Genomic DNA, 90599 nt, shown 5'->3' on the forward strand with positions numbered 1-90599 from the left:
TTGCGTTCACTGTATGGTTTTTGGATAACAATCCAATAGGCAATAAAAAGAGTCCGCTTGCGCGGGCTCTTTTGCTTTAACAGCTAAAGTTAGAAAGGGGGCAGACCCATGCGGGTCTGCCCCCTTTTTTGTACCCTCAGACCCTTGTCTATGGCTCTGTCTACAAGGAAGAATGCTCTTCACAGACACACTGGGATAGAGTAGAACCATGCACTACCCCATGTTCTCCCACGCACCAGAGCCAGTCGATCATCAGCACCAACACAACGGTGAAGAACGAACGGTAGCACTCTATGTAGAGAGCACACTGGAGCCTCACGAAGCATGGGCGGCACTGACCGAATACATTCACCTCTGGTGGCCCAGGCAGTTTATGCAGAGCGAGGAAAGCCATATAGACCTCTCCACTGAGCTACTGCTCGAAGAGACCGCAGACGGTGACATCATTCCTGTAGCTCGCGTTGTTCAGCACGAGAATGAAGACGTCCTCACCATTGCACCCTACCCGGATACATACCTGGGGCGCCTCATGGGAGTAGCTGAAGAATCGGAAGAAAGCCTGAGCTTTATCCTGGATGCCCTAGCCCCGGAGACTGCAGAAGGACCGCTATCCCTACTCGAAATCAGTAGCGGCACCTACGCAGGTCGTGAGGACGAGGAACTGGGCATTTACGAGGAACAAGAAGAAGCAGCCACGCTACTCATGAGTGCGTACGCCCGCTTTATTGGAGCTGAACTCCAGAAGGAAGAACTCTAAAAGGTACATAATCAAAGGGCATGCTCGACCCTGTAGAGTGGTATGTCATGAGCACACAGGAGCAGAACACCCCGCAGCAGAAGGATGCACGCTCTATCTGGGCACGACTGCGTACCAAAGCGGCTGCGGGAGAGATACAACCTCAGCGCTACAGCAAGACTGATGTGCTGAAGCAGAGCAATATCTGGTTCCGCAAGCAGAGCGTACCCCTCATCATTCCTGCACGTCAGCGTGCTCTCGACGCCTTCCCTCGCTCCGTACCCTGGATCCTGTGGGCGAGCATCATGCACATCTGCTACATCTTCCTACGCGATATCCTCATTCTCGTAGTTGATGGCGCAAAGGGTTCCCTCCCGGAATACATCAAAGCCATCATGACCAACACTGCACTCAGCGATGAAGTGCTACCCATGCTCGTGCTCGGTGGTATCTTCCTCGTGATGCCGATAATCTCCGGTGTGTTCATTACTCTTGCCCACGTGCTGATGGTCCGCACTCCGAAGTGGGTTCAAATCACCACGGGTATTCTTACCGTACTTTTTGCCGGCATGCTCTTTGTCGCCAGTGTCTTTGAATCCAGCAGCCTCGACGGCCTCGACTTCGTCTACGACGGTTCCCAAGTATTCCCGCTCATCGTTGTGGGCATCTACCTCGCCATCTTCCTCGGCGTAGACACCATCCTAGGGTGGTCCTTCAAACACGCCATCCACCAGCTCGCCTCCCTGCCGCCCATGATCGCGAAAGTACTACCCGTACTCATGGTGTCCGTGCTCTTCATCTTCGTGAATGCAGACCTCTGGAAGCTCGCCAACGGGCTCAGCTTCCCGCGCACCTGGGCTGTTCTGGGGCTCATGGGGCTCCTCGCCGTGTTCGTGGTCGTCACGACCTCCCTAGAGCGCACAGCACGCCTTCTAGGACGCAACAGAGGCGACGACATCGCAAGGTTTAGCGAGAGCGACTACGAGCATGCCGCAGCCCTCGAAGGTGGAATATGGAACACCGCCCAAGACTGGGTCGAAGAGAAGAAAATCCTCGAACACCGACCCCTCAAAACCGCGCCCTGGGGCAACCTCATTATCATCCCCATGATTGGGCAGATTATTCAGGCGACCCTCTTCATGATGCTCGTCTTCGGATTCTTCATGGGCTTCTCGTCCATCGCCATTAGCGATACCACCATTGAATCGTGGATGACCGTCAAACCCGAACACCTCAAAATCCTCGGCGTAGACACCAACATCAACGCCGTGGTCATCAAGGTGTCCATGATCGTTGCCGTGTTCTCCGGACTCAGCTTTGTCGCAACCACCAGTAGCGACGAAAAATACGCCCGAAGCTTCCTCAAGCCCATGATTGCGCGAATCAAGCACATCCTGGTTATTCGCGATATCTACCTGGGCCTGCTCACCATGCCCAAGAACGAAGTACTCGTACTCCATGAAGAAGAGGAAGACACGGAAAAAGAGCCTGAAAAGGCATAAAAGAGGTTGGGTAGGGGGTAGAAGCTAGTGGGTCGACAGGTTCATCGTCAGCAGATTGAACACCAGGTACGCCATGAGAAGCGCCGTCGCCCCATCCAAAACACGCCATGCCGAAGGACGCGCAAAGAGCGGACGAAGCAGACGCGAACCATACCCGAGCATCAAAAACCAGATAACACTACCGCAGCAGCACCCCAGGTAGTACCACCAACGGCCAGGATCGCCCTGGGCGTTCGCCAGTGAACCCAAAAGAATAGTCGTATCCAACCACGCCAGCGGATTCAAATACGTCACCGCCGCCGTGGTCAGCAGAGCCGCCTTCAACGACTGAGAATCGCCCTCCGCATCATCCACCACGATGGAATGCGGGGTAAACACGCGCCGCCCAGCCTCAAAACCAAACCACGCCAAAAACGCCGCACCCACATAACGGAACACCTCAATGAACCACGGTGCCGCATCCAGCAGAGCGCCCAGGCCCACCACGCCCAAGCCAATCATCAGAGCATCCGACAGAATGCAGAAAATAATGATCGGGGTAATATGCCGACCCAAAATACCCTGACGCAGCACAAAAGTTCCCTGGGCACCAATAGCCGCCACCAAAGAAATCGTGGTGGTAGCGCCCAGAAACAGCAGGGACAGGGAGGTGGGCATGGTGAAACTTTCTATGCGGGTCAAATGGGGCACGGGCTTCGCGGATAGTGCGGTCGGTGGCTTCTCTAATATCAGCTTGCCAGGCAAAAGCTCGTGATGCAGGGATAAAGCTTGCGTTAGCGGAAGTGTGAAGTGCCAGAGATGAGAATACGGGAAAAAGGACCCTAAATCTATCTAAATATTTTCACACTGCGTAAGATATTCTTATGACACGTTTCAGTACCGACCAGCTCACCACCTTCGCCACCGTCATCGAATACGGCACCTTTGACGCGGCAGCAGATATCCTGCGAGTGAGCCCCTCCGCCATCTCCCAGCGCATCAAAGCCATGGAACAGATTGCCGGAAAAGTCCTGGTACGCCGAAGCAACCCCGTCACCCCCACCGACGCCGGACAAAGCGTACTGCGCATCGCCCGACAAAGCGAATTCCTGCAGCAAGAAATGGAACGCGAACTCATGGGCGCCGGCGGCTTCCAGAGCGTCTCCGTTGCCGTCAACGCCGACTCACTCGCTACCTGGTTCCTCGACGCCGTAGGAATCCTCAGCCGCGAAGACAGCATCTTCTGTGACCTGCGACGAGAAGGCGAATTCCACTCCTCCGCTATGCTCCGATCCGGAGAAGTCATGGCAGTCATCACCTCCAAACCCGAAAAAATCCCCGGCTGCTCCGTCGAAACCCTCGGTGTGGCACGCTACTGGTGCGTTGCCACCCCCGACTTCGTGCAGCGGTACCTGCCCGGCTGGCCCAAGACCATGAGTCGCGAAGAGCTCAATCGTGCCCCCGTCGTCGAATATGACCGTAAAGACTTTGTGCAGGATGTGGCGCGAGCCCTCATCGAAAAAGAGGTAGGTCTAGAGGCTGAAGAAACCTTCACCCAAAGCCCCACCATCTACATTCCCTCATCTCCGGACTATGCGCGAGCCGTCAGCTCCGGTATTGCCTGGGGTCTCATTCCTGAGGCGCAATGCGCCGAAGAGCTCGAAAGCGGGCACCTCGTGAAGCTCGCCGCAACCCCGGTAGAATTCCCCCTCTACTGGCAGCGCTGGAACATCAACTCGCCCGTTATGGAGACCGTAACCCGCCGCGTCCACGAAGCGGCACGAGGCGACCTAATCTACTAAAGGGTTCATTGATTCAAGATTCTGAAATTAACCAAATTGTTAAAAATATATGTCTGACTAGACTATATTCTTATATAAGAATATAAGAACCGGGTAATAAAACCCTATAACACCCCACCACACATACAGAGGCGGCCGCCCCACACGGGACGGCCGCCTCTCTATAAGCTCTAACGCCTAAGTCATAACGCCTAAAACTCTAGCGCCAACGAGTCATCATCAGCATGCTCACCATCATGGCGCCCACACCAACACTCACATTCCACATACCCAAATCAGGAATCGGGAACAGGCCCTGCGTAATGTAGAAAACAATAATCCACAGAATGCCCACCGCCAGCAGCGAGAACATAATCACTCGGTACCACAACGGAGTCTGCTCCTTCAGCTGCGTGCCGCTCTCCATCTCACGAGCAATCTCACGCAGACGCAGCTCGCTTGCATCCTCCACCTCAGACTTAGCAGACTTCTGAGACTTCTTCTTGGACGATGCCTTAGCCGAGTTGGTCGACATACTTCCTCCGCTTATTGTTGTATGGGTAACCTAAAAATATATGTTCACACCTATCTTTGCAGACTTACGGGATGATTTCACCTTCTCCGTGCGTTGAAAGATAAGGAACGCCACCCGGCGCCCAAGAACATACACAACCCAAAGGACAAAGGAGAACGCATGAGCCAAGGAACGGCACCCACCGCAGAGCGCCGCCCCCGCACCGTGCTGCACTGGATCATCCAGATTACAGGCGAACTCCTTATCACCGTGGGCCTCCTGCTGTTGCTCTTCGTCGCATGGCAGCTCTGGTGGACCAACATCGACGCCGACCGCACCCAATCCCAAGCCGTCAGCACCCTCGTCCAGGAATTCGACTCCAACCCCGCCGAACCCCTCCCCGACTGGGACCCCAACACCCCTCCCGCCGGTCTGAGCGAACCCGGCCACGGTGAAGTCTTCGGCATCGTCTACATCCCCAAGTTCGGATCCGACTACCAGCGCCCCGCCACCCAGGGAACCAGCTCCGACGTGCTCGACTCCCTCGGACTCGGCCACTACGAAGGAAGCGCCATGCCCGGACAGGTCGGCAACTTCTCCCTCGCAGGCCACCGCCAAACCCGCGGTAAAGTCCTCAACGACATCGACCTGCTCACCGAAGGCGACCACATCTACGTGCGTACCAAAGACGGCTACTACACCTACACCGTCTACAGCCACGAAATCGTGCAGCCCGACCAGGTAGAAGTCATCGAACCCGTCCCCGGACAGCCCGGCGTAGCACCCACTGAGCGCCTCCTGACGCTCACTACCTGCCACCCGCGCTACGGCGACACCGAACGATACATTGTCCACGCCCGCCTCGAATCCTGGCGGCCCGCCGCAGCCGGAGCGCCCGCAGAAATTGCCGCCTCCGTAGCAGGATCCTAAACCAGAGAGGAAAAGCAAGATGTACGCATGGATTTTCCGCCACCTCCCCGGCCCCCTGTGGGTTCGCATCATCATCGCCATCGTGCTGATACTCGCCGTAGTCTACCTGCTCATGGAATTCGTCTTCCCCCACTTCGCAGAGTACGGCCCCTTCAACCTGAACGTCACCATCAACCATTAGCGCTAAGGACGTGCCATGACCCGCATCCTTGTTATCGACAACTACGACAGCTTCGTCTTCACCCTCGTCGGCTACATCCAGCAGCTCGGCGCTGAAACCACCGTCATCCGTAACGACGAATACGAGCTCGCCGAAGTCATCAAGCTCGCCGAAGAACACGATGGCGTGCTTGTCTCTCCCGGCCCCGGTGCCCCCGCAGAGGCAGGCGTCATCATTGACACCATCCGCTGGGCAGCCGAAGCGAAGAAGCCGCTACTGGGTGTCTGCCTCGGCCACCAGGCCATCGCGGAGGCATTCGGCGGCACCGTCACCCACGCCCCCGAGCTGATGCACGGCAAGACCTCCCGCCTCGTGCACGAGAACGTCTCCGTGTTCAAGGACGTGCCCTGCCCCTTCACCGCGACCCGCTACCACTCCCTGGCGGTTGTACCCGAAACCATGCCCGAGGTCCTGGAAACCACCTCCACCACCGACAATGGCATCATCATGGGCCTGCGCCACCGCGAGGCCCCCATGCACGGCGTGCAGTTCCACCCCGAATCGGTCCTGACCGAAAGCGGATACCTCATGCTTGGCAACTGGCTCGAAGAAACCGGCCTGCAGGGAGCCGCAGAGCGCGCTAAGAGCCTCTCGCCCCTCATGGCCTAGTACTTCTAGCCTAAGAAGCCCTCAACGGCTTATATCGCCTCCAGAAGCCCCGTAGCAGACACGCTACAGGGAAACTGGAGGCGATAGCTATATCTGGACCCCTAGCTACGAGCAAACCCAGATACACGAACAAGCCCAGATACGCGAAAAGGGGCGGCACCCCACACCCAACGGTGTGGAGCGCCGCCCCTTTTGCTAACCGCTAGAACCCCTTAGCGGGCGTTAGCGTTTGCATTATTAGCGTTGTTCGCATTGGTATTCGCGTTAGTACCCTGAATCGTACGGGTACCCGCAGTAGCGGACGCAGCCGGTGCCGGAGTAGCCGTAGCGGTGGAACGCTGCTGGTTCTGGTTACCAGTGGTAGCGTTCTGGTTACCGGTCGCCGCCGCAGGCTGAGTAGCCTGCTGGTTAGCCGCGGTAGAACGCTGCTGGTTCTGGTTACCAGTAGTAGCGTTCTGGTTACCGGTCGCCGCCGCAGGCTGAGTAGCCGCAGTAGTCGGAGCGGTCGTCTGAGTCGGAGTAGCAGCCACACGGATCGTCACAGTGCTGTTCTGAGCCACCAGAGTACCCGCCGCAGAGCTCTGCGAAAGCACAGTGCCCGCAGGACGCTCGTTAGTCTGAACAGTCTCAATGTTGGTGTTCAGCAGAACATCCTGAGCGGTCAGAGCAGCAATCGCCTGATCCTTGGTCAGACCCACCAGCGAGGGGACCTTTACCTTACCGGAGGACAGGACAATGTTCACGGTGCTACCAGCCTCAACGGTCTGAGCGCCCTTATCGTCGGTCGAGCCCTTCTCCGGGGACAGCTCCACAACCATACCGGCAGGAACGGAAGCGCTCTCCACAGTGGAGACGCGGCCATCCACCAGACCCAGGTCCTTCAGAGCGTTACGGACATACGCCTCACTCTGACCCTGCAGGTTATCCGGCAACTTGACCTTCTCCGGACCGCTCGAAACAGTCACAACCACGGTCGAGCCCTTATTAACCGTAGAACCGACACCCGGCTCAACGTTGATAACGTCGCCCTTCTTGATGTTGTCCGAGTAGCCCTGACGGTACTCCACCACGAAGCCTCGGTTACGCAGCTGGTTATCGGCATCATCGCGGGAAACATTCACCACAGCCGGAACCTGAACCTGCGGAACCTCATTGAGCTTGTTCTGGTAGTACAGAACCGAGCCGACACTGAAAACCAGCAGAGCCACAATCAGAGTACCCACAAGGAAACGAACCCACGCACGCTTACGCGGCGAAGACTCATCGTACTCTGCGTACTCCTCCTCGTCATACAGTTCCTCATCGTCTTCATACTCGAAGAAGCCGTTGAGGCCGCCGTCTTCCACCGAAGCCTCAGTAATCGAGGTGGTGTACGGGGCGTAATCCTCACCCAGGGAAGCAGTAGTCGCCGAAGGAACAAAAGCAGTAGTCATCGCTGCATCCTGAACCACGGTCTCTTCACCCGGGCGAACAACCGACGCCAGAGCCTGAGCGAACTCAGCAGCACTCTGATAACGCTCATCCGGGTTCTTCGCCAGACCCTTCAGAATCACAGCATCCAGACCAGCAGGAACCTCAAGCGGGGTGAACTTGCTCGGAGGCTCAGGGGCATCCGAAAGATGCTTAGCCGCCAGATCAACATTCGACTCAGCGTCAAACGGAGAACGACCAGCAATCATCTCGTAAATTACGCAAGCAGCAGAGTACAGGTCGCTACGGGCGTCAACTTCCTTGCCGCTCACTTGCTCAGGGGACATGTAGCGTGCGCTACCCATCACCACATTAGCCTTGGTCAGCGCCTCGCCAGCTTCCTCAATGGCACGGGAAATACCGAAATCCATGACCTTGATCTGGCCCGGCTGACCCTTAGCGATATCCTCGCTGGTACGCTCCAGCACCATAATATTCGCCGGCTTAATATCGCGGTGAATGATGCCCATCGAGTGGCTGTACTGCAAAGCACCCAGCAGCTGCTCGGAATAACCCAAAGCATCACGGACCGGCAGATGACCGCCACGGGACAGAATGGAACGCAGAGTATGACCCTCCACGTACTCCATCACGATATAAGGAATAGCGGTGCCCTCTTCCGAAGAAGCAGACTCCCCACCATCCTGCGAAGGGTTATACGAACCGGTGTCATAGACAGCAACAATCGCAGGATTGTTCAGAGACGCCACAGCCTCCGCCTCACGCTTAAAGCGTGCGCGGAACGTATCGTCCTGGGCCTGCTCCGGGCGCAGAATCTTAAGCGCAACCTTGCGGCCGAGGCGAGTATCCTCAGCAGCATAAACGGTTGCCATCGCACCGGTACCGATTACCTCGAGTACCTTGTAACGGTTATCAACCGTGTCGGGAACCGACAGGTCCATAAGTTCTCCTGGATCACTAAGACTAAAACTAAATCAAAATGTAGGGGCTAACGCGCCGACGCAGAAGCGGAAGCAGAAGCCGACGCAGACGGTGCAGCAGAAGCGCTCGCACTCGAACCCCTACCCGAACTGGAAGAGGCCACATACATGTCTACATTACTACCAACCGTGACCTTGGTGCCAGATGAGGGGGTAGTACGAAGCACCGTACCGGGGGCCGCCGTGTCCGAATTCTCATAATGCAGAGAAACATTCACACCCAGAGCGGCAACAGCCTTCGACGCCTCATCAACGTTCTTACCCTCAAGGTTCGACGGCAAAGTCACCGACTTCGGACCGGTGGAATAGCGAACAGTCACGCTATTACCCTGCTCCAAAGTACCCGTCGGAGAAACCGAAATCACCGTGTTCTCCGGCTGAGTAGACTCAACACCCTCAGTCTTGGGGGACAAGCCAAGGTTCTTCAGCTCGTTCACCGCATCCTGCAGTTCACGACCCTCATAGTTAATCGCGTTGATGGTCACCTTCTGCTTTGCAGCACGGGCAGAAGCAGACTCAGTCGGCTCCACCGTCGAAACGGTACCCGTGTTCGTCGGAACAACAGACGAAGAAGCGCTCGGAACCGGATCAGTCGAACCGCCACCACTATTGGAGGAGAGGACCGTCCAAATACCGCCAGCAATCAGCACGATTGCCAGAAGCAGAGCAACCCACATCCACACGTTCGATCCACGCTTAGCCGGAGGGGCAACAGCAGCCTTCACACGACCCGAAGCTGGACGCATGGTCTGCGCACCCGTACGAGGAATAGGCGCCGTCGTCGGCTCCGGCGAGAAACGACCACCAGAACCAAAACGCGGAGTAGCAGAAGCACTAATCGGCTCAGCCGCAACATCCATAGCGGTCATCGCGACAGTACCGTCGTCAGCATTCTCCTCAGCCAAGAACTGCGCCAGCGGAGGAACAGCCTTCACCGCTGCCTTCAGATCGCGGCGACGAATCGCATCCACCGCAGAAGCCAGAGCGGTCGCATCCTTAGGACGCTGAGCCGGGTCCTTCGCCAACAAGCACATGATGAGCGCACGAGCAGGAGCCGGGATGGTCTCCGGAAGCGGCGGCGGCGGATCATTCACCTGAGCCAAAGCAATCGCAATCTGCGACTCACCCGTAAACGGACGACGACCCACCAAGCACTCATAACCAATAATGCCCAACGAGTACATATCCGAAGACGCGGTAGCCGCCTGACCGGTTGCCTGTTCCGGCGCCAAATACTGGGCAGTGCCCATCACCTGGCCGGTAGCCGTCAACGGCACCTGGTTAGCCAGACGAGCAATACCGAAATCGGTCACCTTCACACGGTCATCCGGAGTGATGATCAGGTTACCCGGCTTCACGTCACGATGCACCAGACCCTGCGAATGAGCCGCAGCCAACGCGCGAGCGGTCTGAGCAATGAAGTTCAGAATACGATCGGGCGGCAAGGTAGTCTCGTGCTCGATAATGCTCGAGAGCGGATTACCCGGCACCAGCTCCATGACCAGGTACGCGGAGTTGTCCTCCTCGCCGTAGTCGAAAACGTTCGCTACGCCGGGGTGGTTCAACAGCGCCGTATTACGGGCCTCAGCGCGGAAACGCTCCAAGAAGCCCGGGTCACCGGTGTACTCCTCTTTGAGGATCTTGACCGCAACGATGCGTCCAAGCACCTTGTCGCGAGCTTTCCACACCTCGCCCATACCGCCAATCGCGATACGTTCGGTTAGGGTGTAGCGCCCGCCCAAAGTGATATCAGCCGCAGGCCTCACTTGTTCAACACCGCCTCAAAGAGTTGCTTACTAGTACTGGTTGCCAACTGGGCACCGGTCGCCACGTCAATATCCTCATAAACCACAGCAATCGCAATCTGAGGATCATCAGCCGGCGCGAAACCGGTAAACCAAGAATTATTCAAACCTGCCGTGGTCTCCGCGGTACCGGTCTTACCCGCCACCTTCACACCGGAGACACCAGCATTACGTGCAATACCATTATCAACCGCATTCACCATCCACTGCTTCACCTGGTTAGCAATTTCAGGGCTAGTGGACGTACGCAGCTTCTCAGGAGAGAACTCCTGCAAAGTGCTCAGGTTGCTGGTCTTCACCGAACGAATCAGGTTCGGCTTCATCTGCACGCCGCCATTTGCAATCGCTGCAGAAGTCATCGCCACCTGCAGCGGAGTGGTCTTCACGTCGTACTGACCAATCGCCGACTGGGCCAGCTGGCTCTGCGTCAGATTCGACGGGAAAGACGACTTAGAAACCGTCAAAGGAATCTTCAAATCCTGGCCGTAACCAAAATTCTCAGCGGTCTTCGCGATACGCTCCTGACCCAAATCCATCGCAATCTGCGCAAACGGCGTATTACAGGACTGAGCCAAAGCCCACTCAATCGTCACCTGAGTGCGGGTCGAACACTGACCGCCCGTATAGTTCGGCAGGCTGATGTTCGTGCCCGGCAGCGGCAACTGCGCGGGGTTCGCAATGACCGAAGATGCGTTGTACTTGCCGGACTCCAGCGCCGCCACCGCATCAATAATCTTGAAGGGCGAACCCGGCGAATAGGTGTTACCCGCAATCGCACGGTTAAACAGGGGGCTGTCCTCATCAGAAGTCAGAGCCTGGTAATTTGCCAACACCGAAGAGCTCGTATGAGACGACAGAAGATTCGGATCATAGGACGGCGAAGAAGCCATCGCCAGAATCTCACCAGTCTTCGGGTTCAACGCCACCACAGCACCCTTACGGCCCTGCAACGCGTTATAGGCAATATCCTGAAGCTTCGAATTAATCGTCAGCTCCACGCTAGCGCCCTGCGCAGAAGAACCACTGAACAGCTGCGCCACACGGTCGTAGAACTGGCTATCGCTCGTGCCGGCAAGCTCCTTATCCATAGCAGCTTCCAAACCGGTCGCGCCATAAATCGTGGAGAAATAACCGGTCAGAGCCGCATACTTAAGCGGGTGGTTATACACACGCTGGTAGTTGTACTCATCATCAGACTTCACCGACGAAGCAATCTCCGTACCATCAACCACAATCGAACCACGTGCCGAACCGTAATTGTCGTAGAGCGCTCGAGAATTCCACTGATTATTCATCAGCGTCTTCGAATCGAAGAACTGAATATAGCTGAGGGTACCCATCAGCAGGACAAACACGCACGCGGCAGACATCCACATGCGGCGAATAGCCCTATCCATTCTTCTCACCTCCAGAATCCTTAGCCGTAATACGCGCCAGAACGCTAGTAGCACCCTCCGGCTCGTAGCTAGTGTCCGCATGGTCAATACCCTGCGGAGCATCATAACCAGCCACCAGGTGAGGTGCGCGGGCACTATGAGAAATCGACAGCCACAGCGCCACAATAATCCAGTTAGCCACCAACGAGGAGCCACCGGCAGACATGAAAGGAGTCGTCAGACCAGTCAGCGGAATCAAGCGAGTCACGCCACCAATCACCACGAACAGCTGCAGAACCATGACCGTAGACAGGCCAGCAGCCAGCAGCTTACCGAAACCATCACGAGTACCCAACGCCGCACGGTAACCGCGCGAAACCAGGAGCATGAACATCATCAGGATCGCGCCCAGACCAACCAGGCCCAGCTCCTCACCCAACGAGGAAATAATCATGTCCGAGTTAGCGTACGGGACGAGGTTCGCGCGGCCCTGACCCCAACCGCGGCCAAAAAGACCGCCATAAGCCAGGCCGAAAACGCCCTGCAGAATCTGACCCGAACCGCCAGGAGACGCCTGGTAAATCTCCGGATCAAAAGCATGCACCCACGCATAAATACGGGCGTGCACGTGCGAGACATAGTGGTACGCGAAATAGCCACCCACAGCCATACCGATACCCGCAACCACCAGCCACGAAATACGACCGGTCGACAGGTACAGCATCGCCATGAACAGACCAAAGAACATGATTGCCGAACCAAGGTCCTTCTGGAACACCAGAACACCCAGGCTCACAATCCACGCCAAGAACACCGGCGCCAAATCACGCAGACGCGGCAGATTAATCGGACCAATACGGCGGCCAGCCACCAGAATCAGGTCACGGTGCGTCGCCAAATAGCCGGCGAAGAAAATCGCCAAAGTAATCTTCGCGACCTCACCCGGCTGGAACGTGCGGTTACCGATATGAATCCAAATACGAGCACCATTAAGCTCCATACCCAGACCCGGAACCAGCGGCATGATGAGCAGAATCATCGACAACACCAGCGAGGTGTACGTGACCTTACGTAGCAGACGGTAATCCCTGAGCACGAACACGATAATCGCGCACAGCACCATAGACACGCCGGTCCACATCAGCTGACCATCACCCACCGGCGCCGCAATCTGCGGGTCCAGACGATAAATCATGGTCAAACCAATACCGTTCAGCGCCACCACCAGCGGCAGAATAAACGGATCAGCATAACGTGCGCGGAACTGCATGACTAGGTGAATCAGAAGAGCACCGGCACCCAGCACCACCGTGCACGGCAACCACTGGCTCTTCGACGTATCAAAAGCATGCTCCGGATCAATCAGATACATGCCGAACGAGCTGATACCCACCGCCAAAACCAGCAGGAAAAGCTCCGTGAAACGGCGTGCACGAGGCGCATCCGACTCACGACGGAACGAGAACTTAGCCATTATTCTCACCGCCTACCGCAGCAGGAGCCTCCGAAGAAGCCTGCTCAGGAGCCGGGGATGCCGAATCAGAGCCCGGTGCTTCAGAGCTCGGAGCCTCACTGGGTGCCGCAGAGCTCGGGGAAGCGGAAGCGGAAGCCGAGGCAGACGCTGCAGCCTGCTCAGCCTTCTCACGCGTCTGATCCGCCTGAGTCTTCAAACGAGACACAATCTGGTGCGCATCATCCAGGTCCTTCGCCGTAATCGCATTACGCAACAAAGAACGCGTATGATCGCTCAGCTCACTCGTAGGAATATCGGTATTCTCCACCACGTGAGAAAGGCGAATCGGGCCCAACGCATGCGGAATACCGTTGTACACCGCAACCGTGCCGTCACTCTCACCCACATAGTAGCTACGCTCTACATAACGCAGACCGGTCCACGCAGCCAACGTCAAAACAGCCGCAACCAGCAGAGTAATAAACAGGCGAATCGGCCACGACCTCGGACGCGAACGCTCCTCAGTGTCCTCAGCAATCAGCTCCTCCAGCTCAGCCGGCAGGGCCGCCTCATCAGACTCAACCTTCAACGGCACACGCTGAGCCACCGTCGCACGATGCTCCAGGGTACGAGAAGTCACCGCCGGAATCATGCCGGTCTCAGTAGCCACCGAAGCGGCACCAACCAGCTGATGCGGGCGGGAACCCAACTCGCTACGCAAAATCGCAGCGTTCGTAAGAGCCGCATCCACGGCGTTATCGTACGTACCGATATGGTGACGAACCGCCCCAGAACCGCTGTGCAACAGGGTGCCAGAGAAGTCACGAGCACGACGGAAACGGCGCAACGACCGACGATGATGCTCCTCAGAGTCCTCATCATGGTGCGCACCCAAAAAAGCCTCAGCAGCTTCAGCCGTGGCAGCAACCTCGGGAAGCTTCTGAGTGTTCGTGCTGACCTCCTGCTCCGCCACAATCGAATCAGGCAGAGCAGACTCAGGCAGGCTCGAAGGACCCACCGGCTCATCCACCGGCAGAACCTCACGGTCAATTACCTGCAGAGACACAACCGTGACATTGTCCGGAGCGCCACGCTCCAAGGTCATCGCAATCAGAGTGTCAGCAATCTCAGACAGGTCATCGGTAGAACGCATGACCTGCTCAATCTCCGACAGGGACACCACAGCATCCAAACCATCCGAAGAGAGCACCCAGCGCTCGCCGGGAACAGCGTCCAGAGTCTTCAACTCCAGCTCAGGGGACGCGTCAACATCACCCAGAACGCGCATAATCACGTTCTTATGCGGGTGGTTCTCCGCCTCCTGCGGGGTAATACGACCCTCATTGAGCAGGCGCTGCACAAACGTATGGTCAGTAGAAATCTGCTCAAACTCGCCATCAGCACCCGGACGCAGACGATACGCACGCGAGTCACCAATATGGGCGAACTCAATGCAGTCACCGTCAATCAGCAGGGCAGTACAGGTCGTACCCATACCCGCCAGCTGCGGATCATTTGCCGCCAGCTCATTAATAATCAGGTTCGCGCTCTGAATCTCATCAGCCAGATAAACGCTACCGGTACCATCCTCAAAGTCAGGATGGTCAAGCGGAGTCAGATTCAGAACCGTCGTAGCCGACGCGACATCGCCGCCCACGTGGCCGCCCATGCCGTCAGCAACGACCGCAAGGAAACGACCACCGTAGCCGGAGTCATCATTCTTCGAGCGTTTCAGACCCGTATCAGAGCGGGCCTCAAAACGAAAAGCAATCTTCATACACTAGCCCCTCAACTGCATGGTGGTACCGCCAACGCGGAAATCATCACCGGGCTCAATCGGGGTCGCACGAGTCAGACGCTCGCCATTGACGAACGTACCATTAGTAGAATTCAAATCCTCCAGGAACCAACGGGAACCCTGAGGGAACAGGCGCGCATGGCGACCCGAGGCGTAATCATCCTGCAGAGACACCTCAATGTCATTAGCGCGGCCAATAGTAATCGGCTGGTCGCCCAGCTGCATCATGGCGCCAGCCTGCGCACCGGCAGTAATCACAAGCTGCGAAGGGCGAGTCGGCGGAGGCACAATATGGGTAGCCTCCGGAACTGCATCAACCGGCGCCGCACGATAGTTCTTACCCAAACCAAGGTCACGGCGAGCAGCCGAAACCACCAGGAAAACAAAGAACCAGATGAGCGCCAGAAAAGCGTAACGAAGGATAGTAACAGTCAGTTCGGACGCCATTAACGGACACCTCCGGTCGAACTATGGAAGATGATGCGGGTATTACCCATGCGAAGCAGCGAACCGTTCGCCAGCACCACCGGCGCACGCAGAGGCGCACCATTAATCAACGTGCCGTTGGTAGAACCCATATCGGTGGCGACCACCGCACCACCCTGCATCGAAAGCTGCAGGTGACGGCGAGAAACACCCTTATCGTCCAGACGAAAATCAGCATCAGAACCGCGGCCCAGCACAAACGGCAGGTGGTTCACCGGGTGCATGCGACCCTCAATCTCCAAGAAGAAACGGGGAGCTGCCGTTGCCGGGGGTGCTACAGGCATGCTCGGGCGACCCACAGGAGCCTGCGGCTGTGCAGGCTGCGCGGGCTGTGCAGGGTGTGCGGGCTGGGCCGGCTGAGCAGCCGGCTTCGTAATGCGGGTCGGCAAAGAAGACTCGCGCGGCGGACGCACCGGCGCATAGTTAGTAGCACCACGCAAAGACGGGGACGCCGGAGCCTCCGGTACAGAGAACGGCTCGAAAGTCGCAACAACCTCAAACTCGCCCTCAGAGAGAGAATCAAGAACGTTGAAGGTCACGCGAACCGCACCAATGAGGGTGTAACCCTGCGCGCGGGCGTGCGAAATCGCCAAATCGCACAGCTCAACAGCGAACGGGTTGCCCCACTCGCGCACGCGAGGGAAATCAACCGGTGCGAAACGGAGAGTATAGACATTAGGGGCCATAGTGCGGCCACTGCCGTCCACGTAGGACTCGTCATCCATCATGATGCGGACGCGGTTAGCGACATCCGCCTTCGCAAAGGTGCCGAAGCCCTTGGAAAGGCCGACAGTGCGACCGATGCCTTGCTCCAGCTTGCCCAGCTTGTCGAAAAACTTCATGCCGCCTCCTTCTCAACGACCATTCCGAGCAACAGACCGCGCAAACGGTCTTTATCCGAAAGGCTCAGTTTAACGAGCGTGTCTGTGCGTTAGCTGTGTGCCCTGTGAATGAACACACCCGATTCTATTTTAGGTGATGCACTTGCCATCGCTCTGGAACCCCGTCATTTAGCGGGGAATTGGTTATGGATATGAAAAAATCCCCGGTTCTTTCGAACCGGGGATCGTTGGTGCGCGAGGGGGGAGTTGAACCCCCACGCCCTCACGGGCACACGGACCTGAACCGTGCGCGTCTGCCTATTCCGCCACTCGCGCATGTGTCTTACGGTGTATCACCGCAGGCAACACATAAAACTATACGGACTGCATACGGTGCTGTCCAATCGAGAATGTGTGACCTTTGTTACTTGTGTTATGTGGAGGTGGTGGTGGGGGCTCAGGAAGAGCCTCCGAGCCGTTACCAGCCACCCTCCTCGGAAGTTGCAGTATCGGAAGCAGCCGCAGAAGCCTGCGCTCCGCGTTCCTGCTCAGTACGCTCCCGATCAATGCGTTCCAGACGCGCACGCAACAACCACGTCACCGGACCCACATACGGCAGACACAGCACCAGCAGAAGCCACTTCAACTTCTGTACCTCCGAAAAATGCGGGTTCCGATGAATCGTCACCAGGCACAGCAGCGCCAACGCAATACCCGCCAGAAAAACAACCGTGACCACCAGCTCCAGTACGGCATGCCAATCCATAAACCCTCCTAATATCCTTCCTAAGGATACAGACCCCGAATATGCCCCGGGATATGCATCAGGATGCGCCCAGAACGTGTGCCGGCAGGCGCCCCCCTCCACACGCCCCTCGGGCACGCAAAAGGGCCCGCCCCGCACACAGCAGGACGGACCCTCCGCAAAAGCCTATACAAGGCTCACAAACTAGCGGCTAGCCTTCTTAGCCTTCTTCGCAGCACGACGCTCAGCAGTCTTCGCATCATACTCAGCCCAGAACTCGCGGGTAGTCACCGCATCGGTACCATCCCACGCCGCCAGATTCTTAATCTCCGGCATATCCGAAGCCTTGAAAATCGGTTCCAAACCAGCCTTACGCTGAGCCTCGTAATTCTTCAAGACCGCAACCACCTTCGGGGTCAGCAGCAGCACAGCCGTCAAGTTCACAATCACCATGCCGGCATTCAGCATATCCGCGGTAGTCCACACCAGATCCAGCGAAGAAATCGCGCCGAAGAACACGAACGCCAGAACCAGCACCCGGAAAATAGTCATCGGCAGCTTACGCTCAGTCACGAAACGCATGTTCGACTCGCCGTAGTAGTAGTTACCAATCACGGTCGAGAACGCAAACATGAAAATAGCGATGGTCAAGAAGTGAACCGCCCAATCGCCCAGCTGCATAGCCAGCGCCGACTGAGTCAGCGACGCACCACGAGAACGATCACCATAGGTCGGGTTCGACAGCAGAACAATAAACGCAGTCACAGTACACGCCATCATGGTGTCAAAGTAAACACCCAGAGTCTGCACGTAACCCTGCTTAGCCGGGTGAGAAATAGTAGCGGTCGCGCCAGCGTTCGGAGCAGTACCCATACCCGCCTCGTTAGTCAGCAGGCCACGCTTCATACCCCAAATCACGGCGCCCATCGCGCCACCGGTCACGAACTCCTTGATGCCAAAAGCACCCTGGAAAATCATCAGCAGCATCTCCGGAACCTTGCCAATGTTCAGCAGAACAACCAGCAGACCCAGCAGCAGATACAGTACCGCCATAATCGGCACCAGCCACTCAGTCACCGAAGAAATCGCGCGAATACCACCGAAAATAATAGCCGCAGTCAGCGCCACCATAATCAGACCAATAGTGATGCGGAAGCCCATCGAGTTAGTACCCGAAACATCAATGCTGAACGAGTTCGCCGCAGCATCCACCACAGCATTCGTCTGAACCGCCACAAACACGAACGCATAAGTGACCACAATGAACGCCACAAAGATGTAACCCATCCACGGAGCATTCAGACCGCGCTTCATGTAGTACGCCGGACCACCAATATAGGAATCCTTACCGCGCTCCTTATACAGCTGACCCAGAAGGGACTCCGCAAAAGCAGAAGCCGCACCAACAGCAGCAATAACCCACATCCAGAACACAGCACCCGGGCCGCCCATAGCAATAGCCAAAGCAACACCCGCAACAGTACCGGTACCCACACGAGAAGCCGCCGAAACAGTAAACGCACGGAACGAAGAAATGCTCTTCTTACCGTCAGCCTCACGAGCAACCGGGTCACCCAGGACGCGGATCATTTCCTTAATGGAACGCCACTGCACACCGCGAGTGCGGATCGTAATGTACAGACCAGCCGCAATCAGAGCGTAGTAGAGGAAATTACTCCACATCCAGTTCTGCACGGCATCCACGGAGGAAGTCAGTTCCGCAGTCTGCGTATTAATGTCCCCGATGATATTCAGAAGAAAATCCACTCGGCACTCCAATCTTGAAAGCAAAAAGCCCGCACGCTCAAATCCGAAAGACGGACAACGTGTGGGCTACATTGCTGGGTGGCGCGGACTCAAAGCCGCGTAACGGAGACAGATACACTCCGTATGATTAGTCACCTCATTGTGGGGTGCGCAACCCTCACGGAGCAACTTAAAAAAGGGGTCAAATGCAAAATGTAACGAATACTTAATATATGGACAGAGTAAATATAGACTCCGTGGAGGTGTTGACGGCACCGGCAGGGCGGGCACAACAAGCCCGGCACAAGGTACAAAACCTCGCACCGGGCTTAGCGGAGAAGCGTGGGTATCAGTCGGGCTACGAACGCTCAGGCTTCACAAACGGGAACGACAACACCCCACGAATCTGCGTCTGAGCCAACAGCATCACCAAACGGTCCACACCCAGACCCAAACCACCCGTCGGCGGCATACCCGTCTCCAAGGCGTAAAGGAAATCCTCATCCACCTCCATCGCCTCCAGGTCACCCGAAGCCGCCTTCAACGACTGCTCCGTCAGGCGCTCACGCTGCACCAGCGGATCCGCCAGCTCCGAGTAGGCACAGCCCATCTCCATGCCGTTGATCACCAAATCCCAACGCTCCGCCAAACCTGGAACACTACGATGCGGTGCCGCAAGCGGACTCGTCTCCGCGGGGAAATCCGTATAGAACGTCGGCTCCACCGTATGCGCCTCAACCAGCTCACCATATAGCTCCTCAACGATGGCCCCCGGGCCCATACCCTCATGAACACGCACACCGTGCTGCTGTGCCAGGGTCAGCAACTCCTCAAAATCCGTCTGCACATCCACACGGCGACCCAGCGCCTCCGACAGGGCATCACACACCGACACCACACGCCACGGACCCGACACATCAGACACCGTGCGCTCACTCGAAGCCTTATGCCCCAGCGGCAAAGACACCGAACCAAACACCGCCTGGGCAGCATCCTTAATCAGACGCTCCGTCAACTGCCGCATCTGCACATAATCCGCATACGGACGATACGCCTCAAGCACCGTAAACTCCGGGTTATGGGTCGCATCAGCACCCTCATTACGGAAATCACGACCCAGCTCATACACCGGACCGCTGCCGCCGACCACCAGACGCTTCAAATACAGCTCCGGCGCAATACGCAACGTCAAATCCTCACCATAGGCGTTGATATACGTGCGGAACGGACGCGCGCTCGCGCCACCGTGCACCGTATGCAGAATCGGGGTCTCCACCTCAAGGAAACCCTCCGCATCTAGGCGGGCACGCAACGCCTTAATGACCGCGGTGCGCAGACGCAGATTCTGCATCTGATCCGGATGCACCAATAGGTCCGTGGAACGGCGACGCAGGCGCGCCTCCGGATCAGTAAAAGAGTCGAAGGGGATGGGGTGAAGGCTCTTCGACGCCATGCTCCAGGAGGAAGCAATCAGCGATAGAGTGCCGGTGCGGCTCACCCCGTAGGTGCCCTGCACGGTGATGATGTCACCGGTGTCCAGGTTGCGGGAGGCAAGGCTCAGCGGGCGCTCGCCCACCAGGCTGCGTTCCATGATGACCTGCAGGGTTTTGTCACCTTCAATAAGAGTCACAAAGAGAACTCCACCGTGGTTGCGAAGCGCGCGAACACGCCCCGAAACCATGAATTCCGAATCTGGAATATTTTCAGAAGAGAATATACGCAGAGCATCCTTGACACCCAGCACAGAGGCAGCAGTACCAGCCTTTTCACCGCCCAGCGGATACGGCTCCATACCCGCCGCACGCAGTGCTTCCAGATGGCGCAGACGATGCTGAGTCTGATCGCTACGCGACACCTCAGGAAGCTCTTCCACAGTAGCGAGCTGCATCTGGTGAAGAGCCTCCAACTCACCTGCAGAAAGATGCTGCTCCTGATCCTGCAAACGGCGCGCCGACAGATTTGGCAAGAAACCCTCCGCCATGCCCGCAGCAAACACAACATTCACCATCGCCAACGTCGGCTCCGTCGCCACATAACGAGGAACCCACAGCGGGGCAAACTTCAGATTGAAACGATACAGGCGGCGCAACTGCAGAAAACGATCCAGCACACCCAAAGAACGGGATGCGAAACGGTTCCACGCCGACGCACCCACCTGATCCGCAGCCTCAAAAATATGGCCAAACATCGCAAAATTCAGCGACACCCGACGTACACCCAGCGCCGCCGCCTGCTCCATGAGCGAGGCCACCATAAACTCCACCACACCATTAGGTGCATCAGGGGAGCGGCGCATAACGTCCAGCGATAGGCCGATAGGACCCCAGGGGACGAAGGACAGTAGGGCCACCATCTGACCAGCCTCATCATGCGTAGAAACCAGCAGAGAGGAAGAATCCGCCGGATCATTCACACGATTCAGAGCCATCGAAAAACCGCGCTCCACACGCCCATGACGCCACGCAGAAATATTCTCCGCAACCTGCTGACGCTGCTGCTCGTTCAACTCTGAAAAACGGCGGATCTGCACTGTATACCCGCCGCGGCGCACACGCTGAACCGCCTGACGCACCGGCAACATCGACGTGTCATTGAGCGTGAAACGATCCGCCTCAAGGACCGCCTCCTCACCCATCTGAATAATCGACAGACCCGCCCGGTTATAGGCGCGCGCACCCGCCTCACTCACGCTCAGCGCCGCAGGAACCCAACCGTAACTACGTGCCTGTAGCATCCACTGCTCGATCGCGGCATCCCACGAATCGGGGTCACCCACCGGGTCACTCGACGCCAAGCACACCGAACCCACCGAACGGTACGTAATCGCCGCCCTCTGATCCGGAGAGAAAATCACCTGCTTATCGCGGCGCGTCGAAAAATAGGAGAGTGAATCATTGGCGCCATACTGCTGCAGCAGAGCGCGAATCTTCAGCTCCTTCTCACCGGTCCAGGCGTCCGGGGCACGGTAGCCGCGCGCCAACAGGTACAGCGCCGCAACCAGCGAAGCACCGTAACCAAACGACGCTAAGAAAGCCACCACATCGGCAGCCCAAACACCAGGATGCGTACGCTCAATACCCATGCCGTGCATGAGTAGCTCCCACGGGGTGATGAAACGCAACGGCTCCCACACACCAATGTGGCAGAGGTACCAGAGCACCAGGGTAGTCAGCAGGATACCGCCAACAGCCGTCAATGCCGCACCCACCCACGAGAGGCGACCAATGCGTGCCGGGAACGCCGAACGAATCGAGAAAAGGAACGGCACCAGCACACACGCAAACACGATGGAGAGAGTATCGACCGTCGAGGAGAAAATACGGTCCTTCGGCATAATCCCCGCGGGGAACGCCAGCGTGAAAGCGCTATGGGTCGCAATCAGTGCGCCCAGCACCTGAAAAACGATGGCTGCAATGAGGGCAGCGCGCTTGCGCACAATCAGGCCGGAAACCAGCACAATCATCGTAATGGCGCTGGGCAGAGTATGCGTGGAGGGAATATTCAGCAGGTCCGCGGTAACTTCCCACCAGGTGAAGCCGCGGCCGCGCCGCAGAGGAGAGATAATCCACGCAAACGTGGTCAGAAGCGCGGCAAAAGAATACACCCCGATGACCACGCGTGCTGACGTCTCTGCATACCTAGAAGGAGGCGCGGGCGCCTGCCCTGCTCGTGCTGTACGGCGACGTGAGGTAGTGCGGTGAGACATCATGATCAGCGAGGAATCGGGGTGTAGAGAAGGTATTGGACCTAAAGAATCTGGCTAGGCTTCAGCCTTCGGGTCACGGTAGGTGCCCTCGAAGACATCGGGGATGCCGTTGTCGTCAGCGTCCACGCTTTCCTTCTCAGCCAGGGCACGGTAGTGCTTGTTACGGCGAGACAGGATAGCCGCACCCACAACGGCAGCCAGAACAGAGCCGACGAGAATCGCAATCTTTGCGTCCTCGGTGTGCGGAGAGCCGTGCGGGAAGGACAGCTCAGCCACCAGCAGGGACACGGTGAAGCCGATACCGCCGGTTGCAGCCAGACCGAGCACGTCAATCCAGGCGACGTCCGGGTCGAGGTTGGCGTTCTTGAAACGGGTCACGAGCCAGGTAGTACCGAAAATACCGATGGTCTTACCCGCAACCAGCGCAACCATGATGCCGACCGCCACGGAGTCGGTGAGGGCGCGTCCGAGGCCTTCAAAGCCGCCAACGGCCACACCCGCGCTGAAGAACGCGAAGACGGGTACGCAGATGCCCGTGGAGAGGGGGCGGAAGCGGTGCTCCAGCACCTCTGCCAGGCCGTGTTCAGCGTGCGCTGCCTCGGAGCGTGCGGACATCTTCACGGGCACCAGGAAGCCCAGAACCACGCCGGAAATGGTGGCGTGAATACCGGATTCGAGGAAGAGTGCCCAGGTGATGATACCCAGGGGCAACAGCAGAACCCATGCGGCGAGCGGCTTCAGGTGCAGCATGGTCTCACCGCGGTAGGCAATGAACGCAAAAAGAGCGAGGGGAATGAGCGCGAAGAGCAGGTACTCGCCGTGGAAGTTATTGGTGTAGAAGATCGCGATAATGCAGATCGCAATCAGGTCATCGACCACTGCCAGGGTCAGCAGGAAGACACGCATCGCCGAGGGGAGGAAAGTACCCACGGCGGCGAGAACAGACACCGCGAACGCAATATCGGTTGCGGTGGGGATCGCCCAGCCGTGCAGAGCGGTGGGGCTGGTGAAGTTCAGCGCCGTGTAGATAATCGCGGGCACTGCCACGCCACCGAAGGCGGCCGCAATCGGCACAATAGCGGTGGAGGGCGACTTGAGGTCACCAATCACGAATTCCTTCTTCAGCTCCAGGCCGGTGAGGAAGAAGAAAACGACGAGCAGACCGTCTGCTGCCCAGGTTCCGATGCTCATCTGCAGGTGGTTGAAGCCGGGGATGACCGGACCAACAACGGTGTCTCGCAGACCAAAGTAGAAGGTGGATGCGGGGGTGTTGGCGAGTACTACTGCCAGCACCGTCGCAATCAGAAGTACGGTACCGCCGACTGATTCTGCACGCAGAATGTCGGCTACGCGGCGTGAGTTGCTATATGAGCCGCGGCTGAGGGTATCTGGGTTGGTGTGAGTCATTCTCTCCTCTTTCTGCCGCGATATTATGCGGCATCTAAGGCTTTTAAGTTTACTCTGCACTGTATGAGTATTCGAGTACCGGCTGGCGGCTTTTAGCTCCTGGACGGTGCACCGCGGTGTGCTTTTATGGCGTATATGCATAAACGTTCCGCCCTTCCCACGGCGTGTGGGGAGGGCGGAACGTTTTAATATTCTGCGTGGTCGACTAGGTGCCTAGCCGTCAAACGAGAGATTAGGAACCAGCGATTGCGGGTGCGCCGGACTCCTGGCCGTGGTCGTCTGCCAGCTCGCGTGCAACGTAGTTCTCCAGGTCGAAGAGGTTGCCGTTGGCGCGCTTTACGACGGTCACGAGGGTTTCCATGGTGGCGACTTCCTCGACCTGCTCCTTCAGGAACCAGAGGATGAACTGCTCGCCCAGTGCGTAGTTCTCAGCGCGTGCTGCGGAGAACAGTGCCTCGATCTGACCGGTGACGACCTTCTCCTGTGCCAGGGACATGTCGACGATTTCCTGAACGTTCTCGAAGTCGTTCTTGACAGCGGGAACGGAGGGAATCTCAACCTTGTGGCCACGGTCCAGCTTGTACTGAACCATCATGAGTGCGTGCTCGCGCTCTTCGAGGGACTGGCGGTAGAAGAACTTAGCCAGCTGGGGCAGATCCTCACCGTCGAGCCAGATAGCCATGGACAGGTACTGGTGAGATGCAGCGAACTCGTGGCCGATCTGCTCGTTCAGAAGGTCGTAGAAAGACTTAGACATATGGTTTCTCCTTATATGGTGATTGCTCTTGGGCGCCGGATGGCGCGGTGCAACCTGTTGATATTTATCGTACGGGGTGCTCTGGGGCGTGTACAGAGAGAAAAGGCTAATCGGTGGGGTAGATGAGGTACCCCTGACATATTGTCGCCATAACCCTTAGTGTGGATGCCCTGAATACTCTCTTTGGATTGAGTGGTATTGGGTGTGTTTCCTTGAGATTTCGCGGTTTAACGGGGATAGACAGCGGGTTTAAAAACCACAAACCCTACGGTTCAAGGTAAACATAGAGACACCATGTTGGGTGCCCGCGCACGGGGCTAGAGGGCGCAAAAAAAATCTTAAAAATCTCTCGAAAATGCGGCGAAACTGGTGTGGCCAGAACCCCGATGCGCCCCCAACCGCCTCCGTAAAGGTTGTTCTGCGCGCACCTTTAAAGAGATAAGGCACGTTCCCGGTGGGGAATGTGCCTTATCTCTGGTTCTCTCAACTCTCATCCCTCTGTGGGGTGGAGGAGGTTAGTGTGCGGGGTATTCCCCACGCTGCAGTGCATCAATCGAGATGACGTTTGAAGGAGTATCACCCAGAACAGCCTTACCGATCTCGGCAAGCTGCTCAACCTGCTCGGGGGTGAGGTGATCGAAAATTTGGCGGCGTACTTCGCCAACATGGCTGGGTGCGACTTCCTGGATCTTCTGCTCGCCTGCGGGGAGCAGGTGGCAGATGCTCACACGGCGGTCTTCAGCACTGAGGGAACGGCGGACGTATCCATCCTTCTCCAAACGCGCTACGACTCGTGAGAGGCGTGCGGGAAGAGTGTTCGTAGTGATTGCCAGCTCGGTCATGGTCAGGGAATGATCCTTGGACTCGGAGAGCATTGCGAGCACCATGTATTCAACAAAGCTAATGCCAGCCTCGGTCTGTAGCTGATTCTCTAGCTTGCGGGTGAGGCTGAAGATGATGGAGCTGATAAAGAGCCAGCCTTCTCGCTCTTGCGGGGAGAGCCACTGGGTGGATTCGCTGTGTGCGGTATTTTCGGACCGCTGCTCAGACGTGGTTGGTGTGGACACGGGATTATTCCTCTTTTATCGGATATGGAGCTCTCTTAAATAAAGAGAGAAGTGGCGTGTTGGCACCCATTGTAGCGAAAGGTCTGACTAGGTGACTCAAAATTGGTACGGTCAAGTAATGATTGACACTTTAGTGCTAATTTTTTGAAGGGTGCTAGGGTCATCTTTTTGCACGCAGTGACTGCAAATACCCAAGGTAAGCAAGTGATATGCGACATATTTAAAAAGATTTCTGGTACAAGTATAGACGAGACCATACCAAGAAGCACCTCCGTGCATAATGCCAACTTCCGCGGAATATCAGGGTTTTTGGGTGGTGGAAGAAAATTCTCGGGCCGGCAAAGAGTGTTCCGAGGTCGAAAAATAACGAAACGGTAACAAAAATTTTAAAAAAATCTCGGTTTTGGCTTTGCAACCGTAATGAAACCGTGTACACTAATTACATAACGGGGTCGAAGGAAGCCTCCGAGGCGAGACCGGAAGCTCGCTTCGATAGGTTCGACTCTCTATTTATCGGTGATTGTCGTCGGTGTACGAGTAACTCGTATTTCTACCGACGGATGTGCGGTGCGGGTGCAGTTCGTGGTTGGGCTGCATTCCGTACCGTATCTTTTTAACTCAAATTTCTATCAACTCACTCTAAGAGCATCCAATGGTCGGGTGCTCTTTTTCTTTACCCTCATATCGGCATCAGCAAGAGCGCTGTACGAGCCGGGGGAGGAGCATACGAGGAGGCGCAAACACCTGTGCTGTTATGTAGCTATACAAGTGTGGCTACGCCGCCTGGCTACACTGCGTACCTGCGGTATTGTCGTGCCGTATCGTGCCAGGAGTGTTATCCACAGGGGTTATCCACAGTGTGGAGAACTTACGCCCGTGTGATTTGGTGGAGCGGAATCGAGGCTCGCCACGGGCCCAATTTAAGAGCTCTGCAGAAAAATTCTTGTAATTACAGGCTTTCACAGCCGTTAAAACCGAGGGTCAGTTCTTAAATAGAAGACCTTTTCACCTTTAAATCCGCGGAACGCCAGAGTTTCCACACCTGTGGATAACCCTGTGCACTTAATCCACCGCCTCCGGCGTAAAAGAGGTGTATAAGACCGCTCAGCGCCCCTGTTGGCGTCCAAAATTTTGGCTAGTAGAAGGAAAAATGCCCCGAGTGAGGGCGAAAATTCTGCAGTTTTTCCCCCGCACATCCCCAAAAAGAGGTGTTATCCACAGGGGTTATCCACAGTGTGGAGAACTTACAGCACTGTTATTCACATGAGTGCATACCCTGTTATTTCAAGGCAGAATAGGGTGCCGAGCCTGAAAAGCCTGTTGATATACAGGGTTATCCACAGGTGTGGGGAAAAGTCTCCGCCTAAAATCCACAGGCTCGAGCGAGGTCTTACATAAATGTGACGCTCCCCAATTCGTGAAAAGTAAAGTAAACGCTACGCTGGTAATCTTTAATACGAGCCAAGTTTTCTAATGAAAGGCATCATCATGGCTGAAAAGTACACTCTCCCCGAGCTTCCCTACGACTACGCGGCGCTCGAGCCCCACATCTCCGCAAAGATCATGGAGCTGCACCACGACAAGCACCACGCAGCATACGTTGCAGGTGCTAACGCAGCTCTTGAGCAGCTCGAAGAGGCACGCGAGAACGGTGCGTACGGCAACGTCTCCAAGCTCTCCAAGGACCTGGCGTTCAACCTGGGTGGCCACACCAACCACTCGATTTTCTGGAACAACCTGTCCCCCGAGGGTGGCGACAAGCCCACCGGCGAGCTGGCAGCAGCAATCGACGAGTTCTTCGGCTCCTTCGACAAGTTCCGCGAGCACTTCACCAACGTTGCACTGACCATTCAGGGCTCCGGCTGGGCAATCCTCGCGTGGGACACCGTTGGCAAGCGCCTCATCATCGAGCAGCTTTACGATCAGCAGGGCAACATCTCCGTTGCACTGATCCCCGTTCTGCAGCTGGACATGTGGGAGCACGCATTCTACCTGGACTACCAGAACGTTAAGGGCGACTACGTCAAGGCATTCTGGAACATTGTGAACTGGGCTGACGTTCAGGCTCGCTTCGAGCGCGCAGTGTCCCAGACCAAGGGCCTGGTCCTCTAATCTAAGTTTTCGTCAGCGCGGTGAAGTAGCCGCGGTGAGATAACTGAAACGGGTGCCCGGCGCCTCCATATTCGGAGGTGCCGGGCACCCATTCGTTTAACGGCTTAATCGGGATGCGCCCGTAGTTTGAGCGTGCTGATGTAACAACTGGGATGTGAAATTTACAAATATGGAGATTTCGAGTGACAAAATGTAACTTTCAGACGGGTTTTTGTCACTTTGGCATGAAAAATGCGAGGGAACGTGACAAAAATGTGACTCTCGATGGCAATTGTGTAACTTTCACCGAGGAGTCAAACGGGTTCCCTTTGAACTTTGCGGACTTCCGAAGAGTACACATACTCGCGGGACGCTCTCGAAAGCGTAAAAACGGGAGCGGGTAAAACTGGGGTGGACCGATGTTCGCTAGGCCGCACCGAGTTCTTGGGCGAGAAGCGCCATTTTGCGGCCGCGACCCCAAAGGTAATCACCAATCACTCCGCTCTCACGAATCACTCGATGGCAGGGAATAATCATGGCAACCGGATTGTGTCCCACGGCACGGGCGGCACGGGGGCGTCCAATACTCTCAGCCACAGACCCGTAACGTTGTACGGCACCCTGCGGAATATTCAAAAGCGCACGCCACACCTGCACCTGAAACGGTGTACCCTTCAAATGCAGGGCGATGCGCTCCCCGCCTCCACCGAAAATACTTAACGCCTGCTCGTGAAAAGGATGCTCGCCCTCATGCAGCTGCGCATTCGGGTATTCGGCGCGCAGGTTCGTGAGAGCCGCATCCGGGTTATTGGCGAATGCCATATGACATATGCCTTTATCCGTTGCGGCGATCAGCACCATGCCGAAAGGGGACGCGGCGTAACGCCAGACGATGCGCAGGTTCGCCCCGCCGTTCTTGTACTCGCCGGGGGTCATGCCCTCAATGGTGACGAACGCATCGTGTAGGCGTCCCGTGCCGCTGAATTCGCTCGACCAGGCCGCATCGAGCGTGCTCTGCTGCCCAGTGAGCGCCGCCTTCACCCGTTCAAGGCTGATATGCTGCAGCATTTTCTTGGGGCTCACCCCCGCCCACTGCTGGAACTGACGCTGCAGGTATTCGGGGCTCACATGAACCGCCTGGGATACCTGCGCGCGCGTGGGCTGATCTGCGGCGTGGTCATACAGGTACTCAATAGCGGCGGCTATGCGCCCGAACTGGACGGTCTGCTCAATTGGGTCTGTGCTCGCTGCAGAACGGTCTGTGATGCTCAAGGATTCTCCTAGTTCAAGGTCTTAACACTAGAGAATACGGATGTTCCGGGTGGAAAACGACCTGATTCTTGACCTTGTGCGTGGGAGGCGTAGAAATGGGAGCAGAACCTAGGTGACGAGGTACCTGCAAGGTTCAGGTAAAGACTATGTATGATAAAGATGTTTGTATATCACACTCACTGGAGGGAGCACCATGTCTTCTGTATTTAAGCGACCTGACTACTATGACCGGCAGAAAGCAATTACCCATCTGCGAGACTTTGCAAGGTTCTGGACTCAAGAACGTATTCAGCAATGGCGCGATGACAATATTAAGAACCAAGAAAAGCAGTACGCACAGCAGTTTTGGTCAGATCTTCTCAGCAGCTTTGGGATTATTCCTGAACGAATTAGCTTGTTCGAACGCAACGCGGAGCGCACCAGCACTGGGCGAAATGGATATATCGATTTCTTCATGTCTGGTATCGCTATTGGCGAGGCAAAGAGCCTTGGTGAAAATCTTGACGCGGCAGAGGAACAGCTTTTCGACTATCTTGATTCCATTAGTCAGAATGAGTACCCGAAATATGGCATGGTTTCTGATTTTGAGCGTATTCGTATTATTCGCCTGGACGGTTCCGAGCCAAAAGTTGAGCTTCTTACCCGCGATATTGCAGACTATTACGACTCATTTGTTTTTCTAATTGGTAAGGAAAGCGTATCAAGGCAGGAGCAGGAAGAAGCTTCGATTGTTGCGGCTGATCTTATGGCGGAGCTCTATACCTCGTTTCTAGGCGATGACACCGATACACCAGTGGGAGAGGATGCCCCGAAGGACGCTGAAGAAGAAGATGAGCGTGTACAGCAGACGTCGATTCTGATGACTCGCTTGCTTTTCCTGCTCTACGGTGATGATGCGGGTTTGTGGCCTGCCGATCTTTTTTATCGCTGGGTAGAGCAGGAGACGACGTCATCATCACTAGGGCCACAGTTAAACCAGCTTTTTCAGGTGTTAAATACTCCGCCAGCTCGCCGTTCTCATCGCATGAGTGATTTAATGGCGCAGTTCCCATACGTTAATGGCGGTATTTTCAAAGATTCGTTGGATGCTGAGTTCTTCACAGAAGAGAGCCGTGAAGCTCTCTTGGATGCATGCCGTTTTCAATGGAATCGAATTTCGGTTGCTATCTTTGGCGCTATGTTTCAGCTGGTCAAATCCAAAAAAGCACGTCGTGCTGCGGGCGAGCATTACACCAGCGAGAAGAATATTCTGAAGACTCTTGAACCACTGTTCCTGAGTGAATTTCGCAAAGAGGCGGATCGTCTGATTCGCAATAAGACTACTTCTTTGAAGGACTTTGATAATTTCCTCAATGATCTTTCGACTCACGTGTTCTGTGACCCGGCTTGTGGTGGAGGTAACTTTCTGAACCTTACGTATGCGAAACTACGTGAGATTGAGACGGATGTGTTGGTTGAAAAGCGTAACCGTGGTGGTGAGTTTACAGCTTCACTGGATATATCTATTGACCAGCGTCTTTCTATCAATCAGTTCTATGGCTTTGAGATTAACTGGTGGGCGGCAAAGATTGCTGAAACCGCAATGTTCCTGGTAGATCACCAGGCAAACCTGCATCTTGCGCAAGCCCTTGGAGATGCCCCGAATCGCCTGCCGATTGAAATTGCTGCCCATATTATTCACGACAACGCGCTTCGCTTAGATTGGAAGAAAGCGATTCCTGAACCAAAGGGGAAGACCTATATTTTTGGTAACCCTCCTTTCTTAGGAGACCATACGCGAACCGCAGAGCAGCTTGCAGACCTTCAGCATGCCTGGGGTTCATCAGCCCAGCTCTCTCGGTTAGATTTTGTAACCGGGTGGCATGCGAAAGCTCTGGATTATTATAAGAACCGCACAGGAGAGTTCGCTTACGTAACCACTAACTCTATTACGCAGGGAGACCAAACTTCCCGACTATTTGACCCAATCTTTAAAGCGGGGTGGGTGATTAAATTTGCCCATCGAACCTTTGAATGGGATTCGGAAGCTCCTGGAAAAGCTGCGGTGCACTGTGTAATTATCGGGTTTACCCGGAATCAACAGGTAAAACCCCAGTTATGGGACTACGAACATCCTAAGGGAAACCCCATAGAACGTAAGGTCAAGACTGGTATCAACGCTTATCTAGTTGATGGTGCTAACGTTTTGGTTCGTAAACAGGGTAAGCCTATTAGCGAAAATATGCCCCTAGTAGCTAAGGGATCGATGCCTACCGATGATGGAAATTTTATTATCAGTAACGAAGAGTATATGACTCTTCAAAATGATCCAATTATTTCGAAGTATCTTCGCCCATATATCGGTTCTGCCGAGCTGCTTCGAGGAACTGAACGCTGGTGTCTATGGTTGGTTGATTTAGATCCAGTAGATGTAGCAAAAAGCCCCGAGCTTAAATCACGCATAGACGCTGTTAAAAAGTTCCGTTCGGAATCTAAGGCAAAATCCACCCGGGAATATCCCTACCATCATCTATTCCGTCAATTTGGAATTCACGATCAGGGGCGGTTTATTGGCATCCCCGAAGTCAGCTCTAGCCGCAGGAAGTACCTTCCTGTCGCGTACTTTGACGAAAAAGTCATCATTTCGAATAAGGTTTATGGCGCTCCCGATGACGGTGGGTTGTTGTTTGCGATCGCGAGTTCTTCCATGTTTATTACTTGGATGAAAACTGTAGGGGGGCGGTTAAAGTCTGATATTAGCTTTTCCAGTACTGTAACGTGGAACAATTTTCCCTTACCTCTGCTTAGAGAACCTGATCGCCAGAAAATTATTGCCGCTGGCCAAAAAGTCTTGGAAGCGCGAGCACTCCAACCTAATGTTTCTCTAGCTAGTCAGTACGATCCGCGCGCTATGAAACGTGAGCTTCGTAAGGCTCACGATGCTTTAGATAGCGTGGTGGATAAAGCTTTTGGAGCATCGCGAAAACTCACTACTGAATCACAGCGTCTAGAGTTTTTGTTCCGGCACTACCTAGAGTTAACGCAAAGGCAAGGACAGTAAGTTGCTGCGGGAGCGTGCTCCCTCTGGCTCGTTACTTCGCCAGCTTCGGAATGTTATTGGGTTCCTCGCGTGTTCGGAATAACGTCCCTCAGCGTCTCAACCGCCCCTGCCGTTCCGGGAGCGGCGGTTGAGACGCCCGAGTAATTACCCCGTCTGCGAGGCGAAAAGCTGGGCGAAATGTGAGTTGCGCGCCATTAGTTCGGTGTAGGTTCCCGATTCGACGATTGCGCCCGCATCCATCACGTAAATACTGTCGGCATGGCGGAGGGTCCAGGCACGGTGCGAGACCAGAATCGTCATGTGTCCCGCCACAAAGAACGCAACCGGAAGGCTCGTGCCTGCAATCGTCGCGCATAGCAGCAGAACCAACGCCACGGCAGCACAGAGAGTCACCACGGAATTTGCCTGCGTGGGAATCTCCTGCCTCGTAAGAGATTCACGGGCTGCACGAAGATGCTTCTGCATCTCGGGTTCACTCATCACCTCAGGATTCACCCGCGCCAGGGTGATATTGAGTTTCTGATGCACGGCGGCATTCACGCGCGCCTTCGTCATGGTGAAGAGCGACTGCTCGCCCGCTGCACCAGAAGGTACGCCGCCACGAGGACACCGATTACCGCGACCCACGTGAGTGATGCTGCAGTATCGCCAGAAGCCACCGAACCCACCACAGCATTCACCAGCACCACCTGCGCGCCCGGCATGAACGTAAGAAGCAGGGTCGTACAAACCGCGGCAAGGAATGGAATGGGCGCCGTGTGAAGGGTTATACGGAATGCCCACGGAATAGAACGAAGAATGTTTAGCACGGTGCCTCCCCAAGGGCTTTTGCCGAAATGCTGAACGTGCGGTCAATGCGGATGCGGCGGCAGAAATCCTCATCATGGCTCACCACGATGAGCGCACCGGTGTAGGCTTCGAGTGCCTGCACCAACCAATCCACCGAAGAAATATCGAGGTTGTTCGTCGGCTCATCCAGCATGAGTAGCTGCGGTACCGGATCAGCCAGAAGCACCTGCGCCACCGCTGCGCGGAAACGCTCACCGCCGGAGAGCTCACCGGTCTTATGGTGCACGCTCTCGCGACGGAAAAGTAACCGCGCCAGCTGATCACGAAGGTGCTGTTCGCTCACCCCGGGGTTTGCCCGCTGCACGCTCTGCAGGAGAGTCAGCTGTGGATCCAAGCTAATGCGCTGCGGAATATACGCCCCCTCGATGCAATAGTCGACGCGATAGGCGGGCTGTACGGGGGAGAGGTAGTCCGCCTCGCCGGCGTGGGCAATTGCCTCAAGGAGGGTGGTTTTGCCACTACCGTTTGCACCGGTGATGCGCAGGTGCTCGGGGCCGCTGAGAATCAGGTGCTCGGGGTGCTCTGCTGGGGTTCCCTGTTGGCTCTCGCTATCAGCCTCTGCGGGCGAAAAATGCAGAGAATCAACCTTGGTGGGTTGCTGAACGGCAAATGTTTCACGTGAAACTGGGTGGCTATCAACCCTGCTCAGCTCCAGCACCTTACGTCCCGCGGGCAGGGGCTGCTGGCTCAGCTCTGCATAGATTTTCTCCTGTGCCCGCACCTGCTCCTGAGCCTTCTGATACGCCTCCTGAGCCTGCTCCTGCTTGCCGATGCGCAGACCGCGAAGCTTCACCGCCGCCTGCCGTGAGGCGTCCTTGGCGAGGGCAAGAATCGTATCCGGCTGGTCATCTTTCCACACCTGCGCCATGTTCTTCGAGATAATCTCCTGCGCATGCACCCACTCACGGTGCGCAGAACGCACCCGGTTCTTCGCCTCGGTGACGCGACGCTGAGCCGCCTGCTGCTCGGTGTCCAGCGCCTGCCGGTAGGTGCTGTAGTTACCCTCGAAAAGGCGCAGATGCGCCACCCCCTGGCGGTCGGCGTGAAGCTCGGCAATCACGTTTACGCGCTCCAGTAGATCGCGGTCGTGGCTGATAATGAGCGCCGGGCAGGGCAGCGCCTCCAGTGCCGTGAAGAGCTGGGCTTTCGCCGCGGAGTCAAGGTTGTTCGTCGGCTCATCGAGCAGAATGAACTCGGGGTCAGAAATCATCAGCGAGGCAAGTGCGGCAATGACCGCCTCACCACCGGAGAAGCTGCGCATACTGCGAGCAAAGAGTGCGCGAACCGCCTGCGGGTTGTCGCGATCAATCAGCGCCGCCGGGGTGAAGCCGTAGGTCGCAAGAGCCGCCAGGGTTCGCTCCTCAACGTCCCAGTTATCCCCGATGGTTTCGTAGAGTTCGGGGGAGTATTCGCCGGATTCCACTGCTTGCAGTGCCCGCAGAATCTCGGAGATTCCGCAGAGCTCGGCTAGGGTCTGCTCCCGATCCAGACCCATATCCTGAGGTAGATACGCCATGTGTTCCGGTGCCGCCAAAGAGCCGGAATCCGGGGTCAAATCACCCAAAATCAACCTCATCAGGGTGGTTTTTCCGCAACCATTGTCACCAATGAGCCCGGTCAGAGGTGCCGAAAACACCGCCGAAAGGTCCGCAAAAAGAGGAGGCTGGCTCGGGTGCGCAAAGTGTAGGTGGGCGATGCTAACGTGCGCCGCCGCATGGGAAGCGGCATGTGAACGGGCATCGCGGGAAGAAGCGGAACGGGGAAAGATTGCCTGCGGCTGAAGTGCGTGTGTCATACGAGCTCCTTGAATCATAGACGCGAGTCATGGATGCTCGGGTACCCTCAAGGCCCGACGGTAGTGCGTTGTGGCAGTGTGCCGGCGGTTTGGCTACCTGCGCTGAGTGCGCGGCAGTAAGAGGCTCGCCCCGAAAAGGGCGCGAAAAAACCCGAGCGTAACGGTGGATAGACCTATGCCCGGGTGTATGCGCGCTGACAGAAATACGCAGGATAAAGCGACTATATGGCTGTGCCTATAAAGCTGCTGCGTGAGCGCGCGAAAAAATTCTGTGAGGTCCGGGCTTATGCTCGGTGGGTCATTTCTTTGATGCCTCCTAGATTCCGAATACCGCCCCGGTCGCGCCTTGGGTGGCTTCGGCCAAACGATACGTTCAGCTCCAGGCTACCCCTTCGGTGGGGTAGCGCGGATAGAGAGCTGATGGCTCCAGCATAGGGAGCGTGCGGGTGCTGAGTCAAACATCCTCCCGCAAAACCTTCTGACAAGTACCGATATCCCCTAGAGAACGCAAAAGGAGGGGCGACACCAATCGGTGCCGCTCCTCCTTTTAGGCATTAAATCTTAGGCGTTAAATCTGCGCGCGTACAACGCGCGAAAGGCTATTATGCCTCGTGGCGCTCACGGTACATGCCCAGCGGGCCCGCATCCGCGTACGCCTGAGCGTCGTTGTAACGGTACAGGCGCGGCGGGCGGTGACGGGTGCCCTCCACACGGCGGCCGGTGTCAATAATCGACTTCGATGCCGCAATCTGGCGGCGGAAGTTCGCCGGATCCAGGGTGCGACCCAGAATCGCCTCGTATACCTCACGCAGCTGCGCCAGGGTGAACTCCTCACCCAAGAAAGAGTGCGCAATACGCGAGTACTCGACCTTGTTCTGCAGGCGGTAGAGCGCGTACTCAATGATTTCATTGTGATCGAAGGCGAGCTCGGGCAGCTCATCCACCGGGAACCATCGGATGTTCTCGTGCACGCGAGTGTTCGCAACCTCGGTGGCGGGAATCGACGCCCAGTACACCACGGAAACCACACGCTCGTGATCAGCGTCGGGTGCCGGGTCGGGCTCGCCCACAACGCGGGCGGCACGCGCCTCGGGGGTGCGCAGAACGTCACCGAATGCGTAGAGCTGCTCCAGGTAACCGGGCTGCAGGTTGGTTGCGCGCTTCAGGGTCGAAGCCGCTGCCTCCTCGAGGGAGAGGTTCGGGTTGAGCGGGCCGCCGGGTAGCGCCCACTGGCCCTTATAGGGCTCGCGAAGGCGGCGAACCAGCGGTAGCCACAGGGTCGGGTGGGTTTCGTTTTCCTTGGGGCGCAGGGCCAGAATAACGGTCGAAACGGCAAGGGATACAGAGGTGTGGTCCACGTCGTTGTGCTCTTCAACGGCGACTGCGCCGGGAAGAGGCTGGGATGCGATGCTCATTCAGACCTCCTGTGCGAATGGGTATCGATAGGTGTGCATACTCTACCCATTTTAAGGGGTTAATAGGGTAAAAATGCACGCAAGGTGCCTGCCGACCTGAAAACGTGCATCATCCGCGTCGCGTCAAGGGGAAAAAGTTCAGGTACCGGACACGCCAAAGCGCCCCTCCGCACTGCTCAAAAGGCAGAGGGGAGAGGCGCTCCAGTGTCTACTTATGCAACGTCTAACTATGCAATTTTAGGGTGCATATTAGGGGTGCAGACTAGTCGATCTGCAGCTCGCCCATTGCTTCCCAGTCGTCGCCGTCAATCAGGCGAGAAATAATCTTCGGGGTTGCGGTCAGCAGCGGACGCATGTCCTTCATGGCCTGCTGGAAGTGATCAGAGTTCACGTGCGGGCCAGCTGCATCGTCGTTGAAAGCCTCGAGCAGAACGAACTCATTCGGGTCCTCAACGCTGCGGGACCACTCGAAGAACTTGTTGCCTTCCTCTGCGCGGGTTGCCTCGGTGAAAGCGCGGGTCTTCTCGATCCACTGGTCAGCGTATTCGGGCTTGACGGGGAACTTGACAGCAATGAAAATCATTGGAACTCCTTGGTTGAAGAGCGGTTACGTACCCTTTCAGTTTAAGTCCTGGGTGCTCGCCGGCGCTAAAGAATACGGTCTGAGGCGGCGGTTTTAGCTTGTGGCTTTAACCGCTGCGTCGAGTGGCTTGTGTGGATTTAATGAGCCGCCGCCTTGAGAACCTGCAGTGCGTGTTCCAGTGCGGCGCGGTCGGATTTGAGCATGTCGGCGGTCTGCGGGTTGGCGGAGCCGCCCCCGAAGGCCGCGTTGTAGTACATTCCGTCACCCAGAAGTAGCACGGCGCGGGCGATCTGCTCGTCACCCAGCTCAGCGAGGACGAGTGCATGCCATCCCTCCTGCACGCGGCTCATGGTCTGCTGGGCGAGCTCATTATTGTTCTGCGCCAGGCGGCTGAGGGCAATGAGGGCACGGTCGAACGGGGTGTTATCCGGCGTGGAGGAATTGATGTAGTAGGCGCTTGCCCCCTCGGGTGCCTGCTCCATCGCCGCGAAGTCCTCTTCAGCCAGGGTGAGGGTGCGTTCTGCGAGCGCTTCAAGTAGCGCCTTCTTGGAGGCGAAGTGGTAGAGTAGCCCGCCCTTGGAAACCTTGGCGGCGGTGGCGACGGCGTCGAGGGTCGCGGCGCGTTCTCCCGAGCGAATCAGCAGGTCGACGTAGGTGTCGAGGATGTGTTCGCGGGGGTTGGTGGCGCGTTGTTTTCGGTGGTTGGGGGTGGTCATGTGTACCAGTCTAACCGCTTGAAACTATACCGTCCAGTTGGTATAGTTAATCTTCGTTTATGGCCCCGTCCGGACCCCTAAAACCTCACTAAAAGACCTAGCCCAAAAGACAGGCCGAGCTGATGCCGCCGCGTCCGCCGCATCAGCCGACACCTTATAGACGCACGAAAACAACCCATGACGAATCACAATCCGCACACCACGGCTCTGCCCATTCACGCCCCCGACCAGAAGACCAAGCGCTGGGCGGCACTCGGTGTGCTCATGCTCCCGGTGCTCCTGGTCTCCATCGACAACACAGTGCTTGCCTTCGCGGTGCCCGCAATCGCTAAGGCGCTGAGCCCCTCCTCCGCGGAGCAGCTGTGGATCGTTGACTCCTACTCCCTGGTGCTCTCCGCCCTGCTCGTGCCCATGGGCGCTATCGGTGACCGCATCGGTCGCCGCAAGCTGCTGCTCATCGGCTCGACCGGCTTCGCGGCAATCTCTGCGCTCGCGGCATTCGCGCCCTCCGCGCTGATGCTCGTGGTTGCCCGCGCCCTGCTTGGCATTTTTGGCGCCATGCTCATGCCGGCAACCCTGTCGATTATTCGCAATATCTTTGTGGATGCGACCGAGCGCCGCATCGCTATTGCCGTGTGGGCTTCGGGCTTCTCGGCGGGTGCGGCGCTGGGCCCGATTGTGGGTGGTTTCCTGCTGGAGCACTTCGACTGGGGTTCGGTGTTCCTGCTCGCTGTGCCGATTCTGATTCCTCTGCTGATTCTCGCCCCGATTATGGTTCCCGAGTCGAAGGACCCGAACCCCAGCCCGGTGGATCCGCTGAGCATCCTGCTGATTATGACCGGCATGACCGGCATTACCTTCGGTCTGACTCACACCTCCGAAACCGGGTTCGATGCGGTGGCAATTAGCACCATCCTTGCCGGCCTGTGCTTCATTGTCCTGTTCGTGCTGCGTCAGCTCAACCGCGAGAAGAACGATATTCAGCCCATGCTGGATGTGCGCCTCTTCCGCAACACCGTGTTCACCGGCGCGATTACCGCAAACCTCATCTCCATGATGGTGGACGTTGGCTTCATCTACTTCGCCTCCCAGCACCTGCAGTTGGTCTCCGGTCTGCCGCCCATGTACGCCGGTATGCTGCTGATTCCCGGTACCCTGGCGATCATTATCGCCGGTCTGGTGATTGCGCGCGTGGCGGTGCACTTCCACCCGGCGCAGGTGGTGTCTTTCGGTCTGGCGCTCCACGCTGCCGCGTTCGCGGTGCTCGCCTTCCTGGGTGCGCACAACGACTTGGTGATTATCCTGATCTTCATTGTGCTCGGTACCGGCATCGGTATTGCGCAGACCATTTCGAACGACCTGATGCTCTCCAGCGTGCCGCCGCGTAAGGCTGGTGCGGCATCCGCGATCTCGGAGACCTCCTACGAGACAGGTACGGTGCTCGGCACCGTCATCATTGGTGGCATGCTCACCGCCGTCTACCGCGCAAATGTGGTTGTACCCGACGGCCTGGATGAGACTCTCGCCGACCACGCCCACGAAACCCTCGGCGGTGCCGTGACGGTCGCAAGCCAGGTGGGTGGCGAGCAGGCGAACCAGCTGCTCTCCTCCGCATTCGCTGCCTTCGACTCGGGCGTGGTGCTGAGCTCCGCGTTCAGTGCCGTGCTCATGGGTGTTATGGCTGTCATCAGCTACCTCATGATTCGTAAGGCACCGCGCGAAATGAAGCCCGCAGAACACTAATACAGCGCACTAAACCTCATAGATAAGCTCCGTCTCCCGTTGCTCTTGAGCGCCGGGAGGCGGGGCTATTTTTACGCACCCACCTGCGCATTTAAAGGTTCAGCACAGGTGCCGGTGGTACGGTAAAAACAGTAGGCTCACGCCCGAAAAAGTCGCCCGAAAAAGACAGAGGAACCAACGGCTCCACACACTCAAGGAGGAACGCCACCATGGGACTCAAAGACTGGATTGCACCCTTCATTACACTGCTGATTGGTGCCAGCACCATCTTCATCTCCTACAAGAACTACCAGGCGCAGGCGGCGGCAAAACCCTCCGAACTGGCGCGACTGGAACTGTGGAGCAAGCTCCTCACCGAAGCCGGCTTGGACCTCAACGCCCTACCCGACCCCGAAAAGCTCACCTCCGACCAGCGCGTCGTCCTCGAAAACTACCGGGTCTTCCTCAAGCGTGCGTCCCTCGAATCGAAGCTGCGTAAAGTTGGCATCGACAGCAACCGTATCTTCAGCCTGCTCATGAAGCGTGCGCACTCTTCCGTGAAGCCTACGCCCATCCCCATTGGCGACTCGATTAGCTACTACCGCCTGATTCTACGTGCCCTGCTGTACATTTGGGTTCCGCTGGCCGTGATTTTCATCGGCGTGCCCATCATCGTGGTCACCATCGCCTACCTGATTGGCCTGTTCACGAACCACCGCGGCAATCTGTCTGACTTTGCACTCTCCCCGCTCGCCGTGGTGCTCCTGATTGTTGGTGCGGTCGCCGTCGGTGCCCTCGTGTACCTGCAGAACCGCATTATCTCCGCCATTATCGCGAACAATGTGTACTTTTACTTCTGGGATATTTACGGCTCCAAGAAGGGCGCTCGCGACTCCAAGGACGCCTACAGCGAGCGCCTGGCGGCTAAAACCTACGCCGACCAGCTGTTCCTCGGTCAGCAGGAGTTCGCTCACCAGTTCCGCGAGAACATGTACATGGCGGGTATTCAGGAGATTGATGAGTACCCGCGCGTGCTCAGCGACAGCGTGATGCTGCCGCGCAACTACCGGGTTGCGGAAACCACCGAGGGTGAGGACCGTATCGACCGCTTCGTGAACTGGGTGCGCTCCAAGATTGGTTTTGAGCGCCTGGAACCGCGCATCATCTACAGGCTCGAACATAAGGACGCGCACAAGGATGCGAAGAAGGAATCCGCGCACGGTGAGCCGGTAGCTACTGAGCAGGGTGTTTCTGAGCAGCCTGTAGAGACTCTGGCTCAGGATAAGCAGGAGGATGCGCAGAAGGCTCCGGAGGCGCCCGCCTCTGCGGAGTCCGCCTCGGATGAGCCCATCGTCGCGGAGGTGTCCGTCGAGGCTCCTGCCGAGGTACCTGCCGAGAATCTGGCTGAAGTACCCGTTGAGGATGCGCCCACCGAACCCGTCATCGGAGGCGCCACCGACTCTTCTGCCGCAGCTGGGGCAGACGACCCCACGGAGGCGTTCACCCGCATCCTGCACGATGCTGCCGGTCATGAGAACACCGGTGAAAAGAATGCCGCCGGAGAAAAACCCAGTACTGAGAAGCCTAAAAACTAAATAGCCCGCCCGAGGCACCGAAAACCGGGCATGAGAAAAGGGTCGCAGCCTACGAGTTCGCCATTGAACCGTAAGCGTGCGACCCTTTTCCTTTCCCTTCAAGGGCGAGCAGAATCGGAGGTACCACCCGACCAAGAAGAGCCAAATGATGCGCCCCTCCACCGGTAGAGGTTGCCTGGCAGAAGAACCCGCCGAAGCAGGTTGGCAGAGCGCCCGGCAGAGGGTGCATCACGCTTGAGGAACCGCCCCAGAGCCCACCGGAGAGGGGGCTGAGGGAACAGAAAACCCCGAGCTGGCGCATCTCTACATCTTCAGATTTCTTACATCATCAGAAAATAACTACATCTCGGGGTAGGGGAGGACGATTCGCGCTCCGGGTGGGACCTACCCACTCCCACCCGGAGGCGAATCCTAGGGATGTTCGCAGTGTCATGAATACATCCCACCGAAATCCCTCACAAACGTTCGGGGTTTCAGTATGAGCGGTATATGAGCCTACCGCAGTCTATGCCGCAACCTCCGGGTCGCGGGAGATAACAACCTTCACCACGTTGTGCTCAGCAGCGTGGGTGAACAGGTCGTAGGCTTCCTCGAACTGGTCGAACGTGAAGCGGTGGGTTGCCATCGCCTTAGCGTTCAGGCGGCCGGAGCGGACCATGTTCAGCAGGTTACCGACGGTGTTGCAGTTGACCAGACCCATGTTGATGCGAACGTTCGAAATCCACATGGTGTTCAGGGGCAGCTCAACGGGCTTGCCGTGCACGCCGGCGTTCGCGATGTTGCCATAGGGGCGAACAATCTTGGTGCAGGTCTCGAAGGTCTGCGGAACGCCCACAGCCTCAATTGCCACATCCACGCCCAGGCCGTCGGGGGAGAGAGCCTTAATCTTCTCGATGAAGTCCGGATCGCCCGCGTTGACCTTATCGGTTGCGCCCAGCTCCAGCGCCTTGTTCATGCGGTTGTCGTCGAAGTCGATGGTGATGACGCGGCCGGCACCGCAGAGGTTAGCGGTCATGATTGCGCCCAGACCCACGGGGCCTGCACCCACGACAGCGACGGTGTCGCCGGGCTTGGTGTTGCCGTTCAGAATACCGATCTCGAAGCCGGTGGGCAGTGCGTCGGTGAGGAAGAGGACGTCCTCATCGGTCAGGCCCTCCGGAACCAGGTGGACCGAGGTCTCTGCGTAGGGAACACGCACGTACTCTGCCTGGGTGCCGTCAATCATGTAACCGAAAATCCAGCCGACACCACCAACGGTCTGGCAGTGCGAAGGCTGGTTCGCCTTACAGTAGGAGCACTTACCGCAGCTGGTCACGGCGGGGATGATGATGCGGTCGCCGACCTTCAGGTCAGTCACCGCGGAGCCAACCTCGGTAATGGTACCGACAGCCTCGTGGCCCAGGATGCGTCCGTGGTCCACCTCGGGGCAGTCGCCCTTCAGGATGTGCAGGTCAGTACCGCAAATGGTGGTGGTGTCGACACGGGCGATAACGTCCGTGGGCTCAAGAATGGTGGGGTTCGGGACTTCCTCCCAGGCGCCCTTCTGGTCGGGGCCGTGGTATACATATGCCTTCATGATGACTCCTTCTTTGAAGCTCTAATGAGGGTGCAGTGACTGCTTTATCACTACATGTATCAACCCATAAGAAATATTTGATAGGTTGTATTTTCATTAAACCCGACGTGTTGAATTATGCGCTTTTATTACGCGGAGTGTATCTTTTGGTTCTTTAAACATGAACATGATTCACTTTGGGTATTTAAGACCTGTAAAAAACGCACGAGGCGCACCCCCCCAAACAGGGATGCGCCTCGTGCGTTTAATCGAGAAAAGTTGGGTTGAGCCCGGGTTGAGCTGGGCTTAGCTCTTCAGCTGCGCACGTGCTCGCGAACGAACCGCCGTCACGGCCCACACCAGCACAAAAGCCGCCACCATCGACAGCACAATCGTGCCACCGGTCGGCAGGTTAAACGCCCACGACAGGTACAGGCCAACAATCGAGCAGATACCGCCGAACACCGGCGAGAACACCATCATCGAGCCCAGTCGGCGGCACGCCAGGCGGGCTGCCGACGCGGGAATCACCAGAAGCGCCAACACCAGCACATTACCGAGCGTCTGCAGGCCCAGCACCACAGAAATGGTCACCAGAACGTACAGCACAATATCCAGGGCAAGCACCGGCAGGCCCATCGCGCGGGCACTCTCACGGTCCAGGCTGACCGTCACAATTTGGCGGTGGAACAGCCACAGCACCAGCAGAATAACGGCACCCATAATCGCCGCCTGGGTAATGTCCTCATTCGAAACACCCACAATCGAGCCGAACAAGAAATCCTGCACCGACCCCGAATAGCCCGGCGCCAAGGAAATAATCACAATACCCAACGCAAAAGATGCGGCAAAGAAAATACCAATGACCGAATCCTCGCGCAGCCGCTGATTCTGGCTAAAAATAGCCACAAGAATAGCCGTGACCACGCCCGCCGTCAGGCCACCCACCATCAGGTTGCCGCCCAACACGAACGCCACCGCAAGACCCGGGAACACCGAGTGTGCCACCGCATCGCCAATGAAGACCATGCCGCGCATCAGCACGTGACAGCCCACCACACCGGTGACCACCGACGCGAGCAGTACCGCCGCCAGGGCACGCGGAAGAAACGCCAGAGACGGGTTGAACAGGTCGGCAAGAAAATCGATAGGAGTAATCAACGGGCACCCCCGGTAGAAGCAGTATGGGCGGGGGAGAGAGAATGATCAGAAGCGCAGGAATCCGGCAGCTCGTGGCCGTACTCATCCAACGCACCACCGGCACAGGTGAAGCCCGTGCGGGCGTGGCCCTGTGCCTCCTCAATGTCGTGGCCGTGCAACCACGTATGCAGCTGCTCCAGGCTGAAGGAGTCCGCCGGACCATCCAGGTGAATATTGCCGCGCACACCGCATAGACGCGAGCAGGACTCACGCGCCGCCAGCATGTCGTGCGTAGACATCAGAATGGTGATGCCCTCATCCGCCAACTCGCGGTACAGGCGAGTCAGAGTGGTCTGAGTCGGCGCGTCCACGCCCGTAAACGGCTCATCCAGCAGCAGTAGGGAGGGGTTCGCTGCCAAAGCGCGCGCCAAAAGAACCCTCTGACGCTGACCACCGGAAAGCTCCGCAATGGAAGCATCCTGCAGGTGCAGGACATCGGTGCGTTCCATCGCCGAAAAGACCTGCACCCAATCTTTCTTCGCCGGGCGGCGGAAGAACCCAATCTCACGCACGCGGCCGGTCATCACCGTATCCTTAACGGTCAGCGGAAAATCCCACTGGAACTGGTGTTTCTGCGGCACGTAACCGATGTGCGCACGCGCCGCGCGGGGCGACTCGCCCAACACGCGAACCTGCCCGGATGCGGGGCGAATCAGGCCCAAAATGGTGCGCAGCAGCGTGGTCTTACCGGCACCATTAGCACCAATCAGACCCGCAAACTCGCCGCGCTCCAGGGTCAGGGACAGATCCTTGAGGATGGAACGGCGCGCGTAGCCGGCGTACAGGTTTGAAATCTCTAGGACGGGCTCAGTACCCGCTGTTACCGATGCGCTCACGAACGGTCACCGCGCACTTCATCCAGAGCCTCACGCTGAGCGGAGGCGCGGCGGCGACGGGAGGCGATGAACGCGCCCACGCCCACCACGACCACGATGCCAGCGACAATAGGACTCCAGGAAATCGTGAACTCAGCACGGAAACCGCTCTGGTCACTCGCTGCGGCGGCAGAAGAAGAACCGGATGCCTGTGCACCAGACGCCTGGGTACCGGCGGCCTGAGAAGCAGAAGAAGCTGAACCCGAGGATGCAGAACCCGAGGAACCGCGAGCCTGCGCCTCCATCGCGTACAGGGCATCAGCGCTCGCAGAATCACCCACCGCAAACTTCAGGTAGCGGGTATCAGACACGGTCGAACCGTCAGACAGCTCAGCACTCGCGGTAACCTTCAGCAGGTACTCGCCGGGAGCGGTGAACACCCAGTTCGCGTGGGTGTGAGTGTTCTTCTCCACCCACAGTTTCTGCGGCTCATTCTTGGTCGAGGACCACAGCACCTGCGGTGCCGAGAAGTTGCCGTTCTCCAGGTACAGGCTAAAAGTGCCGGGGCCGCTCACCTGCTCCAGGGTCAGGTTCACGCCGCGGTTCAGCTTGGACACCAGCTGCGGATCCTGAGTGTTCCAACCCGGCCAAATCACGCCCTTAGTTTCGGTCTGCGGAATAACGTACACCTTAGAGCCGGCGGGCGCACCCACGAAGGAGTAGCGCGGGTCGTTTGGCACCTCAAGGATTGCCTGGTCGCTACCGCGGTAGATGACCTCGTCCAGGCTGCGCCAGACGGGGGTTTCACCGTGGTCGTCGTGGAGCATGAGCTCAAACTTGCCGTTGTTGAAACGAGGACCCATATCCACGTGACCGGCAGAAATTTCGGTGCGGCCGGATGCGACCGGCTGCTCAGCCGACAGGGTCTGGGTGAGGGCGCGCTCGCCGCGGCTGAGGTTGCTGTCGCTCGGCTGAGCCGAGGCGCTCTCAGCGGTTGCCTCAGCGGTTGCCGGGGTGGTCTCCGCGTGTGCCACACCCAGGGGTGCGAGCATGAGGCTGGCACCCAGAGCCAGGGCGGGCAGGGCGCGGCTACGCGAGGAGCGGGAGGGGGTGGTTGAGTTCATCATGAGGACTTCCTTGGATCATGACCGAAACGGTGTGTGAAAGATTATCTATATGCTAATACGGCTATATAAGCTTGTGGGTAGCTTAAAACCGGGTTATGAGGTGCTTGCCTCCGAGCAGCTAGCACCCGAAGAATCGCCGCCAGAACTAGCCCCCGAGCACAGCGCAATCGTGTGAGCATTCGCCAACATCATCTGTGCGTAGTGAGGAGCCTGCGCATCCAGGGTATCCGAATAGAGCACCCCGGTACGCACCTGAGCCTCCCGAGCCAACTCCGTGAGAACCGGTGAACGCATCGCCGTGGACTTGTCCAGATAAATTGCTGGAACCTTCAAATCCTCGACCGTGCGACGCAGGCGCTGACGCTGCTGAATGCTCGGCTCGCCGCTGGCACTGGCACTCACGAAACCGGCAATGTGCAACCCGTAGGTGCTCGCCAGGTAGCGGTAGCCGTCGTGCGTGGTGACCAGGTTGCGTGCCGACTCCGGCAGGCCTCCGTACACCTGACGCAGCTGAGCGTCCAGGGCGTCGAGCTCCTTCATGACCTGCTCGGTGCGGGTCGCGTACTCGCTCGCACCCTCCGGATCGGCGGAGGTGAGCGCGTCACGAATGACCTGCACGCTCGCCTTCGCGTTCGGCACCGAATGCCAAATGTGCGGGTCGATTTCGCCGTGCACGTGCTTGCCCAGAACGGCCTGCGCCAGCAGGTACACCTGACCGCGATGCTCCGAAGCACCCGAACGCAGGAAACGGTAGCTACCGCCGGCGGGCACCTCCTGCAGGGTGCGGGAGGGGACCGCGACCACGGTGCGGTTCAGTTCGTACTCTACGGCGCCCTGGGAGGAATCCGCGCGAAGCACGAGCCTGCCGTCGCCGGTGCGTGCCGTAATATCGGCGTGACCTGCGGAAAGAACCTTGATGTCCGAGGCAGAAACGTTCTGTTCCTTCGCCAAACGGTCCACCAGCTGTTGCGGGTCACGACCAACCGCGCAGTACAGGGTGCCGCGCGAAGAACGCACCGACTCCGGCGCATTGACCGCGGTGGCGCTCAGCTCAATGGCGTACTCGCCGGCATCACTAAACGCCCACGACAGGTGCGTATGCGCCTGCAACGGAAGCTCCAGCGAACCCATATCGCCGGTACGGATCGCGGTGTCCCCCTCACGGGTGAGGTTCACGCCGCGCGCATGCGAATCGCACAGCATCTCCACCGCACCGAAGGTCTGCGTAATGAACGCCGCCAACTGCGCATTCGACGAATCGGTAGAGGTCCGTGCCCGCACGCTGTGCACCTCAAAGCGCATTCCCGCATCCGAAGAATCGGCGGGGGCAGATTCGTTCTGCCCGCCCTCTTCAACACGCAAACCCAGCCAGATGGAGTCCAGGGAGGCATCCTCAACAATGGCTTCGAGCTTGCCGCCGTACTGCTCAATCTTCTCCGCAACCGCCACGGACACAACGCCTGCGGGCAGGTTCGCCTCAACCATTTTGGAGAGCTTACGCTGCTCCAGCAGCAGGCCGTTCGTCAGGGCGCAGCGGGCGTAGGCGACATCGCGGATATCGCGCAGGCTCGGCTCATACGAGTGCGGGTCAGCACCGGCAGGCACGAGGGAGTGCACGCTGGCGCGCTCCCCGGCAATCTGCTGCGCCAAGTCCGCCAGGATCGGGGTCGTGGCGACCACGCGCATCCGGTCGGAGGATGCGTTCACGGTGCTGGCGCATCCGCTCAGTGCGAAGGCACCAGCCCCCACCCCCGCACCCACCGCAATACGGGAGGCGAGGGTGAGGGCGGTTCGCCGACTATAAGCGTGTGCGCGGTTGCCGGTATGCCCGCTATGCGGTGTCACCGCTGCGGCCCTTTCGGCGTGCCGAACGCAGAATCATGGCACCGAGTGCCAGTGCCAGAATGGAGGTGCTGACCATGAACGGGTCGATGACCACACCGGTGTTCGGCAGCTTACCTGCGGCGGCTGCCTTCTGGGCGTTGGCGAGTTCCTGGCTGGTCAGAGCGCAATCCTCGCCGGAGGCGGTCTTACCGACGATGCGCACCTTGGATCCGTCGGGCTTGGTGACGATGCCGGTGGCTTCGTCGACGGTGCCGTTGACGGGGTTCTTTGCGGTGCTCTTCTCGCCGCCGTTGTTGGCGCCGTTAGCGCTGTTAGCGTTGCCACCGTCCTGCTTGGTGTCTGCCGCACCCTGCGCGTTGTTGCTTGCCGGGGCGTTATCGGGGTTGCCGACGGTGAAGTGCAGAACCGATTCGCTGCTGACCTGCTGACCGTTCTTCAGGCGTGCCGTCCAGCCGATGGTCACGGTGTAGCGACCCTCAGCGGTGAACACCCAGTTGCTGTGCTGGTGGGTGTTTGCGGGCACCTGGAAGGAGCCGCCGCTACGCGAATCGAAGACCTGCTGACCGGCGGAACCGAAGTTGCCGGAGAGGAAGGTGGACATCGTGCCGGGGCCCTCAAAACCGTTGAGGCTCATGGTAACGGGGCCGTCGAGCTGCTTGAGCAGTTCGGGGTCCTGGGTGCTCCAGCCAAGCCAGGGCACGCCCTGCTGCTGGGTTGCACCAATCATGTGCACGGGGGTGCCCGCCGGGGCGATATTCTCCATGCCTGCGGGCAGGTTGATCTTTGCGGCGTCATTGAGCACGAACTCGAGGGCGCCGGGGGAGACGTGGCGGGCGGGGCTGGTGCGGTCGTCCTTCACGCTGCTGGTGAGGTTGCCGCCGTTGAGGATCGGGCCTACGTCGAAGTGGCCGTGGGTGACTTCTTCACGGCCGCTGTGCTCGGCGGTGTTGACCACGGCGAGGGTGGGGATGCTGGTCGGTGCCTGGGCTGCCTGGTTGCTCTGCTTGTTGTCCTTCTGGGCGTCCTTGGAGTCCTTGGCATCTTCGGCGGGAACCTCGGTGGCGATGCACTGCTGGTTCAGGCTGCCGGGCAGACCGGAGGACAGCACACCGTTGCCGGTAATGCCGCCGCCGTTGCTGGGTGCGCTGATGTTCTGGGCGTTGGAGCCCTTCACACTGGATCCCTTCGCGCTGGTGGCATTGCCGTCCTTGTTTTCACCCTTGTCAGAGCCGTTATTGGTGTTGTCGGTGCCGCTGATAGCGGTTACACCGGATCCGCCCTGGGATGCCTGCTCACCATTCGCCGCCGCCTTTGCGCCGTTCGGGTCGGTCACCTGCGCGGCATTCTGACCGTTCACGGATCCATCCACGCGGCGAATACCGGTGGATGCACTCGCCTCAGCAGATGCACTCGCCTCAGCACTTGCGGAGGTAGATGCGCTGGGGCTGCCGGTGGCGCTCTCGGTGGCGGTGGAGGTCGCCTCGGGGGTAGTGGTTGCCTCGCTCGTGGCGTCCTTGGTTGCTTCCTTTGCGGCGTTCTGCGCGTTCAGGAGCTTGAAGCCTTCCTCAGCGTTAGTGCCCACGGCGATGGTGTAGGTTGCCTCGGAGCTGACCGGGGTGCCGTCGGCAAGGGTTGCGGTGGCGCGGAACGTCAGCTGGTAGATGCCCTTGCGGGTGAATGCCCAGCTGAGGTGCTCGTGGCCGCCAGCGGTGATGGTGTGCGGTGCGAGCTGGTCGTTGGTGCTGAAGACGCGCGGGTTGTCGCGGCCGGATTCGGTGAAGACTTCGGCGCGGCCGCCTTCGGGTACGCTGCTGCGCACGAGTTGAAGGTTGATGGTGTTGTCCTTGAGTGCGCCGGGGCGGATTCCTTCCGCACCGAGGCCGGGGTAGAGCAGGCCGCGGGTGCGGGTGGAGGGAATGTAGAAGATGTCGGTGCCTTCGGGGGCAATGTAGTCGTAGCCTGCTACGACGTTGGTGTGTGCGTCCTCGACGTCGGGCAGGTGGAAGACGGTGCGGGCGGGGTTGAATCGTCCCTGCTGGCCGGGGCCGGTGTCTGCGAGGGTGGCGAGGGTGAACTGGTTGCCGTCGAGGAATGCGTTGAGCATTTCGGTGTGTACGCCCGCGATGACGTAGTCACCTTCGTAGTTGACGTAGGCGCGCGACTCGGTGCCTGCCTGGGTGCCAGCCTGGTTTTCCTGCGCCTGGTTTTCCTGCGCCTGTGCGGCGGTGAAGGTGCCGACCTGGGGCAGGGCGAGGGGCGCCCCGAGTGCGAGGGTGCATCCGAGGGTGGTTGCGCTGAGTAGGCTCAGGGGTTTGGTGCGTCCTTGCATGGTGGCTCCTTGGATGACTGCTCGTTGGCTGGCGCGTTGCCCGATGCTTTCGGGGCTTGCCCGGTGCTGGGTCCGGCGGCCTGTTGCCGGTTTCTCCCCTGCGTCCGGGGTGCGCTCTGCCGTGTTTTTCTCTTTGTGGATGTACGTGGTGTGCGTTTTGGGCGCGCCTCGGCGCACACGTGTTTCTGAGAATCACTATACTCACTTAGGTTCTAAATGACAATTATTTGCAAAAGAGCTACCCTAGGAAATAGAAAAATGAGAAAGGTTGTCATGAGCTCTCAGAAGCAGATCCAACGACGGGTCACCACACACACCCCCGCACTCTTCGTCCCCGGCGGCAAGCCCGCCCTCCGTCGCGCAGCCGCATTCCTCTCCGCCGCAGCGCTGCTCGCGCTCGCCGGCGCTGCCCCCTCCCTGCCCGCCGCAGCAGGCCCCGACGACGGCAAAATCGTCACCACCAAGGGCCACGTTGACGCCCCCAAGGCATACTGGGACGAGCAGAACGGCACCTTCGTCCTCATGAACGAGGCGAACCCCTACAAGACCGGCGCAGACACCTACGAACTGGACAAGACCGTCAACTGGGTCGGCAAGGGCTACAGCACCAGGGACGGCAAGTCGCAGTACACCATGACCCTGGGCGACTCGCCCTCCCTGGCGTTCCTCGGCGAACCCGGACAGACCCTCTACATGGCACCGCACCTGACCTACGGCAACCAGGACCCCATCTGGGCTGGCCTGGGCGCATCCACGAAGGTGCCCACCGAGCGTTTCCGTGACGGCGTGTTCGCTACCGACATTCTCTCCGTTGAGGGCCCCGGCCGCATGGAGCTCTTCCGCTACAACCCGGACGACGCCCCCGCCGACGTGTACCGCATGCTCTCCAGCAGCTCCACCGGCTGGCACTCCTGGCTGCTCGACAAGGGTAGCCACACCCACAACACCACGACCTTCACCCGCCCCGGCCGCTACGTGGTCACCTACCGCACCGTGGCGCGCTCCACCGACGGTCGCATCATTAGCTCCAAGCCGTCGAAGCTGGTCTGGCAGGTTGGCGGCATGCAGCCCGTGCTCGGTGACGGCACCCCCACCGCCGTGCCCACCGTCGACCGCTACAATGCGGCACCCGTCGGTGACCTGGACGCTGCAAAGTACATGCTGTCCGTGGCACCGCACCGCCTGGACGCTGACCCGGCTAAGAACAAGGACGCCGACGACAAGCTCAGCGACATCACCTTCACCGCCGCGAACAAGAACCTCAAGGGCACCCTGACCCTGTACAACAACGGCTACTTCCTGACCGACCTGCCGGTCGTGAATGGTACCGCCACCTGGTCTGAAATGCTCGGTAGCGAGGGCTCCCAGCTGCAGGCGGTCTTCACCCCCGACACCTCCGACGCGAACAGCGCGGAGGCGTCCCGCTGGATCTCGCACAAGCTCACCTACGAGCCCGGCAAGGCTGAGAGCGTGTACAGCGACGACGGTAACGGCTCCTGGCCCGAAGAAATCCCGGATCAGGCGAACACCGTGCTCAGCACCGGGCAGTACACGCCGACCAGCATGGACTACGACGTGACCGTCACCCCAAACGGCAACGGCTTCAGCACCGTTGAGGTCCGCTTCAAGGACCCGAAGGTACGAGGCTTCCTGCGCGGCGGCTTCTACGCCCAGGACGACCCGGTCTACCCGTACCTCGACCTGGAAGGCTCCGTTGAGGATGGCGTGGCGCGCTTTACCTTCCGTGACGAGTCGTTCTACAAGGGCACGGCTCTGCGCGTGAAGATGCTGACCCACCCGGATATGAACGCTTCCGCCTCCACCACTGAGGTTGCGGCGAACTACGAGCCGGGCACCAAGTACACCGCGCACGGTGCGTTGGCTCCGGATAGTGCACCCATTAGCGATGCGCCGAAGCCTGCTCCGGTGGATCCGTCGCCGAGCGCTGAGCCTACCGTCGCGCCCTCTGCCGAGCCTTCTGCTGAGCCGAGCGAGGCTCCCTCCGAGGCTCCGACCGCTGAGCCCAGCACCGTTCCGTCGGTGTCCCCCAGCGAGGTTCCGACCGTGCCTGCGGTGCCGACCGCCTCCGCAGAACCGAGCGTACCTGCTCCGGCACCCTCCACTCCGGCACCGTCTAGCCCCGCGCCCGCGAACCCGACCCCGAGCGCCCCGGCACCCTCCGCTGAGCCGTCCACCCCCGGAACCCCCGGTAACCAGTGCGTGCCCGGCAAGATTGACGGTCGCACCAAGATCTCGCACGGCCACCTGGACATTCAGGCAACTCTGAAGGACCGCCAGCTGTCCGTGGGCCTGCGTGACGACAGCGGCATCATTGACGCTGATTCGACCGTGCGCCCGCTTGATTCGGTCGTGTGGACGGTCAGCGAGAATGCCCGCCGTGTACGCACCGAACGTATGGCTGATGAGAAGCTGAACTTCATGGGCCCGGTCGGCACCGCCTTCTACGGTCTGCCGCAGACCCAGCAGAGCGGCCTGCCTTGGCCCGGCTACAACACGCAGGACATTGACTACTCGCAGCTGCGCGGCCCCGTGCGCCTGCACGTGGTTCCGAAGGTCATGCCTGAGGGTGCACGCTTCGGCATGTTCACTGAGTCGCTGAACGGTGCGGATGTGCTGCTGGATTCGACGACCGGCAAGACCACGATCGACATTGATTACGCGACGCACGCACACGCGAACTGGGTGTTCTCTGAGCCCGGCCAGTACATGTTTGACGTGCACTATTCTGCGACCCTGGCTGATGGTACTGAGGTGAACAGCCCGGTGCAGCAGCTTGCGGTTGCTGTGGGTAAGAAGGCGTCGGATGCGTGCTCGTTTGAGACTGCCGTGCCGAAGGACCCGAACGCTGCGTCGGATGACTTTAGCGGTGTGCGCCGTGTGGATTCGGCAACCCCGGGCGGTACCGCTGGTGCTAACCAGCCCGGCTCCGCGCAGTCTGGTGCCGCGCAGGGTGGTCAGTCCGGTCAGGCTGGTGCTTCTGGTGCTGCCGGTGATGTGAACGCGCAGGGCTCCTCTGACGGTTCGGCTGATGGTTCTGCTGGCGGCGTGTACCCGGGTGGTATTTCCGGTGGTGGTACCGGTGGCGGCTCCCTGGGTCAGTCCGGTGTGTCTGCTGCGTCGGGTGGCGTGAGCTCCCAGCAGGGCGGCCTGGCGCGTACTGGTTTCGGTGCGGTGTCTGTGGCTGTGGGTGGCGCACTGGTGCTCGGTGCGGGCACCGTGATGGTACTGCGTTCTCGCCGCCGCGCTTCGTAGCGCTCGCCGCGTGAGGATACGCTGATACGATAAAGCCCCCGCGGCTGAGAGGATGACTCTCGGCCGCGGGGGCTTTCTCTATTCGGTGCTCCAGGAGTTATCCGGACGGTCCAGATACATAACGCTCACGGAAGATAGGACTGAGGGGCGCTCGCAGGCACACGGCTGCTGTGCGTGAACGCCCCCACCCATCAGTGGCTAATCATGGAACCAAATAAGCCGGTTTACTTATCCATCTCGTAGACCCAACCGCCAGCGTTGCAATAACGCTTACCGTCCTTCTCAGTGATGTAGTAGCCGGGCTCGTGGTTCTCGCACTTCTGGATAACCTCACGGGCCTCTCGGTTAGACTTTTCAAGGTTCGCCGCACGAATCTGGAAGAAAGCAAACGTAGCAATGTACGCTACCAGAACCAGCACGAGAGCAGCAATCGCCATGCCCTTACCCTTGCCGGTGCCATTCTTGACCATGACCAGAGCGATTACAGCGAAAATAATGGTCGGGATGGTCAGGAACGAACCGATCACAAAAATGCCGGTCAGGGCGGAAATAATGCCCAAGACGAGTGCGGTTACTGCCGCCCACTTCTTTTTCGGTGCCTCGACGGGTGCGCCGTATGCGGGCTGTGTAGCGGGTGCCTGCTGGGTGAATTGCGGCTGCTGCGGTGCAGCCGGCTGCGGGGTGTTTTCAGACATGAAAGTCCTCATTTCGTATGTGGTTGGTGAATATCCGGAAGCGCACCACCCGAAGGTGGCGTACCTTTCCCAAGGATACCGTAGCGGGAGAAATCCCTTGATGGGAGTAGATAAATGTATATGCACGCACTGCTGTGCAATGTCTACTATGAGAAATTTTTCTCACAACAGGGTGCAGAGGGTGCGCTTTGCCGCGAAATAGTGTAATGTTCGAAGTGGTGCAAAGCACTAACGGTGCGTATTTGATATTCGCGTATCTAATGCACATCTTCCGGCAACTCAACGACGAAAGAGGAACATCGTGTCCGATCGCGTACTCTCATCGCAGGCAGCCAAGGATGCCATTACTGCTCTCCAGAACATCATCAATGGCGGTCTGCAGAACGAAATCAACAACCTCAACCAGCAGGGTAACCAGCTGAAGGACCCCAACAACTGGGACGGCCCCCTGGCTGAGCGTTTCCGCAATGACACCTGGCCCGGCGTAGAAAACACCCTGCGTAACCTGACTCAGGAACTGACTGACCTGCGCGAGCAGCTCAACCAGATTTCTACCGATATCTTCCAGGCAGGTGGCGGCTCCTAAGCCTTCCCTGGTAAACGCCGTTTACCGCCCCGCTCCCCGGCTACGGGGCGGTGAGCGGTAGGCGGCGTTTTCTGTTATTCGGCTTCAACGCACGTCGTATCTAGGCGCAGTAAATGTGCTTGCTAGGACGTGTTTAATCACCACACTTCCGTACTAACCACACCGAAAGACAACAGAGCATGAATCTGAATACTGAAAAAGTCAAGTACGATGATGCTACGTCGGATGCCCTTGCCAATGCCTGCCGCACCGTTGCGCAGAATATTGATAATGCATTACCCTCCCTCAAGAGCTCGCTGACAACAGCTTTGGAGGACTTTAAAGGTCACTACGCTGATGTTGCGGCGGCAAATATTGATACCACCATTAGCGATGGTCGTGATATCGCCAGCATCTTCCGTCAACTGGCTGATGTGGTGGACCGCCTCAAAGAGTCAGCTCATAAGGAAAATGAGAACCGCGACCTTATGTACCACTATGAGCATGACTTGGGTGGTATCCGCAAATGGTGGGTTGAAACGTTCGGAGGTGAACCGCCTAAGCCGACATCGTATAAGCCGGATACCTCGATTGACACCACATCGCTAGGTCATCGTGAGAGCACTGAGACCCGCTCAGGGAGTATGACTGTTTCTTCGGCGCGCCCTTCGACCGTGCGTGCTCTCTCTAATACTCTGGCGAACCTTGGTACTAGCTTTGACGCTGAGCCCGGCAAGCTGCGTAACCTTTCCACAGAGTTTATGGTTAAGTGCCAGTGGGGCTCCGTCGATGCTGAAAATCTCATCAGCACGTTTGAAACGTGGAATAAGTCGAACGCTAATGATAAGACTTGGCTGGGTATCGTAGCCGATACTTTTGAAAAGTACGGTAGCTCGGGCGAGGTTATCACCGTTGCCAATTCCACTCTGGAAGGTGCAATCAGTGCAGCTGGCGTTAGTACTGAGCGCCATGATTTGGAAGTTCCAGCGCCGGCTGTAGTAGGAATGTCCACCACAAGCGGTTATGTGAACGACCCCGTGAACGTTGCGACCGGTAACTTCATTGAAGAAGAGACCGACATGGCGTTCTCCGGTGTGGTTTCTGCCTGCTCTGTAACCCGCATGTACAACAGTGTGACCGTGTTCGGTCAGCACGCTGTATCCGGTGTGTTCGGCGCGGGCTGGTCCTCGAATATTGAGAGCCGCGTGCAGCTGAACGATGAGAATGCTGTCTGGACGATGGCTGACGGTCGTGAGGTTACCTTCGACCGAATGATTCGTGAGGACGGCACCCACGGTTACGCTCGCGCTCCGCGTGAGGCGTGGTGGCTTGAAGAGCTGCCCCTCACCCAGCTGATGGGTGAAGAGGGCTCTATTGCTGACCCCTCTCTGCGCTATATTTTGCACGCTACGGGCTATGAAGCCTCGTCCCTGCTGCGCATCTCCGACAACGCTGGAACTCAGCACATTTTTAGCCTCACCGGTGTTTACCTGGGCATGAGCGCTGGAGCAGGTACTGCTGTCGCGTACCTGCGCGATGAGGACGGCCGTGTTGGCGCTATCGTGCATCAGCGCGGTGCACGTATCAACGTGGAGTACACCGAAGGCGGCCTTGTTAGCGCTATTCACTCTTCACGCGGTCAGTCTGTGCGTTACGAGTACGTCACCCTTGATGGTCGTACTCACCTGTGCGCTGTGCACGGTGATGCCGGTACCCGCCGTTATGAACATGATGCTGCCGGTCTGATCCACCGCGTGGTGGCTAGTACTGGCACTGTTGAGGTGACTAACTACTACGACCCTGCCGGTCGTATTACTGAGCAGGACACCGAATACGGTCGTCGTGTTCGCTACCGCTACCTGCCGAACGGCATTACTGACGTTTCGAATGAGGACGCTTCCTACACTAACCTGTGGGTTAATGACCAGTACGCACGTCTAACCGCTATTGTTGACGCGGAAGGCGGGCGTACTAGCTATGCCTACGATGACTTTGGCAACCGCGTGAGCGTGGTGGACCGCGATGGTTCCCGTACTACTCGCTACAGCGATGAGCGCGGCCGTATTATTCGTGAGGTCACCGATGAGGGTGCTGAAACCCTCTTCGCGTATGACGAACATGACCGCGTGGTCTCCGTGGCAATGAGTGCTATTGAGACGGACCCGCGCGCTCGCCGTGCCGCCCGTCTGGCTCGTCGTGCCCGCCTGGAGGCTGAGGCTCAGGGCAACACCCTCGATGAGGCTGCTTCGGGGCAGGAGTCTGCCCAGAGCCCTACCGTAAGCCCGATGACTACGGTGACTTACAAGTACGCCAACGATTTTGAGCGTAACCCCTCTTCCATGACTGATGGCAACGGTCATGTGACCCGTTTTGAGTGGGCTGACGGCCTGCTACAGCGTGTGGTGAGCCCTGAGGGCGTTACCGTCTCCTTTGAGTATGGCGAGTTCGGTCTGCTGACCGGTATTCGTAATGCTGAGCAGCAGCTGACCCGTTGTGAGTATTCTGCTGCGGGTCACCTAGTGAAGATCGTTTCTGCTCTTGGGTTGGAGACTGAGTTCACCTATGATTCCGCCGGTCACATGGTGTGCCGTCAGGACCCGGATGGTTCCCGCTGGCGTTTTGAGTACGCTGCTGGTGGTCGTCTGGTGGCTTCGGTGGACCCTGCTGGTGCTCGTACCGAGTATGAGTACGGTCCGAGCGGTGACATTGTTGCCATGGTTGACCCGCTAGGTCGCCGCATGGAGCGTTCCTTTGATACGAACGGCAATATTGACCGCATTACCCTGCCGGGTGGTGCGCAGTTCAGCTACGCCTACGATGGTTTGATGCGCCTGGTCCGCACCATTGACCCTGCCGGTGGTGTGTGGACTCGCGAGTATGATGCCGCGAGCACCCTGACCGCGTTGATTGACCCGACCGGTGTGAGTGTACGTACTTCTGTTGATTCCTCGCGTAAGACCTTCACTACTAATGATGGTGTTGACCGCGTGCGTATCTCGTGTGACCACCTGGGCCGCCCGGTGCGTAGCGAGGTTCTCTCTGAGGATTCTGGCCCGCAGGTTAGTGCAGATGCTGACGACCCGACTGTCTCCACGATGGTTTACGACGGTGCGGGTAACCCCGTGCAGGTTCTGGACGCTGAGGGCGGTCTGAGCCGCTACGAGTACAACGGCTCGAACCAGATGGTGCGCATGATTTCCCCTGCGGGCCGTGTGACCGAGTACAGCTACGATGCGTGCGGTCGACTGGCTGCAACCTACGAGGCTGCCGGCACTGCTGAGCAGTCTGTGACTCGCTACGAGTACGACGCTGATTCCCGACTGATTCGCCAGGTGTACGGTGACGGTTCCGAAGCGCGCGTTCGCTATGACGCGTGCGGTCGTGTGCTGTCCATTACCGGTTCCGGTGTGGCTTCTCCGGTGTTCTACACCTGGGATTCCTGTGGCCGCGTGAAGAGCATCCGCGATAACAAGTGGGGTACTCGTTCGTTCACCTATGATGCCGCTTCCCAGGTGGTTGCGGTGACTAACGGTGCCGGTGGCGTGACCCATTACCGCTATGACGAGGCGGGTAACGTTACCTCCGTGATGGACCCTGCCGGTCGCATTACCAGCTACGAGTATGACCTGATGGGCAATGTTCTGGCGGTAACCAATCCGCTGGGTGTGCGCACTACCTCTACCTATGATGCTGCCGGTCGTCTGCTGACCAGCACTGACGGTAATGGTGCTGTACATTCCTTCGGTTATGACCGTGACGGTGTTCCTTGCTCCCATTCGGTGAATGGTTCTCTGCTGTACCGTATGAAGCGTGATTCTGCGCGCCGTACGATGACGACTTATGATCACGCGGGCGTTGATGCGTTTGGCGCTCCCGTGGTGACGGTCGAGTCTTATGACCGTTTGGGTCGTCTTGTTCGTCAGCGCCGTGAGTTTGGTGCTCAGATTCCGGAGTCTTTCCGCGCCGCGTACATGGATGAGACTGGCGGCTATGAGCTGTCCTACGCGTACGATGCTGATGGTCTGCGCACTGAGTTTGTGCACCCTCTGGGTTCGAGCACTTATGCGTATGATGCTGCTGGCCGCATGGTCAAGCAGACTGACATCACCGCGTACCGCCTGGATGGAACCGCCATTACCTCTGAGTCTCGTGTGGAGTCTTCCTTCGAGTACAACGCGGTAGATGCGCTGGTGCGTGCACAGGTGTCTGACCTGGCGGGTACTTGGGTTCGTGAGTTCGGTTACCGTGGTGCGCATATGACCTCTGTGACCGAGCAGCCCGCTGTGGCAGACTCTTCTGAGGCTTTGCACACTGAGATTATTCGTGATGATTTGGGCCGTATTAGCGGCGTGGATTCGCCTGCTGGCCTGGTCATGTACACCTACACTGACGCACAGATGCTCTCTTCTGCCGTTCGCGGCACCGAGACTCTGCGTTGGACCTATGATGCCGCTGGCGCGCTGGTGCGTATTGAGTACTTTGATAGCGCCCAGCCTCAGAACGCTTGGGTGAAGGTGCTGGTCACTGACGAGGGTGCCCGCGTTCGCGCAGTATGCGTCTATGGCGTGCAGGATGAGGCGAAGGCTGGCTCCCAGTCGGCTGAGTTTGCCTCTGCTGTTGAGGATGCTCAGGCGTGGCTTCCGCAGTGCCCGGAATCCGTGGAACTTGAGGGCGTCACCCTGGTGCCGGTCTCGACGAGCGTGTTCTCCTATAACGGTAATGATTCGCGTCTTCTGCAGGTTTCTTCGGATGGTTCCGGCTCGTCGTTGACCTATGGTGCGGCTGGGTTTGTGAACTCGGTGGCGTCGTGGGGTTCTGCTGATGATTCTGCCGTGTCCTTCTCGCTGCTGTGCGCTTCTACTGATGGTCGTGTACTTGCTGCCGGTGGTGCGCCTGCTGGTGTACCCGAGTTTGGTGTGCCCTCAACCGGTGCTCGCGCTAATGCTGGTTTTGATGCTTCGGTGATGCACCCGCTGGTGTGGGATGAGAATTCGTTTGTTCCGCGTGTGCTGGGTGTGGCTGGCTCGTCGATGCCTTCTGTGGGTTCGCTGGTTCCTGGTGCTGGTTCCGGTGCTGGTTTGCTGGATCCGTATGGTTGGGCTTCTTTGGGTGTTGCTGCGCCTGCTGTGCCGTCTGCCCAGGGCGCTTCTGCTGCTGGTGCTACGCCTGTGTTGCCGGATTCGCTGGTTGGTGTTTCTGCCGCTTCGGGTGTGGTGCTGGGTTCTACCGGTTTTGAGGTGTTGGGTGCCCGCGTGGTGGATTCGCGTGTGGCTCGCTTTACGGCGCCTGATCCTTTGGTCGCGCCTGTGGGCGCTGGTTGGGGTGCTGACCCGTTCTCGCTGGTGGGTGGTAACCCGGTTTCTTTGGTGGATCCGTGGGGTTTGTCGGCGGTATCGGTGGAGGACTTTGAGAAGTATCGTGAGCAGAAAGCGTCTTCTGGCATCACCGGTTGGGTAAGGAATAACTGGGAGTACGTGGCTGGCGGTGCGATGGTTATTGCTGGTGCTGTGATTGGTGCTATCGCTGCTGGTACTGGTCCCCTTGGTGGCGCTTTACTAGGTGGCGCGTCTGGCGCACTTATGGGTGCTGGCATGTCGGTAATTGAGGATAAGCTTAAGGGTCAGCCTGTTGATTGGTCGAAAGCTGGTCAGGAAGCTGGGAAAGGTTTTGTCTCAGGTGCCATCGCAGGTGCTGTCACAGGTGGTCTGAACGGTTTGAAGAATATAGCCACTGGCGTCACAAAAATAGTCACGGCAGCAAAAGCGGCGCCAGTTGCTAAAGTTGCCCAAAATAGCTCAAAAATGGGGCAGATTCTATCGAAGGCAGGTGCAGTTAAAAATGCAGTAGTGTCGAAGGCCTCAGCTGCTAAATCTGCACTCACCTCTTACGGTAGTAAAGTGGGATCTAAACTGAATAATTCTAAAGTCTTAGAAGATATTACGAAGGAAACCTTGTCCGGCGGTATTAATAATGTTGCATCATACTCCATGGATGACACCGTAAAAGATAAGAGTCTCATGGGTGGGGTCGGTATGTTCCTCTCAGGTGGTCTAGCATCTGCAGGAGGCGCAGCTACCGGCAGCCTCTTCAAAAAGAAAATTGGTGTTAAGGGGTACGTCCCAGAAGCTACCCCATCCACTGCGACTAAGACGGCACAAAAGATTCCCGAGAGTTTTATAGTGAGGGCTGGTAAAAAAACAGCTACTATTGCTCGTGATGCTGCTATAGATTCCGGCACTGGAATGCTAAAGAACGGTATCCAGTATTCTGCTGATACGCTCGTTAAGGGTCAAGAATTCTCACCCGAAGCTCTTAAGGGGAAGACGTTAGATGTAGTCGGTAAAGATTTTATTAAAAATACAATTAAGGGCTCTGTAAAAATGGATAGTAAAAAAGCTGAATACTATCGTTTTACTGCAGCTCATACTTATAATGAGTTTAGGGTTAATCCTAGCGCCGTGATTTCTCGCGTAGCATCTAATGCAAGCGAAAGAACTTCTATTGCCACTAATCGAGCTCTTACTTGGATGATTGGTATTGACATTTCGAAATTGAAGATTTAAATATGTTTATCATAGACTCCATAAAAGATTTTATAAAAGGATTCCTAGAGGAGTTCTTCGGTGATAGGCGCCCAAGCAGTATCATAATCATGACAAGCATCGTAGCAATTATCATTTATGTCCTCGTACGCTTTCCATATGAATTACGAGATGACAGTGATGGTATCACTGCTACTTGCACTGTAACGAAGGCATACACCAGGCCTCGAGGCGGCACGATTGGAGAGCTGAATGATAATGCTCCGGTGGGCGTCTTCGAAACAGAAGAGTGCGGCACTTTGTCAATGTATGAGGCGCCAGAAGGCTGGAAAATCCCCGCATACGTTAAAACTGCTCAGCCGGGTAAAAAATATTTATTTCATGTATTAAATTCATCCACAAAAAAGGATCGAGATTTTAGTACAACCCGTTTTGAAGAAATCAAAGAATAACCAGCTCATGAGCTAAAAAGAGAGCCCCGGGTGGTGTGAGTCTTCAGCTCGCACCACCCGAGGCCTTCTATATGGCATCTATGGTCTATTTCCCCTTGGCTTGCTTCTTGCTATCAGCCAGACCAGATGCCTCCTGCAGCCTCAAGTAGTAATAAACAATGGACTCACGGTTAGTCCACCCATCCACCAGGGCACGATCTGAGGGATTGCGCATGTCCGGCCAGCGTTTCTTCTCAATTCTGAAACGAGTAATAGCCGGTAGGCGATAGTTACCGTAGATGGGCTGGAGCGTCACAATCTCATCACCGGATTTTGTGTAGAAATGAAGGGATGCTGCACGCTCACGATCCGAATTGTCCTTGCACACCACTTTGTCGATTGCGGTGAAAGGGTAGAAGGGATCGCCTACCTGTTCCACACCATCCAAGGAGACCGTAACGTACCAGTAGCGGATGCCGGGAAGGCCTCTCATGAAGAAGGGCGAGATGATGAAAGCTGCGATGTCGAACCAGTGAAATCCCAGGTCCATCCCTATATGCATGATGAACATAGGGACTGGGAACATGAGAGCTGCCACTGACCAGAAGGCGACTTCAAAACGGTTCAGGCGAACGACGTAGATACCTTCGGCGAGTAGTTTCTTGTCTTTGTGCCGGTTCATCTCGTAGGTGATGACGGCTCGGAGTACTTTGTACCCGACGACGGCTACGTATATGCCCCAGAAAATAAGCATGATGGTGTTGATCATGGTCGCTGACTAACCTTTCTATCTATCGGTGATTTGCTGCTTTCCGGCAACGGTGCGGAAGTCAGCGGGTTTGTTCTCAGGGTAGCCGAGGAACTCGGGTGGTCACGCACGGATCTCGGTCCTCTGATGAGTGGTTACCTAGTCTTTATCTTAGTCTCGCGCCGAATTACCTTTTTAGCTACCTAGCCTGTAAACCATCATATTGCTCTATATTTCTGCTTATCAGAGCTTTTGACTGTGTGGAGTATCCTTAGGGAAGGTACGTCACCTGCCGGTGGCGCGCTTCCGGATATTCACCAACCACACGAAACGAGAACCCACCATGCGCAATTTCTTGATTATCTTCTGGGGTATCTTCGCTCTACTCACAACAGTTGCGACATTCTATGTCCTCATCAATTACGAGGTGCAGCGCTGGAAAGATAAACAACGGCTACGTGAGGGTATTTATATCCGACGGGTTACTCGGCTTGAAGCTCTCATTACGATATTGACCCCAGTTTTTCCAGGTCTTGCGTATGTAACCGAAATTTATGACACTGGGCCGGTAAATGTATGGGTTGAAATAGCAGCTCTGTTGCTATCAGTGCTAATGGTCGGTTGTCTACGCTATGTGCATGTTGCCTACGTGAAGACCTCCGCCGACGGCATTGAGCAGCGCATCTGGTTCTCTAACCCGACCCGTTACCCTTTCACTGCGATTAACCGCGTCGTGTTCTACAAAGCAGCAAAATATGAAGACGAGGACATGGTGGGTTTCTACGCTAAGTCAGGCACACAGATTGCCCTGTTTAGCCCGTTGGCTCATAAAAATTACCGGCTTTTGGCGATTGTGCGTTTCAGGATTGAGAATGAGCGTTGGCCTGACATGGACAACCCGGATGATGTGGCTCAGGTGGACCGTTTGGATTGTGCTGGGAAGACGATGCGCTACTTTGAGAATTTGGGGAAGGTTACTGGCCTTGCCGACGTCTACATGTAGCATCGTACGGCGTTAGTTTCGAATATAGAGAAAGCCCCTGGGCTGAGAGTTCACTCTCTCAGTCCAGGGGCTTTCTGCATACCAGCGACAGCTAGCCTAGAGTGCCACCGTTAGCGGGTGATAATCGCGAAGTCGCTACTGGACAGGTTCGTGAAATTACCAATCTGCGCATTCAGGCGGCACTTAGACGTCACCGACAGCGCCGTCACCACCCGCTGATCCTCAGACACCAACACATGCCCCGAACAACCATCCGAAAAACTAATCAACTGCGCATCCGGAGAAATCGCCTGAACCAGCGTCGAAAACTCACCCGTACGCGGCAAAACCATCAACGGGTTCAACTCATCCGCACCACTCGGCCACACCGGAACCACCGTCACCGGCAAAACACTCTGATTCACCACACGAGAAGGAACCCGCAACTCAATCGAACGCAAACGCTGAATCGGGTACGCCGTCGAACGAACCTCCCGATCAGAAATAGCCTTAGACGTCTCAGAATCAATACGGTTCAGCCATTCCTCAAAAGCACGAGAATCCTTAAACTCAGCAGACACATTCGCCCGAACCTGCACCACACCATTAGCCGGGATACTCACCCCAGACAGATTCCACGAACACGGAACATCCACCGCAGTCACACTTGACTGATTCTTCGACACACCAGAAGACGCCTGACCGGCATCCCACGTCACCGAAGCACACGAACCACCCTCAACACCGGGAAGCACCTGCAAAATATCGCCCCGAAGAGCCGACTTCTGCGAGGAAAACTCAAAAGTTAGGCGGGCGCTCTTATCTCGCGGGTTATACGTACCCTCAATACGGGTACCCAAACCACTCGGCAAAGATGCCGAACTACGGCTCGAAGCAGACCACGACTCAGCTGTCTTAGACGAACCCTTACCGCCGCCCAAACCCACAAAAGCGAGCACGCCCACAAGAATCAAAGAACCCAGGATAGCGCCCCATACCAGCGGGCGGCGCAACGGCGAACGGGTAGGCTCCTCTTCCTCAACAACCTCATCAGGCACATATACCGGCTGCTCCACCACAAAAGGAGCGCGGATAACCGTCTCATTCTGCGCTTGACCCAGCGACGGCATGCCCGCACCATACAGCTCCGTAACATTCTGCCCAGGCACCGCAGAAACCGCAGGCTCAGCACCATGAACCACCGTAGGCGTGTACCCCACAGCACCCGAAGACACCTCAACCCATCGAGGGAGCACTGTATCAGCCGCGAAACCTTCAGCCAAAAGACGCAGCTTAGCGGCAGCCTCAGCCGCACCAGGACGCTGAACCGGGTTCTCCGCCAACATCCCGTGAAGCACCTCAGCCACCTCAGCCGGAATCTGCGGCGACACCTGCACCGCACCACCACGCGCCGGAAGAGGACGCGCCGCCACCAACAACTCATGAAGAGTCACCGCGCACGCATAAACATCAACCGCCGGAGTAGCCACACCATGTGCAGAACGCTCCGGAGCCATATACCCCGGAGTACCAGAAAACGAACGAGAAGCCCCCGAACCCGCAGAGCCAGTAAAAGAAGCAATACCGAAATCAGCCACACGAACCTGCTGATCCAGAGACTCCCCCAAAACACCGCTCAGCAGAACATTCTCCGGCTTAATATCCAGGTGCATCACGCCCTGACGGTGAGCAAACTCCACCGCATTCAGAACCTGCACCATCAGACTCAACGCCAAACGAATCGGTAGCGGACCCTCAGAATCCAGCTTCTGACGCAACGAACCGCCATGCTGAAACTCCATCACCAGAGCTAGCACGCCACCCTCAACAACCATGTCCGTCAACGGCACAATATGAGGATGCGACAGCGCCAACAACACCGAACGCTCACGCACAAAAGACTCAAGAACCACAGGGTTCTCCGCAAGCTCCGGACGCAAAACCTTCGCCGCATACAGAGCCCACGAGCCGCTCATCGTAGCAGCCCACACTTCACCGACCGCACCAGAACCCACCCGGCGCACCAAACGATACGAAGAGCCAAGGGGAGCGCCTGCAACCAAGCCCCCCGCAGGCTGACCAGCAACCTGCGGGGTAGGATGAGCATCACGGCGCTCCGAGCCGGAGTACTGCGGCGAACCAGCAGGTACAGTCACGGGCTAACTCCTTAACATCAACTTCACAACAAGCAGGAAGACGTCCCAGATGGGGCGACCCCTACAGCAAAATAGCCGGTAAAGTTACACCATACCTCACCACACGCCAGACAAGCCCTACAGCCCGCCACGGTGCTGAGAATCCTCAGGGCTCATCAACTGCACCAGAACCGGCGACCCGGCAAGGAACGCATAACCACGACCAACACTCAGCTGAACCGGGGCGCGCCTCGGAATAGTACCGAACATGTCCATATCCGTATCAACATTCGGCTGAACCACAGCACCCGTACGGAACTTACGAATAGCCTTCGTCCAATGGCTATACAAAGGACGCAAATCAGTCGGCTTACCCGTAGCAATAATGTGAACGTCCGGGAAATCACCCTTCACAATCGCATCAAAAACGTTCATCGGGTCATCCACGCGGTCACCATCATCAATCAGCAACAGCACCGGGCCTGCGGCATCCTGCAACGCCGCCTGCACCTGAGCAGAAGCATTCTTGCTCTCAAACACCCGGTCAAAAACGCCCTCCGGCGCATTCACCAGACCGGAACGCTGATCAAAGACAGCCCAAACCTCCGGAACCTCAGCGGCATCCATGCGTGCGTTCTCTGCCGCGGTAGCGTCACCAGACGCCAACGCCGCAGACACCGCCTGCTCCGCCGCAGCCCTCGCCCGAGAAACCAGACGAGCAAATGCAACCAGCAGAGAAGACTTACCCGAACGCGGATTACCCGCAATCATGGCGTGCTCACCCTCATACAGCTCGAAAGCACAAGCCTCCAACGTAGCCTCCGCAATACCTACAGGGATACGCCACAGACTCGGAGAAAACTCAGCAGCAGGCATGCTCTCCCACGAAACCCACGTAGGCAGCTGACCAATCACATCACGCTTAGCAGGAGCCTGCGGGAAGCGCTCACGAATCATAGAGACAGCCTCCTCCACGCCAACAGCGGGAGTAGCCACCTGCATCTGACGCAGACGCTTCGGATCAACACAACGCCCAGGAACCGCAGTCGGAATATTCGTACCGCGAATACCATACGACGAATAATCGTGGATATCGCTCAACTGGAAGAACCACGTCTGCAACGAAGCATCAAGAATCTGCGAGGGAATATTCTTCGCACGGCTCGTCGACACCACGCAGTGAATACCAACAGCAGGACCATCCGCATACACTCGGTAGAAATTCGCCAACAAATCCATGCTCACAGCGTCAGAGAACTCATCACGCAGCGTCGCAAAACCATCCAAAACAATGAAAAGAGGCTTACGGCGTGACGCATCAGCACGGCGTGCATCAAGCTCCGACTTCACAAAACGCAAGAAACGAGCCTGACGTTCCCTCGCGCCCTGACCGGTACCCACAGCAGAAACAACATGCGGCAGAGAGTGTAGAGGCAGCAAACCATCAGCGCCCATGTCCACCAGAACGATATCGATGTCCTCCGGCGAATAATGCTGAGCCAAACCCAGCACCACAGACTGAATCGTCGTGGTCGTACCACTACCGGCAACACCCACCAACAGCAGGTTGCTCATCTCAATATTCCAGCCCATAGGCACCTGACGCTGCAGCTCAGGCTCATCACCCAAAGTACACATCAGAACACCGTCCTGGACACCACCCACAGTGGGAAGATCCGGGTCAGGGAAGCCACGCACACCAAAATCAGCCAAATCAACATACGAACCCAACGGCTCAGGCCACACCTTACGAGGAGCAACCGCACCACGAGCCGCATGAGCCGCCACAACAGCGTCAATCAGCAGATCCAGGTCATTCGCATCACTTGACGACACCTTCGGACGTGCACGCTCCGAACGAGGAATACCGATACTATCGGTTGCACGAATCTCCAGAGAAGTCACCACCTCAGTGCCGCTCTGACCCGTCACCAGGGCAGTCTGCACCGGCGAAATATCATTCTGGCCCAGCTTCACATAGGCGCGACCCATCTGCGAACGCGAAATCTCCGAAGCATCCGGAACACCAATCACGTTCGAAGAATCCTCACGGCTCTGCACACGCAACGCCACACGCAAGTTCGTATTCGCCAGAATGTCATCATTCACCACGCCAGCAGGACGCTGAGTCGCCAGAATCATGTGAACACCCAGGGTACGACCCACCGCACCAATGCTCACCAGCGACGACAGGACATCCGGGAAGTCCTTCGCCAGCATCGCGAACTCGTCAATCACCAGCAGCAGACGAGGCATCGGCTCCGGCGGGTTCGTCGCCAAATAATCCTTAATGTTGTCCACACCCTCGCCAGCAGCCGCAAACAGGCGCTGACGACGATCCATCTCCGCCTCCAACGACTCAATAGCGCGGTGAGCCAACTGAGCATCCAAGTTACTCAAAGTACCAATCGTATGCGGCAGACGCTCACACGTCTTAAATGCCGCACCACCCTTAAAGTCAACCAGAATAAAGTTCAAACGGCTCGGATCATGGTGAGCAGCCAAACCCGCCACCAACGAACGCAAAAACTCACTCTTACCCGAACCAGTGGTACCACCCACCAGGCCGTGAGGACCGTCCTTCACCAAGTCCAGAGTGAACGCGCCAGAGTCGCCCACACCAATCTCCGTACTGAAACCATTAGCCTGCGACCAAAACGCCTCAATATCCTCAGCACCCGGAGGGGTCGGCAAACCAACCAGCTCAGGCAGCTTCACCAGCTGCGGCAAACCGCCACCCAGAAGCAGACGTTCAGGGTCCTCATGATGCGCCAGAGTACGCGCCACATGAAGAGCATCCTCAGCGCTCACACCGGCGAGCACACCGTCAGTGACCGTGTAACGGCGGCGAGGCTCCGAATAGGTCATAGAAGCCTCCTCACCAATCTCCACGACCGAAGTACACGACGCCGGAAGACGGTCAACAGAAGAAGCCAACACAATACCGGCAACACGGCGAGCGCCCGCAGCAGCAGTCTTATTCGCCATCAGACGCACCTCATCGCCATACGCCAAAAGGTCGCGTGCCGGCGACTCACGGCCCTCAGTGAGGGTATCCGAATCAACGACCACGCACAGGCCGCGGGTCGGAAGAGACTCAATGTCGTGGTAAAGAGAGCGTAGCATCTGGTCCGACTGCTCCTTGCCAGAAGCAAACCAACGCATCTGCTGGTTCTGCGCCATATGCATATGCGGAAGCCACGACGTCCACACCCAGTCCTGCGAGCGCGCCGAATCAGCACAGACCGCAATCGTCATATCGGCAGGACCCGTGTGGGTTGCCGCCTGCAGCACCAGGCTACGCGCCAGGGCAAGAGACTGCTCACGCGGACCCACAATACCGATAGCGCCGCCCTCACGCAGGTCAGCAACCAGCGGGGCATCCCATAGGGTATTGTGCTCAAGAATATGCTGAACCTCAGGCTCAGGATTGCTCGGCTTCGTCAGCTCAGGAGCCCAATGAATATGCCCAGTACCCACATGGAAAGTCAACAGATCAGGGCTGGTACTCCGGCGACGCCACAGCGTCATCGCAGGAAGAAGCGCCCGCAACTGAACAGCATCCGGTGCCGGGGCAAGGTCATGAAGACGCTCAATTTCCTCACGGTTACTCAGAGCGATACGTTCCTTAAACTTCTCCATTTCCTGCTCAAAACGCACACGCTCCTTCACCTTATCCTTAGCGTGACGACGCTTCTGCTCCACCCACATACCAATACTCAGAATGGGGCTGAGCATCGCGAAAAGGGCGTAACGAATCTCCTGCATAATGGCGACCATCGCCGCCGCCATAATAATCGGGCCCACCGCCATCGCAATATTGAACTTCGGCGGGTCAGAAACGTTCTTGCGGGTAGGCGCCTCCACCTTCTCCGGGGCGCTCAACGCACCCTGACGCGGCGGACGGTTAAACGGCGCAGTACCCGACGCGCTCACATTCGGGGCGCTACCGGGGCGAGGCGCAGCCTTCTCCTGAGGAGCAGGCTGCAGAGTCAGCACACAATCACCAACATGGATGGTGGTGCTCTCAGAAACAGTCAGACCCTCCTCGGGGATTTTCTGACCGTCCACAAAACTACCGTTCGTAGAACCCGGGTCAGTGATGCGCACCTTCTGAGTATTCGTCGACTCATCATGAACCACCTGCAAGTGCAGATGTTCCCACGACGCGCTCGCCGTGGGCAGCACAATGTCGGCGTACGGGGAACGACCCGCCACTAAAGGACGCGAAGAGGGGATAGGGCGCGGCAGGGTAACCGTCGAACCACCGCTCAAGCACACGCTCCAGCCCTGCACCAGGGAAGGGTAGGAGAGCGGTGCCCTAGAGATACGCATACCCTCCATCGGTTTGACCTCTGCCAGGGTGGAGGATGCCGTCACCGGGCGGTTATCGCAATACAGCGGCTCGTCGGCAGGCAGAGAGGGGCCACCGGTCGCCTGGATGAGATCAGCGATGGTCGTCTCAGGCTGCCAGGAGTCTAGTTCATAGCTCCCGTTATGCTCTTCAAGATCAAGGAAAAAGCGCATAAGGTGTTCTCCAAAATAGATAAATCGTGAGCCCCGCTGGTGGACGGACTAGAAGTAAATACCCGAAAGCCGGGGTGTGATGGGCTGGCTCTGTACGGATTAGGCTTTGCTCGGAAAAGCTAGTCGCGAGATTCTGAGGTGAACGTGCGAAGCATCCACACGGGCGGATTCACCGCATCCGTTGAGGAAGACCCGCCCTGAATCATCGAAGTTTCCGCGGTCGGGTAAAGAAGACCCACCTGCCCGCCCGCAGCGTAGGAAGACGAAAAATCCAACGGATACGCGACCGTAGAATCTTTAGCGTCCAAACGAAGGGTTCCTAGAACCCGTCGAACCGCCTCGGGAGTGTATTCACGAACCTGGCTCGTGGCATACGCAAAAGCCAAAAGCGCGTTATGGGAGGGAGCATCCGCCCACGCTGCCGATTTCGAGAACGACTGTTCGCCTGACAAATCCTTGAGCGAAGAATCGTTCTTCATACGTTCCACAGTTGAGACAAACGCCGAAGAAGCACGACCGGCATCATCAGCACTCAACGCCGCAGCACGTGCCTGCACACGCCCCACAACGCGAATATTGTCAGTCAAGGAACCGCCGTTCTCCAGAAGAAGGCGCATAAAAGGCTCCGTCAAAGCTTCCTCACCCGCAATCACCGGAGAAGTAATACCCGCCCTCTGAAGAGAACGAAGCACCTTCGCCTGAGTCGACGCTGAACCCGTCAAAACCAGAACAGGAGAAGAGCCCGAAGACTTGTCCCCCAGAAGGCGCGTCAGCTCCTTGAGAGTGTCCTTCATGCTGTCTTCATCAGCAGAAACCTGAACGCGATTCGTATAGGGAAGGTCCGGCGCAGAGCCCTCACCCGCATCCAGCAGGATGGTGCGCACACCATCAAGCTGTTGCGAAGAACCCGTGCTAGATGCACCGGCAAGCGAACGAATAGCAGTCGTATAGACCTGCTTCTCCCGCTCAGGGTCCAGAGCAAAACTCCATACCCCATCGCCAGCATCTACCCGGTCATACGCCTCAATCACCGCAACATTGCGTTCCTTAGCAGCAGCCGTAGCACCCCGAAGATGCTCACCCCGAGAAGCAAGCACAATACCCAAAGCACCCTCAGAAGAGAGCTTCTCTACCGCCTCACGGGCACCCTGCTCCGTTCCCTTATCGTTCGCATAAAGAACCTTCACAGAAGAATTGCCCAAAGCCAGACGGTACTGCGCAACACGAGCACCCTGAGCATTCAGACGCCACGCAGACCCCTCAGCATCATCGCCAAAAGTAGTAACAACACCAATAACAGGCTCACGACCAGACGCAGGAAGAGAAATAGCCTGCTGAACCGTCACCGCAGACGCAGGGTTCGTACCCGTGCCAAGCGGCAAAGGCTGAGGAGTCACAGCGCGCACGCCATACCAGATCCCCACCACCGCAAGGCTAAACAGCACACACAGACTGACACACCACACCACGGTGCGCTGAGTGAGCCGCCTGCCCTCGCGGCGGTGAGGACCTGAATCAGAGCCCAAATGAGGGGAAAACCCCACGGCTAATCACCAATCTGGAAGGTGTACACCGTCTTCACCTCTGCACTGCCAGCATTCGACAGATGGAAGGTCGGCAGCGAACGCAGACGCTGCAGCGACGCCTTGAACTGTGCCTGACGCTTCTGCAGAGCAGCAATATCCTCAGAGCGGAGGTTCGTGTAACCCTGAGCATTCTGCATCGCCAAAGCAAGCTGGTAATCAGCCGCACCAGCCTTCGCGCTATTGCTCTTGAGCGCGCCCAAGAGGCCAGCACCCTCAGCGTTGCTATCACCCAAATCAAGCATGAGCTTCGACAGGTCGTTATTCAGCTGAACAGACGCACCGGCCAAATCTCGGGTAGCGTTCTCAGCGCGGGTGCTCAGAGCAACTAGAGAACGCTCAGTCACCGAATCCAGAGACTGACGCAGACCCTCAATACGATCATTCATATCCTTGTGCTGAACCTCGATGGACTCACCAGCCACCTGAACCACAGTATTCGCGGTATCAGTAATGCCAGCAATCGAAGCGGAGAACGCCTCCTTAGCAGCCGAAGCGCTAGAAGAACCATCATTCGAAACCTTACGAATCTCCTCGCTAATCATGCCCGTCAGGCTCTCGCGAGTCTCATCGGCAGACTCCTTGAACGCTTCCTTAATAGCGGTGGAGAGGTCAGCCTGCATGTTCGTCATATCCTCAAGGTTCTTACCCAAAGCATTGACGGCATCCGAAGCCGAATGGATACGATCACGCAGAGAGACCTTAGCCTCCTCGGTAGGCTCTGCCTTCTTCTCGGCATCCTGGTTCTGCGCGTTTACGGCATCGTTCAGGGTCTTCTCAACCTCACCCAGAGCGCCATCTACCGCGTTCACAGCGTCGTTAAGGTCCTTGGCGTCGCGAGCCAGACCCTCCTTGGGGTCATCCATCGAAGTGGCGGCAAGAACCTCATCCCACGCGGCTACCGCGGCAGCAATACGCTGCTCCATCGGAGTACGTGCGGCAGGGGTGTTCGACGTGTAGGTACGCTCGTTCGCGTTCTCCACCGTAATGACGCGAGTATTACCTTCCGTGGCAGTAGGCTCGGCGGAAGGCGCCTCAGAAGAGGGAGCGGCGGAAGGAGCCTCAACCTTCTTCGACGGCTCCTCAGAAGGAGCCACAGAAGCAGACTCAGACGGTGCAGGGCTAGGAGCCTCAGACGGCGCCTCAGAAGACGGTGCAGCAGACGGTGAAGCCGCGCCACCACAAGAAGAAGCCGTCAGGTATCCACGCAGATGCTCCACCTGCTCAGCAGACAGAGAACCGCCACGCTCAGTAGACAGAGCACAAAGCTGCTCCGCCAGTTCCTTATTCTGAGCGCTCATAGAACCAGAACCGTCCACCAGCTCCGCACGAGCAGAAGCCGCACGAGAATGAACGTTCTTGATGCTCTCAATCAGACGGCTCGACGTTTCCTTCATCTGATTCACGCTCTGACGAGCCGCACTAACCTTCTCACTCAAAGAACGCACAGCATCAGCATCAAGAGAAGACGGGTCCTTCTCCACCTGCTCAACAAGCTCATCCATCTGACGCTTCAATGCCGAATAGTTGTTGTTCGCACCCTTCAAATACTCCGGCTGCAGGTGATCCACAATCTTCTCACCAGTAGCAACCAGTGCAATCAGAGAGCTCTGCACCGTCACCGACGCACTGAACAGGGCGCAGGTCACCGAACCGTTAGAAGAACAAGTCTCAGCGGTCGGGTGTTCCGGGCCGACAATCTCACGAATCGAAGCCGTAAGATCCTGCTGGCAGTCCGAACTTGCCTCCGCATACGCATTCAGAACAGCAGACAGCTGAACCAAATTACCGTACACGCTACGGCTACTCGCACCCTCCTCACGATGCACAACACAACGACCGCCGCTATGCGAAACAGACACATTGGGGCGAGCCGTCGTATCACCCAGCATCGAGTGAAGAGCAGCAACAGTACGCTCCAACTGAGAAATCAGCTGAGAATTATTAGTCCGCGAAGCCTCAGAAAGGTCCTTCTGCAGGCTCTCAATATTCGCCTGCAGACCCTGCATAGTCTTCGTCAACGATTCATTCTGAGTCTTCAGATGCTCGGCAGTGTCCTTACCCAAAGTCGCAGACGTATCATCCAGGCTCTGACGCACCTGAGCAACCTGCGAACTAGCGCTAGTCAGCGTCGTATTAACCTCGTTGACGGTATCAATAGTGCGCTGCAGAAGCGCCACCTGAGACGCATCCTGAGAAGTGAAACCATTAGTAATGATTCCCGCACCAGACAAATCAGAAGCAAAACCAGGCTGCACCGAAATATTGAAGGTAGGCGCACTAAAATCCTTCGCCTTAACCTTCAACACAAAAGAAGAAGAACTAGCAGTGACCGGAGGTGCCGAAATAGCACCCCACTGAACAACAGCCTTACCTTCATCGTTGGTGCTCACCACACCATTCGTCGACGAATCAGCAGCATCAGGGGTCGTAATAACCTGAGTAGGAGAACCCGAAAGAACAGTAGAAGCAGCAATAGAGAACGGAGTACCAACCGGTGCAGGGCTAGTACGGCTAGTACCGGACGCATCATAGGTGACATCCTCGGTCTTCACCGTCAGGTTCTCAACCGTAACCTTAATCGTGATTTCGCCGCTGTAGCCGTTCAAATCATTCAGGTTAGTGCCGCTACCGCGCTCAGTAGAATACTGCAGGCTCACACGCACAGGAAGGTCATTAACGACGTCCTTCGGCTTGAACTGCACATTGCTCGAGGAGCTCGTACGATCCTTGTCATTGACGTAAATGTTGGTCGACTCAATCGACGAAACCTCGCCGTCACGACCCATCTGAATATTCACGTTCTGCAGAACATTAGTAGCGTTCTCCACCTGGCGGGGACTCTGAGAAGTAACAGTACCCTTATCGGAAGGGGCACTGTTATTGTTCGTGCCCGTGGAGCAGGAAGAGAAAATAAGTGCCGTCGTGACACCCAAAATCAAAGGGAAGCGGAGTAGACGCTGACGCGCTGTGGTGTGGTTGGTCATGATGATCTTTTCGTTGAGTTATATACCGTGCAGACACATAACAGCGGCAAGTCTGAAACGCCACTGTATAGTGCCCACCTGAGTGGAAAGGGTCAGGGGCAAAGCCGGAAAGAGAAAAAGCCCCGTACCACTTTATCAGTCCAATATGGGAAGGTTGATATTTTTTCCTCCTAGTCGGTGCCTCATCAGGATATTCAATTCAACCTTGAGGTGATAGTTAAAGGTATTTTTCATTTCGTTTCAAACTAGTGCACTTACCGAACTCTGTTTGACATAGAAAAACCCCGCGGCTGAGGTCATCTCTCAGCCCACGGGGTTCCACGGTTTAGCTGGCTGCAGGTTCAGCCTCCGGGTCCTCCTCGTCATCCTTCTCGGGGATAGCAACACCCACGGTCACGTACCTCTTCACCAGCAGGTACGAGGCGATCACCGGCACCACGTACACCAGCGACAATCCGCTACCGGACTGCACAACATCAGCAGCAAGACGGACCGCCGCCAAACATCCACCCAAACCCACCAGGGCTACGCAGAAGCCACGCAACACGCCATACCCGGCAGTGCCCTCCTCAAAGGTCGCCGCCCACAGCTTGAACAGGGCGCGGCGCACAAAAATCAGGAAAACCGGCACCAGGCACAGCACCACCGAAACACCCACAGGCTCATAACCGGCAGCAGCGAATGAAACCACCGGAATAACCAGGCAGAGGAGCACCATCAGGGCGCTCACACCCAGCACCACGGTGCGCACATACCGGTTGATGCGCTCCATACGGTGCAGGTTAGGGATCTCCTCGCTCGGCTGCGCGGCATTGTAGAAGAACAGCAGCAGAACCAGCGCGGACACCACCACATACCAGGGCGCGAAATTGATACCGTCCACCTGCGGGGTGAAAGCAACCGGCGGGACACCCACCAGGGAGAGAGCAGCAAGCAGAACAATCGCGGCAACGCAGAACGTGCCCACCGTCAGCAGAAAGTAATGGTACGCGCCGCCGTTCTTTGCATCCTGCACACTGTGCTCACGCGTGCCGTCAATCATCACGACGGAAAACAGCATTGTGGAGATGGATAGGATGCTCCACGCGTACTCGCCCGTCATGACGGGGACGAGCATGAGAAGAATAGATATGGAGAAAAGAATCCACAGGAGTACTCGCTGCAGTGTGGGTGAGGACGCGATGGCCTCTCCAATGAAGTCGATGATAAATTCGCCGATAAAGCTCACGGTGGGATCCTTTCTGCTGGGGTGGGGTTACTCTTTGATCTCTTCAAAGCGGAGGACGCTGAAGTCGAATTCGTCGTTGCGGGTATCGAAGGACTTGTACGCCCTATATTTCTTGCCCGTTTCAAAGTTCTGGAGGTATTTGCGGATGGGTATACCATCAGGGGATTTGCTTGATGTGATGATTCCGCACTCTTCCGTTTCGAATTCACCAGAGATTGAGTAGGGGTCCTCATGTTCAACGATTTCTACTGACGTAACAGTGCAGATAGTGGAGTCGTTGTACGGGTTGACATAAGAAATGAAATATAAGGATGCAGGAAATGCCAGTACGCACAACATCAGTAGGATTTTTTCGCGGTCACGCCAAATATCTATAGCCTTTGAGTGAAGAAAATTCTTGAAAGCAACTTTCTTTGTGGGCTTCTTTGCGATAATAGATTTTTTCTTCGAGTAACCATTTTTCTTTGAATTGTTTCTTTTCTTTGAAACATTCTTTTTCCTCGGGGAGTTCTTTTTCACTGCTTTTCACCTTCTTTCTGGGCTGCGGGCTGTTATTCTGTGATGTCTTCAAAGCGGGTCGTCTCAAAAACTGTGCTTATGGTGTATACGTCCTTGTGCGGTAGTGGTTGGTGAATCGTGCTCGCCCCAGTGAGGTGGCGGGCACATCCTTAGCCTATCGCACGGTATCTGACCAGAAGGTTAACTGGGTGCAAGGCTTGGGTGAAGACTGGGCAACCATTCATCAGAGGACCGGGATCCGTGCGTGACCGCCCAATTTCCTTAGCTGCAATGAGGGGGCTGCCCCTCCTGCATTGTTGAAGGTGAAGGGTAGTACGAAATGGTCCGCTGATTTCATATGGAAGGCCCCAGGCAGTGCGAGTTGAAGACTCGCGCCACCCGAGGCTTTACACACGGGGCTTTATTTAGGGCTCATGAGCTGGTTATTCTTTGATTTCTTCAAGGCGAAGAGTGTCAAAGTTTCTATCATCATTTCTCGTGCTCCATGCTTTATACATCTTATATTTCTTCCCCACCTGAATTTCAGAAACATACCTTGGAATATTTTTACCTTCCGGCGTGACATACATTTCAACAACACCACATTCATCTGTCTCAAAAATACCTTTGGGAGAAGTGTCAGTCATGTTTGACACCTGACCCCCAACAATTTCAACTCTAGCTGATTTCACGGTGCATACAGCATATGAATTTTCATCTTCGATGTGCGTTGTATAGTGCATGAATGTAAACAATAACCCCATACCCAGAACAAGACTAATGAAAATTCTAAATTCCGGGGATGTGAGTTTCTTAATCCATGGGAACATTGTTTTCCTGCTTTCAGTGCCTTGTCTGGTGGCTTCTCCGTAGGTTCTGGAGCTGCAAACGGTCATTCCTTAATCTCTTCAAAGCGGGTCGTTACAAAATCTTGATCTTTCTTAGGTGAACGATTAGACACGTGGAATAGGTACTTTTTTCCTGGCTGCGCCGTCTTGACATATGCAGGAATCTTCCACCCCTCGGGAGCTTCGTACATCGTGAGCGTGCCGCACTCCTCCGTCTCAAAGACGCCCTTCAAACCAATGTCAGTCATGCCACCAAGGTCCGTTCCGCGACGCTCTTGCGTGTACGCCTTAGTCACGGTGCAGGTGGCGGTGAAACCGTCACTGTCATCACGCAGATTTATAGGAATAATAAAAAAGATATACCCAACGCACATCGTCAGAAAAAGCATTGTTATTCTTTCTGACCATTTGTTATGAGATTCCATCGCTCACCTCATTAGTCTTCCGGGATTTCTTAGCCTGCCGCGCTTCGCGGCGCGCCTGCTGACGCTCCAACCTACGCGCCTCATTACGAGCAGCCCGGCGGCGGCGCTTCTGACGCTCGCTCTTCGTCACACCCACCACATACTTCGTTTCGCACAAGTCATAAAACTGGGCATAAATATCGCGCGAAGAGCCGTACATCCCCACCACACTCATCACATCCAGGCCGTCCTCCTCAGCCCAGTGCCCATGATCGTCACGGTACAGCACCTGCGCCATAAGAATCGTCGCATCGAACTGGTACGGGTCGAAGCTACAGGTGCGTTTACCCATTTCGGTGCTGCCGAAGCGTAGGAACCCGTTTTTGCCGTTGTTTTCCACGTGGGCAAACGTAATCGAGGGGTAGGTGAAAGTGCGTTCCTTCCATCGCCAGTTACGCCACCGCACGCAATCCTCGTGTAGTTCGAGGTAGAAGGCGTAGCAGTGGTTCAGTGGGAGAGCGCCCAGCAGGCCAAGAGACACGATGCTAAAAATGAGGCCAGAAATTGCAACAGTAAATTCTTCTGTTCCTGGTTGGGCATCCCAGCGACCAAGAGATAGCCATATAAGCGGCATACCAACAAACCCGAGAATAGTTACAAGCCAGAAGAAAATAAACGCCGCGATGGGCCTCTTTTGCCTCTTATTCAGGGTGGGTTTGCCGAGCTTAATACGGATACCCGGTATCAGGGCGACGATAAGTCCTGCGAGGGCTCCGTCTTCTGCTGCGCTCATAGTATGTACGTCCTTGTGCGGTAGCGGTTGGTGAATCAGGCCCGCCCCGGTGAGGTGGCGGGCACATCCTTAGCCTATCGCACCGTATCTGACCAGAAGGTTAACTCGACGCGATGCTCCGGTGAAGACTGGGCAACCACTCCGCGGATAACGCGAATTCCTGCTTACCCACCCGATTTCGTTAGCTACTCTGAGAACGAACCCGCACTCTCCGCACCGTTGCCGGAAGGCTACCGGTCACCGATAGATAGAAAGGCTGGTGAGCGACCATGGTCAACACCATCATGATTTTCATATGGGGCGCACTCGACTCCATACTGATTTACAAGGTCCTCCGCACCGTCGTCACGTACGAACTCAACCGACGCCGCGAAAAGAAACTACGCGCCGAAGCTGTATACGTCATGCGAACGAACCGCTTCGAAATTGCTACCTATGCCCTAGTAATTCTCTCGTTTGCGATAGGAGTCTTCGTCATTCACCTAGGGGAAGACGTAGGATTCCACTTCGCATTCGACTTTATTGGCCTCGGCATGACCGGCTTTTTTATGTTCTTCTTCTGGAACGGCGCCGGTACCTACACTAAAATCTCGCCCGAAGGAATCGAAAGGGGAGAGCCGTGCAACGATACGGTGTTCTTCCCGCTCAACGCGATTGACTCGGTCTCATACGACAACAACACCGACCGCGAATACGCAGACTCCCTCCACTTCTACACAAAATCCGGCAAACTGGTCGCAGAATTCTGTCCCGTCTTCGGCAGCTACCCCCTCCTCGCAATGACCCGATTCAGGATTGAAAACGACCGCTGGCCAGACATTGGCAACCCCGAGGACACCGCCCAGATTAATGCCTGGGCGAACCGCCGCTCTACCCTCCGGTACTTCAGCTACGGCAAAATCAGTGGTCTCGCCGAAGTAGACATGTAGCCCGCAATTTAGGCTGTTTTCAGCCCGTATTGAGTGCGTGCCCGGCGTGTTTTCAACCAATATTTCCGCAATTTTTCTGCCGGAAAAACGTGGACTAGCCCGCATGGTTTAAGCCTCAACTAGAAGGTGCACTCTGCATGTAAAAACATTAACGTTGAGGCATACAATAAGAAATGGTTAATGCACAGCCGCACGCCGTGCACACACCACGTCACTTCACAGAAACACCGACCCCGAAAGGCATATCATGGCCACCAAGAAGCCCGCACGCCTTACCCGCCGAGCAGCACTCGCCGCCGCAGGCGCAGGCGCAGCAACCGCCCTCGGCGCACTGCTCACCCCCGCACAGGCAACCACCTACCGCCCCACCGTGCGCCGCACCCCCTACAACGGCTACTACTCGCACCGTTACGGCCGCCGCGGCCGCATCGTCATCAGCGACTACTACGGCAGCTCCTACAGCCACTACTACTATTACGGCGGCTAAAGAAATCCCAAGCTCAATAAACATATACTGGAAGACGGCACTACACCCCGTGTAGTGCCGTCTTCCCGTTAGATGCCCCAGGCATCACCCGCACCGCGGTGCGGAACCACACCGCAGATAGAGAGAACCCATGAAGAACGTAACCCGCCGATCCGCCCTCGGCATGGTTGTCGCTGCCGGTGGCGCAACCCTCCTGGCTGCATGCGGTTCGCAGTCCCAGGCATCCAGCGGCTCTGCATCTGCATCCGGTAGCGCTTCTACCTCGGACGCCGAAGTTAACAACGCACGCGCCGACTACTCCGGTCCTGCTGTCCTGGACGGTTACACCTCCAAGCCTGCTGACTACCAGCTGGCAACCCGCACCGAGCCGGCCAAGAACGTGCCCGTGCCGACCAAGCCCGCCGTCGCTAACGAGAACAGCGTGGAGGGCCTGTACCAGTCCATCGCGTTCTTCGGCGCAGCCATGGAATACTACATGCGTACCGGTAAGACCGAGCCCCTGCGTGAAAGCGCCATGGACAAGAGCGAACTCAAGTCAATGCTCGAGCCGGAAGACGGCACCCTCGGCGAAAAGCTGGTCAAGGGCGAAGTCTGGATGCACGACCCGACCGTCACCATCACCCTGCTCTCCGCACAGCCCACCCGTGACGGTAAGGCATACACCTGGAATGCTCGCTTCACCCTTACCCGCGGCGAATTCATGGCATCTAAGGATAAGGTTCTGGAGGTCCCCGAAAGCGGTCGTGAGAACGTCAACGAGCGTACCCTGCGCGGTGTTTACGAGAACGGTGCGTGGAAGCTGACTGGCATGAAGTCTGAATCTGAGGCTTCTGCATCGGCTTCTGCTTCCTAAAAGCTTCAGTCTAGAAGCGCATAGCTTCTACAGCTAAAAGGCGCCCGCCGCGTGGCATGAAGCCCACGAGGCGGGCGCCACCACCGTAGATAGAGAGAACCAATGAAGAACGTAACCCGCCGATCCGCACTCGGCATGGTTGTAGCCGCCGGTGGCGCAACCTTCCTCGCAGCATGTGGCGCGCAGCCCCAGGCAACCAGCGGCTCTGCATCCGAGAGCGCATCCAACAATGCATCCGGTAGCGCGTCTGCTTCCGCATCGAAGAGCGTTCGTAGCGACTACTCCGGCGTTGCGGTCCTGGACGGCTACACTTCCAAGCCTGCCGACTATCAGCCCGGAACCCGCACCGAGCCGCCCAAGAACGCGCCGGTGCCGGTCAAGCCTGCCGTTGCTAACGAGAACAGCGTGGAGGGTCTGTACCAGTCCATCGCGTTCTTCGGCGCCGCTATCGAGTACTACATGCGTACCGGCAAGACCGAGCCGCTACGTGAAAGCGGACTCGATAACTCTGAGCTGAAGAACTTCCTCGAACCTGATGCGCGTTCCCTGGGCGCCGGTCTGCAGCAGGGCAAGCTCTGGCTTCATGATCCGACCGTCACCATCACCATGCTCTCCGCGCAGCCCAAGCGTGACGGTGATACCTACAACTGGGATATCAGCCTGACCATGGACCCCGGCGAGTTCATCGCAAGCAAGGAACGCGTGCAGGAAGCCCCCTCTGCATCGGAACGTAAGGATGAGGTGAAGCGCACCCTGCACGGCGTGTACGAGAACGGCGCGTGGAAGCTGAGCGGTATGAATGCTCGTTCCTCTTCCTCCGCTTCAGCGTCTGCCTCTGCTTCCGCTTCGGCTTCTGCTTCCTAAAACTTAGGAGCCCAGAAGCGTGCAGCTTCTACACCTAAAAGGCGCCTGCCTCGTGGTTTTCAAGCCACGAGGCGGGCGCCTCTCTTATATGCGCAATAAAGCATATACCCTTATCGGGATGCTACCAGATGCGCACGCGCTCCTCCGGAGCCAGGTACAGTGCATCGCCCTCAGAGACGCCAAACGCCTCATAGAACTCATCAATATTGCGTACCACACCGTTCACACGGAACTCATCCGGCGAATGCGGATCCACCGAAATCATCACCTCAGCATGCTGCGGGCGGGATTTCGTGCACCAGCCGCGAGCATTCGAGAAGAAGAAACGCTGAATACCGGTCATGCCGTCAATCACCGGTGCGTCATCCAGCGACTCAATACCCTGCTTCTTCAAAGCCAGACGGTACGCCTTCAACGCAATAGACATGCCAGCCAGGTCGCCAATGTTCTCGCCCAGAGTCAGCTCACCGTTCACGTGGAACTTCGGGTCCAGACCCACCGGAACGTACGCGTTGTACTGCTCCACCAGAGCTGCGGTGCGCTCCTTGAACTTCGCGTAATCCTCCTCGGTCCACCAGCTCTCCAGCTTGCCGTCGCCGTCGTAGCGGGAACCCTGATCGTCAAAACCATGACCAATTTCGTGGCCAATAATCATGCCGATATTGCCGTAGTTCGCCGCATCGTCAGCATCCGGGTTGAAGTACGGGGGCTGCAGAATCGCTGCCGGGAACACAATCTCGTTTGCCGGGGGCATGTAGTACGCGTTCACGGTCTGCGGAGTCATCAGCCACTCCGACTTGTCCACGGGCTGACCCTTGCGGGCAATCAGCCAGTCGGCGTCAAACGCACCGGTACGGCGCAGGTTCTCGAACAGGTCACCGGGCACGAGCTCCAGTGCGGAGAAGTCACGCCACTTATCGGGGTAACCAATCTTGGTGACGAACTTCGACAGCTTCTCCAGCGCCTTCTCGCGGGTTGCCTCAGTCATCCAGTCCAGCGATTCAATGGACTCGCGGTACGCCTCCAGGAGGTTGCCGACCAGAATCAGCATCTTCTCCTTGTGCGAAGGCGGGAAGTGCACAGCCACGTACTCCTGGCCAATCTCCTCACCCAGAGCCTTCTCGACAGCGCCCACACCGCGCTTCCAGCGCTCACGAATCTGCTGGGTACCGGAAAGGGTCTTGCCGTAGAAGTTGAAGCTCTCCTGAACCAGTTCGTCGTACATGAACGGCGCACGCGAACGCAGAACAGTCCACACAGCCCACAGCTTCCAGCTCATCAGCGGGATGGAGGTGAACAGCTTAGCCGCACCCTCAAAGAAGGACGGCTGAGCCACAATAACCTGACCCAGGGTCTCCGGGTCGGCACCCAGAGCCAGCAGCCACTGGGAGAACGGGAAGCCGGGGAACTTCTCGTCTAGCTCGGTCGCCTGGTACGGGTTGTAGGTTGCCTCAGCGTCGCGGTTCTCCACGACGTTCCAGTGCAGGCGAGCCAGCTCCGACTCGTGAGTGAACACCAGCTGAGCCGCCTGCTCCGGGGTCAGGCCGAAGCCTTCAGCCAGACCGGTCAGCTCAAACATGCGGGCAATATGCTCAACATACGCCGCGCATGCAGCCTCGTGCTTCTCTTCACGGTAGTAGGATTCATCCGGCAGGCCCAGACCCGACTGGTACAGGAAGAACGTGTAATTCTTCGGGTCCTTCGGGTCGTTGCTGGTGTACCAGGCGAACAGCTGCGGCAGACCCGCACGAGACAGCAACGCCAGGGTCACAGCCAGGTGGGAGGGGGTTGCCGAGTTCAGGATCGGGGCAATCTCCTTCAGCAGCGGCTCCAGGCCGTCCGCCTCAATCTTCTCAACATCCATGAAGGAGTTGTAGAGTGCGCCAATACGGGACTCCGGCTGCTCCTTCGCGATCTTCTCCACCAGCTCACGCACGTGCTTCTCTGCGTTATCGCGGAGGGTGTACAGGCCGCCGTCCTTGGGGCGATCCGCCGGGATTTCGTGGGTAGCAAGCCACTTACCGTTGACGTGGCGGAAGAAATCGTCGCCCGGCTTGACGGTTTCATCCACCCATTCTTTAGTGATTCCAGAGTTAGTAGTCATGGTTCCATTCTAGGTTCTTAACGTAAGAAGCCACACGATTACCGACAAGCCATCATATGGTGACTCACCAGCAAACGTGTGGCTTCCCTACACGAAAGATGGGGCAATTATGCCTGAGCCGCCAGCTTCTCTGCACGCTCAGCCATCAGACGCTTCTCAGCACCGTTAACCAGCCAGAGGAACAGAACCGCCAGACCCGAGCACACAATCATGAAGACGAACGCGGTGCTCCAACCCCAGTGATCAACAATGATGCCGATACCAGCAGAAGCCAGGGTCGCACCCAGCGCGTAACCGAACAGGCCGGTGAAGCCCGCAGCGGTACCCGCAACGTGCGAGGGAGACAGGTCAATAGCCTGCAGACCAATCAGCATAACCGGGCCGTAAATCAGGCCACCAATCAGAGCCAACGCAACGTACGCAATCCACAGCGGCGCATCCGAAGAAGGCAGCCAGTACAGCAGAATCGCGCCAACGGTCGCAATCAGGAACAGGATACCCGCGGGGGAGCGGCGACCCTTGAACATGCGGTCAGAAACGTAACCGCACAGGACGGTGCCGCCAATACCGGCAAGCTCCAGAATCGAGAAGCCCGCAATACCACCCTCAAGGGAAGCGTGGCGCACATCGTGTAGGTACTTCGGCGCCCACACCAGCACGCCGTAACGCAGGGTGTACACGAACACGTTTGCCAGAGCCAGGTACACCATAGTCGAGTTGGTCAGCACGTGCTTACGGATGGTGGTCCAGGTGGACTCTGCACGATCCTCAGCGGTGGACTCAACCTTGTGCGGGTCGTTGCGGTACACGTCAACGGTGGGCAGACCCTCAGCCTCGGGGTTGTCACGAATCAGCAGCCACGCCACGAACGCTAGAACGAAGCTGATAACAGCCGGGAACCAGAAGGCAACTTCCCAGGTCTTGCCGAACATGGAGAAGCCCCACGCAACCAGCAGACCGGACAGCGCACCACCAACGTTGTGGGCGGTGTTCCACCAGGAAACCTTCGTGCCGCGCTCGCTGGTGGAGAACCAGTTCACGAGCACACGACCCGAGGGAGGCCAACCCATACCCTGGAAGATACCGTTGAAGACCATGATGGTCGCCATGATGGAGGCGATAGCGGCACCGTAGCCTGCCGCACCCGCGCCTTCACCCATGTAACCGGTCATTGCCAGCAGGATGTTTGCAACACCCGAGAGCACCAGACCGATGGGCAGGAACAGACGCGCGTTCGAGCGGTCAGAAATCATTGCGGTGAAGAACTTGCTGAAGCCGTAAGCGAGCAGCAGTGCCGTGGACAGTGCACCAATTGCTGCGTTGCTGAAGCCAAGTTCCTTGGTCAGAATCGGGGTGACCAGCGGGACGTTGTTACGAATCAGGTAGAAGGTCGCGTAACCGATGAAGATACCCATGAAGACCTGTAGGCGCATGCGCGGGTACTTCGCATTAACTTCTGCTTCGCTGAGCTGGGGCTTGGGTGCCGGAATAGCGAGCCAGCGGGGTGTAGAACCCTTCTTCTTCTTCTTCTTTGATGAAGTGGTAGTAGTCATGCTGGAATTCTAAAAACGGCGGCTTATAAAAATGCTAATCCGCTGGAAATGTTTTCAGTAGAATGTTCACTATGGTGAACGGATATTCGGAGCGATTATTCTATTAATACTGTTTTTACCCTGGAATTACGGGGAAGTGCTAAATCTGTGTGATGTATATCTGTCTACTGGGCAACAGTGCCACAAGTGCTGCGGTGAATATAAATACTTTCCTTGTTGAGTAAGTATGTGTTTTGGTCAGACCACACTTAAATTTAGAGTAATTTATACCCTAAGTTCAAAAAGAAAACCACTTGGACACCAATAAATCACCGCCCTAAAACAGCACAGAAAACCCGCCCGCACGGTGCAGAAGAAAAACCGTACGGGCGGGCCTGTTATCTATCCCCAAAAGCTCGGCATACAGTCGGTACGCATACCGGCACGAAGCCGAACAGCCGCCACCTGCCGCAGGTTACCGCGAGCAAACCATCATCCGGTCAACCCGCAGCAGGCAGCGGAACCAATAGGCGCCTCCTAGAGGGATGCGCGAATCGCCTTGGTGGCGTCCACCAGGTGACGCAGAGACTGCTTGGTCTCCTCGTAATCACGAGTCTTCAGACCACAGTCAGGGTTCACCCACAGGTCAGCAATGGTGCCGTAACCAATCGCAGCCTTCAGCAGGGACTCAATCTCATCCTGCGAAGGAACACGCGGGGAGTGGATGTCCCACACGCCGGGGCCCAGACCGGAAACGAAGCTCTCCGGAATATCAGCCAGCAGCTCCATGTGCGAGCGGGCGGCCTCGATGCTGGTCACGTCAGCGTTCAGAGCGTTAATCGAGTCGATAATCTCGTTGAACTCCGAGTAGCACAGGTGGGTGTGAATCTGAGTGGAATCCTTCACCGCGCTGGTTGCCAGGCGGAAGGAATTCACCGACCAGTCCAGGTACTGCGGCTGCTCGTCGCGGCGCAGGGGCAGTAGCTCGCGCAGAGCCGGCTCGTCCACCTGAATGATGCGGATGCCCGCCTGCTCCAGGTCGGCAATCTCGTCGGCAAGAGCCAGAGCCACCTGGTTAGCGGTCTCGCGGCGGGGCTGGTCGTCACGCACGAAGGACCACGCCAGAATCGTCACCGGGCCGGTGAGCATGCCCTTGACCGGCTTATCGCTCAGCGACTGTGCGTGGGAGCTCCACGGAACGGTGAACGCCTCACCGCGCAGGCCCTCACCGTGACGCTTCACGTCACCGAACAGGATCGAGGGGCGGGTGCAACGCGAACCATAGGACTGAACCCAGCCGTGGCGGGTGGTTGCGAAGCCGTCGAAGTTCTCGGCGAAGTACTGAACCATGTCGTTACGCTCAGCCTCACCGTGAACCAGCACGTCCAGGCCCAGCTCCTCCTGCAGTGCGATAACCGAAGCAATCTCGTCACGCAGGAAGCCGTTCAGTTCCTCGGCGGAAATCTTGCCCGCACGAGCCTCCGCACGGCGACGGCGAATCTCAGCGGTCTGCGGGAAAGAACCGATGGTGGTGGTCGGCAGCTTCGGCAGGTTCAGGTCAGCCTGAGCCGCGCGGCGAACGTCAATGGTCGGGCGGTCGAAGTCCTCAGCGGTCACAGCTGCGGCGCGGGCACGAATCTCATCGTTGTGCTTGCGCGGGTCAGCGGCGAAGCGAGCCAGCGCCTCATCAGCAGCCTTCAGCTCCGGCTCAACAGCAGCCTCACCCTCAGCCAGGCCACGAGCCAGCAGTGCAATCTCGGCGACCTTCTGGTCGGCGAAGGCCAGGCCGTCCACGGGAACCTCGGCGGGGTCTTCCAGAACCAGGTCGTGCGGCACGTGCTGCAGGGAGGTCGAAGAAGCCACAGACACGGCACCCTCGGATGCGCCGGGCAGCGCCTCCAGGGTCTTCAGGGCGGCGCGAACGTCGGCACGCCACACGTTGCGGCCGTTCACAACACCGGCAACCAGGTGCACGCCAGCAGCAGAAACAGACTCCAGCTCAGCCTTCGAGTACACGCCGTGCACCAGGTCAAGGTGCAGCGCCTCAATACCGGTGCCCAGCAGCGCCGGCAGGTTCTCACGCAGGGAACCGTAGGGGCTGGTCACCAGAATCTGCGGGCGCTTCTCGCCGGTAGCCAGGGCGCGGTAGGTGCGCTCAGCCAGCTGCGCAACCTTCGCGTTGTCGGCACGGTCCACGGTCAGGCCCGGCTCGTCCAGCTGAACCCACTCAACACCGCGCTCAGCCAGCTGCTCCAGCACCTGAGCGTACGCGGCAACGAACTCATCCAGACGGTCAACGGGGGAGAAGTCCTCAGCGGAACCCTGCTCAGCCTTAGCACCCAGCAGCAGGGTCAGCGGGCCAACAATCTGCGGGCGAACCTTCACGCCAGCCTGCTTTGCAACCTCAAGCTGCTCGTCAATAGCCTCAAGGTTCAGCTTAATCTCGGTGCCGGCACCAATCTCGGGCACCAGGTAGTGGTAGTTGGTGTCGAACCACTTAGTCATCTCCAGAGGAGGCAGGGTCTCGGTACCGCGCGCCAGTGCGAAGTAGCCGGGCAGATCCAACAGACCGCGTGCATCCTTAGCCTCAGCCAGACGCTCGGGAACCAGGGTGAACAGGCGAACCACATCAAGCACCTGGTCGTAGTAGGAGAAGGTCGCCGGAATCGAGTAGTTATCAGCCTTCAGACCCGCAGCGGTCACGCGCTCGAAGTAGGTGCGCTGCACGTCAGCGGCGGTGTCCTGCAGCTCCTGCAGGGTTGCCTTGCCCTTCCAGAAAGCCTCCTGAGCCTTCTTCAGTTCGCGGAAGCGGCCCACGCGGGGGTAGCCAACAATGGTTGCGGCGGGGAATGCGGTGTTCGACATAATATTTTTTCCTTTACTGGGGATAGATAGGGGAGTCAGTTCCGGCGTTTTACCACCCGACTGTGGGTGGTGAAACGGAGGACTCAACAACTCCCGGAATATTTGTGGGGGAGACAATGGGAACGCATCCGACAAGGAGCGTTATGGGTTGAGGCGGGGGTGTTTAGACGTATTCCAGTTCGCTCAGCGACTGAGAGAAACGGTTACTGTACCGCGGCAAATCCAGCTGATCCAGAACGTCCAGAACCGCCGCATGCTCGTTGAAGGTGAAGAAGTGCAGACCCGGCGCGCCCGCGTCCATCACGGCGCGGCACTGGTTCAACGCGTACTCAACACCGATGCGGTGCAGCTCAGCGCTACTGGTTGCCGTCTCCAGGGCGTACGCAAGATCCGCCGGAACCGACATGCCCGCCATCTGGCAGAGATTCTGCAACCGCTTCAGCGAGGTTACCGGCATGATGCCCGGAATAATCGGAATATCCACACCCGCCAGGTGCGCCGAATCGACCAGGGCGCTGTAGCGTTCATCCTCAAAGAACACCTGAGTGATTGCGAAGTCCGCGCCGGCACGCTGCTTGGACAGCAGAATCTCAATATCCTGCAGCAGGGATGCCGACTCGGGGTGCTTCTGCGGGTACGCCGCCACACCGATCGACACCTTACCCGCCGCCAGGTGGGCGAAATCTTCACGTTCCACGCGGCGAATCAGCTCGACCAGGTAGCGGGCGAAGGGAAGCTCCGAAACCTGACCTTCCTGCACGTCACCGCGCAGCGCCAGGAAACCGCGCACGCCCAGACCCAGAATCAGGCGGACCGCACGCTCCAGCTCGTGCACCGAGTGGCCCGCACAAATCAGGTGTGCCAGGGGGGTGAGGGAGGTTTCGTGCACCAGGTAGTCGAGCAGCGCCAGCGTCTTCTGACGGCGCTTCGCGTCACCGGCGTAGGTGACCGATACGTAGTCGGGGTTGGTACCCTCAAGCTCGGCAATGGTGCGGAGCAGCGACTCACAGCTTGCGTGTGAGCGCGGAGGGAATAGCTCAAAAGAAAGAGCCGGGTGAACTGTCGTCATAACCATCCTTCGTGTTCACCCGATAGATACGCACCGTAAGGGTGCGCGAATTCTTCTGCAGGATGCGCGCCACCGGTTTGCGGGTGCGCATCATCAAGGGGTGCCGAAGGGTATTCTTCTCTATCGGTTCTGGCGGGAGCACCTTGTCCGTACCCTGCACCGTGACGGTGGGGGATACTGGCGAGGTTGCTGCGACGTCTACGAGCCAGATCTCTCGGTCGCTCTTGATAGATAACGCTTTCACTCTACCCACTGCCTCCGAGGGTGTGCAAGGGATGCGGCGGTTGATGTCCTAATATTTCTGGACATGACATTGGGGAGAAATATGAACTTAATATGACTGACTATGACGAAGGGGGGCTGGGGGCGTTGCGGGTAGGGCTGTCGGCTGACCCTGGATGCCCGGAACTATCGCAGATACGTCTGCTTAATATTCTTGGACACGCACGAATATATGTGTTTTATCTTTCATTGAGGGGTAGGGTAGCTAGTGAGGCACGGGTAGTGTTTCAATGTCCGCTCATCGAGGAGTTTCAGGGCTCAAAGATGAGTTCAATATGACTTTGTGAGCGTGGTGAGAATGAAAAAGCTATTTTCTTCTATACTCTGGTCCTTCCGCCTAGCATGGAAAACCTGTCCCACAACCCTGGTGAGCGTCGCCCTATCGCTAGCCGTCATCGCCTGCATTCCCTTGAGCCAGTCCCTGCTGATCGGTAATACAGTATCAGCCTTGAGTGGTTCAAATGGTGGCGCGGCCTGGATTTATATCGTTGCTCTTGCCCTTGTTGTCGGAATTAATATCATTGCTAAACGCTGGGTCATAAGTAACATGCTCATCCTCAAATCAAAGGTGAACTATCGGGTTCACTGCATGTTAAATAACAGGTTATCTACATTTCCGTTATCTGATATAGGTAGCACAAAATCACAGGAAGATATACGTGCTGCTAGAGAGGCAATATCGAAACAGGAATTGCAGGTTCACACCATGTCAGTTATGACACTGGTGAGTGCCTTCGCAATGGTGTTACTTCTCTGTCTTAATATCGCGAACGTCAGCATTGTGGCAGCAATTTTTGCGGCACTGTGTTCACTACCCCTATCTATTGCAATGGTGATTCTCGCTAAACGTGATTACGCTATCTACACCCTAATGTACGAGGACTATCGGGCAGAGAACTACTATCTAGACAATCTGATGGCTCAAAGTCGCGCCCAAGAACTTCACCTCATGAGAGCCTCCCGATTTTTCTCGCAACGCGTAGCGTCCTGGCGACGCCGGGCGGCTGGTAGGGAATTGAGCCTTGAAAGTGTTAGAGGAATCATCTCCGTAGTTGCAGGGCTACTCTGCTCTGTCTTACTTTTTGCGTCCCTGTACTTCCTTGTGGATTCAGGCGCCAATATATCGTATGTGGCCGGATCGCTGATTGGAATCATTGCCTGTGTTGACGCGACCCAAGAGGTGGGATATTCATTTGGTCAGATTATTAATGGAGCATTATCTGTTCAGCAATTCCGAAGGGTATGCGACTCTGATACTTACGACCATGCTTCTGAGATAAAAACTTCTAACCCTAACCATGAAAATATTTCAAAAATTATATGCAAAGATGTATCCGTTCAGTATGAGGGCGTGTCGTCTTTTGCGCTTAAAGATATTAATCTTGAGCTGATGAATAATCAAATGATTGCAGTAGTTGGTGCCTCGGGCGCGGGAAAAACAACGCTAATAAATGCAATTCTTGGAATTACACCAATTGCCCAGGGGAGCATAACGTATAAGGGTGCTTTTTCTGAGAGTAAATACAACATGTTGGCAAATGTGGGTTTGGTGAGTCAAGACTACGGCCGTTATGAAC

The 90599-nt window shown here is 57.1% G+C and carries 62 protein-coding genes, 1 tRNA gene and 1 riboswitch; of the genes, 20 read left to right on the top strand and 43 right to left on the bottom strand.

Features of this window, described 5'->3' with window-relative positions:
* Window positions 1-373: 373 nt before the first annotated feature.
* Complete coding sequence (locus tag HMPREF2528_RS01845; protein WP_246823843.1) at window positions 374-757, top strand: hypothetical protein; 384 nt, start codon at window positions 374-376, stop codon at window positions 755-757.
* Window positions 758-804: 47 nt separating this feature from the next.
* Window positions 805-2238 (top strand): D-mannonate dehydratase, encoded by a 1434-nt coding sequence (locus tag HMPREF2528_RS01850; protein ID WP_070542032.1) that lies wholly within the window; start codon window positions 805-807, stop codon window positions 2236-2238.
* Window positions 2239-2262: 24 nt separating this feature from the next.
* Here the strand turns inward: HMPREF2528_RS01850 and HMPREF2528_RS01855 are convergent, their stop codons facing one another.
* A complete protein-coding gene (locus tag HMPREF2528_RS01855; RefSeq protein ID WP_070541922.1) occupies window positions 2263-2895 on the bottom strand; it encodes a LysE/ArgO family amino acid transporter in 633 nt (210 codons plus the stop codon).
* Between the two features lie 206 nt (window positions 2896-3101).
* On the opposite strand from HMPREF2528_RS01855, the gene HMPREF2528_RS01860 reads away from it, so the two are divergent.
* Window positions 3102-4019, top strand: coding sequence for a LysR family transcriptional regulator ArgP (locus HMPREF2528_RS01860; RefSeq protein WP_049350261.1), 918 nt, complete (start codon window positions 3102-3104; stop codon window positions 4017-4019).
* Between the two features lie 199 nt (window positions 4020-4218).
* Here HMPREF2528_RS01860 and HMPREF2528_RS01865 read toward each other — a convergent pair whose 3' ends face one another.
* A complete protein-coding gene (locus tag HMPREF2528_RS01865; RefSeq protein WP_005507388.1) occupies window positions 4219-4533 on the bottom strand; it encodes a cell division protein CrgA in 315 nt (104 codons plus the stop codon).
* 159 nt (window positions 4534-4692) lie between these two features.
* On the opposite strand from HMPREF2528_RS01865, the gene HMPREF2528_RS01870 reads away from it, so the two are divergent.
* Genes HMPREF2528_RS01870 through HMPREF2528_RS01875 form a run of 3 tightly spaced genes read left to right on the top strand, consistent with a single transcriptional unit; the run spans window position 4693 to window position 6271 of the window.
* Window positions 4693-5442: a class E sortase gene (locus tag HMPREF2528_RS01870; RefSeq protein WP_044150898.1), complete on the top strand. Its 750-nt coding sequence runs from the start codon at window positions 4693-4695 to the stop codon at window positions 5440-5442.
* A 19-nt stretch (window positions 5443-5461) separates the two neighbouring features.
* Entirely contained in the window at window positions 5462-5623 is a 162-nt protein-coding gene (locus tag HMPREF2528_RS09175; protein WP_005507386.1) for a hypothetical protein, read from the top strand.
* A 15-nt stretch (window positions 5624-5638) separates the two neighbouring features.
* Complete coding sequence (locus tag HMPREF2528_RS01875) at window positions 5639-6271, top strand: aminodeoxychorismate/anthranilate synthase component II (RefSeq protein WP_012904364.1); 633 nt, start codon at window positions 5639-5641, stop codon at window positions 6269-6271.
* Window positions 6272-6483: 212 nt separating this feature from the next.
* Here the strand turns inward: HMPREF2528_RS01875 and pknB are convergent, their stop codons facing one another.
* The 14 genes from pknB to HMPREF2528_RS01945 all read right to left on the bottom strand — a co-directional run bounded on the left by pknB (window position 6484) and on the right by HMPREF2528_RS01945 (window position 25849).
* Window positions 6484-8643, bottom strand: a complete 2160-nt coding sequence (pknB, locus tag HMPREF2528_RS01880; protein WP_049345746.1) for a Stk1 family PASTA domain-containing Ser/Thr kinase — start codon at window positions 8641-8643, stop codon at window positions 6484-6486.
* A 47-nt stretch (window positions 8644-8690) separates the two neighbouring features.
* Entirely contained in the window at window positions 8691-10448 is a 1758-nt protein-coding gene (locus HMPREF2528_RS01885; protein ID WP_070505496.1) for a protein kinase domain-containing protein, read from the bottom strand.
* Entirely contained in the window at window positions 10445-11884 is a 1440-nt protein-coding gene (locus HMPREF2528_RS01890; protein WP_070541926.1) for a peptidoglycan D,D-transpeptidase FtsI family protein, read from the bottom strand. The genes HMPREF2528_RS01885 and HMPREF2528_RS01890 overlap by 4 nt, the downstream gene beginning before the upstream one ends.
* Entirely contained in the window at window positions 11877-13337 is a 1461-nt protein-coding gene (locus HMPREF2528_RS01895) for an FtsW/RodA/SpoVE family cell cycle protein (RefSeq protein WP_005507381.1), read from the bottom strand. Before HMPREF2528_RS01895 ends, HMPREF2528_RS01890 begins: the two co-directional genes overlap by 8 nt.
* A complete protein-coding gene (locus tag HMPREF2528_RS01900) occupies window positions 13330-15093 on the bottom strand; it encodes a PP2C family protein-serine/threonine phosphatase (RefSeq protein ID WP_049341960.1) in 1764 nt (587 codons plus the stop codon). The genes HMPREF2528_RS01895 and HMPREF2528_RS01900 overlap by 8 nt, the downstream gene beginning before the upstream one ends.
* 3 nt (window positions 15094-15096) lie before the next feature.
* Entirely contained in the window at window positions 15097-15561 is a 465-nt protein-coding gene (locus tag HMPREF2528_RS01905; protein WP_049341961.1) for an FHA domain-containing protein FhaB/FipA, read from the bottom strand.
* Window positions 15561-16442, bottom strand: coding sequence for an FhaA domain-containing protein (locus HMPREF2528_RS01910; protein WP_049341962.1), 882 nt, complete (start codon window positions 16440-16442; stop codon window positions 15561-15563). The genes HMPREF2528_RS01905 and HMPREF2528_RS01910 overlap by 1 nt, the downstream gene beginning before the upstream one ends.
* A gap of 228 nt (window positions 16443-16670) precedes the next feature.
* Window positions 16671-16757: transfer RNA gene (locus tag HMPREF2528_RS01915), tRNA-Leu, on the bottom strand.
* Window positions 16758-16899: 142 nt separating this feature from the next.
* Window positions 16900-17187, bottom strand: coding sequence for a PLDc N-terminal domain-containing protein (locus HMPREF2528_RS01920; protein ID WP_044150893.1), 288 nt, complete (start codon window positions 17185-17187; stop codon window positions 16900-16902).
* Window positions 17188-17370: 183 nt separating this feature from the next.
* Window positions 17371-18933 carry an alanine/glycine:cation symporter family protein gene (locus HMPREF2528_RS01925; protein WP_070541929.1) on the bottom strand — a complete coding sequence of 521 codons (1563 nt, stop codon included), beginning with the start codon at window positions 18931-18933 and terminating at the stop codon, window positions 17371-17373.
* A 337-nt stretch (window positions 18934-19270) separates the two neighbouring features.
* Window positions 19271-22621: a bifunctional lysylphosphatidylglycerol synthetase/lysine--tRNA ligase LysX gene (gene lysX, locus HMPREF2528_RS01930; RefSeq protein WP_083297862.1), complete on the bottom strand. Its 3351-nt coding sequence runs from the start codon at window positions 22619-22621 to the stop codon at window positions 19271-19273.
* 51 nt (window positions 22622-22672) lie between these two features.
* Complete coding sequence (gene nhaA / locus HMPREF2528_RS01935; protein ID WP_070541935.1) at window positions 22673-24025, bottom strand: Na+/H+ antiporter NhaA; 1353 nt, start codon at window positions 24023-24025, stop codon at window positions 22673-22675.
* A gap of 232 nt (window positions 24026-24257) precedes the next feature.
* Window positions 24258-24782 (bottom strand): ferritin, encoded by a 525-nt coding sequence (locus tag HMPREF2528_RS01940; protein WP_049363751.1) that lies wholly within the window; start codon window positions 24780-24782, stop codon window positions 24258-24260.
* Window positions 24783-25297: 515 nt separating this feature from the next.
* Window positions 25298-25849, bottom strand: coding sequence for a MarR family winged helix-turn-helix transcriptional regulator (locus HMPREF2528_RS01945; protein WP_070541938.1), 552 nt, complete (start codon window positions 25847-25849; stop codon window positions 25298-25300).
* Window positions 25850-27337: 1488 nt separating this feature from the next.
* On the opposite strand from HMPREF2528_RS01945, the gene HMPREF2528_RS01950 reads away from it, so the two are divergent.
* Window positions 27338-27961, top strand: coding sequence for a superoxide dismutase (locus HMPREF2528_RS01950; protein WP_044150883.1), 624 nt, complete (start codon window positions 27338-27340; stop codon window positions 27959-27961).
* Between the two features lie 405 nt (window positions 27962-28366).
* On the opposite strand, the gene HMPREF2528_RS01955 is transcribed toward HMPREF2528_RS01950, so the two are convergent.
* The gene (locus HMPREF2528_RS01955) at window positions 28367-29212 is read right to left on the bottom strand and encodes a methylated-DNA--[protein]-cysteine S-methyltransferase (RefSeq protein WP_070541940.1); all 846 of its coding nucleotides are present in this window, start codon (window positions 29210-29212) and stop codon (window positions 28367-28369) included.
* 193 nt (window positions 29213-29405) lie between these two features.
* Between HMPREF2528_RS01955 and HMPREF2528_RS01960 the strand changes: the two genes are divergently transcribed.
* The gene (locus HMPREF2528_RS01960; protein ID WP_070541943.1) at window positions 29406-32252 is read left to right on the top strand and encodes a class I SAM-dependent DNA methyltransferase; all 2847 of its coding nucleotides are present in this window, start codon (window positions 29406-29408) and stop codon (window positions 32250-32252) included.
* 144 nt (window positions 32253-32396) lie between these two features.
* Here HMPREF2528_RS01960 and HMPREF2528_RS09230 read toward each other — a convergent pair whose 3' ends face one another.
* The 5 genes from HMPREF2528_RS09230 to HMPREF2528_RS01985 all read right to left on the bottom strand — a co-directional run bounded on the left by HMPREF2528_RS09230 (window position 32397) and on the right by HMPREF2528_RS01985 (window position 37610).
* Complete coding sequence (locus tag HMPREF2528_RS09230; RefSeq protein ID WP_246823845.1) at window positions 32397-32807, bottom strand: hypothetical protein; 411 nt, start codon at window positions 32805-32807, stop codon at window positions 32397-32399.
* A gap of 247 nt (window positions 32808-33054) precedes the next feature.
* On the bottom strand, window positions 33055-34896 hold the full coding sequence (locus tag HMPREF2528_RS01970; protein WP_070541949.1) for an ATP-binding cassette domain-containing protein: 1842 nt from the start codon (window positions 34894-34896) through the stop codon (window positions 33055-33057).
* A 602-nt stretch (window positions 34897-35498) separates the two neighbouring features.
* A complete protein-coding gene (locus tag HMPREF2528_RS01975) occupies window positions 35499-36311 on the bottom strand; it encodes an NUDIX hydrolase (RefSeq protein ID WP_070541952.1) in 813 nt (270 codons plus the stop codon).
* A gap of 262 nt (window positions 36312-36573) precedes the next feature.
* Complete coding sequence (locus HMPREF2528_RS01980; protein WP_049333773.1) at window positions 36574-36894, bottom strand: putative quinol monooxygenase; 321 nt, start codon at window positions 36892-36894, stop codon at window positions 36574-36576.
* Between the two features lie 137 nt (window positions 36895-37031).
* On the bottom strand, window positions 37032-37610 hold the full coding sequence (locus tag HMPREF2528_RS01985; RefSeq protein ID WP_070541955.1) for a TetR/AcrR family transcriptional regulator: 579 nt from the start codon (window positions 37608-37610) through the stop codon (window positions 37032-37034).
* Window positions 37611-37787: 177 nt separating this feature from the next.
* Between HMPREF2528_RS01985 and HMPREF2528_RS01990 the strand changes: the two genes are divergently transcribed.
* Together HMPREF2528_RS01990 and HMPREF2528_RS01995 are read left to right on the top strand one after the other, a co-directional pair.
* Entirely contained in the window at window positions 37788-39353 is a 1566-nt protein-coding gene (locus HMPREF2528_RS01990) for an MFS transporter (protein ID WP_049363763.1), read from the top strand.
* 209 nt (window positions 39354-39562) lie between these two features.
* The gene (locus tag HMPREF2528_RS01995; RefSeq protein WP_049363766.1) at window positions 39563-40927 is read left to right on the top strand and encodes an NADH dehydrogenase; all 1365 of its coding nucleotides are present in this window, start codon (window positions 39563-39565) and stop codon (window positions 40925-40927) included.
* Window positions 40928-41432: 505 nt separating this feature from the next.
* Here the strand turns inward: HMPREF2528_RS01995 and HMPREF2528_RS02000 are convergent.
* From HMPREF2528_RS02000 to HMPREF2528_RS02025, 6 genes are all read right to left on the bottom strand, one after another.
* Entirely contained in the window at window positions 41433-42503 is a 1071-nt protein-coding gene (locus tag HMPREF2528_RS02000) for an alcohol dehydrogenase catalytic domain-containing protein (protein WP_070541959.1), read from the bottom strand.
* A 285-nt stretch (window positions 42504-42788) separates the two neighbouring features.
* On the bottom strand, window positions 42789-43643 hold the full coding sequence (locus HMPREF2528_RS02005; protein ID WP_049357170.1) for an anchored repeat-type ABC transporter permease subunit: 855 nt from the start codon (window positions 43641-43643) through the stop codon (window positions 42789-42791).
* Entirely contained in the window at window positions 43640-44518 is an 879-nt protein-coding gene (locus tag HMPREF2528_RS02010; RefSeq protein WP_070541962.1) for a metal ABC transporter ATP-binding protein, read from the bottom strand. Before HMPREF2528_RS02010 ends, HMPREF2528_RS02005 begins: the two co-directional genes overlap by 4 nt.
* Entirely contained in the window at window positions 44515-45624 is a 1110-nt protein-coding gene (locus HMPREF2528_RS02015) for a TIGR03773 family transporter-associated surface protein (RefSeq protein ID WP_070541965.1), read from the bottom strand. Before HMPREF2528_RS02015 ends, HMPREF2528_RS02010 begins: the two co-directional genes overlap by 4 nt.
* 93 nt (window positions 45625-45717) lie before the next feature.
* Window positions 45718-47469, bottom strand: a complete 1752-nt coding sequence (locus tag HMPREF2528_RS02020; RefSeq protein ID WP_070541969.1) for an anchored repeat ABC transporter, substrate-binding protein — start codon at window positions 47467-47469, stop codon at window positions 45718-45720.
* Complete coding sequence (locus HMPREF2528_RS02025; protein ID WP_070541973.1) at window positions 47456-49798, bottom strand: TIGR03773 family transporter-associated surface protein; 2343 nt, start codon at window positions 49796-49798, stop codon at window positions 47456-47458. Before HMPREF2528_RS02025 ends, HMPREF2528_RS02020 begins: the two co-directional genes overlap by 14 nt.
* 273 nt (window positions 49799-50071) lie before the next feature.
* Between HMPREF2528_RS02025 and HMPREF2528_RS02030 the strand changes: the two genes are divergently transcribed.
* Window positions 50072-53071 carry a choice-of-anchor M domain-containing protein gene (locus HMPREF2528_RS02030; RefSeq protein ID WP_070541976.1) on the top strand — a complete coding sequence of 1000 codons (3000 nt, stop codon included), beginning with the start codon at window positions 50072-50074 and terminating at the stop codon, window positions 53069-53071.
* Window positions 53072-53295: 224 nt separating this feature from the next.
* Here HMPREF2528_RS02030 and HMPREF2528_RS02035 read toward each other — a convergent pair whose 3' ends face one another.
* Window positions 53296-53766 carry a DUF4190 domain-containing protein gene (locus HMPREF2528_RS02035; protein WP_070541978.1) on the bottom strand — a complete coding sequence of 157 codons (471 nt, stop codon included), beginning with the start codon at window positions 53764-53766 and terminating at the stop codon, window positions 53296-53298.
* A gap of 301 nt (window positions 53767-54067) precedes the next feature.
* Here HMPREF2528_RS02035 and HMPREF2528_RS02040 point away from each other — a divergent pair, with 301 nt between their 5' ends.
* From HMPREF2528_RS02040 to HMPREF2528_RS02050, 3 genes are all read left to right on the top strand, one after another.
* A complete protein-coding gene (locus tag HMPREF2528_RS02040; RefSeq protein ID WP_005507345.1) occupies window positions 54068-54352 on the top strand; it encodes a pyrophosphorylase in 285 nt (94 codons plus the stop codon).
* A gap of 179 nt (window positions 54353-54531) precedes the next feature.
* On the top strand, window positions 54532-60894 hold the full coding sequence (locus HMPREF2528_RS02045; RefSeq protein WP_083297863.1) for a DUF6531 domain-containing protein: 6363 nt from the start codon (window positions 54532-54534) through the stop codon (window positions 60892-60894).
* Window positions 60895-60896: 2 nt separating this feature from the next.
* The gene (locus tag HMPREF2528_RS02050; RefSeq protein WP_070541982.1) at window positions 60897-61325 is read left to right on the top strand and encodes a hypothetical protein; all 429 of its coding nucleotides are present in this window, start codon (window positions 60897-60899) and stop codon (window positions 61323-61325) included.
* A gap of 85 nt (window positions 61326-61410) precedes the next feature.
* Here HMPREF2528_RS02050 and HMPREF2528_RS02055 read toward each other — a convergent pair whose 3' ends face one another.
* Window positions 61411-62073 carry a hypothetical protein gene (locus HMPREF2528_RS02055; RefSeq protein ID WP_070541986.1) on the bottom strand — a complete coding sequence of 221 codons (663 nt, stop codon included), beginning with the start codon at window positions 62071-62073 and terminating at the stop codon, window positions 61411-61413.
* 322 nt (window positions 62074-62395) lie between these two features.
* Between HMPREF2528_RS02055 and HMPREF2528_RS02060 the strand changes: the two genes are divergently transcribed.
* Window positions 62396-63055, top strand: a complete 660-nt coding sequence (locus HMPREF2528_RS02060; protein ID WP_070542035.1) for a hypothetical protein — start codon at window positions 62396-62398, stop codon at window positions 63053-63055.
* 110 nt (window positions 63056-63165) lie between these two features.
* Here HMPREF2528_RS02060 and HMPREF2528_RS02065 read toward each other — a convergent pair whose 3' ends face one another.
* The 9 genes from HMPREF2528_RS02065 to HMPREF2528_RS02105 form a co-directional block, all read right to left on the bottom strand.
* Window positions 63166-65190: a serine/threonine-protein kinase gene (locus tag HMPREF2528_RS02065; RefSeq protein WP_070541989.1), complete on the bottom strand. Its 2025-nt coding sequence runs from the start codon at window positions 65188-65190 to the stop codon at window positions 63166-63168.
* 117 nt (window positions 65191-65307) lie between these two features.
* Entirely contained in the window at window positions 65308-69696 is a 4389-nt protein-coding gene (locus tag HMPREF2528_RS02070) for an FtsK/SpoIIIE domain-containing protein (protein ID WP_070541992.1), read from the bottom strand.
* A gap of 119 nt (window positions 69697-69815) precedes the next feature.
* Window positions 69816-71093 carry a type 1 periplasmic-binding domain-containing protein gene (locus tag HMPREF2528_RS02075; protein ID WP_246823847.1) on the bottom strand — a complete coding sequence of 426 codons (1278 nt, stop codon included), beginning with the start codon at window positions 71091-71093 and terminating at the stop codon, window positions 69816-69818.
* A 149-nt stretch (window positions 71094-71242) separates the two neighbouring features.
* Window positions 71243-74266, bottom strand: a complete 3024-nt coding sequence (locus tag HMPREF2528_RS02080) for a chitinase (protein ID WP_070541999.1) — start codon at window positions 74264-74266, stop codon at window positions 71243-71245.
* 325 nt (window positions 74267-74591) lie between these two features.
* Complete coding sequence (locus HMPREF2528_RS02085; protein WP_070542002.1) at window positions 74592-75494, bottom strand: hypothetical protein; 903 nt, start codon at window positions 75492-75494, stop codon at window positions 74592-74594.
* 27 nt (window positions 75495-75521) lie between these two features.
* The gene (locus HMPREF2528_RS02090; protein ID WP_070542005.1) at window positions 75522-76013 is read right to left on the bottom strand and encodes a hypothetical protein; all 492 of its coding nucleotides are present in this window, start codon (window positions 76011-76013) and stop codon (window positions 75522-75524) included.
* Window positions 76014-76435: 422 nt separating this feature from the next.
* On the bottom strand, window positions 76436-76888 hold the full coding sequence (locus HMPREF2528_RS09180; RefSeq protein WP_168160855.1) for a hypothetical protein: 453 nt from the start codon (window positions 76886-76888) through the stop codon (window positions 76436-76438).
* Complete coding sequence (locus HMPREF2528_RS02100; protein WP_070542012.1) at window positions 76885-77229, bottom strand: hypothetical protein; 345 nt, start codon at window positions 77227-77229, stop codon at window positions 76885-76887. Before HMPREF2528_RS02100 ends, HMPREF2528_RS09180 begins: the two co-directional genes overlap by 4 nt.
* A gap of 22 nt (window positions 77230-77251) precedes the next feature.
* Window positions 77252-78037: a cobalamin biosynthesis protein CobN gene (locus HMPREF2528_RS02105; RefSeq protein WP_070542015.1), complete on the bottom strand. Its 786-nt coding sequence runs from the start codon at window positions 78035-78037 to the stop codon at window positions 77252-77254.
* 269 nt (window positions 78038-78306) lie between these two features.
* Between HMPREF2528_RS02105 and HMPREF2528_RS02110 the strand changes: the two genes are divergently transcribed.
* The 4 genes from HMPREF2528_RS02110 to HMPREF2528_RS02125 all read left to right on the top strand — a co-directional run bounded on the left by HMPREF2528_RS02110 (window position 78307) and on the right by HMPREF2528_RS02125 (window position 81170).
* Window positions 78307-78966 (top strand): hypothetical protein, encoded by a 660-nt coding sequence (locus HMPREF2528_RS02110; protein WP_049340847.1) that lies wholly within the window; start codon window positions 78307-78309, stop codon window positions 78964-78966.
* 247 nt (window positions 78967-79213) lie between these two features.
* Window positions 79214-79453, top strand: coding sequence for a hypothetical protein (locus HMPREF2528_RS02115; RefSeq protein WP_005507323.1), 240 nt, complete (start codon window positions 79214-79216; stop codon window positions 79451-79453).
* 130 nt (window positions 79454-79583) lie between these two features.
* Complete coding sequence (locus tag HMPREF2528_RS02120; RefSeq protein WP_049363814.1) at window positions 79584-80306, top strand: DUF6318 family protein; 723 nt, start codon at window positions 79584-79586, stop codon at window positions 80304-80306.
* Between the two features lie 102 nt (window positions 80307-80408).
* Complete coding sequence (locus HMPREF2528_RS02125) at window positions 80409-81170, top strand: DUF6318 family protein (RefSeq protein ID WP_070542017.1); 762 nt, start codon at window positions 80409-80411, stop codon at window positions 81168-81170.
* 121 nt (window positions 81171-81291) lie between these two features.
* Here HMPREF2528_RS02125 and HMPREF2528_RS02130 read toward each other — a convergent pair whose 3' ends face one another.
* From HMPREF2528_RS02130 to HMPREF2528_RS02145, 4 genes are all read right to left on the bottom strand, one after another.
* Window positions 81292-83274, bottom strand: coding sequence for a M13 family metallopeptidase (locus tag HMPREF2528_RS02130; protein WP_070542020.1), 1983 nt, complete (start codon window positions 83272-83274; stop codon window positions 81292-81294).
* Between the two features lie 107 nt (window positions 83275-83381).
* Entirely contained in the window at window positions 83382-84827 is a 1446-nt protein-coding gene (locus HMPREF2528_RS02135) for an MFS transporter (protein WP_070542024.1), read from the bottom strand.
* A 516-nt stretch (window positions 84828-85343) separates the two neighbouring features.
* A complete protein-coding gene (gene metE / locus HMPREF2528_RS02140; protein ID WP_070542026.1) occupies window positions 85344-87671 on the bottom strand; it encodes a 5-methyltetrahydropteroyltriglutamate--homocysteine S-methyltransferase in 2328 nt (775 codons plus the stop codon).
* A gap of 163 nt (window positions 87672-87834) precedes the next feature.
* Window positions 87835-88740: a methylenetetrahydrofolate reductase gene (locus HMPREF2528_RS02145; protein WP_070542029.1), complete on the bottom strand. Its 906-nt coding sequence runs from the start codon at window positions 88738-88740 to the stop codon at window positions 87835-87837.
* Window positions 88741-88857: 117 nt separating this feature from the next.
* Window positions 88858-88974, bottom strand: a riboswitch (SAM riboswitch).
* Window positions 88975-89320: 346 nt separating this feature from the next.
* Here HMPREF2528_RS02145 and HMPREF2528_RS02150 point away from each other — a divergent pair.
* Window positions 89321-90599, top strand: a 1279-nt coding sequence (locus HMPREF2528_RS02150; protein WP_070542037.1) for an ATP-binding cassette domain-containing protein, incomplete at its 3' end; no start/stop codon positions are given.

Source organism: Rothia sp. HMSC078H08 (assembly GCF_001808955.1).
Taxonomy (GTDB): Bacteria; Actinomycetota; Actinomycetes; order Actinomycetales; family Micrococcaceae; genus Rothia.

Excerpts from the sequence above, each read along its gene's own strand:
- HMPREF2528_RS01890 (WP_070541926.1), bottom strand. The coding sequence starts at position 11,884 with ATGGATAGGGCTATTCGCCGCATGTGGATGTCTGCCGCGTGCGTGTTT.
- HMPREF2528_RS01870 (WP_044150898.1), top strand. The coding sequence starts at position 4,693 with ATGAGCCAAGGAACGGCACCCACCGCAGAGCGCCGCCCCCGCACCGTG.
- HMPREF2528_RS01940 (WP_049363751.1), bottom strand. The coding sequence starts at position 24,782 with ATGTCTAAGTCTTTCTACGACCTTCTGAACGAGCAGATCGGCCACGAG.
- HMPREF2528_RS01905 (WP_049341961.1), bottom strand. The coding sequence starts at position 15,561 with ATGGCGTCCGAACTGACTGTTACTATCCTTCGTTACGCTTTTCTGGCG.
- HMPREF2528_RS01995 (WP_049363766.1), top strand. The coding sequence starts at position 39,563 with ATGGGACTCAAAGACTGGATTGCACCCTTCATTACACTGCTGATTGGT.
- HMPREF2528_RS02080 (WP_070541999.1), bottom strand. The coding sequence starts at position 74,266 with ATGACCAACCACACCACAGCGCGTCAGCGTCTACTCCGCTTCCCTTTG.
- HMPREF2528_RS09230 (WP_246823845.1), bottom strand. The coding sequence starts at position 32,807 with ATGACGAAGGCGCGCGTGAATGCCGCCGTGCATCAGAAACTCAATATC.
- HMPREF2528_RS02115 (WP_005507323.1), top strand. The coding sequence starts at position 79,214 with ATGGCCACCAAGAAGCCCGCACGCCTTACCCGCCGAGCAGCACTCGCC.
- HMPREF2528_RS01950 (WP_044150883.1), top strand. The coding sequence starts at position 27,338 with ATGGCTGAAAAGTACACTCTCCCCGAGCTTCCCTACGACTACGCGGCG.
- HMPREF2528_RS02135 (WP_070542024.1), bottom strand. The coding sequence starts at position 84,827 with ATGACTACTACCACTTCATCAAAGAAGAAGAAGAAGAAGGGTTCTACA.
- HMPREF2528_RS02100 (WP_070542012.1), bottom strand. The coding sequence starts at position 77,229 with ATGCTTTTTCTGACGATGTGCGTTGGGTATATCTTTTTTATTATTCCT.
- HMPREF2528_RS02030 (WP_070541976.1), top strand. The coding sequence starts at position 50,072 with ATGAGCTCTCAGAAGCAGATCCAACGACGGGTCACCACACACACCCCC.
- HMPREF2528_RS01895 (WP_005507381.1), bottom strand. The coding sequence starts at position 13,337 with ATGGCTAAGTTCTCGTTCCGTCGTGAGTCGGATGCGCCTCGTGCACGC.
- metE (WP_070542026.1), bottom strand. The coding sequence starts at position 87,671 with ATGTCGAACACCGCATTCCCCGCCGCAACCATTGTTGGCTACCCCCGC.
- HMPREF2528_RS02110 (WP_049340847.1), top strand. The coding sequence starts at position 78,307 with ATGGTCAACACCATCATGATTTTCATATGGGGCGCACTCGACTCCATA.
- HMPREF2528_RS01850 (WP_070542032.1), top strand. The coding sequence starts at position 805 with ATGAGCACACAGGAGCAGAACACCCCGCAGCAGAAGGATGCACGCTCT.
- HMPREF2528_RS02055 (WP_070541986.1), bottom strand. The coding sequence starts at position 62,073 with ATGATCAACACCATCATGCTTATTTTCTGGGGCATATACGTAGCCGTC.
- HMPREF2528_RS02015 (WP_070541965.1), bottom strand. The coding sequence starts at position 45,624 with ATGATGAACTCAACCACCCCCTCCCGCTCCTCGCGTAGCCGCGCCCTG.
- HMPREF2528_RS02145 (WP_070542029.1), bottom strand. The coding sequence starts at position 88,740 with ATGACGACAGTTCACCCGGCTCTTTCTTTTGAGCTATTCCCTCCGCGC.
- HMPREF2528_RS02130 (WP_070542020.1), bottom strand. The coding sequence starts at position 83,274 with ATGACTACTAACTCTGGAATCACTAAAGAATGGGTGGATGAAACCGTC.
- HMPREF2528_RS02120 (WP_049363814.1), top strand. The coding sequence starts at position 79,584 with ATGAAGAACGTAACCCGCCGATCCGCCCTCGGCATGGTTGTCGCTGCC.
- HMPREF2528_RS01990 (WP_049363763.1), top strand. The coding sequence starts at position 37,788 with ATGACGAATCACAATCCGCACACCACGGCTCTGCCCATTCACGCCCCC.
- HMPREF2528_RS01875 (WP_012904364.1), top strand. The coding sequence starts at position 5,639 with ATGACCCGCATCCTTGTTATCGACAACTACGACAGCTTCGTCTTCACC.
- HMPREF2528_RS02125 (WP_070542017.1), top strand. The coding sequence starts at position 80,409 with ATGAAGAACGTAACCCGCCGATCCGCACTCGGCATGGTTGTAGCCGCC.
- HMPREF2528_RS02050 (WP_070541982.1), top strand. The coding sequence starts at position 60,897 with ATGTTTATCATAGACTCCATAAAAGATTTTATAAAAGGATTCCTAGAG.
- HMPREF2528_RS01985 (WP_070541955.1), bottom strand. The coding sequence starts at position 37,610 with ATGACCACCCCCAACCACCGAAAACAACGCGCCACCAACCCCCGCGAA.
- HMPREF2528_RS01975 (WP_070541952.1), bottom strand. The coding sequence starts at position 36,311 with ATGAGCATCGCATCCCAGCCTCTTCCCGGCGCAGTCGCCGTTGAAGAG.
- HMPREF2528_RS02070 (WP_070541992.1), bottom strand. The coding sequence starts at position 69,696 with ATGCGCTTTTTCCTTGATCTTGAAGAGCATAACGGGAGCTATGAACTA.
- HMPREF2528_RS02035 (WP_070541978.1), bottom strand. The coding sequence starts at position 53,766 with ATGTCTGAAAACACCCCGCAGCCGGCTGCACCGCAGCAGCCGCAATTC.
- HMPREF2528_RS01920 (WP_044150893.1), bottom strand. The coding sequence starts at position 17,187 with ATGGATTGGCATGCCGTACTGGAGCTGGTGGTCACGGTTGTTTTTCTG.
- HMPREF2528_RS09180 (WP_168160855.1), bottom strand. The coding sequence starts at position 76,888 with ATGACCGTTTGCAGCTCCAGAACCTACGGAGAAGCCACCAGACAAGGC.
- HMPREF2528_RS01845 (WP_246823843.1), top strand. The coding sequence starts at position 374 with ATGCAGAGCGAGGAAAGCCATATAGACCTCTCCACTGAGCTACTGCTC.
- HMPREF2528_RS01900 (WP_049341960.1), bottom strand. The coding sequence starts at position 15,093 with ATGAAGATTGCTTTTCGTTTTGAGGCCCGCTCTGATACGGGTCTGAAA.
- HMPREF2528_RS01855 (WP_070541922.1), bottom strand. The coding sequence starts at position 2,895 with ATGCCCACCTCCCTGTCCCTGCTGTTTCTGGGCGCTACCACCACGATT.
- HMPREF2528_RS02000 (WP_070541959.1), bottom strand. The coding sequence starts at position 42,503 with ATGAAGGCATATGTATACCACGGCCCCGACCAGAAGGGCGCCTGGGAG.
- HMPREF2528_RS02045 (WP_083297863.1), top strand. The coding sequence starts at position 54,532 with ATGAATCTGAATACTGAAAAAGTCAAGTACGATGATGCTACGTCGGAT.
- HMPREF2528_RS02025 (WP_070541973.1), bottom strand. The coding sequence starts at position 49,798 with ATGCAAGGACGCACCAAACCCCTGAGCCTACTCAGCGCAACCACCCTC.
- lysX (WP_083297862.1), bottom strand. The coding sequence starts at position 22,621 with ATGATGTCTCACCGCACTACCTCACGTCGCCGTACAGCACGAGCAGGG.
- HMPREF2528_RS01980 (WP_049333773.1), bottom strand. The coding sequence starts at position 36,894 with ATGATTTTCATTGCTGTCAAGTTCCCCGTCAAGCCCGAATACGCTGAC.
- pknB (WP_049345746.1), bottom strand. The coding sequence starts at position 8,643 with ATGGACCTGTCGGTTCCCGACACGGTTGATAACCGTTACAAGGTACTC.
- HMPREF2528_RS02105 (WP_070542015.1), bottom strand. The coding sequence starts at position 78,037 with ATGAGCGCAGCAGAAGACGGAGCCCTCGCAGGACTTATCGTCGCCCTG.
- HMPREF2528_RS01960 (WP_070541943.1), top strand. The coding sequence starts at position 29,406 with ATGTCTTCTGTATTTAAGCGACCTGACTACTATGACCGGCAGAAAGCA.
- HMPREF2528_RS01970 (WP_070541949.1), bottom strand. The coding sequence starts at position 34,896 with ATGACACACGCACTTCAGCCGCAGGCAATCTTTCCCCGTTCCGCTTCT.
- HMPREF2528_RS09175 (WP_005507386.1), top strand. The coding sequence starts at position 5,462 with ATGTACGCATGGATTTTCCGCCACCTCCCCGGCCCCCTGTGGGTTCGC.
- HMPREF2528_RS01865 (WP_005507388.1), bottom strand. The coding sequence starts at position 4,533 with ATGTCGACCAACTCGGCTAAGGCATCGTCCAAGAAGAAGTCTCAGAAG.
- HMPREF2528_RS02060 (WP_070542035.1), top strand. The coding sequence starts at position 62,396 with ATGCGCAATTTCTTGATTATCTTCTGGGGTATCTTCGCTCTACTCACA.
- nhaA (WP_070541935.1), bottom strand. The coding sequence starts at position 24,025 with ATGACTCACACCAACCCAGATACCCTCAGCCGCGGCTCATATAGCAAC.
- HMPREF2528_RS01860 (WP_049350261.1), top strand. The coding sequence starts at position 3,102 with ATGACACGTTTCAGTACCGACCAGCTCACCACCTTCGCCACCGTCATC.
- HMPREF2528_RS01910 (WP_049341962.1), bottom strand. The coding sequence starts at position 16,442 with ATGAAGTTTTTCGACAAGCTGGGCAAGCTGGAGCAAGGCATCGGTCGC.